94 protein-coding genes and 3 tRNA genes are annotated in these 97,143 nt (G+C 65.4%); 67 read left to right on the forward strand and 30 right to left on the reverse strand.

The annotated features are described in order from the left end of the window. Window positions 1-82 precede the first annotated feature (82 nt). The 3 genes from EG850_RS10415 to EG850_RS10425 form a co-directional block, all read right to left on the reverse strand. A complete protein-coding gene (locus EG850_RS10415) occupies window positions 83-1,225 on the reverse strand; it encodes a DNA cytosine methyltransferase (protein WP_214609551.1) in 1,143 nt (380 codons plus the stop codon). A 217-nt stretch (window positions 1,226-1,442) separates the two neighbouring features. Further along, window positions 1,443-2,780 (reverse strand): MATE family efflux transporter, encoded by a 1,338-nt coding sequence (locus EG850_RS10420; RefSeq protein ID WP_328588388.1) that lies wholly within the window; start codon window positions 2,778-2,780, stop codon window positions 1,443-1,445. Between the two features lie 74 nt (window positions 2,781-2,854). Continuing rightward, window positions 2,855-3,493: a GyrI-like domain-containing protein gene (locus EG850_RS10425; protein WP_124973222.1), complete on the reverse strand. Its 639-nt coding sequence runs from the start codon at window positions 3,491-3,493 to the stop codon at window positions 2,855-2,857. A gap of 32 nt (window positions 3,494-3,525) precedes the next feature. On the opposite strand from EG850_RS10425, the gene EG850_RS10430 reads away from it, so the two are divergent. The 8 genes from EG850_RS10430 to EG850_RS10465 all read left to right on the forward strand — a co-directional run bounded on the left by EG850_RS10430 (window position 3,526) and on the right by EG850_RS10465 (window position 13,168). Continuing rightward, window positions 3,526-5,496, forward strand: coding sequence for a M13 family metallopeptidase (locus EG850_RS10430; RefSeq protein WP_124973224.1), 1,971 nt, complete (start codon window positions 3,526-3,528; stop codon window positions 5,494-5,496). Between the two features lie 151 nt (window positions 5,497-5,647). Next, window positions 5,648-5,956, forward strand: a complete 309-nt coding sequence (locus EG850_RS10435; RefSeq protein WP_124973226.1) for a hypothetical protein — start codon at window positions 5,648-5,650, stop codon at window positions 5,954-5,956. A 30-nt stretch (window positions 5,957-5,986) separates the two neighbouring features. Beyond that, window positions 5,987-6,466: a phage holin family protein gene (locus EG850_RS10440; protein ID WP_124973227.1), complete on the forward strand. Its 480-nt coding sequence runs from the start codon at window positions 5,987-5,989 to the stop codon at window positions 6,464-6,466. Beyond that, on the forward strand, window positions 6,459-6,734 hold the full coding sequence (locus EG850_RS10445) for a DUF3618 domain-containing protein (protein ID WP_124973229.1): 276 nt from the start codon (window positions 6,459-6,461) through the stop codon (window positions 6,732-6,734). The genes EG850_RS10440 and EG850_RS10445 overlap by 8 nt, the downstream gene beginning before the upstream one ends. A gap of 44 nt (window positions 6,735-6,778) precedes the next feature. Next, a complete protein-coding gene (locus EG850_RS13300; protein WP_185715032.1) occupies window positions 6,779-7,510 on the forward strand; it encodes a hypothetical protein in 732 nt (243 codons plus the stop codon). Between the two features lie 2 nt (window positions 7,511-7,512). Beyond that, on the forward strand, window positions 7,513-8,475 hold the full coding sequence (locus EG850_RS10455; protein WP_124973231.1) for a uroporphyrinogen-III synthase: 963 nt from the start codon (window positions 7,513-7,515) through the stop codon (window positions 8,473-8,475). Further along, window positions 8,472-9,035, forward strand: coding sequence for a thioesterase family protein (locus EG850_RS10460; protein ID WP_124973233.1), 564 nt, complete (start codon window positions 8,472-8,474; stop codon window positions 9,033-9,035). Before EG850_RS10455 ends, EG850_RS10460 begins: the two co-directional genes overlap by 4 nt. 65 nt (window positions 9,036-9,100) lie before the next feature. Continuing rightward, window positions 9,101-13,168: an aldehyde dehydrogenase family protein gene (locus tag EG850_RS10465; protein ID WP_124973235.1), complete on the forward strand. Its 4,068-nt coding sequence runs from the start codon at window positions 9,101-9,103 to the stop codon at window positions 13,166-13,168. A gap of 164 nt (window positions 13,169-13,332) precedes the next feature. On the opposite strand, the gene EG850_RS10470 is transcribed toward EG850_RS10465, so the two are convergent. Together EG850_RS10470 and EG850_RS10475 are read right to left on the reverse strand one after the other, a co-directional pair. Continuing rightward, the gene (locus EG850_RS10470) at window positions 13,333-13,623 is read right to left on the reverse strand and encodes a GIY-YIG nuclease family protein (RefSeq protein WP_124973237.1); all 291 of its coding nucleotides are present in this window, start codon (window positions 13,621-13,623) and stop codon (window positions 13,333-13,335) included. A 226-nt stretch (window positions 13,624-13,849) separates the two neighbouring features. Beyond that, complete coding sequence (locus EG850_RS10475; protein WP_124973239.1) at window positions 13,850-14,632, reverse strand: aldose epimerase family protein; 783 nt, start codon at window positions 14,630-14,632, stop codon at window positions 13,850-13,852. A 128-nt stretch (window positions 14,633-14,760) separates the two neighbouring features. Between EG850_RS10475 and EG850_RS10480 the strand changes: the two genes are divergently transcribed. Genes EG850_RS10480 through EG850_RS10515 form a run of 8 tightly spaced genes read left to right on the forward strand, consistent with a single transcriptional unit; the run spans window position 14,761 to window position 24,248 of the window. Next, on the forward strand, window positions 14,761-16,131 hold the full coding sequence (locus EG850_RS10480; RefSeq protein WP_124973241.1) for an FAD-binding oxidoreductase: 1,371 nt from the start codon (window positions 14,761-14,763) through the stop codon (window positions 16,129-16,131). 26 nt (window positions 16,132-16,157) lie between these two features. After that, window positions 16,158-17,393 carry an ornithine--oxo-acid transaminase gene (gene rocD / locus EG850_RS10485; RefSeq protein ID WP_124973243.1) on the forward strand — a complete coding sequence of 412 codons (1,236 nt, stop codon included), beginning with the start codon at window positions 16,158-16,160 and terminating at the stop codon, window positions 17,391-17,393. 50 nt (window positions 17,394-17,443) lie between these two features. Beyond that, the gene (locus EG850_RS10490) at window positions 17,444-18,364 is read left to right on the forward strand and encodes an ABC transporter ATP-binding protein (protein WP_185715033.1); all 921 of its coding nucleotides are present in this window, start codon (window positions 17,444-17,446) and stop codon (window positions 18,362-18,364) included. Next, window positions 18,364-19,992, forward strand: coding sequence for a hypothetical protein (locus tag EG850_RS10495; RefSeq protein ID WP_124973245.1), 1,629 nt, complete (start codon window positions 18,364-18,366; stop codon window positions 19,990-19,992). Before EG850_RS10490 ends, EG850_RS10495 begins: the two co-directional genes overlap by 1 nt. 35 nt (window positions 19,993-20,027) lie before the next feature. After that, complete coding sequence (locus tag EG850_RS10500) at window positions 20,028-21,605, forward strand: circularly permuted type 2 ATP-grasp protein (RefSeq protein ID WP_124973247.1); 1,578 nt, start codon at window positions 20,028-20,030, stop codon at window positions 21,603-21,605. Continuing rightward, entirely contained in the window at window positions 21,599-22,606 is a 1,008-nt protein-coding gene (locus EG850_RS10505) for an alpha-E domain-containing protein (protein WP_124973249.1), read from the forward strand. The genes EG850_RS10500 and EG850_RS10505 overlap by 7 nt, the downstream gene beginning before the upstream one ends. After that, on the forward strand, window positions 22,603-23,325 hold the full coding sequence (locus EG850_RS10510) for a transglutaminase N-terminal domain-containing protein (protein ID WP_124973251.1): 723 nt from the start codon (window positions 22,603-22,605) through the stop codon (window positions 23,323-23,325). The genes EG850_RS10505 and EG850_RS10510 overlap by 4 nt, the downstream gene beginning before the upstream one ends. After that, window positions 23,325-24,248 (forward strand): alpha/beta fold hydrolase, encoded by a 924-nt coding sequence (locus tag EG850_RS10515; RefSeq protein WP_124973253.1) that lies wholly within the window; start codon window positions 23,325-23,327, stop codon window positions 24,246-24,248. Before EG850_RS10510 ends, EG850_RS10515 begins: the two co-directional genes overlap by 1 nt. Before the next feature lie 132 nt (window positions 24,249-24,380). Here EG850_RS10515 and EG850_RS10520 read toward each other — a convergent pair whose 3' ends face one another. Both EG850_RS10520 and EG850_RS10525 read right to left on the reverse strand, forming a co-directional pair. Next, window positions 24,381-25,430, reverse strand: coding sequence for a lipoate--protein ligase family protein (locus tag EG850_RS10520; protein ID WP_124973255.1), 1,050 nt, complete (start codon window positions 25,428-25,430; stop codon window positions 24,381-24,383). Window positions 25,431-25,433: 3 nt separating this feature from the next. Beyond that, complete coding sequence (locus EG850_RS10525; RefSeq protein ID WP_185715034.1) at window positions 25,434-25,772, reverse strand: GNAT family N-acetyltransferase; 339 nt, start codon at window positions 25,770-25,772, stop codon at window positions 25,434-25,436. Between the two features lie 165 nt (window positions 25,773-25,937). On the opposite strand from EG850_RS10525, the gene EG850_RS10530 reads away from it, so the two are divergent. Beyond that, entirely contained in the window at window positions 25,938-28,067 is a 2,130-nt protein-coding gene (locus EG850_RS10530; RefSeq protein ID WP_124973259.1) for a zinc ribbon domain-containing protein, read from the forward strand. Between the two features lie 83 nt (window positions 28,068-28,150). Here EG850_RS10530 and pgm read toward each other — a convergent pair whose 3' ends face one another. After that, window positions 28,151-29,776 carry a phosphoglucomutase (alpha-D-glucose-1,6-bisphosphate-dependent) gene (gene pgm / locus EG850_RS10535; protein WP_124973261.1) on the reverse strand — a complete coding sequence of 542 codons (1,626 nt, stop codon included), beginning with the start codon at window positions 29,774-29,776 and terminating at the stop codon, window positions 28,151-28,153. A 50-nt stretch (window positions 29,777-29,826) separates the two neighbouring features. On the opposite strand from pgm, the gene pheA reads away from it, so the two are divergent. After that, window positions 29,827-30,744: a prephenate dehydratase gene (gene pheA / locus EG850_RS10540; protein ID WP_124973263.1), complete on the forward strand. Its 918-nt coding sequence runs from the start codon at window positions 29,827-29,829 to the stop codon at window positions 30,742-30,744. On the opposite strand, the gene EG850_RS10545 is transcribed toward pheA, so the two are convergent. Next, window positions 30,741-31,703: a diacylglycerol/lipid kinase family protein gene (locus EG850_RS10545; protein ID WP_124973265.1), complete on the reverse strand. Its 963-nt coding sequence runs from the start codon at window positions 31,701-31,703 to the stop codon at window positions 30,741-30,743. The two genes, pheA and EG850_RS10545, sit on opposite strands and share 4 nt — an antisense overlap. Before the next feature lie 34 nt (window positions 31,704-31,737). Here EG850_RS10545 and serS point away from each other — a divergent pair, with 34 nt between their 5' ends. From serS to EG850_RS10590, 9 genes are all read left to right on the forward strand, one after another. Beyond that, entirely contained in the window at window positions 31,738-33,003 is a 1,266-nt protein-coding gene (gene serS, locus EG850_RS10550; protein ID WP_124973267.1) for a serine--tRNA ligase, read from the forward strand. After that, window positions 33,000-33,845: an HAD family hydrolase gene (locus EG850_RS10555; RefSeq protein ID WP_124973269.1), complete on the forward strand. Its 846-nt coding sequence runs from the start codon at window positions 33,000-33,002 to the stop codon at window positions 33,843-33,845. The genes serS and EG850_RS10555 overlap by 4 nt, the downstream gene beginning before the upstream one ends. Window positions 33,846-33,936: 91 nt before the next feature. Next, window positions 33,937-34,021 (forward strand) — tRNA-Ser (locus EG850_RS10560). Between the two features lie 106 nt (window positions 34,022-34,127). After that, window positions 34,128-35,396: an LCP family protein gene (locus EG850_RS10565; RefSeq protein ID WP_124973271.1), complete on the forward strand. Its 1,269-nt coding sequence runs from the start codon at window positions 34,128-34,130 to the stop codon at window positions 35,394-35,396. 34 nt (window positions 35,397-35,430) lie between these two features. Next, a tRNA-Ser gene (locus EG850_RS10570) sits at window positions 35,431-35,519 on the forward strand. A 220-nt stretch (window positions 35,520-35,739) separates the two neighbouring features. Beyond that, window positions 35,740-35,949, forward strand: coding sequence for a heavy-metal-associated domain-containing protein (locus EG850_RS10575; protein ID WP_124973272.1), 210 nt, complete (start codon window positions 35,740-35,742; stop codon window positions 35,947-35,949). After that, window positions 35,949-38,240, forward strand: coding sequence for a heavy metal translocating P-type ATPase (locus EG850_RS10580; protein WP_124973274.1), 2,292 nt, complete (start codon window positions 35,949-35,951; stop codon window positions 38,238-38,240). The genes EG850_RS10575 and EG850_RS10580 overlap by 1 nt, the downstream gene beginning before the upstream one ends. A 5-nt stretch (window positions 38,241-38,245) precedes the next feature. Next, the gene (locus EG850_RS10585) at window positions 38,246-38,566 is read left to right on the forward strand and encodes a metal-sensitive transcriptional regulator (protein ID WP_124973276.1); all 321 of its coding nucleotides are present in this window, start codon (window positions 38,246-38,248) and stop codon (window positions 38,564-38,566) included. Beyond that, window positions 38,566-39,507 (forward strand): cation diffusion facilitator family transporter, encoded by a 942-nt coding sequence (locus EG850_RS10590; protein ID WP_124973278.1) that lies wholly within the window; start codon window positions 38,566-38,568, stop codon window positions 39,505-39,507. The genes EG850_RS10585 and EG850_RS10590 overlap by 1 nt, the downstream gene beginning before the upstream one ends. Here EG850_RS10590 and EG850_RS10595 read toward each other — a convergent pair. Continuing rightward, window positions 39,504-40,787, reverse strand: coding sequence for an MFS transporter (locus EG850_RS10595; protein WP_235829296.1), 1,284 nt, complete (start codon window positions 40,785-40,787; stop codon window positions 39,504-39,506). The two genes, EG850_RS10590 and EG850_RS10595, sit on opposite strands and share 4 nt — an antisense overlap. An 81-nt stretch (window positions 40,788-40,868) precedes the next feature. On the opposite strand from EG850_RS10595, the gene EG850_RS10600 reads away from it, so the two are divergent. The 4 genes from EG850_RS10600 to EG850_RS10615 all read left to right on the forward strand — a co-directional run bounded on the left by EG850_RS10600 (window position 40,869) and on the right by EG850_RS10615 (window position 44,434). Next, window positions 40,869-40,941, forward strand: a tRNA-Arg gene (locus tag EG850_RS10600). A 241-nt stretch (window positions 40,942-41,182) separates the two neighbouring features. Beyond that, window positions 41,183-41,785 carry a hypothetical protein gene (locus EG850_RS10605; protein ID WP_124973280.1) on the forward strand — a complete coding sequence of 201 codons (603 nt, stop codon included), beginning with the start codon at window positions 41,183-41,185 and terminating at the stop codon, window positions 41,783-41,785. Between the two features lie 135 nt (window positions 41,786-41,920). Beyond that, window positions 41,921-42,979 (forward strand): glutathione S-transferase family protein, encoded by a 1,059-nt coding sequence (locus EG850_RS10610; RefSeq protein ID WP_124973282.1) that lies wholly within the window; start codon window positions 41,921-41,923, stop codon window positions 42,977-42,979. A 153-nt stretch (window positions 42,980-43,132) separates the two neighbouring features. Continuing rightward, entirely contained in the window at window positions 43,133-44,434 is a 1,302-nt protein-coding gene (locus tag EG850_RS10615; RefSeq protein WP_124973284.1) for an MFS transporter, read from the forward strand. 167 nt (window positions 44,435-44,601) lie between these two features. Here the strand turns inward: EG850_RS10615 and EG850_RS10620 are convergent, their stop codons facing one another. The 5 genes from EG850_RS10620 to upp all read right to left on the reverse strand — a co-directional run bounded on the left by EG850_RS10620 (window position 44,602) and on the right by upp (window position 47,888). Next, complete coding sequence (locus EG850_RS10620) at window positions 44,602-45,300, reverse strand: SDR family oxidoreductase (RefSeq protein ID WP_124973286.1); 699 nt, start codon at window positions 45,298-45,300, stop codon at window positions 44,602-44,604. Continuing rightward, entirely contained in the window at window positions 45,297-45,599 is a 303-nt protein-coding gene (locus tag EG850_RS10625; RefSeq protein WP_185715035.1) for an ArsR/SmtB family transcription factor, read from the reverse strand. Before EG850_RS10625 ends, EG850_RS10620 begins: the two co-directional genes overlap by 4 nt. After that, window positions 45,596-45,994: a MarR family winged helix-turn-helix transcriptional regulator gene (locus EG850_RS10630; protein ID WP_235829297.1), complete on the reverse strand. Its 399-nt coding sequence runs from the start codon at window positions 45,992-45,994 to the stop codon at window positions 45,596-45,598. Before EG850_RS10630 ends, EG850_RS10625 begins: the two co-directional genes overlap by 4 nt. A 130-nt stretch (window positions 45,995-46,124) precedes the next feature. After that, window positions 46,125-46,856: a winged helix-turn-helix domain-containing protein gene (locus EG850_RS10635; protein ID WP_124973292.1), complete on the reverse strand. Its 732-nt coding sequence runs from the start codon at window positions 46,854-46,856 to the stop codon at window positions 46,125-46,127. A gap of 396 nt (window positions 46,857-47,252) precedes the next feature. Continuing rightward, window positions 47,253-47,888 carry a uracil phosphoribosyltransferase gene (gene upp / locus EG850_RS10640; RefSeq protein ID WP_124973294.1) on the reverse strand — a complete coding sequence of 212 codons (636 nt, stop codon included), beginning with the start codon at window positions 47,886-47,888 and terminating at the stop codon, window positions 47,253-47,255. A gap of 61 nt (window positions 47,889-47,949) precedes the next feature. Here upp and EG850_RS10645 point away from each other — a divergent pair, with 61 nt between their 5' ends. Next, complete coding sequence (locus tag EG850_RS10645) at window positions 47,950-48,405, forward strand: nucleoside deaminase (protein WP_214609552.1); 456 nt, start codon at window positions 47,950-47,952, stop codon at window positions 48,403-48,405. A gap of 104 nt (window positions 48,406-48,509) precedes the next feature. Here EG850_RS10645 and EG850_RS10650 read toward each other — a convergent pair whose 3' ends face one another. Then, window positions 48,510-48,809, reverse strand: a complete 300-nt coding sequence (locus EG850_RS10650; RefSeq protein WP_124973296.1) for a hypothetical protein — start codon at window positions 48,807-48,809, stop codon at window positions 48,510-48,512. 77 nt (window positions 48,810-48,886) lie between these two features. On the opposite strand from EG850_RS10650, the gene proC reads away from it, so the two are divergent. The 6 genes from proC to mtnN are packed head-to-tail and all read left to right on the forward strand — an operon-like array spanning window position 48,887 to window position 55,038. Beyond that, window positions 48,887-49,741, forward strand: coding sequence for a pyrroline-5-carboxylate reductase (gene proC / locus EG850_RS10655; protein WP_328588389.1), 855 nt, complete (start codon window positions 48,887-48,889; stop codon window positions 49,739-49,741). Between the two features lie 16 nt (window positions 49,742-49,757). Continuing rightward, on the forward strand, window positions 49,758-51,224 hold the full coding sequence (locus tag EG850_RS10660) for a J domain-containing protein (RefSeq protein WP_124973298.1): 1,467 nt from the start codon (window positions 49,758-49,760) through the stop codon (window positions 51,222-51,224). 47 nt (window positions 51,225-51,271) lie between these two features. Beyond that, on the forward strand, window positions 51,272-52,549 hold the full coding sequence (locus EG850_RS10665; protein ID WP_124973299.1) for a hypothetical protein: 1,278 nt from the start codon (window positions 51,272-51,274) through the stop codon (window positions 52,547-52,549). Between the two features lie 54 nt (window positions 52,550-52,603). Further along, on the forward strand, window positions 52,604-53,887 hold the full coding sequence (locus EG850_RS10670) for a hypothetical protein (protein ID WP_124973301.1): 1,284 nt from the start codon (window positions 52,604-52,606) through the stop codon (window positions 53,885-53,887). A 16-nt stretch (window positions 53,888-53,903) separates the two neighbouring features. Next, window positions 53,904-54,365, forward strand: a complete 462-nt coding sequence (locus EG850_RS10675) for an S-ribosylhomocysteine lyase (protein ID WP_124973303.1) — start codon at window positions 53,904-53,906, stop codon at window positions 54,363-54,365. Further along, window positions 54,355-55,038, forward strand: coding sequence for a 5'-methylthioadenosine/S-adenosylhomocysteine nucleosidase (gene mtnN, locus EG850_RS10680; protein WP_124973305.1), 684 nt, complete (start codon window positions 54,355-54,357; stop codon window positions 55,036-55,038). The genes EG850_RS10675 and mtnN overlap by 11 nt, the downstream gene beginning before the upstream one ends. Here the strand turns inward: mtnN and EG850_RS10685 are convergent. Together EG850_RS10685 and EG850_RS10690 are read right to left on the reverse strand one after the other, a co-directional pair. Continuing rightward, the gene (locus EG850_RS10685; RefSeq protein WP_124973307.1) at window positions 55,035-55,703 is read right to left on the reverse strand and encodes a potassium channel family protein; all 669 of its coding nucleotides are present in this window, start codon (window positions 55,701-55,703) and stop codon (window positions 55,035-55,037) included. The two genes, mtnN and EG850_RS10685, sit on opposite strands and share 4 nt — an antisense overlap. Beyond that, window positions 55,696-57,102: a TrkH family potassium uptake protein gene (locus tag EG850_RS10690; protein WP_185715036.1), complete on the reverse strand. Its 1,407-nt coding sequence runs from the start codon at window positions 57,100-57,102 to the stop codon at window positions 55,696-55,698. Before EG850_RS10690 ends, EG850_RS10685 begins: the two co-directional genes overlap by 8 nt. A 158-nt stretch (window positions 57,103-57,260) precedes the next feature. Here EG850_RS10690 and EG850_RS10695 point away from each other — a divergent pair, with 158 nt between their 5' ends. From EG850_RS10695 to EG850_RS10745, 11 genes are all read left to right on the forward strand, one after another. Next, complete coding sequence (locus EG850_RS10695; RefSeq protein WP_124973309.1) at window positions 57,261-57,461, forward strand: helix-turn-helix domain-containing protein; 201 nt, start codon at window positions 57,261-57,263, stop codon at window positions 57,459-57,461. A 44-nt stretch (window positions 57,462-57,505) separates the two neighbouring features. Next, window positions 57,506-57,604, forward strand: a complete 99-nt coding sequence (locus tag EG850_RS10700) for a 30S ribosomal protein bS22 (RefSeq protein WP_005504750.1) — start codon at window positions 57,506-57,508, stop codon at window positions 57,602-57,604. A gap of 161 nt (window positions 57,605-57,765) precedes the next feature. After that, complete coding sequence (gene nhaA / locus EG850_RS10705) at window positions 57,766-59,010, forward strand: Na+/H+ antiporter NhaA (protein WP_124973311.1); 1,245 nt, start codon at window positions 57,766-57,768, stop codon at window positions 59,008-59,010. Then, the gene (locus EG850_RS10710) at window positions 59,007-59,237 is read left to right on the forward strand and encodes a glutaredoxin family protein (RefSeq protein ID WP_124973313.1); all 231 of its coding nucleotides are present in this window, start codon (window positions 59,007-59,009) and stop codon (window positions 59,235-59,237) included. The genes nhaA and EG850_RS10710 overlap by 4 nt, the downstream gene beginning before the upstream one ends. Then, window positions 59,234-60,106, forward strand: a complete 873-nt coding sequence (locus tag EG850_RS10715) for a DMT family transporter (RefSeq protein WP_124973315.1) — start codon at window positions 59,234-59,236, stop codon at window positions 60,104-60,106. Before EG850_RS10710 ends, EG850_RS10715 begins: the two co-directional genes overlap by 4 nt. Window positions 60,107-60,117: 11 nt before the next feature. Then, window positions 60,118-60,582 carry an Lrp/AsnC family transcriptional regulator gene (locus tag EG850_RS10720; protein ID WP_185715037.1) on the forward strand — a complete coding sequence of 155 codons (465 nt, stop codon included), beginning with the start codon at window positions 60,118-60,120 and terminating at the stop codon, window positions 60,580-60,582. A 632-nt stretch (window positions 60,583-61,214) separates the two neighbouring features. Beyond that, window positions 61,215-61,652, forward strand: coding sequence for an endonuclease domain-containing protein (locus tag EG850_RS13305; protein ID WP_235829303.1), 438 nt, complete (start codon window positions 61,215-61,217; stop codon window positions 61,650-61,652). 215 nt (window positions 61,653-61,867) lie between these two features. After that, the gene (gene pdhA, locus EG850_RS10730) at window positions 61,868-63,049 is read left to right on the forward strand and encodes a pyruvate dehydrogenase (acetyl-transferring) E1 component subunit alpha (RefSeq protein WP_235829298.1); all 1,182 of its coding nucleotides are present in this window, start codon (window positions 61,868-61,870) and stop codon (window positions 63,047-63,049) included. Next, on the forward strand, window positions 63,046-64,071 hold the full coding sequence (locus EG850_RS10735) for an alpha-ketoacid dehydrogenase subunit beta (protein WP_124973320.1): 1,026 nt from the start codon (window positions 63,046-63,048) through the stop codon (window positions 64,069-64,071). Before pdhA ends, EG850_RS10735 begins: the two co-directional genes overlap by 4 nt. Beyond that, window positions 64,071-65,543: a dihydrolipoamide acetyltransferase family protein gene (locus EG850_RS10740; RefSeq protein WP_124973322.1), complete on the forward strand. Its 1,473-nt coding sequence runs from the start codon at window positions 64,071-64,073 to the stop codon at window positions 65,541-65,543. The genes EG850_RS10735 and EG850_RS10740 overlap by 1 nt, the downstream gene beginning before the upstream one ends. A gap of 98 nt (window positions 65,544-65,641) precedes the next feature. Beyond that, entirely contained in the window at window positions 65,642-67,177 is a 1,536-nt protein-coding gene (locus EG850_RS10745) for an MDR family MFS transporter (protein ID WP_235829299.1), read from the forward strand. Here EG850_RS10745 and EG850_RS10750 read toward each other — a convergent pair. The 3 genes from EG850_RS10750 to aspS form a co-directional block, all read right to left on the reverse strand. Continuing rightward, window positions 67,174-67,908: a DUF1345 domain-containing protein gene (locus EG850_RS10750; protein WP_124973324.1), complete on the reverse strand. Its 735-nt coding sequence runs from the start codon at window positions 67,906-67,908 to the stop codon at window positions 67,174-67,176. The two genes, EG850_RS10745 and EG850_RS10750, sit on opposite strands and share 4 nt — an antisense overlap. Window positions 67,909-67,917: 9 nt before the next feature. After that, window positions 67,918-68,340, reverse strand: coding sequence for a hypothetical protein (locus EG850_RS10755; RefSeq protein WP_124973326.1), 423 nt, complete (start codon window positions 68,338-68,340; stop codon window positions 67,918-67,920). A 148-nt stretch (window positions 68,341-68,488) separates the two neighbouring features. Then, the gene (gene aspS, locus EG850_RS10760) at window positions 68,489-69,796 is read right to left on the reverse strand and encodes an aspartate--tRNA(Asn) ligase (protein WP_124973328.1); all 1,308 of its coding nucleotides are present in this window, start codon (window positions 69,794-69,796) and stop codon (window positions 68,489-68,491) included. Between the two features lie 38 nt (window positions 69,797-69,834). Between aspS and EG850_RS10765 the strand changes: the two genes are divergently transcribed. Genes EG850_RS10765 through ccsB form a run of 5 tightly spaced genes read left to right on the forward strand, consistent with a single transcriptional unit; the run spans window position 69,835 to window position 74,612 of the window. After that, window positions 69,835-70,488 carry a histidine phosphatase family protein gene (locus EG850_RS10765; RefSeq protein WP_124973330.1) on the forward strand — a complete coding sequence of 218 codons (654 nt, stop codon included), beginning with the start codon at window positions 69,835-69,837 and terminating at the stop codon, window positions 70,486-70,488. Then, window positions 70,485-71,084 carry a TlpA family protein disulfide reductase gene (locus EG850_RS10770; RefSeq protein ID WP_124973332.1) on the forward strand — a complete coding sequence of 200 codons (600 nt, stop codon included), beginning with the start codon at window positions 70,485-70,487 and terminating at the stop codon, window positions 71,082-71,084. The genes EG850_RS10765 and EG850_RS10770 overlap by 4 nt, the downstream gene beginning before the upstream one ends. Further along, the gene (locus tag EG850_RS10775; RefSeq protein WP_124973334.1) at window positions 71,085-71,885 is read left to right on the forward strand and encodes a cytochrome c biogenesis CcdA family protein; all 801 of its coding nucleotides are present in this window, start codon (window positions 71,085-71,087) and stop codon (window positions 71,883-71,885) included. Continuing rightward, on the forward strand, window positions 71,869-73,542 hold the full coding sequence (gene resB / locus EG850_RS10780; protein ID WP_124973336.1) for a cytochrome c biogenesis protein ResB: 1,674 nt from the start codon (window positions 71,869-71,871) through the stop codon (window positions 73,540-73,542). Before EG850_RS10775 ends, resB begins: the two co-directional genes overlap by 17 nt. Beyond that, window positions 73,539-74,612: a c-type cytochrome biogenesis protein CcsB gene (gene ccsB, locus EG850_RS10785; protein WP_235829300.1), complete on the forward strand. Its 1,074-nt coding sequence runs from the start codon at window positions 73,539-73,541 to the stop codon at window positions 74,610-74,612. Before resB ends, ccsB begins: the two co-directional genes overlap by 4 nt. Here the strand turns inward: ccsB and EG850_RS10790 are convergent. After that, a complete protein-coding gene (locus tag EG850_RS10790) occupies window positions 74,597-75,601 on the reverse strand; it encodes an o-succinylbenzoate synthase (RefSeq protein ID WP_407920591.1) in 1,005 nt (334 codons plus the stop codon). The genes ccsB and EG850_RS10790 overlap by 16 nt on opposite strands. 67 nt (window positions 75,602-75,668) lie before the next feature. Here EG850_RS10790 and EG850_RS10795 point away from each other — a divergent pair, with 67 nt between their 5' ends. The 4 genes from EG850_RS10795 (at window position 75,669) to EG850_RS10810 (ending at window position 79,436) form a co-directional block, all read left to right on the forward strand. Then, window positions 75,669-76,094 (forward strand): hypothetical protein, encoded by a 426-nt coding sequence (locus tag EG850_RS10795; protein ID WP_124973338.1) that lies wholly within the window; start codon window positions 75,669-75,671, stop codon window positions 76,092-76,094. Window positions 76,095-76,140: 46 nt separating this feature from the next. Beyond that, complete coding sequence (locus EG850_RS10800; RefSeq protein ID WP_124973340.1) at window positions 76,141-77,049, forward strand: 1,4-dihydroxy-2-naphthoyl-CoA synthase; 909 nt, start codon at window positions 76,141-76,143, stop codon at window positions 77,047-77,049. A 1-nt stretch (window position 77,050) separates the two neighbouring features. Next, window positions 77,051-78,217 carry an AMP-binding protein gene (locus EG850_RS10805; protein ID WP_235829301.1) on the forward strand — a complete coding sequence of 389 codons (1,167 nt, stop codon included), beginning with the start codon at window positions 77,051-77,053 and terminating at the stop codon, window positions 78,215-78,217. A 241-nt stretch (window positions 78,218-78,458) separates the two neighbouring features. Then, window positions 78,459-79,436 carry a 1,4-dihydroxy-2-naphthoate polyprenyltransferase gene (locus tag EG850_RS10810; RefSeq protein WP_124973344.1) on the forward strand — a complete coding sequence of 326 codons (978 nt, stop codon included), beginning with the start codon at window positions 78,459-78,461 and terminating at the stop codon, window positions 79,434-79,436. A 129-nt stretch (window positions 79,437-79,565) separates the two neighbouring features. Here the strand turns inward: EG850_RS10810 and EG850_RS10815 are convergent, their stop codons facing one another. Then, a complete protein-coding gene (locus tag EG850_RS10815; RefSeq protein WP_124973346.1) occupies window positions 79,566-79,883 on the reverse strand; it encodes a DUF4229 domain-containing protein in 318 nt (105 codons plus the stop codon). Window positions 79,884-79,950: 67 nt separating this feature from the next. Between EG850_RS10815 and EG850_RS10820 the strand changes: the two genes are divergently transcribed. From EG850_RS10820 to EG850_RS10830, 3 genes are read left to right on the forward strand one after another with little or no spacing between them, the layout of a single operon-like run. Further along, on the forward strand, window positions 79,951-80,415 hold the full coding sequence (locus EG850_RS10820) for a PLDc N-terminal domain-containing protein (RefSeq protein WP_124973348.1): 465 nt from the start codon (window positions 79,951-79,953) through the stop codon (window positions 80,413-80,415). Window positions 80,416-80,471: 56 nt separating this feature from the next. Next, complete coding sequence (locus EG850_RS13580) at window positions 80,472-82,484, forward strand: thiamine pyrophosphate-binding protein (RefSeq protein WP_235829304.1); 2,013 nt, start codon at window positions 80,472-80,474, stop codon at window positions 82,482-82,484. A gap of 15 nt (window positions 82,485-82,499) precedes the next feature. Continuing rightward, window positions 82,500-83,402: a polyphosphate kinase 2 family protein gene (locus EG850_RS10830; RefSeq protein WP_124973350.1), complete on the forward strand. Its 903-nt coding sequence runs from the start codon at window positions 82,500-82,502 to the stop codon at window positions 83,400-83,402. 146 nt (window positions 83,403-83,548) lie between these two features. Here the strand turns inward: EG850_RS10830 and EG850_RS10835 are convergent, their stop codons facing one another. Continuing rightward, window positions 83,549-84,820, reverse strand: coding sequence for an isochorismate synthase (locus EG850_RS10835; protein WP_124973352.1), 1,272 nt, complete (start codon window positions 84,818-84,820; stop codon window positions 83,549-83,551). Window positions 84,821-84,861: 41 nt separating this feature from the next. On the opposite strand from EG850_RS10835, the gene EG850_RS10840 reads away from it, so the two are divergent. From EG850_RS10840 to EG850_RS10850, 3 genes are all read left to right on the forward strand, one after another. After that, window positions 84,862-85,569: a class I SAM-dependent methyltransferase gene (locus EG850_RS10840; RefSeq protein ID WP_124973354.1), complete on the forward strand. Its 708-nt coding sequence runs from the start codon at window positions 84,862-84,864 to the stop codon at window positions 85,567-85,569. 34 nt (window positions 85,570-85,603) lie between these two features. Beyond that, entirely contained in the window at window positions 85,604-86,725 is a 1,122-nt protein-coding gene (locus EG850_RS10845) for a polyprenyl synthetase family protein (protein ID WP_124973356.1), read from the forward strand. Between the two features lie 75 nt (window positions 86,726-86,800). Then, window positions 86,801-88,162, forward strand: a complete 1,362-nt coding sequence (locus tag EG850_RS10850) for an FAD-dependent oxidoreductase (RefSeq protein ID WP_124973358.1) — start codon at window positions 86,801-86,803, stop codon at window positions 88,160-88,162. Window positions 88,163-88,262: 100 nt separating this feature from the next. Here EG850_RS10850 and EG850_RS10855 read toward each other — a convergent pair whose 3' ends face one another. Then, window positions 88,263-89,756 (reverse strand): phospholipase D-like domain-containing protein, encoded by a 1,494-nt coding sequence (locus EG850_RS10855; RefSeq protein ID WP_124973360.1) that lies wholly within the window; start codon window positions 89,754-89,756, stop codon window positions 88,263-88,265. 24 nt (window positions 89,757-89,780) lie between these two features. Next, window positions 89,781-90,269: a YajQ family cyclic di-GMP-binding protein gene (locus EG850_RS10860; RefSeq protein WP_124973362.1), complete on the reverse strand. Its 489-nt coding sequence runs from the start codon at window positions 90,267-90,269 to the stop codon at window positions 89,781-89,783. Window positions 90,270-90,305: 36 nt separating this feature from the next. On the opposite strand from EG850_RS10860, the gene zupT reads away from it, so the two are divergent. Then, a complete protein-coding gene (gene zupT, locus EG850_RS10865) occupies window positions 90,306-91,094 on the forward strand; it encodes a zinc transporter ZupT (protein ID WP_124973364.1) in 789 nt (262 codons plus the stop codon). Here zupT and EG850_RS10870 read toward each other — a convergent pair. Next, entirely contained in the window at window positions 91,063-92,379 is a 1,317-nt protein-coding gene (locus tag EG850_RS10870) for a DUF418 domain-containing protein (RefSeq protein ID WP_124973366.1), read from the reverse strand. The two genes, zupT and EG850_RS10870, sit on opposite strands and share 32 nt — an antisense overlap. A 222-nt stretch (window positions 92,380-92,601) precedes the next feature. On the opposite strand from EG850_RS10870, the gene EG850_RS13790 reads away from it, so the two are divergent. After that, entirely contained in the window at window positions 92,602-92,970 is a 369-nt protein-coding gene (locus EG850_RS13790; RefSeq protein WP_456237276.1) for an IS1/IS1595 family N-terminal zinc-binding domain-containing protein, read from the forward strand. 80 nt (window positions 92,971-93,050) lie between these two features. On the opposite strand, the gene EG850_RS10875 is transcribed toward EG850_RS13790, so the two are convergent. Beyond that, window positions 93,051-94,265 carry an RNA polymerase sigma factor gene (locus EG850_RS10875; RefSeq protein WP_124973368.1) on the reverse strand — a complete coding sequence of 405 codons (1,215 nt, stop codon included), beginning with the start codon at window positions 94,263-94,265 and terminating at the stop codon, window positions 93,051-93,053. A gap of 230 nt (window positions 94,266-94,495) precedes the next feature. Between EG850_RS10875 and EG850_RS10880 the strand changes: the two genes are divergently transcribed. After that, window positions 94,496-94,909 (forward strand): YciI family protein, encoded by a 414-nt coding sequence (locus tag EG850_RS10880; protein WP_214609553.1) that lies wholly within the window; start codon window positions 94,496-94,498, stop codon window positions 94,907-94,909. A 76-nt stretch (window positions 94,910-94,985) separates the two neighbouring features. Here EG850_RS10880 and istB read toward each other — a convergent pair whose 3' ends face one another. Both istB and istA read right to left on the reverse strand, forming a co-directional pair. Further along, complete coding sequence (gene istB / locus EG850_RS10885) at window positions 94,986-95,780, reverse strand: IS21-like element helper ATPase IstB (RefSeq protein ID WP_124973370.1); 795 nt, start codon at window positions 95,778-95,780, stop codon at window positions 94,986-94,988. After that, window positions 95,777-97,036, reverse strand: a complete 1,260-nt coding sequence (gene istA / locus EG850_RS10890; RefSeq protein ID WP_124973372.1) for an IS21 family transposase — start codon at window positions 97,034-97,036, stop codon at window positions 95,777-95,779. The genes istB and istA overlap by 4 nt, the downstream gene beginning before the upstream one ends. Window positions 97,037-97,143 lie beyond the last annotated feature (107 nt).

Here is a 97,143-nt window from a genome sequence, read left to right on the forward strand (position 1 = left end):
CCCGCGGACCCCAGCTACACCCTCAACTGCGAAGAGCCCCATAAGACGTGGCTCGGGAGCCGTTCGTCTTTCCTCCTACGATTCAATAGTCAAACAATGTTTGAGAGTGAACGTGGCGATTCGCAGTGACTGGGCTCGCAATATTCGCGCCCTCGAGAGCGGGATATTCGACGCCAGAAAATGACTTCAGAATTGCCTCGAACACTCGCGCAGCGCCTTCCGGAGGAACCGCCATACCTATTTGTCGACGGACGCTCTCCTTGGTGCCACAGAAAACGTGGTTATCTGGGAAAGTCTGGAGGCGTGCTCGCTCACGGTTTGTCAGGGCTCGGGGCTCATCCCAGTGGTACATGTGTGTGCCTCCGCCGCCGGAGCCAGTGACGGTGTATGCCGGGCGATTCGGATTGAGCCTCTTGTAGATGTTGCTCAAAGTTGCGCCCTTGACCCGCAAGAGTAGGCCCGCCGATTCGAGGGCGGCCTCGCCGACACGTGCTTGCATCTGGAAGACATTCTCCCCGGGATTCGTGAGGTCGAGTCGATCCCGGACGACGGCAGATACTCGCGTGTGTTCGTTGTTCTTAACGCCGATCGGCATCGGCTTCATAAGCGCATCGCTGGCCGTCACATAGTTTTCTTTCGAATGCGTCGGAGCCGGTACACGAAACTGAACATCCAAGTCGGCCCGGATTCCAACAACAATGACGCGGTGACGGGCTTGAGGGAGACCATACTCCTCGAAGCGGTACAGGTGCGGAGTGACGACGTAGCCGGCTCCGGCCATCTCGCGAAGGATCTGCTCAAACTCCGCGGAATGAGTCGACGTGCGAATCCCGCTCACGTTCTCGGCAAGGAACCATTTCGGCTGACGCATGCGCAACATCTCAACGCCATACGCATAGAGGGGTCCGAACTCGCCGCTAAACCCTTTTTGCTCACCAACGGCGGAAAAATCGTTACAGGGGAATCCAAACGTGAGCGCGTCGAACGCTGGCGGCTTGTTCAAGTCGAACTCGCGTACGTCCTCAAGATAGATGTTGTTCGGGTCGACATTGGGGAAGTTTTTGCGATAGGTGGCGCAAGAGTCCGCGTGATAGTCGGTTGCCCAAGTGTGTTCGATCTTGGCGTCGATCCCGTCGATCGCGAGCGTGCGGTTCGCGATTCTTGCCCCTTGTCCCAGTCCGCCTGGGCCGCAAAAGAGTTCACCGAGCTTGAATTCGTGCAACACGAAGTCTCCTTCCAGGCCAGGAACTGGCCCATAACGCAGCTTAGCTGCTCCCACGCACGGCACTCGAAGTGAGTATGTCGTGAGCCTCCGACATCGCCAACTAACGCAACCCAGAGCCAAGGTCTTCCCTTGCTCTCCATGAACCTCACTCTAGGAAGGTTGGCTATCTGGCGCAGCTTGCAGCACCGGGTCGAGAGAAATCATCACGCGTCGGGGACTATTTCACTCCCGTGACTAACCAACGATCAGTGAGCGCGCGGAACACGAGCGTCGCCCCGCGCACGGTCATGAAGCCGCCACCGAACGCGATCCACAACCAAATGAGCGCTGTGGCGCCGGTCGGTGCGGCCGAAATGAGGAGCCACACGAAGATGCCAAACGCCACCATCGGCACGATGCCCGCCCAGGCGAGATAGCGCACATCCCCGGCACCAATGAGCACGCCGTCGAGCACGAACACGATGCCACAAAGGGGCAGGAACACCGACATGGTCCAGATCGCGGCGGGGAGTACCGCGAGTACCGACGGCTCGCTCACGAAAATCGGGCCGACGACCGGTGCGAGTAGCGACATGAGCGCGCCAAGCACCACCCCGACCCCAGCGCCCCACCAGCAGAGCGTGAACGTGAGCCGCTTCACCTCGCGCGCCTGGCCCGCGCCGAGATCGTGCCCGACCATGGCCTGCGCGGCGATCGCGAGCGCATCCAGGGCAAAGGCGAGCAGGTTGTAGATCGTGTAGGTGATTTGGAAGGCCGCCAGCTCAGTTACGCCGAGTGCCGAGGCTGACCACACGAGCATGAGCAACGAAATGCGCAGGGTGACCGTGCGCAGCATCATCAACGCGGATGCGGTGAGCATCGACCTCGGGTCGCCAATGCCGGGTGCGAGGCTGACGCCGTGGGCGGTCGCTGCGCGCATCGTGATGACGACATAGGCGACCGCCATGAGCGTTTCGGTGACAGCGGTGCCGAGGGCAGAGCCGGCGATGCCGAGCCCAGCCGGATAGATGAACACGTAGTTGAGTCCGGCATTGACGACCGCGCCGATCACCGCGATGACGAGCGGGGTCTTTGTGTCTTGGAGTCCGCGCAGGAGCCCGGTCGCGGCGATGACGATGAGCATCCCGGGGAGGCCCCACATCGAGACGGTGAGATAGCTCAGCGCCGCCTGCGCGACACCGGGGTCGCTCGTGAAAGCGGCGATTGTGGGGTAGGCGAGTGCGAGCCCGCCGAGGAGGAGCACCACCCCGATGCCGAGCCCGAGCCACATCCCGTCGATGCCCGCCCGCACCGCGCCCGGTTTGTCGCCGGCACCGAGCCTGCGCGCGACCATCGGGGTCGTCGTGTAGGCGAGGAAGACCATGAGCCCGACGACGGTGGTGATGATCGTTGAGCCGATTGACATGCCTGCGAGCACCGTCTCGCCGAGGTGGCCGACCATGGCCGTGTCGGTGAGCACGAATAGCGGCTGGGCAATGAGCGCGCCAAGCGCCGGTACCGCGAGCGCGAGGATGCGCCGGGCCATGGAGCCGGTCGGCGGGGCAGGGGTCGTCACCCGTCCATCATCCCAGCGGCGGCGCGCCGCAAGTGTCATCAGCAGGGCCGCATCCTGATGACATCTAGGGACGGCTAGGTACCGACCTTGGCCACCGGCTGCCGCAGAATGGTCCGCAACTTCTCAGGCGCCACCCGCCGAGCATCACTCAGATAGATCTCATGATGCTTGCCCACCGGACGCAGCCCGGCCGCAGGCATGATCTCGTCATGCATCCGCGCGAGCACCGGCCCTTCCTCGTCGTATGGGCCCACGTGCAGCGTCTGCAGACACCTGCCCTCAGCCAACGCCAACAACCGCACCAACGCCAACGCTGCCCCGCCGCCCGACTTCGCCCGCACGGCCGCGATCGCAGCATCGACGTCAGCCGCCCCGAGCCACTCCGGCACATAGAGCAACACCGTCCAACTCCAGGCCGACTTATCCCGCGCGCTCGTGAACGCCGCGTATTCATCAGCCCACCACAGCGCCTCAAGCGGCGGCACCACATAGTCGCGCCCGAGTTCCCGCTTGCTCCAGAACTTCAGCGCATAGGCCACCGGATACACCGCCTCGAGCGCCTCGCGGTACGCCTGCGCCCTATTCGGGTCTCCGACCCCATCCACGGCAAGATACTGCGCAGCAGGCAGCACCAGATCATCAATGCGACCCCGCCGCGCCGAATACCCCGGCAGCACCCGCTTGAAGTCGACTTTCGCGGCACCCTCGCTCATGCACTCATCTTCGCCTGACTACGCTGGGCGCCATGACTGCCAATGACGCAACGCTCGCGAGCGGCATCGACCGCGACCTCATCGACGACGCCATCCGTCCGCAGGACGACCTCTTCCGCCACGTCAACGGGCGCTGGCGCGCTGAGGTTGAGATTCCCGCCGACAAGAGTTCGTACGGCTCGTTCCACGTGCTCGCCGATGAAGCCGAGTTGGCCGTGCGCGCGATTCTCGAAGAGAACACGGATGCGCCCGAGGGCACGCCCCTGCGCAAGGCCGCCGATGCCTTCGCCGCGTTCATGGACGAAGACCGCCTCAATGCCCTCGGTGTGAACCCGATCACCCCCGACATCATGCAGGCGCTTGTGGTCTCGTCGATTGACGAGTTCCTGTGGCTCCTCGGTCGCCAGGAGCACCAGGGCGTCGGCGGCTTCTTCGGCATGTACGTCATTGGCGACGCCGGCAACCCCGACACGAACGCGATCTACTTCGAGCAGTCGGGCCTCGGCCTCCCCGACGAGTCGTACTACCGCGAAGAGCAGTACGCACCGATTCGCGAGGCCTACCAGGCCCACATTGCTCGGATGCTCGAACTCGCCGAGGTGCCGAGCCCGGCCGAGCGTGCGGCGCGCATCCTCGAGCTTGAGACCGCCATCGCCTCGCACCACTGGGATAACGTGCGCACGCGCGAGGCCGACCTCACCTACAACCCAACCACACTCGAAGAGTTCCTCGCCCGCTTCGAGGGGCTCGACATGCCCGGCTGGTTGCAGGAGTTGCAGGCGCCGGCGGGCACCTTCGATCGGCTCATCCTCAACGAGCCGAGCTTCGCCGATGGCCTCGCGACGCTGCTCGTTGAAGAGCGCCTCGATCAGTGGCGCGATTGGCTGATCTGGCGCATCGTGTCGAGCTATGCGGCGGTGCTCACGCCCGAAATCTCGAAGGCGAACTTTGATTTCTACGGCACGACGCTCACGGGGGCGCCCGAGCAGCGCGCCCGCTGGAAGCGTGGTGTCGGTCACGCTGAATCGGTGCTTGGCGAGGCGATTGGTGAGGCGTATGTGGCCCGCCACTTCCAGCCGAGCGCCAAGGCGAAGATGGATGAACTCGTTGACGACCTCTTGGCCGCCTACCGCGATTCGATCAACGAACTCGAGTGGATGACCGATGCCACTCGCGCCAAGGCACTCGAGAAGCTCGGCAAGTTCACGCCGAAGATCGGCTACCCGCCGAAGTGGAAGGACTACTCCGCCCTCACCATGCTGCCGAACGACCTGGTCGGCAATGTGCGTCGCTCGGCGGTGTTCGAAGCGGCGCGCGAGTTCGCGAAGGTGGGCCAGCCGGTCGACCGCGAACTCTGGCTGATGACGCCGCAGACGGTGAATGCGTACTACCTGCCGCACCAGAACGAGATCGTTTTCCCGGCGGCGATTCTGCAGTTCCCCTTCTTCGTTGAAGATCGGGATGCGGCGGCGAACTACGGTGCGATCGGCGCCGTCATTGGCCACGAGATCGGCCACGGTTTCGACGATCAGGGTTCGAAGTACGACGGTGACGGCCGCCTCGAAGACTGGTGGACCGACGCCGACCGCGAGGCGTTCGAACAGCACACCGCCTCGCTCATCGACCAGTACAACGAGCTTTCGCCAGAGTTCACCGATGGCGCCAAGGTCAATGGTGAACTTACGATCGGCGAGAACATCGGCGACTTGGGCGGGCTCGGCATTGCTTGGAAGGCCTATCAGCGTCACCTCGGTGGCGCCGAAGCCCCGGTCATTGACGGGATGAGTGGAGCCGAGCGCTTCTTCCTTTCGTGGGCGCAGGCTTGGCGCGAGATTCGTCGCCCCGAGATGCTCAAGATGCTGCTCGCGGTCGACCCGCACTCGCCCGCCGAATTCCGCTGCAACCAGATTGTTCGCAACCTCGAGCCGTTCTACGAGGCGTTCGGAGTCACCGAGTCAGATGACCTGTGGCTCGCGCCGAATGAGCGCGTCGAGATCTGGTAGCTGCAACGCATCCGATTCTCGGTGCATCCATTCACTGAATCGTGACCAGGCGAGCGATAGCCTGGATAGGTTCGACTGCCCTCACCATCGAGGGCGCACTCAGTGCCACGACTGCGAATAGGTGCGATTTGCGCCTCGAAAGGAACGACTCATGAAGTTCACGACGAAGCTCTCGCTGGTTGCCGGCTTGGCTGCCGGTTACGTGCTTGGCGCCCGCGCAGGCCGCAAGCGTTACGAACAGATTGCCGCTGGCGCTCAGAAGCTGTGGCAGTCGAAGCCGGTGCAGAAGCAGGCCGAGAAGGTCATGGGTCTGGTTGACCAGTACGTGCCGCAGGCCGTCGAGGGCGGATTCTCGCTGCTCGGCAAGGGCGCCTCGGCCCTCACGAAGGTCGCCACCAAGTCGCGCCAGCGTCAGAGTGCCGCGCCGGCGCCGACGGGTTCCGCTGACAACCCCGCGTAACGAACCTCCGCGTCAAGAAAGGACACTCGCATGAGTGACTACGATCGCTCACCCGACGAGCCCAAGCGCGGCCCGTTCCCGAACGCTGAAGAGCCGGTGCGGCTCGGACGCTTCAACCCAAAGTCGCGGCAATCGGTGGGCACGCTTGCCGGCCGGTTGCCCCGTCTCGCCGCCGATCTCGCCAAGGATGAGATCGAGCACGCGAAAATTGAGCTCAAAGAAAAGGCAGTCAAGGGTGGCACCGCGGCGGGCCTGTTTGGCATCGTCGCCTTCTTTGCCCTGACCCTCTGGGCCGTGCTCATTACGGCTGCCATCCTCGGGCTCAACACGGTGTTCGCCCCGTGGCTCTCGGCGCTGATCGTTGCCGGGGCGCTGTTCATCATCATGCTCATCGCGGCGGTTGTTGCGATTGCGCTCTTGAAGAAGATGAACGGAGTCATGCCCTCTGAGAGCATGGCTTCCCTCAAGCAGGATCTCAACGCAGTGAAGGGACTTGGCAAGTATGAGTAACGACGCATCCACCACGCCCCGCGGTGCCGCGCAGCTGCGCCGCGACATTAGCTCGACCCGCCGCGAACTCGCGGAGACGCTCGATGCGCTCGAGTACAAGCTCGACGTGCCCGCGCGCGCGAGCGAGTGGATCGACGACCGCGTCGACCAGGTCAAGCGTGCCTGGGACGAAAACCCGGGACTCGTCATCGGCATTGCTGCCGGTGCCGCGACGATCGTGATCGGCGTGATCGCCGGCGCCTTCACCCTGCCGCGTCGCGGCCGCTAGACCGCATCCCACCCACGCACGTCACGAGAAGCAAGCGAGCGCAGATGACCACCGAATTTGACACCGAAGCCGCACCGGTACCGACCTACGGACTCATCCTTGAGTTCGCCGAGACCGAGCTTGTTGAGACGAAGGCGCGCGCCGATGAGGCCGTGCGCACGGTCGAACAGCTCGAAAGCGTGATTGAAAGCCTGCGTGCCGAGGGCGTCGAAGTGCGTGGGTTCTACGACCTCACGGGCTTCGGCGATTTCGGCACGGTGCTCGTCTGGTTGCGCGCCACAAGCGTCGACGACCTGCAGTGGGCACAGCGCCAGCTGCAGCGCACGCAATTGCTCGGCGACACGGTGCTCGCCCGCAGTCGCGTCGTGGCCGAACTCACCGAACTCGACGAGATTCCGGGTTCGTGGATCAATGTCGTCGACGCGGTTGAAGCACTTGACGACGACTTCGAGGTCTACGGCGTTGACGGCGACGAACTCGACGACGACGCGCTGCACGAACTTGAAGCCGAGCAACTCGACGAGCTCGAGGAACTCGAAGAAACAGATGACGACGAGGACTACTCCGCCGAGCCCGGCAGTGCGATGCTCTCACTGCATGCGAGCATCGGCATTGGCGACCTGCGCTACGTCGTCATCGCCGAAGCCGAAGCTCCGATCGGTTTTGTCGGCGAGCTTGGCCTGCCCTTCGGTGATGACCTTGCGCTCGATGCACTCGAGGGTGGCATCGTTGGCCGTCACATCACCTCGGCTGAACTTTTTGAGGTGCTTCGCTGACGATGACCTTCGTCTCCAGCCCGCCGCCCGAGTTCGAGGCTGTTCCATCACCCACCCAGCCACTGCGTGGGCTCAAGGTGCTCGTCCCGCGGGGCGGCACATTTGGGATGAACGTGGCTGATGCGGTGCGGGCCCGCGGGGCTTTCCCGATCACCGCGCCGCTGATTAACTTTGCGAGCCCATCACCACTCGATGCCCCGAAGCTCAGCGCCGCGATCGCGCGGCTTGAGAGCGGCGCCTACCAATGGGTCGCGGTGACGAGCCAGACCGCAGTCGACGTCATGCACTCGATGCAGGTGACGGTGCCCGATGGCACGCTCATCGCTGCCGCCGGTGAAACCACGGCGCAGGCGCTCATGACGGCTGGCTACCGGGTCGACTTCGTGCCGACCCACGACAACTCGGCGAAGGGCTTGCTTGTCGAGTGGCCCGAGGCGAAGCGCCGAGCGCCGAAAATCTCGGTGCTCTGGTTGCACTCGGAACATTCGATGCCGGTACTCGCGCGCGGCCTTGCCCGACGCGGCCACGCGGTCGACTCGGTCATCGCCTATCGCAGCCTCGGTGTGCCAGCCGCAGAGTCGATCCAGTACGACATTCGCAATTCCCGCATCCGCGCCGTGCTTGTGACGAGCGGCTCGGTTGCCGAACAGCTCGTGAAACAGTTCGAGCACATCCCCGACGACATCATGCTCGGTGCCATCGGCCCGCGCACCGCAAAGGATGCCCGGGCACTCGGCCTGCGCATCGATGTGGTCGCCCGACAGCGGTCGGTTGCCTCGCTTCTAGACGGTCTAGAATGGCTGGTGGCGGGTGAACCAATGCCCGAAACCGCAGCGATTGATCTGCCGACGCTCATTGCGATGCAGACCATCGCAGCTGTTCGCGATGAAGACGTTCCGGCCGCCGATGAGCCGCGACGTACTAGCGGCGCCATCCCGCTGCCCGATTCGGAGTCAACTCAGTGAAGTACTACCTGCGCATGCTGCTCGTGTGGTGGCGTGCCCGTCGCGCACCGGCGCGCGAAATGAAGGACATCGGCCGAATCCCGTTCCGTGTCGGCATTCGCGATATCGATGTTCTCGGCCACATGAATAACGGCACCTTCCTCACGGTGCAAGATCTCGGTCGTCTTGACTGGATGCTGCGCACCCGCACGCTGCGTGCGTTTCAGTCGCGCGGTTGGAACGCTGTGGTCGCGCGACAGACGATCGCCTACCGCCGCTCGCTCGATTTCGGGGTTGACTACATCCTCGAAACCCGCTTTCTCGGCGTGGATGAGCGCAACTTCTACATGGAGCACCGCTTCGTCAGCGGCGGACAGCTCTGCGCCCAAGCATTCGTGGTCGGCCGCTTCATCAGCAAGAACGGTGTTGTGCCGATGGCTGAGATGTACGCGGCGATCCCAGAACTCGCGGAATTCCACGACCTCGTGCCGGCCTGGGTGCTCGACTGGGGCGAAGCGGCAAGGCTTCCCTCGGCCGGGAGCGATGTGCCGAGCGTGTGGAGTAACGAACCGCGCGCCTAGCTCGGTCACCTGCGCCGGGGGTGTCGCACACGGCCAACACGGCCTGCGTTACTAGGCTCGCAAGTATGCAGAGCCCGCCCTCACCGGCTGGGTCGAATCGCGATGCGAATCGACCTGACCCGGAACGTCGTGACGGTTCGGCACTCAGGGATGAGCGTGCCGATCTGGTCCGCGGTGTGCTTGCGCGCCGCATCCCCGCTACTGAGGGACCGGTGGCGCCGGATCCAGAGCCGCCAGCCGAGGCCGAGCCACCAGCCGAGTCGCCAGCCGAGTCGCCAGCCGAGTCAGCGCCGCTGAACGCGGAACCGCTCGCCCCGCAGGCGGAAGTCACCGTCGCCGAGGCGCTTCCGCATGCGCTCACTGAACTGCAAGCCTGGGCGCAGGTGCGCCTTGCTCGCGCCACCGAACTTGCCCACGCCCAGGAGGTCGAGCAGCGCGCCAGTCGCCGTGATCGACTCGACCCGGCCGATGACCTCACCCGCGCCCTGCGGGATGAAGACGGCCCCGACTTCCTGCGCCGCTTCGTTGACGGCGTGATCCGCCCCGAAGATCTGCTCGCCTCCGGCTTCGGCATGAGCGATCTCGCCGACCAGGTGCCGCAGGGACTCACGGCCCGCACCCGCCGCACCCTCCGCCTCGGCGCCTTTGCGGGCCCCGGTGCCCCCTTCATCGCCGTGCCGATGCTACGGCGGGTGGCGTCGTCGCTCTTCGCGGGCGAACTCACCAGTCGCAGCGAACTCAGCGCGGCACTCGGCCGGGCCGATGATCGCGGCGCGACCACCCGCATCCGGCCCCTCAGTGAGCCGCTCCTCGGCAACCGCGGCACCTCGGCGCAACTTGACCGCATCCTCGACCTCATCGCTAACCCCGCCGTCGCCGAAATTGAACTCACCCTCGCCGACCTCGACCGGCTCGGCAACGACTGGGATTTCGAGGGCACCGCCGATCGCGCGGCTGGCCGACTCGCGGGCATGCTGCTCGAGGCGACGCACACAACCGAACCGACGTTTGTGCAATTGCGGGCGACGAGTTCGCGCGATCTCGAACTTGCCATTGAAACGTTCATGCGTGCGCTCGACGCCGAGGGCCTCGAGCGCACCGTGGCCGGCATTGCCATTCCCGCTGACCTGCCCGAATCGGTGACGCTGCTGCGTCGTCTCGCGGGCTGGGCGCACCTGCGCCGGGAAGACGGCGGCGCCGCGATTCGGGTGGCGATTGTGCGGCTTGCCGACCACGCCCCCGAACTCGCCGATGCGAAGTTGCGCGGACTCGAACCCGGTTGTTACGTCAACCCCGCCGATGTCGATGCGAACGCCGTGCGGCTCATTGATGCCGTACTCGCGACCGAACATCGCGGCACGCTCGAACTCGAGGTCGAGTCGATGATGCCGATGGATGCGGCACTCGCGGTGCACCTCGCGGGCCTGCGCGGAGCGTTCGCACCGGTTTCGGTGGTCGTACACGATGGCGACGGCAGCGAACTCCCCGAGCGACTCGCGGCCCTCGGTGCGGTGGTGCGGATGCGCATCCCGCTGCTGTCATCGGCCGGTCTGCGCTCGGCCGTTGGTTACCTTCAGGAGCGCATCGGCTCGGCTCTGCAATCGATGCGGGTCGATGACGTGCCGGCGGCCGGGGCCGCATCGCTTGCCGAGCGGCGCCTGAGCGTGGCTGTCGAGCGGGCGAGCGAACTGCCCGTTGGACCGGCCCGCGTACAGCACCGCGTGAACCCCGAGGATGCACCGGGCGTGACCGCCTCCATTCCCTACGAGCTCTTCCCCGCCGGGCTCTTCGAAGATGAACCCGAGGCACCGCGCCGAGACTGGAGTGAGTCGTTCATCGCCGCCGCGCCGATCACGGTGCTCGAAGACGCTGACGAAGCCACGACCATCCTGGGTCGCAAGCGCGTCGACGGCTCGATTGAGCTTGCTCCGGCACCAAGCGCCGCCGAAGTCGCGAGTGATGCCGAGCCGGGGGATGAGGTTGCCGTTGCGCCCGGTGCGACCGACGCCCGCAACCTCACCGAAATCGTGCTCGGGTTGCGGCAGGGCCGGCGCCTACGCAATACCTTCCGCAATGATCCCGTGTCAGACCCGACGCAGCGGTCGGTACGCGAGTGGGCTGACCGCATCCGCCGTCGCGCCGTGCACTCCGAGCTCGGGGTCGCCGAAGCGGCCTCGCACCTCGTGAGTTCGGTCGAAGAGATTCGCGACACGCTTGATCGTGCCCACGAGGCCGGGCTCGAATGGTCGAAGACGAGCGGCTGGGAACGTGCGGCGCTCCTCGAACGCCTCGCCCGAGCCGTCGAAGCGAACCGGGCCCGGCTCATCGAAGTGGCAATGAACGAGACAAGCCTCACCTTCGCCGAGGCCGATGCCGACCTCAGCCACGCCATCGACCTCGCGAACCACGATGCGCACCTCGCCCGCGAACTCGACCGGATGCAGGGCGCCCGCTTCGAGCCGGTACACCTCTCGGTCGCCGTGCCGGGCTGGATTCCGCCGGTGTCATCGACCGCCGCGACGATCTTCGCGGCGCTCGCGGCTGGAAGTGCCGTCGTGCTCAAGCCATCGCTGCGCACGCAACGCTCCGCGGCCATCCTCGCTCGCGTCTGCTGGGCCGCAGGCGTCTCGCACGAACTGCTACAAGTGGCGTCATGCGATGACCGGCTCATCACCGAAGAGCAGTTCGGGCGCGAACTCATCACCGATCACCGCGTGGAACGCGTGCTCATGCAGGGTGCCTACGAGACCGCCGCGCGCTTCCTCGAATGGCGACCCGATCTGCCGCTCATCGGCTCCTCGGGTGGCAAGTCGTCGGTGATTGTCACGCCCGCCGCCGACTACGACCTCGCCGCCCGTGAGATCGCGCGCTCGGTAGTGTCGTCATCGGGGCAACATCCCACGCGGCCTTCGGTGGCAATTCTCGTTGGCAGTGCAGCGCGTTCGCAGCGGCTCACGGCGCAACTCGTTGATGCCATCGAATCGGTGCGTATTGGCTACGCTGCCGACCCGGCCGTGGTGGTGGGGCCGCTGGTAAGCCGCGCCAATGCGAAGCAGGTCGAGGCGCTCACCGAACTCGCGACGGGGGAGCGGTGGCTGCTCGAGCCACGCTCGCTCGATGACGCCGATCGGCTCTGGACCCCGGGCATCCGCGTTGGTGTGGTGCCCGAGTCACCTTCGGCGCGCCACGATGCGCAGGTGCCGGTGCTCAACATCATGACCGCGCGCACGCTCGCCGAGGCCATCGAGATGCAGAACCGGCTCGACTACGGGCTCGCCTCGGGGCTCTTTTCGCTCGATCGCGCCGAGATCGCCGAGTGGGTGCAGGGCGTTGAGGCGGGCAACCTCTACGTGAATCGCGATCTGCTCGGTGTCGACGTGCAGCGGCATCCATCGGGCGGTTGGAAGCGATCGATGATTGGCACGAAGCTGAAGTCGGGCGGGCCGAACACGCTCATCCACCTTGGCAAGTGGCGCGCGCACACCGGCGAGCAATCGCACACGCTGCACCTGCGGGGTCTGGAAGAAGCGACCCAGCGGCTTATCGAGGCGATGCAGGCGAACCTGCCGTTTGATGACTTTGAGCGGGTGCGCCGCACGGCGCTGAGCTGCCAGATCGCCTGGAACGAAGAGTTCGGTGAGGTGGTCGATCGCGCGGCGCTCGGCTTCGAACGCAATCTCTTCCGGTACCGTCCGGCGCGCTGCTATATTCGCGCGGCGAGTGACGCGGATGCGGCCGATCTCGGTCAGGTGCTCGTCGCGGCGACGGCGGCCCGCGCGCCAATTCTCCTGTCGACGGCGGCACCGCTGCCGAGTTTGCTCGGACGCGAGTTGGCGTTGCGCGAAGCGTCAGTGACGGTCGAATCTGATGAGGCGTTCCTCGAGCGGATGCGGCTGGAGGGGCTCGCGGAGGCACCGCGGTTGCGATTGATTGGCGGCTCACGCAGCGAGGTGTGTTCGGCGTTGCGCAATGGCGTCGATATCGCGGTGTTCTCGGATGATGTGACGCTGGCCGGGCGAGTGGAGATGCTGCCGTTCCTGCGGGAGCAGGCGATCTCAATCACCGGCCACCGTTACGGCCACCTCGACGAGCGCGTCGCCGAACTCTTCCCCCACGAGCGCCTCGGCGAGTAGGCGCGCCGGTGGTCTCGATCACCTTCGCTTCGCTCCGGCACTCGACCACCCAGGAATCTTGGTTGGTCGAGTAGGAGCGGAGCGACGGATCGAGGCCGCGGCGTCCCGCCCGCGCGGCCGCCCCACCTGGTTGGTCGAGTAGCGCAGCGTATCGAGACCCCCGCCTACGCGCGTGGGCGTCGCCTCTTCCTACTCAGCGCCGGCAAATCCTCAAACCGCCCTTCAATCAACGCCTCACGCTTCGCGCGACTCCAGCCTTGCACCTGTTTCTCGAGCGCAAACGCTTCAGCGACGGTCTCGCACTCGTGATGAAAGACGAGCTCGACCGGTAGGCGACGGCGCGTGTACTCCGCGCCGAGGCCCGAGCTGTGTTGCTCGAGCCGCGCTTCGAGGTGGTTTGTGCTGCCGACGTAGTAAGAGCCGTCAGCGCATTTGAGGATGTAGATGTGTGGCATGCGGTGAGGATGCAGCTGGTGACTTGGATGCGCTGTGACTGTCCACAGGTGTCGGTGCGGGGGAGCGTCTCGATACGGCCTTCGGCCTACTCGACGAACCAAGTAGGGGAGGCGGGGCGTCTCGATACGGCCTTCGGCCTACTCGACGAACCAAGTAGGGGAGGCGGGGCGTCTCGATACGCTTCGCTACTCGACGAACCAAATAGGGCCTACTCGAGGCCCCTGCCTACGACACGACAGTCACGCGGGAGACGAGTCGGTGGGTGGCTTCGGGAGCGAGCGTGACGGCGGCGTCGCCGAGCATGGCGGCTTCGACGCAGACGAAGCCGCGCCACTCGCCCGGTCCCAGGTCGCCGGGCGCCGCATCCGGACCGCAATTCCACACGACCGCCTGCGCAGCGCCCTCGCGCTCGATGCGCAGAGTGCGCGACCAGCCAGCATCCACAATCTCAATCGGCGCATCGACCGACTCATAGATGCGGTCGACGAGCCCACCGAATTCGATCCGCGCCGCCGCCGGCGCGGGAGCCCCGGCAACCTTGTCGAAGAACGGCGCCTGCTCTAGCCCGCGCACCTCAATCGCCGTGACATCTGACACTGCAAAGTAACTATGCAGCGCAGCTTCGACGAGCGCCTCCGCATCCCCAAGATTGCGCGCCGTCAACGCCACCTCAAGCGAGGCGCCATCGCGCGCCGTCGCGAACTCGAGCTCGATTTGGGCAGCCCGCCCCGCCGCATCCGTGTCGACGACGAGCCGATGCCGAGTTTGGCCAGCCGGTGCCTCGAGCACCTGCCACACTGCAGTGCGCGCAGGCCCGTGGCTCGGAGAGCGACTGCCATCGGGTCCCGTGGCAAACCACGGCGCACAGATCGGCACGCCACCGCGCCACGCCCTCGTCGCCGACGACTCGGCGATCGAGCTCGAAAACAGCACCGGATGCGCTGCCGCAGCCGGTTGCCAAGCAGTCACGTGGGCGCCGCGGACGAGTTGCTCGATAATCTCGCTCATGCGCCGAAAGTAGCGCACCAACGCCACGAGTCATCTGCGCGGAAGTGCCGAATCGAGGTCGAGGATGCCGCTCAGCGCATCAAGCAGCCCGAATCGGCACCTCGGCGCAGACGGCTACCCTCGACCACATGATCGTCGACGTTCTTGAGCGGCTGCACGCCGAGTTGCCCGACCGCATCAATACCGATGCCGCCACCCTCGAGTCCCTGCGCACCGACCGATCCGGCGTGCGCACCGCAGCCGCGCCACTCGCGCTCATTGAGGCCGAATCCATTGAGGACGTGCAAGCGGTTTGCCGCCTCGCCACCGCCACCGGCACTCCGCTTGTGACCCGCGGCGCCGGCTCCGGCCTTGCCGGGGCCGCCTCGGCGGGCGCGGGCGAACTTGTGCTCTCGACCGAGCGGATGAACCGCATCCTCGAAATCTCGCCCGAGAACCAGTACTGCGTCGTCGAGCCGGGAATTCTCAATGGCGACCTCAATCGCGAACTCGCCACCCGCGGCCTGTGGTGGCCGCCCGACCCGGCGAGTAAAGACTTCTCAACGGTCGGCGGCAATATCGCGATGAATGCGGGCGGGCTCCTCTGCGCGAAGTATGGCGTCACGCGTGAGGCCGTACTTGCGCTCAAGGTGGTGCTCGCGAACGGCGGCCTCATCGAGGTTGGTCACCGCACTGTGAAGGGCGTTACCGGCTACGACCTCTGCGCGCTCATGATCGGCTCCGAAGGCACGCTCGGCGTCATCGTCGAAGCCACGCTGAAGCTGCGCCCGGCCGTCACCGGCGTCGTGCCCACGATCGGCGCCTACTTCGACAGCATCACCGCCGCCGCCGAAGCCTCGGCCGCCATCACCGCCGCGGGCCTGCAACCCGCGATCCAAGAGCTCCTCGACGCCAATATGCTCCGGGCCGTCACCGCCCACACCGGCGTCGATCTCGCGAGCAATGGCAACGCCTACCTCCTCGTGCAAACCGACGGGGCGGCGGCGCTTGACGAGGCCCAGCGCATCCTCGCGCTCTTCGACGAACTCGGCGCCCGCGCGACCCTCACCACCGACCCCGAAGCCGCCGCGAGCCTCGTCGATGTGCGACGCCAGGGCTTCCCCGCGCTCGAAGCTATGGGCGCCTTCCTCGTCGAAGACTGCGCCGTGCCGCGCTCGCGACTTGCCGAGATGTTCGGCCATATTGAGCGCATCGCCGCGAAGTATGACGTGTTCATTGCGTGCCCGGCGCACGCAGGTGATGGCAATCTGCATCCCACCTTTGTCTTCGACGGTTCAACTGACGAGGTGCCCGACCACGTCTGGGATGCGGCGAGTGAAATTTTCGAGACCGCGCTCGCACTCGGCGGCACGCTCTCGGGCGAACACGGGATTGGCCTGCTCAAACGACGCTGGCTCGGCGATGAACTTGGCCAGCGCCAACTTGATCTGCAGCGCGAGATCAAACGAGTGTTTGACCCGCTTGGCATTCTCAACCCCGGCAAGGTCTTTCCTGAGTAGCCGAGCCAGCCGACTAGGCTGGGCGCATGACTGAGCTCTCGCAGCGCGCTCGCGCCGAAATCGACACCGCCGCCCGCTACGGCACCTCGAACTACAACCCCATGCCGCTGGTGCTCGTGGAGGGCAAGGGTGCCTGGGTCACCGATGTTGACGGCAAGCGATACCTGGATGCGGTGTCGGCGTTCTCGGCAACGAACTTCGGTCACGCAAACGAACAGTTCATTGAGGTCGCGATCGGCCAGATGCGCAAGCTCGAACTCACCTCGCGTTCGGTGCACGCTGAGGGCTTCGGTAAGTTCGCCGAGGCGATCACGAAGCTCTCGGGTATGGATCGCGTGCTCATGATGAACACCGGCGCCGAAGCGAACGAGACCGCGATCAAGGCGGCGCGCAAGTGGGGCTACAAGGTCAAGGGCATCCCCGAGAACCAGGCCAAGATCATTGCGATGCACGGCAACTTCCACGGCCGCACGACGACGATCATGTCGTTCAGCGACGACGAGAACGCCCGCGATGGCTTCGGCCCGTTCACGCCTGGCTTCGAGCTGGTGAACTACAACGACATCGAGGCGCTCGAGGCCGCGATCGATGACAACACTGCCGCGGTCATCCTCGAACCCATTCAGGGTGAGGGTGGCGTGATCGTGCCCGACGAGGGCTATCTCAAGGCTGTGCGCGAACTCACGCGCGAGCGCAATGTGCTCATGATCTGCGATGAGGTGCAGACCGGCATGGGCCGCACCGGCACCACGTTCCGCTTCCAAGCCGAAGAGATCCTGCCCGATCTCGTCACCGTGGCAAAGTCGCTGAGCGCGGGGCTTGTGCCAGTGTCGGCGGTGCTCGGCTCGAACGAGGTTATGGCGGTGTTCACGCCCGGCACCCACGGCTCGACCTTCGGTGGCAACCCGGTGGCGGTGGCGCTGGCGACTGCGGTGTGCGAAGAGCTCGCGACCGGCAAGTGGCAGCAGCAGAACCAGGAACTCCACCCGGTGCTCTTCGATGGCCTGCGGGCGCTCGTTGGCCGCGGTCTCACCGATGTGCGTGGCGCGGGCCTCTGGGTCGGCGTCGACATTGACCCGGCGATCGGCACGGCACCGGATGTGGTCAACGACCTCATTGAGCGGGGCGTGCTCATCAAGAACACCCGTCCGCAGTCGATTCGCATCGCCCTGCCCATCATTGCGAACCGCGAAGAAATCGAGTTGCTTGTGCGCGAGATGACCGCAGTCATTGAGGCGCGCTGGGCGGCCCGCGAGCAGTAGCGAGCTGAGGCACCAGGGCGCTCCCAACCGTCCTGCCTAGACTTTGAGCCATGACGAAGGTGATCAGCGTCGATGGCCTCACCAAGAAGTTTGGCCGTGTGCTCGCCCTCGATGGCGTCGATCTCGACGTCACCCAGGGCGAAGTACACGGCTTTCTTGGGCCCAATGGTGCCGGCAAGTCGACCACCATCCGGGTGCTGCTCGGCATGTTGCGCGCCTCCTCGGGCACCGCCCAGGTCTTCGGCATGGATGCGTGGCGCGATGCCGTGAGCATCCACCGTCGCCTTGCCTATGTGCCGGGCGATGTGGCGCTCTGGCCCAATCTCACCGGTGGCGAGGCGATCGACGTGCTCACCCGCCTGCGCGGTGGCCTGGCGCCAGCCCCCGAGCGCGAACGGCTGATCGACACCTTCGGCCTCGATGTGCGCCGACGCTGTCGCACCTATTCGAAGGGCAACCGGCAAAAGGTCGCGCTCATCGCCGCTTTCGCGACGCCAGCCGAGCTCTACCTCTTCGATGAGCCAACCAGCGGCCTTGACCCGGTGATGGAAATGCTCTTCCAACAGGAGGTGCGCCGAGTCACCGAGGAAGGCGCGGCAGTGCTCCTGTCGAGCCACATCCTCAGCGAGGTCGAGCAGCTCTGCGACCGGGTCTCAATCATTCGCGCCGGCCGCATCGTCGACCGCGGCACGCTCGAGGAATTGCGCCACCTGCACCACTCCACCGTCGAATACGAGGGGGTGCCGGTGGCTGGTCTCGATGGCGCCCAGGTCGAGGGCACGCAGGTGCGCGGCACCGTCGAACCGGATGCATTGCCGGGCGTTCTTGCCAACCTCGCCTCCCAGCAGGTCACCGCGCTCACGGTAAAGCCACCGTCGCTCGAAGAACTCTTCTTGCGCCACTATGAATCGGATGCAGGCGAAGCCGCGCCGACGATGCGCCAGCGCGGCCGACACGCAAAGACCGACTGATGTCTGCCCTGAGTCAACTCATCCGGCTGCGGCTTTCGCGAGACCGCGTGAGCATGTTCGTCTGGGCAACCGTGTTCTTCATCATGTGGGGACCGATCGCCAAGGGCATCGGTGCGGCGTATGACGAGGCCGGTCTGCGCGAACTTGCGGTGCTCATCGCCGGTAACCCGGCCACCCGGTTCATGCGCGGCGCGCCCGCTGGCGGCACGCTCGAGGCGATCATGTTCGTCTCGCTCTTCGGCTATCTCGTCCTCGCGATCGGCATCATGGGTGCGCTCATTGGCTTGCGTCACTTGCGCGCCGAAGAAGAGCAGGGACGCGCCGAACTCATCATGGCTGGAGCCGTCGAACGCAAGGCCCCGCTCATGGCGACGGTCATCGTCGGCCTGCTCGAGATTGGCCTCGTCAGCATTGCGTTTGTGCTGAGCTCGACCACCGTCGCCGGATTCGACTTCGTCGGCTCCTTTGTGACCGCGTTCGCGCTCTTCGCCACCGGGGTCGCGGGTCTGTTCATTGGTCTCCTCGCGGGCCAGCTCGCCCCCAACGCTCGGGCGGCCACCTTCGGCGCCATCGGCGTCATGCTCGCGTTCTACCTCGTGCGCGGCATCGGTGAGGCGCAGGGCGAGCTCCAGGACGACCCGGCATTCGTAGAACCAGGTGCCCTCACCTGGTTCTCACCCATGGGGTGGGGTGTGCTCGCGCGGCCCTTTGCTGCAGAGCTATGGTCACCAAACCCGACTCCGCTCATGCTGTTCGTGCCGCTACTTGCCCTCCTTGCGGTCGCGGTCGAGCTGATTGAAATGAATCGTGAGCTCGGTGCATCCGTGTTTTCGAGTGGCCACGGACGTGCGACGGCAGCCGCAGGTCTCGGCGGGCCCGCGAGCCTGTCCCTACGCACGCGCACGATTACCATCATTGGCTACGCACTCGGTGGTGCCGTGCTCGGCCTTGCCGCAGGCGTGATTGCACCCATGTTCGAGAGCCTTGCCGACCAGGCGCCCGAGTTTCAGCAGGTGTGGGATCGCATTACCGGTGGTGCCGGTGCTCGGCCAGAGCTCCTCGTCGTGATCGCGATGGCCGGATTCATCGCCCTCCTGGCTGCCGCGGCAGCCGCACAGCTCACGCTGTCAACCCACGCCGATGAGCGCGACTTCGGCGAAGCGTTTGGTTCGGCGGCACTCTCGCGAACACGCTGGCTCCTTGGCAACATCGCCGTGGGCCTGTTCGCCGGGATGCTCGTGCTTGCGGTCTTCTACCTCGTCACCTGTACTGCGCTCGCGATTCAGGACGTCGACGCCTGGGCGGATGCCGCACGCATCACGTTCGCGTATGCGCCGGTGGTGGCGTTCTTCGCGGCGCTCGCGGCGTTCCTCATCGCGTTCGTGCCGCGACTGAGCGGCTTCATCTGGCTCTTGCTCTTTGGTTCGCTCATCTTTGGTGAGTTCGCACCGATGTTTGCACCGGATGCGGAAGGGCTCGAGAAACTCTCGCCGTTCGCTTGGATCGGCAACCCGATGCTCCCCGAATTCGACCCGTCGGTGATGCTCTGGTTTGGACTAATTTCACTCGGAATCTGCATCCTGGCGCTCATTGGCTGGCGTCGCCGTGATTTGCAACCGCAACACTGAATTCGACACAGCTTCTACGCACTACTGTGGACGCCATGGGAGACCTGTTCAATGGGTATGGGGCCGCGAGGGCGCGGCTCGATGCGGCGGCGTTCAACCCGCCCTACGACGAAATGTTTGAGCCCTGCGATGAGCTGCGTTCGCGCGCTCCCTACCGAGATCTCCATGCGGTGCTCGCCGATATGACTCGAGAGCAGATTCAGCACCGCTCAGAACAGCTCGCTGAGTCGTATCTCGCGCAGGGCGTCACCTTCGACTTCGCTGGCGAAGAGCGTGCCTTCCCGCTCGATGTGGTGCCGCGCGTCATCGATGACGCCGAGTGGACGAACATCGAGGCCGGTGTGAAGCAGCGCGTGCGCGTGCTCGAAGCCTTCCTTGCCGATGTTTACGGCCCGCAGCGCGCAATCGCCGACGGCCTCATCCCAGCGCGCCTCATCGCCACCTCGGCGCACTTCCATCGCGTCGCCAAGGGCGTCCAGCCGCCGAACGGGGTGCGCATCCAGGTCGCCGGTGTCGACCTCATCCGCGATGAGCACGGCGATATGCGCGTGCTCGAAGACAATGTGCGCATCCCCTCGGGGGTGAGCTACGTCATCTCGAACCGGCGCGCAATGGCGCAGACGCTCCCCGAACTTTTCTCGCGCATCCGCGTGAAGCCGGTCGGCGACTACCCCTATCGCTTGCTCGCCGCGCTGCGCGCCGCGGCACCCGAAGGCGTCGACGAGCCGAATGTCGTCGTGCTCACTCCCGGCGTCTACAACTCGGCCTACTTTGAACACACGTTGCTTGCGCGCCTCATGGGCGTCGAACTCGTTGAATCGAATGACCTCTACGTGCAGGGCGGCCGCGTCTTCATGCGCACCACCGCCGGACGCGAGCGGGTCGACGTCATCTACCGTCGCGTTGATGACGACTTCCTCGACCCGATGCACTTCCGCCCCGATTCGCTCCTCGGTTGCCCGGGCATCATGGCCGCCGCGAAGCTCGGCAATGTCACCCTCGCGAACGCCGTGGGTAATGGTGTCGCCGACGACAAGCTCGTCTACACCTACGTACCGGCGCTCACCCGCTACTACCTCGGCGAAGACCCGATCATTCCGAATGTCGACACTTGGCGCTTGGAAGAACCCGAGGCACTCGAAGAGGTGCTCGATCGCCTGGATGAACTCGTCGTCAAGCCCGTAGATGGCTCGGGTGGCAAGGACATCCTCATCGGCCCCGCCGCCGAGCGCGAAGAAATCGACCAGATGCGCGAGCGCCTGCTCGCCGACCCGCGCGGTTGGATTGCCCAGCCGGTGCAGCAGCTCTCGACCATTCCCACTCACGTCGACGATGGCATGCGCCCGCGCCACACCGACCTGCGCCCCTTCGCGGTCAATGACGGCAATGACGTGTGGGTGCTGCCGGGTGGTCTCACCCGTGTGGCGCTCCCCGAAGGCAAGCTCGTGGTGAACTCCTCGCAGGGCGGCGGCTCGAAGGATACCTGGGTCATCACCCGTGAGCCCGTCATCGAAGCCGATGCGCCGCAGGGCGTCGAAGAACTCATCGACAATCAGACCGATCGTGCCGATCTGGTCGAGGCCGACGAAGACCAGGGGGATGAGTCATGCTGAGCCGCATCGCCGAGTCACTGTTCTGGATCGGCCGCTATGTCGAGCGCGCCGATATGACCGCGCGCATCCTCGATGTGCACCTGCAACTGCTGCTCGAAGACCCCTGGGTCGATGAATCGACCGCCTGCCGCTCACTCCTCAGCGTCATGGGCGCCGCTGATGTGCAGCCCGACCGGCCGATTACCCGCGCCGATGTGCTTCGCTACATGACCGTTGACCGCACGCAGCCCGGTTCCATCGCCTTCTCGGTCAACGCGGCCCGTGAGAACGCCCGTCGTGCCCGCGAGATCGTCTCGAGCGAGCTCTGGGAATGCATGAACGCGACCTACACGCGCATGCCGTTCTCGGTGCGCCAGGAGCGCGCGCACGAACTGTTTGCCTGGGTGCGCGAGCGCTCGGCACTCGCCGGTGGCATCGTCGACTCGGTGCTCGCTCGCGATGAGGCCTACAGTTTCTTCCTCCTCGGCCGGATGCTCGAGCGTGCGGATATGACGGCGCGCCTGCTCGCCACCCGCGACCTCACGGATGCGGCTGGCGCATCGTGGACGACCATCCTGCGTTCCTGCGGTGCCTACGAGGCGTACCTCCGCGCCTATCACGGCATGCCCTCGGCGACGAACTCAGCCGAGTTCTTGCTCGTCGACCGCGAGCTACCGCGATCGATTGGTTACGCCATCGCGACGGCGATTGATTGCCTCGACGAGCTGCATCCGAGTGATGGTCGTCGCGACCGGCACTCGCCCGCCGGACGCGCCCAGCGTCGACTCGAGCTCTTGCTTGGCGAACTCGACTATCGCCCGATTCCCGACACGCTCGACAATCTCAGCGAGCACATGGAAGAAGTGCAGACGGCCATTCTGCGTGCGAGCGAAGAGATCCACACCCAGTTCTTCCCCGAATCGGGGGCGCCGGGCTGGGCGAATACGCAGCTGCAATCGCAGAGCCAGTCGCAGAGCCAGGGCCAGTCGCAGAGCAAGACGCAATCGGGAGGTGTCGCATGACCCGCATCCGTGTTCGCCACGTCGCCACCGCGCGCTACGACGGCGAAGCGACGATCGCCCACTTCGAGGCACGCATGCTGCCCACCTCGGGCCAGGGCCAATTCGTCCTGCAATCGGGAGTCGAGGTGACGCCAGCGACGAGTGTGCAGACCTACATCGACTACTGGGGTACGAAAGTCTCGGCCTTCGACCTGCACCGCAGCCACAGCGAAGTGCGTGTCGTTGCCGAATCGGTCGTCGATGTGGCGCCGCGCCAGCGCCAGGCCGGGAGCGGCCTCGACTGGGATGCGGTCACGCTTGCGATTCCGACGCGCGTGGGCCTGCTCGAACAGGTCGCGCCCTCGGCGCTCGCAGTTGCGAGCGAGGGCCTGGTGGCGGCCGGGCAGGCCGCGAAAGATCGAGGTGCATCGATTATTGAGGTGGCCGCCGAGCTTGCCGACCGCGGCGAGACGCACGCCGTGACCGGAGCCCTGCGGGCGCTTGGTGTCCCAACCCGCGTTGTGACCGGCTACAGCTACGCCGGTGACGGCGAGGATGCGGTGCCGACGAGCTGGTACGAAATTTGGGATGGCTCGTGGCGCGCGCCTGAGCACGAGCAATTGCGCGTGCGGGTGGGTCGCGGCCGGGATGCATCCGACCTTGTCTGGCTGCACGGCCTCGTCGCCGGAGTTGGTGAGATTGAGCGTCGCGACACCGTGACGCTCGTGGAGGAAAACTAATGGCGGTTGCGGATCGCTTTTACACCCCCAAGATGGACACCTCGAACGACGGCTTCGAGGTTGACTGGACCGAGCATGTGCTGCCGGTCGAGGGCATCGGGGTGCACATCTACGAGTGGCTCCCGGCGGGGCGAACGAAGCCGCACGGTCTCGTGCACATTTCGCACGGCGCCGGCGAGCATGCGCGGCGCTACCAGCACCTCGTGCACGACCTCATCGGCGCGGGCTATGCGGTGATTGCTCACGATCACCTCGGCCACGGTCGCACCGGTGTGGCCGCGTTTGGCCTCAGTGACCTCGGGCCCGGCGGCATTCCCGCGGCCCGGCGCGCGACCCGCGAGGTGATCGATTGGGGCAAGGCGCGGTATCCCGGTTTGCCGTTTATCGAAGTCGGGCACTCCTGGGGATCACTTCTCGCGCAACAGCTCTTCGCGGCTGAGCCGCTCATCTTCGATGCGGTGGTGCTTTCGGGCACCGCGCTGGCACTGCCGGGCTTTATCAACCCCGGCAACTACAACGCCGAGTGGGCTGACGACGGACACGGGATGAGCTGGCTCACGCGCGATGTCAACGAAGTGCAGAAGATGATCGATGACAAGTACGGCTTCGATATCGCGCAATCGTCAGTGTGGTCAATCTGGGGTGCACTGCAGCTGCTTTCGCTGCCGCCCCTGCCGCGTCGTGGCCGGGCCGCTCGGGTGCCGATGCTCATCTTGACCGGTGATCATGACCCACTCGGGTTCAATGGCCGCAGCCCTCGCGCGCTTGCTTGGGCGTATGAGCATGTGACGCGCCTCAAGGATGTGGGCTTCCGCCTCTACCCCGAGGCACGTCACGAGGTGTACAACGAGCTTGAGCGCGACGACACGGTGCGGGAGCTGCTCGACTGGCTCGCCTTCCGCTTCGAGTCGCCGAGCGCGTAGGTGCTGGGTCTCGATACGTCGCTTCGCTCCTACTCGACCAACCAGGTTGTTTGGTTGGTCGCTTCGCTCCTACTCGACCAACCAGTTTTTTGGTTGGTCGAGTAGCGAAGCGTATCGAGACCCCCGCGCGCCCTACGGCACCCGGTTGGTCCACTCCTCCGACGCGAACTTCGACTCGGCGAGCTCCTGCGCCCGCGCGAGTTCCGCATCCGTCAACTCGCCAACGCGGCCGCCATGCTGGCGCACAAACGAGGTCTTGAGCGCCTCGATGATCTCGGCCCGCGGCATCCCCGTCTGCGACTTCAGCGGCGATACCCGCTTCTTTGCCGAGGTCGTGCCCTTATCGCTCAGCTTCTCGCGGCCAATGCGCAGCACCTCGACCATCTTGTCGGCGTCGATGTCATACGAGAGCGTCGCGTGATGCAATACGCCACCGCCCGAGAGTCGCTTCTGCGCCGCTCCACCGATTTTGCCCTGCGGTGACGCGATGTCATTGAGCGGCTGGTACACCGCCGCGACTCCGAGGTCGTGCAGGGCATCAAGCACCCAGGCGTCGAGAAACGCGTATGACTCGGCAAAGGTCATGCCGGCCACGAGTTCGGCCGGCACATAGATCGAGTAGGTGACCACATTGCCGGCTTCCATGAACATTGCGCCGCCGCCTGAAATGCGACGAATGATCTGGATGCCGTGTCGCTGCGCCGCCGCAAAGTCGACCTCGTTGCGCACCGATTGGAACGAGCCGAGCACGACTGCCGACTCCTCCCACTCCCAAAAGCGCACCGTCGGTGCGCGGCGTCCCGCCGCGACCTCCTCGGTGAGCACCTGGTCAAGGGCCACGTGCACGCGGGCGGGTAGGGGGCCAGGATGCACGACCTCCCAGTCGTACTCGCGCCACGACCGCGCGCCGGTTACGGCCCGGCGCACCACGATGCCAACCGCCTCGGGCGTGATGCCAAAGAGCACCGCATCCTCGGGAAGTGCCGCAGTCACCGCCGCGGCAAGTTCGTCGCCGGTGGCGGTCACGGGCTGCCCTTCGAGGGCCGAGTTCATGAGGTCAAGCACCTCGTCGGGCTCGAGAAAGAAGTCGCCGGCGAGGCGCACCGAGTGCATCCGGCCGTCGACCTCGTCGAGATCGACGGTGACGAGCTTGCCGCCGGGAACCTTGTATTCGCCGTGCATCGCCTAGCGGGCCAGCGTTTCGGCGAATTCGGGGTGCCGCTGCAGCCACAACTGCACATAGGAGCAGGTGGCGGTGATCGGCTTGTCACTCGAGTCGCGCAGATCAGTGAGCGCGAACTCAACGAGGCGGCCAGCGAGGCCCTGACCCTGATGCGCATCGTCAACGACAGTGTGCGTCACGTTGATTTGATCGGCCTCGTCAAGGAATGAAACGAGACCAGCCACATTGTCGCCGTGGTGGGCGAGATAGCGGTCGGCGCTCGCATCCTTGGAAAAGCTGTACTGCTTTGCCTCGGATGCGGGTTGCGAGGGAGTGCTGGGGTTGGAGGCAGTGTCGCTCATGTGGTTATTGTCGGCGGTCTGCCTGAGCGTCACCAGCGCACCGCGATGCGGCATTCCTGCCGCAGGGCCGCATTGTTGAGCCGTTTGCATTGATTGGCCGGGTACATTTACCGGAAAGCATTGTGGCTTGAGGGGGTATTTCCTCGGGCCGGGGCGGAGAAAACGATGACTAAGTGTCCGGTGTGCGGCGCAACTGTTGGCGAGGGCGAGCGGTTCTGTCGCGAATGCGGTACTCGACTACTCGAAGGTGGTCCGGCAGCTGCCAGTGCGGGTGCCGATGATCGTCATGCCGTAATGCACCGTCCCGGTGGCGGCAATCCCGACCCGTTTGCTGTTGGTGGTAGCGATGATGCCGCTGCCGACGACGATTTCTTCTCGCAGTTCACGCCCAAGGCGGCGATTCCCGAGGATGCGCCGCTGCCGTCGCGGCGTTCGCGTCGCCGCTTTAACCCGCGCATCAACGACACCGGCGAGGTGCCGGCGTCGCTACCGCCGACGCCGCCCGCACCGCATCCACAAGCGTTCCAGCCTCCCGCGCAGCAGTCGTTCCAGTCGCCCGTCGAGTCGCCAGTCGAGGCGCCGACGCAGTCGAGTGGGTTCGAGGATGCGGATGTGCCGCCGACGGCCGCAATGTCGGCTGAGGAGATAGCCGAGGCGACGCGGTCGTCAGCGCCGCAGCAACCGCCGGCCGGAATGCCGCCGTTGCCGCTGCCGGTGCCGCCGGTCGCGCCTCCTGCGCCTGCCGCTTCGCCGGCATTCTCGGCGCAAGCTGAGGAACCAGCCGCGCCCGAGACCGATGGCGTGAGCATGCCCGGGTGGTTCACCGACCTCGTCGATGACGGACCAGTGAGCGAACCGATCGAGATTGTGGAGCCGACCGCCGAGGAGCCCGCCCCGCAGCCGCCGCAGTTCCAGCAGCCGCAGTTCCAAGAGCCGGAGTTCGAAGCACCTGCCGCGCCTGCGCAGCCGCCGGCTCCCGCCGCATCCGGTGCCGACAGCGGTGACTCGGCAACGTTCACGCAGCTCATCCGCGGCCTCGCTGACGACCCAGCCGACCGGCCGATCGAATCGCCGGCCTTTGACCAGACCGGTCTTGTGCCGTTGCCTTCGGCGCAGCAGCCCCCGGCGGCGCCCGCACAGCAGGCACCGCTCCCGCCAGCCCAGCAGGCCGACACAAGCGCCGAAATCGAGGCGGCGCGCGCCCGCGCCGCCGCGTTCTGGGGCACCGCGCCTGCGGCGCAGGCGGCTCACGAGGCTGAGGCCGCTGAGGCAGCGGAGGCACAGCAGCCTGAGTTCCAGCGTCCGGCCGAGCCTGAGCCCGCACGCGAGCCCGACCTCGAGCCGGTCTCGTTCAACGAATCCGAGCGCGAAGAGCCAGCGGTTGACACTGTGCAATCGACGCTCGCCGGTTGGTTCGGTGACGATGCCGATCCCGACACCGCGCCCGCGCAACGGGTGCGTCCGGCGGCCGCCCAGCCGCCGCAACCGTCGCAGCAAGAACTGCCGCCGCTACCGACACCGGCAGCATTTGCGCAATCGAACCAGCCCGCAGCATCCGCCCCATCGGGCCGTGCACCCTTTGCCGCGCCCGCCACAGGTGCCGGTGGCGGCGCTGGCGCGCCGACCCCGCCCGTCCGCGGCGGCGGAAGCGGTGGTCGTGGCGGTGATGACGGCGATAGCGTCAAGCAGCGTCGTCGCGGGGTGACCACCATCCTCGTGGCTGCCGCGGCGGCAGTGCTCCTCATCGGTGGCACCTTCGGCGCGATCGCGCTCTTCGGCGGCGGTGGCAACAATGACGAGCCGGCCGCCGATGGCACGACGGCTGCGGCCGAGTCGCCAAGCGAGGGTACCGAAGGCGGAGAGGGTGGCACGACCGAAGGTCCGGCAACCCAGGAGCCCGATCCGACTCCCACTCCGGAGCCGTTCGAGCCGGTCACCTTCCAGAGCCAGTCGGGCAATATTCGTTGCCAGATCACGAGCGAAGACGGTGCCGTTTGCCAGATTCTTGAGCGCAACTTCACCACCCCGGATGCGGCCTGCTCGGGCGCGATTGTCGGCGTGAACAACGAGGGCATTACCTGGCCCTGCGTTGGCGGCACACTCGGTACCGGCGCCGTGCTCGAATACGACGTGCCGGTGTCGGCCGGTGAGTACACCTGCAGCATCAGCTATGCGACGGGTGTCACCTGCCAGAACGGCAAGGGTGACAGCTTCTCGATGGAGTTTGACCTCGGCATCAGCACCGAGGGTGCGACCGCCGCCAACCCGCAGATCGATGTGACGCCGGTCGGGTAGCGGGCGCTTCGAGCGTCTCAATGCCTGAAGCAGTGCGGGCCCCAGCAGATTCTGCTGGGGCCCGCACTGCTTGCCTGCCGGGCCTATTCGGCGAGCGCAGCATCAACGATGGCTTTCGCCTCAGCCTGCACTTCGCGCAGGTGTTCCGGCCCGCGGAACGATTCGGCGTAGATCTTGTAGACGTCTTCGGTGCCAGAGGGCCGCGCCGCGAACCAGGCGTTCTCGGTCTCGACCTTGACGCCACCGATAGCTGCGCCATTGCCCGGGGCTTCCGACAGCTTCGCGGTGATCGGCTCGCCGGCAAGTTCCGTTGCGGCAATCGAGTCGCCCGAGAGCTTCTTGAGTACGGCCTTCTGCGCGGGCGTGGCAGCTGCATCCACTCGCTCGTAAGCGGGGGCACCGAACTGTTCGGTGAGCTCCTCATAGCGCTTCGACGGCGACTTGCCCGTCACGGCAATGATCTCGGCCGCAAGCAGGGCAAGCAGAATGCCGTCCTTATCGGTCGTCCAGGTCGTGCCGTCGAACTTGAGGAAGGAGGCGCCAGCCGACTCCTCACCACCGAAGAGGATCGAGCCGTCGGTGAGACCCGGCACAAACCACTTGAAGCCCACGGGCACCTCGACGAGCTTGCGATCAAGCGCGGCGACGACGCGGTCGATCATCGAGCTCGACACGAGCGTCTTGCCGATGCCCGCCTCCTTCGACCACTGCGGGCGGTGCGCCGCGAGGTAGTCGATCGCAACGGCGAGGTAGTGGTTCGGGTTCATCAGCCCCGCGGTCGGGGTGACGATGCCGTGCCGGTCGGCGTCGGCGTCGTTGCCGGTGAGCACGTCGTAGTCGTCCTTGTGCGCGAGCACCGAGGCCATCGCCGAGGGGGAGGAGGGGTCCATGCGCACCTTGCCGTCCCAGTCGAGCGTCATGAACGGCCAGCGCGGGTCAACGACCGGATTCACCACGGTGAGATCGATGCCGTAGGTGTCGGCAATGAGCTGCCAGTACTCGACACTCGAGCCACCGAGCGGATCGGCGCCCATGCGTACGCCGGCGCGCTGAATTGCCTCGAAGTCGATGATCTCGGCAAGGTCGCGCACGTAGTTCTCGCGGAAGTCGTAGCGGCCGATGCGGTCGCCGGGTGACTCCCGCTTGACGCCCTCGAGCCCCGCGGCAATGAGGTCATTCGCGCGCTGCTCGACCCACGAAGTGGCATCGGTATCGGCGGGACCACCGTGCGGCGGGTTGTACTTGAAGCCACCGTCCTGCGGCGGGTTGTGGCTCGGGGTGATGATGATGCCATCGGCCTGATCTGTGGTTGCCGGGTCAGCGTTGTACGCCACGATGGCGCGCGAGAGCGCCGGCGTCGGCACCCACGAGTCACGCGAGTCGGCGAGCACGGTAACGCCATTCGCCGCGAGCACCTCGAGCGCCGTACGCTCGGCGGGCTCTGAAAGTGCGTGGGTATCGCGACCGATGAAGAGTGGACCGGTAATGCCCTGATCGGCGCGGTACTCGCAGATCGCCTGCGTCACCGCGAGGATGTGCGTCTCGTTAAACGAGGTCTTCAGGCTCGAGCCGCGGTGGCCCGAGGTGCCGAACGCCACGCGCTGGGTGGGTTCGTCAACATTCGGAACGTCTCGGTAGTACGCCGCGATCAGCTCGTCGACGTCGATGAGGTCTTCGGGAAGGGCAACAGTGCCAGCTCGCTCGTGCATGCCCTCATCCTGGCACTCATGCATGAACGTCAGCCGCCTAAGCTGGCACCATGCAGACGATCTCGTTTCTCGGTCCGGCCGGTACGTTCACGGAAGCGGCGCTGAAGCTCGCTCCCGAAGCGATCGGCAAGACCTGGAAGCCCGTCGGCAATGTGCTCGACGCCCTCATGGACGTGCAGACCGGCAGCTCCTATGCCGCGATGATCGCGGTTGAAAACTCCATCGAAGGCGGGGTCACCGCATCCCAGGACGCACTCGCCACGATGCCGGGACTGCGCATCATCGGCGAATACGTCGTGCCCATTCGCTTCTCGCTCGCGGTCAAACCAGGCACCGAGCTCGCCGATGTGCACACGCTCGCGGCGCATCCGGTTGCCTACGGCCAGTGTCGTCGCTGGTTGCAGCGCATGCTGCCGAACCACGCGCATTTGCCCGCCTCCTCGAATGTCGCAAGCGCCCAGTTGCTCTTTGACGAGCCGTCGCTCGCGGATGCGGCCATCACGCCGGTGACGATCCGCGAGCAGGTGCCGGTCGAGGTGCTCTTTGAGGACATTCAAGACAACCCCACCGCGCGCACGCGATTCGCGCTCGTCACCACCCGCACCGATCTGCCGCCACGCACCGGCCGCGATAAGACGACGCTCATCGTGGAGCTGCCCGAAGAGCGCCCGGGCGGGCTCATGGCCATGCTCGAACAATTCGCGACCCGCGGCATCAACCTCTCGATGATTACCTCGCGGCCGATCCCCGAGCATCCCGGTCGCTACCGCTTCGTCATGGACATCGACGGGCACCTGCACGATGCGCGCGTTGCCGATGCGGTGCTGGGCCTGCGCAGGTACAGCCCCGATGTCACGTTCCTCGGCTCATACCCGCGCGCGATTGCCTCGCCCGTTGACGTCGATCGCGCGTACTCCGACGAGATCTACGCCGAAGCGCAGCACTGGTTCGACCAGCTCGAACGTTAGCGCGGCACCCGCACCGTCACCGCGCCCGCGTGCACGGTGATGTGCGCCGCGATGATCTCGCCTACCGCATCGCCATCGACCTCGAACGGCTCGGGGTGCGAATCAATGCGCAACACCACATCGGTACTGCGCAGATAGTTGAGTGCACGTACGAGGCCGCGCAGGCGACTGCGGATGTGGGTGGGCGCGACTCGGGTGAGCGCGCCGGTGACGATGCCGGCGAACACTTCGAGCCAGCCGAGCGGGCCGCTCGGACGCAGCACCAGGGTGTCAAGGATGCCGTCGTCGATCTCGGCGTCGGGGAGCAGGCGCATCCCGCCCTGGAGCATGCCGCAATTACCGACCATGAAGCCGGCCGCGCGCACGCCGTAGGTGCGCCCGCCATCGACACGAAAGCGGGCACGGAAGGTGGGGCCACCCGCGAGCGCCCGGAACATGCCGCCCAAGTAGGCGGGCCAGCCGATGCGGGCTTTGAGCTTGTCGTCAGTGTGCTCGATCATGCCGGCGTCAACGCCGACCCCGGCGAGCACCGCAAAGGGGAAGCGTTCTTTTGTGCCATCGGGACCTTCGACGACCGCTCGGCCGAGGTCGACGCGACGGTCCTTGCCAGCAAAGGCGATGTGGAGGCGTTCGGTGAGCGAGAGCGTCGGATCAATGCCGAGGTTGCGGGCGAGGAGGTTGCCGGTGCCCGCCGGCACGATGCCGAGCGGTACCTCCTTGCCGTGGAGTTCGCCGGCCACCAGGCGCACGGTGCCGTCGCCACCGGCGGCGACCACGAGATCAACGTCGGATGCGAGCGCCTCGCGCGCCCGCACATCCGCGTCTTCGTCGACGGTGGTTTCGAGCAGGAGTGATGGTTCCCAGCCGAGGTCTTGTTCGACGGTGCGCAGGGCAGCGCGCAAGATGGGCACATCGACCTTGACCGGATTGGCAATCACCGCGGCGCGGGGAGCGTTCATGTGGCCAGCCTAGGCGGCTACTACGATGGCGGCTGTGATCGACGTTCAGCTTCTCCGTGACCAACCCGACCTCGTGCGCCGTTCCCAGGATGCTCGCGGCAACGACCCAGCGACTGTCGACGTCGCGATCGAGGCCGATTTGCGGCGTCGCGAGGCGATTCGCGAGTTCGAGACGCTGCGCGCCGAACAGAATGCGCGCTCGAAGGCGATTGGCAAGGCCTCGAAGGAAGAGCGCCCGGCACTCCTCGCTGAGGTGCAGGGCCTGGCTGACCAGGTGAAGGTCGCGCAGGCTGCAGCGAACGAAGCCGAAGCCGCATTCGATGCAGCGGCCATGCGCATCGAGAACCTCGTCGTCGAGGGCGTACCCGCCGGCGGCGAAGAGAACTTCACCGTGATCAAGACGGTGGGGGAGCGCCCGGCGTTCGACTTCGCACCCCGAGACCACCTCGAGATCGGTGAGCTGCTTGGGGCCATCGATATGGCTCGCGGCGCCAAGGTGTCGGGTGCTCGCTTCGACTTCTTGCGCGGCGTTGGTGCGCGACTCGAGCTCGCGGTCATGCAGCTTGGCCTGCAGAAGGCGCTCGACAACGGATTCATCATGCTCACCCCGCCCACCCTCGTGAAGCCCGAGATCATGCGCGGCACCGGCTTCCTTGGCGAGCATGCCGACGAGGTATACCTGCTCGAGAAGCAAGACCTGTACCTCACCGGCACCTCAGAGGTTGCGCTCGCGGGCTACCACTCCGACGAGATCATCGATGTCGCCGAGCCCATGCGCTACGTCGGCTGGTCGACTTGCTACCGCTCGGAGGCGGGCTCGGCGGGCAAGGACACCCGCGGCATCATCCGCGTGCACCAGTTCAACAAGGTCGAGATGTTCGTCTACATCGACCCGAAGGATGCTGAGGCTGAGCACGAGCGTCTGCTCGGTTGGCAGGAAGAGATGATGCAGGCCCTCGGCCTGCACTATCGCGTTATCGATACGGCCGCGGGCGATCTCGGTTCATCGGCTGCTCGCAAGTACGACGTCGAAGCGTGGGTTCCCACCCAGGATGCGTTCCGCGAGCTCACCTCAACGTCGAATTGCACGACCTATCAGGCCCGGCGCCTCAACATTCGCGCTCGCGGCGAAGACGGCCGCACCGCGCCGGTGGCCACTCTCAATGGCACCATCGCGACGACGCGCTGGCTCGTGGCCATTCTCGAGACCCACCAGCAGGCCGACGGCTCCGTCGTCGTGCCCGAGGCACTTCGCCCTTACCTTGGCGGCCTAGCAGTATTGGAGCCTGTGCAGTCATGACCGACAACCGGATGCTCATCGCCCTCGATATTGACGGCACCATCCTCGACTCCAACGGTGACATCCCTGACCTCACGGTGCGGCAGATCGAACGACTGCAGCGAGCGGGTCACGAGGTCATGCTCGCGACTGGGCGCAGTGCATCCGACACCCTGCCGATTCGCGAGCGACTCGGCATCGAGCCCCGCTTTATTGTCTCGGCGAACGGCGCAATGACGCTCGAACGCGATGGTTCGGCGAAAGACGGCTACACGCCGCTGTGGGTCGAGACCTTCAACCCGACCGAGACGCTACTGCGACTCAAGGGAGCGCTTGAGGGCGCACGGTATGCGGTTGAGAGCCCCGAGGGCGTGTTCCGCTACTCGGGCCGCTTTCCCGACGGCACGTTTGAAGCGCAGGGCGTCGAGGTCGAGTTCGAAGAACTGCTCCACGAAGAGGTGACTCGTCTCGTGGTGGTCGCCCCTGATCAGACGCTGGAAGACTTCATGGCGCGCGTTGAGGGCTCTGGCCTGCACTCGGTGAGCTACTCGGTGGGTTGGACCTCGTGGCTCGACATTGCGCCCGATGGCGTGAACAAGGGCACAGCGCTTGAGCGCGTGCGCCAAGAACTCGACATTGCGCCGGAGCGCGTTGTTGTGGCTGGCGATGGCCGCAATGACATCGAGATGCTCGAGTGGGCGAAGGCCGGTGGCGGCCGCGCTGTGTCAATGGGCAACGCGCCGCAAGAGGTCATCGACGCTGGCAACGAGCTCGCGCTCGATTTCTTCCACGACGGGCTCGGGAAGGCTCTCGCCACAATCCCAGGTGGAACGCCGAAGATTGGTCCTCACTCCGATCACTAGTGTTGCGCCACGTCATCTCGTACGTTGATTCGCTCGACGTCGAGTACGATGGTGCGAACCGGTCGAGTCGTTATCGAATCGTTGCCGGACTGGAGGGCTGTCCGAGCGGCCGATGGAGCTGGTCTTGAAAACCAGTGGGCAGCAATGTCCCGTGGGTTCGAATCCCACGCCCTCCGCTGAACCACACTGCTGTCCACTTACCCGTTTGGGGCCGATTTGACCACACAGCCACATCAGAACCTTCGCCCGCGGGGTCGTCGCGCTGCGGGTCGGGTCGGAACAGTGGCGCGCCACGGTCGACTTAAGAAGACCACCGGTGCTGGGTCGGTCGCGAAGGGCATCGCCTTCGTGCTCGGCGTCATGATGGCGTCGATGACGATCTTCGGCGGCATCGTGTGGTGGAACCTGCAATCGGGTGTCGAAACCTTCGACCTCGCCGAGAACTCGCCAAAGCCGGAAGGCGGCGATCAGGGGCCCGCGGCATTTGTTGGCGGTGTAAACATCCTCCTCGTCGGAAGCGATGACCGTACCGGTCAGGGTGAGGAATTCGGCGAGGGCACTGCCGAAGCCGAAGGCGTGCTGAATGACGTCAATATGCTCTTGCATCTCTCGGCCGACCACTCGCATGCGACCGTCGTGTCGATCCCGCGTGACACGCTCGTCGATACGCCCCAGTGTGTTTCTGACACCGGCGAGACGATCTACGAGCAGTACGGCGTGCCGTTCAACTCCATCCTCGGCCCCGGTGGCATGAACTGCGTCGTGGCTGCGGCTGAAGAGCTCAGCGGTCTCGATATTCAGTACGCCGCGATGGTGCAGTTCCGCGGTGTTATCGAGATGTCGAATGCCGTTGGCGGCGTCGAGGTCTGCGTTGAAGAGCCGATCGACGACCCGTACATTGGCCTCACGCTCGACCCCGGCTTCCACACCCTGCAGGGCGAGGATGCGCTGAAGTTCCTGCGCACGCGTCACGGTGTCGGTGATGGTTCTGACCTCTCGCGCATCTCAAACCAGCAGGTCTTCCTCTCGGCGCTCATGCGCACCGTGAAGAGCGGTGACACGCTCACCAACCCGACGAAGCTCTACGGTCTCGCGCGTGCGGCGACGCAGAACATGAAGCTCTCGAGCAACCTCAACAACGTCGACACGCTCGTGAGTCTCGCGATGGCGCTCGCGACGGTGCCACTCGACAAGATCGCCTTCGTGCGCCTACCGGTCGGGTACACCGACTGGGATCCGAACAAGGTGGCGCCGGTGGAGCCGGATGCGGAGCAACTCTGGGAGATGCTGCGTCAGGACAAGCAGCCGAACGTGCAGGTTGACGAATCGGTGGTCGACCCGAATGCGACGCCTGAGCCGACCGATCCGACGGGCGAAGAGGGATCTGACGGGACCGGGGATGGAACCGATGGTTCGACGGCTGAAGAGCCAACTCAGACTGACGAGTATGGCGAGCCGATGATTCCGCCGACCGAAACATCGACGCCGCAGCCCACGCTCGATGGGCAAACCGCCGACAACCAAACCTGTTCGAACGCTGCCGCATTCTGATCTGCACCCGACGGTGTGTAAGATGGCCAGGTCTGGACGCGTGCTAGAGAGGCCGAATAGGCCACCCTGCTAAGGTGGAGCCCCTCGTTAGGGGGGCCGTGGGTTCGAATCCCACCGCGTCCGCTCTGATTTGTAGGACCGCCTGTAGTCTCGATACGCGCTGCGCGCTACTCGACCAACCAGGTTGTTGTGGTTGATCCAGCGGTGCCCTGAGGCTCTCGAAGGGTAGGCCGTAGGCCGTATCGAGATCCTCGCGCCACGCATCTGGAATACCCCACGGGGGTACTGCGTTTTCGTCGATAGGAGTACCCTGTAGGGGTATACCTGAGCGAAAGGAAACCCGATGACGCAGCACAACTACCAGGTGACCGGCATGACCTGCGGCCACTGCGAACTCTCGGTCCGCGAAGAGGTCAGCGAGATCCCCGGCATCCAAGACCTCCAGGTCAGCCACGAAACCGGCAAGCTCATCGTCACCGCCAACGGCACCATCGACGATGCCCAGGTGCTTGCCGCCGTTGAAGAGGCTGGCTACCAGGCGGTGCGTGTCTAATGTCCACCGCCTCGCATCCCGCGCTTGACGGCAATGCCATCGATGTCGAACTCGCCATCGGCGGTATGACCTGTGCCTCCTGCGCGAACCGCATCGAACGCAAGCTGAACAAGCTCGACGGAGTCGAGGCCAGCGTGAACTACGCCACCGAAAAGGCGAAGGTCACCGTCCCCGCGGGCTACGACCCGGCGCTCCTCGTCGCCGAGGTCGAAAAGACCGGCTACACGGCCGAACTGCCGAAGCCGAAGCGCACCGACGCCCCCGCATCCGCTGAAGACGAACCCGTGGATGCAGAACTCACGGCCCTGCGCCAGCGGCTCATCATCTCGACGATCCTCACCATCCCGGTGATTGCCATGGCGATGATTCCGCCACTGCAATTCACCTATTGGCAGTGGGCCTCACTCACGCTCGCTGCCCCCGTCATCGTCTGGGGCGCGTGGCCATTCCACAAGGCTGCCTGGACCAATCTGCGACACGGAGCGGCCACGATGGACACGCTCATTTCTATGGGCACCCTGGCGGCATTCCTCTGGTCGCTTTACGCACTCTTCCTCGGCACGGCCGGCGAACCCGGCATGATGCACCACTTCGAGTTCAACATCGCACCCTCTGACGGCGCCGCGAATATCTACCTCGAGGTGGGTGCGGGCGTGACCATGTTCATCCTGCTCGGCCGCTATTTCGAGAAGCGCTCAAAGCGGCAGGCCGGTGCCGCCCTGCGCGCCCTCATGGAACTTGGGGCAAAACACGTCTCGGTATTCCGCGATGGCGTTGAGGTGAAGATTCCGACCGACGAGCTTCAGGTCGGCGACGAGTTCATCGTGCGCCCCGGCGAGAAAATCGCCACCGATGGCATCGTGACTTCGGGCACTTCGGCCGTCGATGCCTCCATGCTCACCGGCGAATCGATGCCGGTCGAAGTTGGCGTGGGCGACCCGGTCACCGGCGCCACCGTGAACTCGGGCGGGCGCCTCGTCGTGCGCGCGACGCGCGTCGGGGCCGATACGCAACTCGCGCAGATGGCGAAGCTCGTCGAGGATGCGCAAACCGGCAAGGCCGAAGTGCAGCGCCTCGCTGACCGCATCTCGGGGGTCTTCGTGCCGATCGTGATCGTGATCGCGATCGTTACGCTCGCGGCCTGGCTCATCGCCGGCTTCCCGGCGGCAGCCGCCTTCACCGCTGCGGTCGCCGTGCTTGTCATTGCCTGTCCCTGTGCCCTCGGCCTTGCCACGCCGACGGCGCTCCTCGTTGGCACCGGTCGTGGCGCGCAGCTCGGCATCCTCATCAAGGGTCCGGAAGTGCTCGAATCGACTCGTAAGGTCGACACCGTTGTGCTCGACAAGACCGGCACGGTCACGAGCGGCAAGATGAGCCTGGTTGACGTCGTCACCGCATCCGGTACCGATCGCGAGGAGGTCCTGCGCCTTGCCGGTGCGCTCGAAGATGCCTCGGAGCATCCCATTGCCCAGGCGATCGCAAAGGGTGCGCGTGCCGAAATCGGCAAGCTGCCCGCCGTCGATAACTTCGCGAACATCGAAGGCAAGGGCGTGCAGGGCGTTGTCGACGGTCACAGCATCGTTGTTGGCCGCGAGACGCTCCTTGCCGATTGGTCGTTGCGGCTCGCACCCGAACTCGCGGCCGCGAAGCAGGACGCGGAAAACCAGGGCAAGACCGTCGTCGCCGTTGGCTGGGACGGCCAGGCGCGCGGCATCCTCGTCATCGCCGACACCGTCAAAGACTCGAGCGCCGAAGCGATCGCGGGGCTACGGAGGCTCGGTCTCACGCCCATCCTCCTCACCGGCGACAACGAGGCGGTCGCCCGCCAGATCGCTGCCGAGGTAGGCATCGACGAGGTCATCGCCAAGGTGCTACCGCAAGACAAAGTCGATGTCGTGAAGCGCCTGCAGGATGCTGGCCGCGTCGTCGCGATGGTCGGTGACGGCATCAACGACGCCCCGGCGCTCGCACAGGCCGATCTCGGGCTCGCCATGGGCACCGGCACCGACGTCGCCATCGAGGCCGCCGATATCACACTCGTGCGGGGCGACCTCCGCGCCGCCGTCGACGCCATTCGCCTCTCACGCAAGACCCTGTCGACGATCAAGTCGAACCTCTTTTGGGCATTCGCCTACAACGTCGCGGCCATCCCCGTCGCGGCGCTCGGCATGCTCAACCCAATGGTTGCCGGCGCGGCCATGGCGGTTTCCAGCGTCTTTGTCGTCGGCAATAGCCTGCGGCTACGCGCGTTCTCGAGCGAGGCTGGCCAAACTGCATCCCGAAGGAAGTGACTGCAATGACTGAAGCCACTAAACCCACCGAGCACCGCGAACACCACCACGGCTACATCAGTGACAAAGAGCGCTATCTCAGCCGGATGAAGCGCATTGAGGGTCAGGCCCGCGGCATCGCGAAGATGATCGATGAGGAGAAGTACTGCATCGACATCCTCACCCAGGTGTCGGCGCTCACCCGCGCGCTCCAGGGCGTCGCGACGGGGCTCCTCGATGATCACCTCAAGCACTGCGTGCTGGATGCGGCGAAGCTCGGTGACGACGCGGCCCTCGAGAAGATTCAGGAAGCGACCGACGCGATTACGCGCCTGGTCCGTTCGTAATGGGCGCCGGGCACGACCACAGCCACGGGATGCAGGAGTCCGGGCAGCCGGGTGACTTCCGCAAGCGGCTGTGGCTCGCGTTTTCGATCACCGCGCTCGTCGTCGTCGCGCAGGCCGTCGGCGCGATCCTCACCGGCAGCCTTGCCCTCGCGACCGATACCGCGCACGCGATTGCCGATGCATCCGGGTTGCTCGTTGCGCTCATCGCCGCGACGCTCATGCTCAAGCCGCCGAACCCGCGGCGCACCTGGGGCTTTCGACGCATCGAGGTGATCGCTGCGCTCGGGCAATCGGTGCTCCTACTCGTCGTCGGCACCTATGCTGCGATTGAGGGCATTCGGCGTCTGTTTGAGCCGCCCGAAGTGCCGGCGATGGAACTCCTCATCTTCGGCATCTTCGGCCTCGTCGCGAACGTGATAGCCATCAGCATCCTCGCCTCGAGCCGCACCGCCAACTTCAATATGCGCGCGGCTTTTCTCGAAGTGCTGAACGACGCTCTCGGCTCGGTCGGCGTCATCATCGCGGCGATTGTCATGGCGACGACCGGCTTCATGCAGGCTGACGCGATCGCGGGCCTCCTCATCGCGGCGCTCATCGTGCCGCGCGCGTTCCTATTGCTTCGCGAAACGATGAGCGTGCTCATGGAGTTCACGCCGAAGGGGCTCGATCTCGATGAGGTGCGTGCCCACATCCTCGCGCTCGACCACGTCCGTGATGTGCACGATCTGCACGCTTCAACGGTGGCGACGGGCTTGCCGACCATCACCGCGCACGTCGTCGTCGACGATCGCTGCTTCACGACCGGCCACGCGGCTGAAACGCTCCTGAAGATTCGCGAATGTGTCGCTGAGCACTTTGCAGTGTCCATCCATCACTCGACGTTTCAAATCGAAACCGAAGAGATTGCGCGCCACGAACCCGAGGGCGCAAAGCACGACTAATTTGCCATACGGCCAAACGGCTTCGGGTCGGGCTTGTGCTTCTGCGGCAAGACAATGAGCGCCACGAGCGAGGCGATGATCACGACGCTCGCAACCATGGCAATGAGGCCGTTCCAGCCGAGCGATTGGAAGAAGAACCCGCCGACAAAGCCGAGGATGCTCGAGCCGATGTAGTAGGCGAGGTTGTAGATGGCGGTCGATTGCGAACGACCGAAGCGAGGATGCGCGCCCGCCCAGCCGGAGGCCGTCGAGTGGGAGCCGAAGAAGGCACCCGTGAAGATGATGAGTCCGAGCACCACCGCCCAGAGGGTCGGGATGAGCATGATCGCGAGGCCCACGAGCGAGATCGCATCGCAGATGAGCATGACGACCTTGCGGCCGTATTTGCCGGCGATGCGACCGGCGATGGGGGAGGAGACGGTGCCCGCGAGGTAGGCGAGGAAGACGAACGACGACACCCACACCGGCAGCAGCAGTGGCTCGTCGGTGAGGTGATAGCCGAGGTAGTTGTAGAGCGCGACGAATCCGCCCATGAGGAGGAACGGCTGCAGATAGAGCACGAGGAGCACCGGGTCGCGCATGTGTCTCGCGCTATTCGATGCCGTTTCTCGAATGGCGTCGCCGATGGTGCCGCCGAGGGCACCGGCCGGGATGAACCCCTGCGGTTTCGGGGCGAGCACCATGAACAGGGATGCGGTGAGGATCGACATGCCGGCGATGGCGATGAACCCGGTTTGCCAGGAGCCGGTGAATTCGCCCACCGGGCCGCTAATGAGGCGGCCCGAGAGACCGCCGACGGTGTTACCGGCGATGAAGGTGCCAACTGCGGCAGCCGCATCCAGCTTGTGAATCTCTTCGTTGATGTAGGCCATCGCGACCGCGGGTACGCCGCCGAGCGCGAGGCCCTCGGCGAATCGGGCGGCGAGGGCGAGCTCGAAGGTCGGCATGAGTGTGACGACGATGCCGAGGATGGTTGCGGCGATCACCGCGATTGAAATGGTGCGCTTGCGACCAATGCGGTCGGCGACGAGTGACCAGGGGATAGTGGCAATGGCGAGACCGAAGGTGCCCATCGAGACCATGAGCGACGATTCGGCGGTGGTGACCTGGAAGTAGTCGGCAATCTGCGGGAGCACGGCCTGAGGCGCGTAGAGCTGCGCGAAGGCCGAGATACCGGCGAGCAACATCGCGAGTTGCACGCGGGCATAACCACCGGTGCCACGGCGGTGGCCAATCCAGGTGGTGCCGGTGTCAGAGAAGCCGGGGTCGCGGACGCTCACCCCACCACCGTACTCCGGAAGCGAGTTTGCCTTTGACGCGAAGGTGGTGCTAGTCTTGCTCAGTCGTCGTCAAGGCGGCACGCGCCCGTAGCTCAATGGATAGAGCATCTGACTACGGATCAGAAGGTTAGGGGTTCGAGTCCCTTCGGGCGCGCGGTGCTTCGGCACAATGATCTGTGTGGAGACAGAAGAAGAGGGCCTGCGAAAGCAGGCCATCTTCGTTTTCTGCGGCGGGGGCAGTGCGGAGCTGCTTGCGGCGGCCCTTGACGGATGCGCGAACACTGTTCACAATGGTCGTGAAGTAGTGAACACTGCTCACCAACGTCGGATTCGACAGGAGCACCATGTGCCCATGGGGTGTCCATACCGCCACAGTTACTGAGTCTTCTCGAACCGTGCCTGCTCGGATTGCGCTCGCTCTCGCCGGGCTCGGCTTCGCCGCGTTTCCACTGCTGCGGCCGTGGGGAGATGACTCTGCGGATTTGCTCGAGGTGGCCGCGGCCTTCGCTGATCCGCGCTGGGTGATCGCGCACACGCTGTCGATGCTTGCGTTCATTGCGCTCGCCTTGGGCCTGCGTGCGGCTCAGCGCACTCGACTGGAACTTGGCGCCTGGCTCGGTGCCGCGCTGGTCTTGCCGTTCTACGGCGCCGAGGCGTTCGGGCTGCACGCGATCGGAAACGCCGTCGTCGCATCCGGCGATGTTCATCGGCTTGCCGAGGCTGAGGCGATTCGCGCCGATCCGATTGCGCTCGCCGGCTTCGCCCTGGGGCTCCTGTTCATCGCCGCCGTTGGGCTGGGGTTTGTCGTTAGCGCGAAGGGTGCCGGGACGCTGTCAATGCGTATCGCGGCGACCATCGCCGGAGTTGGCCTGGTCGCCTACCTCCCGCAGTTCTTCCTGCCGGCGGCCGGTCGCATCACGCACGGTGTCGTGCTCGGCGTCGCGCTCCTCGTGTTCGCGGCTCGCGTTCGCGCATCCGAGTCACACGACAAACGCTGATACCGCGCCGCTGATGAACAAGATTGAGGCGGGCGTCGCATCCATGTCGGGACGGGCCTTGAGCTTTGCGGGCCACATCGCGTACAAGCTTCACCCCGAGGGCCATTCCCAGCCCGCGCGAGTAGCGTGCATCCCATGACTACGCATGAGACTGAGCGCCCCGAGCACGCGAAGCCCGGCACCTACTCGAGCGCGGGGCAGGAGTACTCCCGCGACACCCGCTACATCAACGACCGCATCACCAAGGATGCGCGACCCGCGGGTGAGGGCATCGAAACCTGGCCGGTTGAACCGAACCGTTACCGCCTCGTCGTCGCCCGCGCCTGCCCCTGGGCGCACCGCGCACTCATCGTGCGACGCCTGCTCGGTCTCGAAGACGTCATCTCGATGGCGATTGCCGGTCCCGTCCACGACGAGCGCTCGTGGACCTTCGACAAGTCGCCCGATGGCATCGACCCGGTGCTCGGCTATGAGCGCCTGCAGCAGGCCTACTTCGCCCGCGACCCGCAGTACCCGCGCGGCATCACGGTGCCAGCAATCGTTGATGAGCCGACGAAGTCGGTCGTCACCAACGACTTCCCGTGGATCACCCTCGACTTCTCGACCGAGTGGAAGGAGTTTCACCGCGAGGGCGCTCCCGACCTCTACCCCGAGGCGCTGCGCGAAGAAGTGGATGAGGTCATGCGCTTCATCTACACCGAGATCAACAACGGCGTCTACCGTTGCGGGTTTGCTGGCTCGCAATCGGCCTACGACGCCGCCTACGACCGCCTCTTCTCGGCACTCGACAAGATCTCGGAACGGCTCGAGACCCGCCGCTACCTCATGGGCGACCACATCACTGAGGCGGATGTGCGCCTGTTCACCACGCTCGTGCGCTTCGATGCCGTTTACCACGGCCACTTCAAGTGCAATCGCCAGAAGCTCAGCGAGATGCCCGTGCTCTGGGCCTACGCGCGCGACCTCTTCCAGACCCCAGGCTTCGGCGACACCACCGACTTCGTCGACATCAAGCGCCACTACTACGAGGTGCACCGCGACCTGAACCCGCTCGGCATCGTGCCGCTCGGCCCCGAGCTCGACAATTGGCTCACCGAGCACGGCCGCGAAGCGCTCGGTGGCTCACCGTTCGGCGAGGGCACCCCTCCCGGTGAGGTGCGCGACCCGATGGAAGAGGGGCACGGCATCCTGTAGGCGTGTCGGGCGCCAGCGCGCTTCGAGAACCTCAGCGAACGGCCGGGGCGGAACCTCAGCGAACGATCCTCCCTGGATCTTCGTTACCCACCCGACCTAGGCTCGAAGGTGCGCGGGCAAGAGCGCCCGCGCACCGCGCATGAGGGGGTTCCGATGTCCGCTCCACAGGCCCAGACCACTGATGCTGGTCGCATTCCTGGTCCGCATCTGCGAGTTGCCATCGGCGCCGGGCTCACCGCCATCGCGCTCTCGATCACCATCACCGCACTGAGCTTCTTCACGAACGCGGTGCTTGCCGAGCATCCCGATTGGGCAATCTCGACGTTCACGCTCTACTACACGATCTACGGCCTCGCCTCGGCGTTCGCGATGCCCGTCGCCGCGCAATTGCTGCCGAAGCTCGGCTCGCGCAAGCTCCTCATGCTCGGCGGCACCATCGCCGCCATCGGGCTCTTCCTCTTCAGCCTCGCCACCGCGCTCTGGATTTTCTACGGTGCCGCCCTCATCGTCGGCATCGGCGTGGGCCTCTCGGTGCAATACGTGCCGATCGTGCTCGTCAACCGCTGGTTTGTGGCGCGACGGGCGCTCATCCTCGGCCTCGTGCTCGCTGGCACCGGCGTTGGCGGCGCGGCGTTCTCGAGCATCCTGCCGGGGCTCATCGCCTCGACGAGCTGGCAGCTCGGCATGGTCGTCGTCGCGATCGCGATGTTCGTCTTCAGCGTCGGGCCGGCCATCCTGCTCATTCGCAATGTGCCCGAGGATGTCGGCGAGCGTGCCTATGGTGCCGGCGAGCGACCGACCGATCCCAAGGAATCGCTCGCGGCTGAGCGCATCCCGGGGCTTACCCGCGCCGAGGCAATGAAGACGCCGTGGCTCTACATCCTGTTCGGCTCGGTGCTTCTCATGGGCATTGTGCACTCGATGAACCAACACCTGGTCAATTACCTCAAGTTGCAACCCTGGGGCATCAATGTGCCGGATGCGAGCATCTCGCTCATCCTCACCGTCACGACCCTTTCGCTTGTGCTCTACAAGCCCGCGCTCGGTTGGCTCATTGACCGCATCGGTATCGAACGCGCACTCGTCATCACGCTGAGTCTGGCGGCGATTGTCGTGTTCATTTCGGCGTACATGACGCTCCTGTGGGCATACATCGCCTGCATGCTCGTCATCGCGATCGGCTTCGCGAACGGCACGGTCACCCCGCCGCTCGTTGCCGCGCACGCCTTCGGGCAGCGCGACTTCCCGGCGATCTGGGGCGTGCTCGGCTCGGCCTATCCGATCGGCACCGCGGTCGGCGCGCCGCTGTGGGGCCTCGTGCGCGATGCCACCGGCTCTTATGGCTGGGGGTTCGTGTCGGTGCCGATCATCTCCGCGATCTTCATCATCGGGATGGTCGTGGTGATGCGCCGGGGTCGCAAGCTTTGGAGCAGCGAAGGCCTTGCGACACATTAGCCGCGTGCCAAGTGGAACCGCGGGCGTGCCAAGTGGAACCGGATTCGTCCCAAGCGGAGCCACATGCCTATGCACGCCACGAAAAATGGCTGGTCAGCGCTTTGCGCGTGGCGACGCAGCATCAGGATGCGATCCACTCGTCACAGTGCAGGTTCCAATTGGCACACCTACCGTAGCTGCCAGCCGCGCGGACGCACGGCGAGATCGGTGATCTGCACCTCGACCGGCGCATCCACCACGTAGCGCACGGCGGTAGCAATCGACTCGGGTCGGATGTAATCCTCGGGGGAGTAGGTGCCGCCAAGGCCCTCCTGCAACTCCACCTGCATCGGCGTCGCCACCTGGCCAGGGAGCACCGTCGCCACCCGCACACCATCGCCCTCAACTTCGAGGCGCAGCGTGTCGGCCAAACCCTTTAGCGCATGCTTCGAGGCGACATAGGCACCCATGGCGCGTGCCGGGCGAATTGAGACGCCCGAGCCGATGAACACCACCGTGCCATGCGCCTCGCGCAACTTCGGCATCGCGAGCGTGGTGAGCAACGCCGGTGCAATCACGTTCGTCGCGAGCTGCCGCTGCCACTCCGCAGCGGTGGTCGCATCGAGCAACCATGGCGTGCCGACCGCAGCCGAGTGCACGATCACATCGAGGCGTGGCAAGTCGGCAACGAGCGCGAACACGGCACCACCGGGCTCGAACACTGCAGCATCCTGCAGATCGGCCGAGAGCGTGCGCCACGCATCCAGTTCGGCGAGTCGCCCAGCATCGCGGCCAAGCGCCACGATCTCGTGCGTAGCTCGCAACTCCTCGACGAGTGCGCGACCGATGCCGCTGCTCGCCCCGGTGATCAACGCGACCGGCTTCATGAGCGTGCGCCTTCCTCGTTCGCAGCCTCAGCATCCGGCGAAATCATCGCGGCCAACTCCCGCAACCGTGCGGGTTCGGCGCAATAGTGACTCCAGGTGCCCGAGCGCTCGCTCGAGACGAACCCGGCATCGAGCAGCACCTTCACGTGATGCGACACCGTCGACTGCGCCAAACCGAGCTGATCGACGAGCGACGACACCGTTGCCGGCTCCCGACACAGGTCGAGGATGCGCAGGCGCGTCGGATCAGCAAGCACCCGAAACTCGTACGCGAGCGTATTCGGCTCGGCGCCGTTCACGCGAGCGGTTCCCGCACGCCGCCGCAATCGTCGCCGCGCAGTCGATTGCAAAGATCGGTGAGCGTTGCGAGCTCTTCTTTCGAGAGCACGCTGCCAACGCGAGATTGGATGCTGCGCGTCTGCACGCGACCCGCCGAACGGAACGCTGCCTGGCCCTCTTCGGTAAGCTCAACGATCGTGCCGCGCGCGTCGAACTCATCCTCGGACTTCGCGATGAAACCGCGCGCCACCAGGCGATCGACCAATCGCGACACCGACGACTGGGTGATGAGCACCGAGGCGTTGAGGTCGCGCAAGCGCACCCGGTGACCCGGTTCGCGGTGAATATTGAAGAGCACGTCGTACTCATTCATCGACATGCCGACGTCCACGAACTCACGTCGGAGGTCGCGCATGATGGACACCTGGGCGCGAAAGAGCGCCTCCCAGGCGTCTGTTGGATGAATCGACGAGCTAGCCATTTACCTTGATGATACCGATAAGTCACTTACGTTCAGGTGATACCACCGGGGTATTTTTCTTGAATTAGACGCGGTCAGGCGACGGAGCCGGTGCGTGCACGATGCGCACATCGGCGTGGCGGTCGAAACGGTAGCCGCCGCCGCGCACGGTGCGCACGACATCGGCGTACTCGCCGAGCTTCTTGCGCAGGCGGCGCACGTGCACGTCAATAGTGCGTTCGTGCGGGCGCTCTTCGGTCGAATCGGACCAAAGCACATCGATGATTTCGTCACGGGTGACGGTGCGGCCTTCACGAAGTACGAGCGATTGGAGCAGCTCGAACTCCTTGTAGGTGAGTTCAGCGTTGTCGCCGTGCACCGATACGCGCTTACGCGAGGTGTCGATGATCACCTTGGCGGCGGTGCGGCGCACCTCTTCTTCGCGCTCGGCGAGCTGACGCGCGGCGCGCGATTCGGCGACGGCGCGCGGCTCCTGCAGAGCAAGGCGCACGAGGTCGATGGCGCGGCCGGGTGCACCCTCGGGGGCGAAGGCGACGGATGCGTAGCTACCGGCGGTCGGGGCGCGCTCGGCGAGCACTTCGCGCAGAGCGGTGACGAGCTCGGTGAGCGTGTCGTTATCGGCGTGGTCGAGGCCCACATAGAGCGCGAAGCCACGGGCTTCGGGGGCTGCGGTCACGGGCGCGGCGGTGCGCTCGGATGCGGCGTAGGCGGCGGGTGCTTCAGGAACGGCGGCGAGGTGCGGGCGAGCGGGTGCAGGTTGGTGCTGACGGATCGGGGTGACGTTGGCGATGGCCATGATGTGGTCCTTTACTGATGATGTCGCCGGCGCTGCGTTGGGCGCGCTTCGGCGGAAGTCGGGCGGACGTGCCCGTGACGGCGTCGTGGTGATGACGCGGGAAGCTCAGTGGTCGAGATGCGAGCCTCGGTGCTCGAGATGTGAGCGGAGTGAGCTGCTTCAGGGAAGCGGAGATACTGCGGTTCGGAGCGTCGTTAGCGACACATTCGACAACGCACAACCGCGCCGGCCATCATCATGCCAGCGCGTCCTGCCACCTCGAGGGCGGTCACAGGGCGTGCAGTCGTTGCAGTCATGTTCGACAAATTAGCCCGTCGGCTCGTTCGATGTCAAGACTTCGTGCTTCGAGTGCCTCAGCACGCAGTCGTGCACTGAGGCGCTCGAAGTGCTGTGACGTTAGACCGCGACGCCGTAGAGGCGGTCGCCCGCATCCCCGAGGCCCGGCACGATATAGCCGTCGTCGTTCAAACGCTCATCAAGTGCGGCCACGAGCACGTGCACATCGTCTTCGGGGAACTCGCGCTGCATGAGCTCAACACCCTCCGGCGCGGCAACCAGGCAAATTGCCGTGATCTCGCTCGCACCCGCATCCTTCAAAAACTGCACGGTCGCCGCGAGCGAACCACCGGTGGCGAGCATTGGGTCAAGCACAAAGCACTGCCGGTGCGCGAGGTTGTCAGGCAGACGCTTCGCGTAGGTCTCTGGCTGCAGGGTCTCTTCATTGCGACGGATGCCGACGAAGCCCACCTCGCAATTCGGCATGAGCTTCAAGAAGCCATCGAGCATCCCGAGCCCCGCGCGAATAATCGGAACGGCGAGCGGCAGCGGCTCCCGTACCCGGGTGCCGGTCATCTCGCTCACGGGAGTGCGTAGCTGCACGTCTTCGACGTGGAGGCCGCGCGTCGCCTCGTAGGTGAGGAGGTTGACGAGTTCGGCGACGAGCTCGCGGAACACCGGTGATGGCGTGCGCTCATCACGAAGCAGGGTCATCTTGTGGTCGATGAGGGGGTGATTCGCGACGTGCAGCTGCATGATCGATAGCGTAGCGAGCGAAGCTGTATCTCGCGGTCAAGCATCAACCAGAGGAGCGTCTATGCGACCAAGCGACGAGCACCTCGCGCTCATGCGCGCGGCCCTGCACGAAGCGCTCCAGGCCCCGGCCACCGGAGATATTCCGATCGGCGCGGTGGTGACCGATGCATCCGGTGAGATTGTTGGCCGCGGCCGAAACGAGCGCGAGGCGACCGGTGACCCGACCGCGCACGCAGAAATTGTTGCGCTGCGGCAAGCAGCGCAGGTGCTCGGCACCTCGCGACTCGATGGATGCACGCTCGTCACCACGCTCGAACCCTGCGTCATGTGCGCGGGAGCGGCGCTCACGTCGCGCGTCGCGCGGGTGGTCTTTGGTGCCTGGGATGAGAAGGCGGGCGCGGCCGGATCGCAGTATGACCTCATCCGTGATCGACGGGTGCCCCTGCAGGCCGAAGTCGTCGCCGGTGTACTCGCTGAAGAGTGCGCGGCGCCCCTGCGTGAGTTCTTTCGCGACTAACGACGCCGCAAGTGGCCCTCTCGTGGACAAGTACCCCACGCATGGGTGGGGTAGTTCTTCACGAGAGGGGTACTTCGAGAACCAGCTAGTCCCAGCTGGGCCAGTTAGTCCCAGCTGGGGAAGACGATGGCCTCGGTGGTCACCGTCTCGCGCTGCGGCGCGGTCACATCGGGCTCAATGAACACGGCCTCAACGCCACCCGCGGCCTCGCGCACGAGCTGACGCAGTTCGGCAATCACCGGCGGCAGCGAGTAGAGGTCGTCAACGTTAGTGAGGGCGACTCGCACGCCCACCACATCGGGTGCACCCTCAGCCGGAGTAGTGCGAACCTGCACGACCTCGTCGACGAACATGCTCGTGAGCAGGGCTTCGCGAATCTCGGCGGTGAGGGTGGGGTTCGACACGATCGTCTCCTCGGCGGTGGGGATTGGATGAGTCCAGCATACGACGATGAACCCGCACGCACCCTAGACTCGAGCGCGTGACGCAGATCGACAAGCCCGCGCTCCCGCGGATCGCCATGCTCGGCACCGGCAATATGAACGGTGCCATTCTCGCCGGACTCACCCGTCCAGGCTCTGCGCTGGCCGACCCGGTGCGCGTGACGACGCGCTCACAATCAAGCGCGGATGCGCTCTCGCAGCGCCCCGGCGTCACGGCCGCAGCCCTCGAATCAAACCCCGACGCCAACCGAGAAGCCGTGCGCGGCGCGGGCCTGGTCATCGTCGGCGTGAAGCCAGCCATGGTGCCCGATCTCCTCGACGACATCGCGGCCGATCTCGAACCCGGCGCGCTCGTCATTTCGATCGCTGCGGGGCTCGAGACCAAGACCATCGCGGCGCATCTGCCCGCGGGCATCCGGGTCGTGCGTGCCATGCCGAACACGCCCGCGACCCTCGGACTCGGGGTGACGGCTATCTGCGCTGGCCCCGGCGCCGACGCCGAGGCCATGGCGCTTGCGCACGAAGTGTTTGCGTCGGTCGGCCAGGTGGTGGAGCTCCCCGAAGCCGATATTCCGACGATGGGTGCGCTTACCGGCTCCGGTCCCGCGCACGTGTACCTCCTCATTGAGCGGATGATCGAGGCGGGTCAGGCGCTCGGCCTCGACGCTGAGACCGCCACTGAGTCGGTTGTGCAGACCTTCCGCGGTGCGGTCGAGATGGTCGTTGCCGACCCGGATGCGGGTCCCGCCGAATTGCGTCGCCGCGTCACGAGCCCGAACGGTACGACCGAGCGGTCGATTGCCGTGCTCGAGGATGCCCAGCTCGCCGACCTCTTTACCCGTTCGTTGCGCGCGAATGTGCGTCGCAGCGAAGAACTCGCCGCTGGCGCCTAAGGAGTAATTGCAACCAATGGCGCGGCACATCGACTTTCCCGAGAACCTCTATGAGGTGCTCGGTCTCGACCCCTCGGCGAGCGACGAAGAGGTTCGCCGCGCCGGGCGACGCCGACAGCGCGAGACCCACCCTGACCTCGGCGGCAATGCCGAAGAGTTCACCCGAGTGCGGCTCGCCGTCGAGGTGCTCTCGCACCCGCGACACCGCGCCGAGCACGACGCCTGGCTTGCCACCACCCGCGGCCTGCCGACGCCCGCGCGCACCGGTGTGCGCCTGCGCCAACAGCAACGCGCCCCGCGCACGGCGCAACCGCCGCGTTCACCGGCGCAACCCGCTGCCCGGCACGCGGCCGCTGGCAGTGAGGCACCCGCGTTTGACCGCATCCCGAAACCGAGCGTCGATGTGCGCCGCCTCGGGTGGTACCGCCGCGCCTGGCACCGACCCGCCGAAGTGTGGCCGGGTACGGCGCCTGTCGCCCCGCCGCCGAGCCCGCGCGAACTTGCCACGGTGCTGCCGTTCCTGCTCGTGAGCCTCGCGGTGGTGGTGCTCCTCTCCCTACCCATGTCGCCGCTCGCCACCCCGTGGTGGCCAGTTGCGGCAGTGATTTTCGTGGGCGGGCTCGTCTGGCTTGTGCTGCGCTCGCGCGGCTCGAATCCGGCGCTCGCGAACGCCATCTACTGGCTCGTCATTGCCGGATCGGCCCTCTCGGGGGCGCTCTCGTTCGTCGACGGCATGGCTGGCATCATCTCAGGCGGGCACGATCCGCTCTCAGCCCACGTGCTGCGCGGAGTCGCCGCGCTCGTCGTGGTCGCCCTCGCCATGCTTGCCTGGTGGGGCCTCAAACCCCGCGCGCGCAAGATGTCGCTCGAGCGCCTGCTCATGCGCCTCGCCGATGAGTCAGCCCCGGCGGCCGACAGTGAGCAGCAGGTTTACGGCACCCCGGGCGCGACCGCCATGACGCACTCGGCCCCGGGCGTGCATCCGGTTCGTCGCCAATATGCCGAGCAGATCGTTGGCGAGCGCATCGCGGCCCTTGCCCGCATCCCCGGCGTGCGCATCGTGCACGGACTGCGCCTGCCCGGCGGCGATCCTGAAATCGCGACGATCTCGACGGCCATTCTCGCCGGTCGCCGCCTCGCCCTCATCGACGATGAACTGCGCGCGACCGGTGACTACGCCGTCGATGCCCGCGGCGCGCTCACCCGCGACGGCTCACCGGTGAATGGCACGATCGATTTTCCGCACCGCGTCGAGCGGTTGCACGAGTACTTTGGCGATGTCGCCGAGGTGCGCGGCTGGCTCACGATCGTGCCGGATGCACCGGGCGAATTTGCCGTTGACAACGCTCGTACCTGGGCGCGCGTGCGCCTGGCGTCGGTCGAGTCGATGTTGCGCGAGGCGGGCGATTGGCTTGCCGAAGATGGAAATCGCGTCGATCGATTGCTGTTGCGCGATCTGCTTGAACTGCAGGTAACGCCGTAGCGCCAAGCTGTGATCGGTAGTCTCCCTCGCCTTGATAGCTTCCGAGCATGGCCTCAACGACTAACGTGACTCGGCTGAAGCACGGCGAGGCGCAGAACGTGCTGCGACTGACCGAAGTTGATGAAGCCCCGCATCGGTTGCCGACGGCTCAAGAGCTAGGCATGAGCGCCACAGCATTCGGCGCGCCGAAGTGGGCGTGGTCGCTCATCCTTGTCGCCGCGTTCACTGCGGGCATCCCGGTGCTCATTGGTTTCCTCTGGCGAACTGATGATCCAACGAGCCTCTTCTGGAACAGCTGGTTTGTTGTCGCCGACACGCTGATCCTCGTCATCGCGCTCTTGGCCCTGGCTGGCAGCGTCATGAGATATCGAGAGTCCCAGGCGTTGCGCGCTGGCCTCGCGCAGCCCGGCCAGGCCCGCCACGAGGTCGGCGAAGTGGTCGAGTCACGAGTCAACCCCAGCATGCGACATCTCTTCGACGGACGCTTCCTGCTCACAGTGCGCATCGCCGGGCATGACTACCGCATCGCCCGCATTTCCCACCCCGGCCACTTCACTGCCTCAGCCATCCCCGAAGTTGGCGACCGCGTGGATGCGTGGGTGCTGTCGAACGGTCCGGTCATCGTGCAAGCACCGAAGGGAGTGCCTCGCCAGCCTCTGGGGCGGCCGGTCGTCGGCATGCCCGCGGTCGAGGTGCAGCGGGCTGCCGCTCAGGTGACGAGCCCGGTGCGGGCATGCAAGCTTGACCGCATCCGTGTCGTTGCCCCGCCCGAATCTGCCGACCGACTCGCGCGCACGCCGGCCGAATGGGGCGAGACGAAGGTCACACGCTCTGACTGGCTCTTCGTGCTCGTCGGGCTCATCCTCGTGGGCGTCCCGCTTGCGATCGGGGTTCCGCTCGAAGCGTGGCGAGGACCTGACCCGAGTCTTGATGAAAGCTGGTCGGACGTGTGGGGCATGAATTTGCTCTGGCTCGGGTTTCCCTGGTTCTTCATCGGCCCGGCGCTGGTGCTCTTTGCCTACTACGTGGTGCGCTCGGCGGGGCACTCGGCACTTCACCGTGTCTATCCGGCCGACCCGATGCCGGTGCCGAACATCACCGGCTGGATCGTGCGTCTCAACTCGAATATCGATAGCGACGACGGCAAGACCATGGTCACTGGGATGCGGGTGCTCACCGAAGGCGGCCAGCTCGTCGACTTCGCGAAGGTGCACGGCGCAACGTCGCTGTCACAACTGGCGGTGCCGGTCATCGGCGGCGGCGTGCGTATTTGGCAGCTCAGCGACGGACGGATGCTCGCCCAGACCGCCCTGCGCGCCGCGTGAGTTCAACACTGAACTTGTGATCGGTAGGTTGCTTCAGCTTGTTACGTTGCGGCCATGACCACAACGATCACGCAGGTGCGGCTGAAGCAGGGCGAGCAGCACAACCTGCTCCGACTCACCGAAGTTGACGAGGCACCACACCGGCGGCCGAGCTTTCAAGAACTCAAGCTCAGCGGCTCCGCCTTCAACCCGACGAAGTGGGTGTGGTGGATCCTCCTCACGCTGCTGTTCACCCTCGGCATCCCGATGCTCGTTGGCATGCTGTGGCAAACCGAAGGTCGGATGCGCCTGTTCTGGAACACCTGGTTCGTCGTGGCGGGCACGCTCATCGTCACGATCGCGCTCATCCTCATCTTCGGCAGTATTCGGCAGGCCCAGCAGACTGGCGCCCTGCGCAGGAGCCTGACCCAGCTTGACCAGGCACGCCACGAGATCGGCGAGGTGATCGAGTCTCGAATCAACCCCGGGATGCGGCACCTCCACACCGGTCGCTTCCTGCTCACCGTGCGCATCGGCGGCTACGAGCACCGAATCGCCCAACTCGCCGGCAGGGGCCATTTCACCACCGATGCACTCCCCGAAGTGGGCGACCTCGTCGACGCGTGGGTGCTCCCGAACGGCCCGGTCATCGTGCAGGCGCAACGGGCAGTGCTGCGGAAGCCCTGGGGCCGACCGGTGGTCGATATGCCGGCCCGCGATGTGCAGCAGGCCGCGGCGCGCGTGACGAGCCCGGTGCGCGAACATCCGCTTGACCGCATCCGCCTCGTGGCCCCGCCCGAATCTGCCGACCGCCTCGCGCGCACCTGGGCGGCGTGGAATCATGCACGGGCGAATCCGCGCGACTGGTGGTTCGCGCTCATCGCCTTCGTGCTCGTCGCGCTGCCCGCGGTGGTTGGTATTCCGGCCGGCGCCTGGCAGGAGCCGCGGCGCGAATGGGATCAGACGATCGCCGATGTCTGGCTCTGGAATACACTTTGGGTTGCCTTCCCCTGGTTTTTTGTGATGCCACTGCTCATCCTGTTTGTGAAGTCCCAACTCGATGGAGCGAGCCGGACCGCGCTCCACCGCGTGTACCCCACCGAACCCGCAACCGTGCCGAATACCACCGGCTGGATCGTGCGACTGAACTCGAACATTGACACCGAAGACAGCGTTGCCTCGATTCGGCGGATGCGCGTGCTCTCCGAAGACGGGCAGCTCATCGAGTTCACCAAGGTGAACGGCCAGCCATCGGTCGCGATTGCCGCGCTGCCGGTCATTGGCGGCGGCGTGCGCATCTGGCAGCTGCGCGATGGGCGCCTGCTTGCCCAAACCGCCCTGCGTGGCACGGGAGCCTAGGCTTAGACCCATGCGGATGAACGTGGAATCTTTCAACCTGGACCACCGCGCGGTTGCGGCGCCCTATGTGCGCATTGCCGATCGCAAGCAATTGCCGGGCGGTGACGAACTCGTGAAGTACGACGTGCGCTTCACCCAGCCGAACACCGAGCACCTCGATACCGAGGCGATCCATTCAATCGAGCACCTCGTTGCCGAACTCATGCGCAACCACACCGACAAGCTCATCGACTTCTCGCCAATGGGCTGCCGCACCGGGTTCTACGCGATCACCCTCGGGGTCGAACCCGACGAGTTCCTGCCGCTCCTCGAGCGCACGCTCACCGACCTCCTCGACGCGGATGCGGTGCCCGCGGCCAACGAAGAACAGTGCGGCTGGGGTGCGCACCACACTCTGCAGGGCGCCAAGGATGCCGTCGCGGCCTTCTTGCTGCGCCGCGACGACTGGGAACAGGTATTCAAGACCGATGCTGCATAACGTCGCCATTCTCTGCGCCATGCCGGAAGAGGCCGCGCCCTTCCTCGCAGCAGCAACCGAGCGCGAGGAGTATCCGACGCCGTTTGCCAATGTCGAGGCCGAAGTCGTCATCCTCGACGACCGCGAGGTCACCATCGTCACCACCGGCATTGGCCTCGTGGCGGCGGCCACCGCAGCGACCTGGGTGATCGGCGCTCGCGGCGTCGAAGGCATCATCTCGGCTGGCACCTGCGGAGGCCTCAGCCGCGAGAGCCGCGTCGGTGACGTCGCGATCTCGACCGACTGCACCTACGGCACCGCGGATGCAACCGAGTTCGGCTACGAGCGTGGCCAGGTGCCGCGCCAGCCCGTGCGCTTCCCCGCATCCCCGCGCCTGGTCGAAGCCGCGCGGCCGAAGGCGCAACTTGTTGGCCGCATCCTCTCGGGCGATACCTTCGTCACCGCGCGCAATGTCGCCGATATGCGCGAGGCGTTCCCCGACGCTGTTGCCACCGATATGGAATCGTGCGCGATCGCCCAGGTGTGCCATGCGACGGGCGTCGAGTTCATTTCAATTCGCGGCGTGAGCGACCTGTGTGGGCCGGAAGCCGGCGTCGACTTTCACATTGGCGTTGACGAGGCGGCCGCAGTGAGCGCCGCCGCCGTGCGCGCGCTCCTGGCGGCGCTCGGCTAGCGCAGCGCCGAGAACTTCTCGACCTCGTCGGTCGTGCCGGCGACGATGATGAGGTCGTGGTTTGAGATGACGGTGTCGGGCGTCGCATAGGTGAACTCCGACCCCGGCGCTTTCACGCCGACGATGGTGATCTTGTACTTCGTGCGAATGCCCGAGTCGCGCAGTGAGAGCCCGCGAATCGGCTTCGGCGGGTACATCTTCGCCATCACGAACTCATCGTCGAAAGAGATGAAGTCGAGCATCCGGCCATTGAGCAGGTGCGCGGTGCGCTCACCAGCCTCAGCCTCGGGATAAATCACGTGGTGTGCGCCGATGCGCTTGAGGATGCGGCCATGCGTCGCCGACATCGCCTTCGCCCAGATCTGCGGAATCTTGAGGTCGACGAGGTTCGCTGTGACGAGCACGCTCGCCTCGATCGAGGTGCCGACCGCGACCACGGCGACGGCAAACTCCTGCGCACCGATCTGCCGCAGCGCATCAATATTTCGGGCGTCGAGCTGCACCGCGTGGGTGACACGCTCGGCCCACTTCTGCACGAGTTGCGGATCGGTGTCGACGGCGAGCACTTCGCGGTCTTGCCGCTGCAGCTGGCCAGCGGTCGCGGCACCGAAGCGGCCGAGGCCGATCACGAGCACGGGGGCATTTGACGGGATGGGGTCAGCCAACGATGATCCTTTCCTCGGGCAGACGGTAGAGCTGGCGGCGCTCAGATGAGGCGAGCGCCGCGGCAAAGGTGACGGTGCCGACGCGGCCGAGCCACATCGTGACGGCGAGCACCATGGTGGCGGCCGGTGGCGCCTCGGCCGTGAGTCCCGTCGTGAGTCCCACGGTGGCGAACGCACTGATGGTGTCAAACACCGCCTCGCGTAAGCCGGCGCCGCTGAGTTGCATCACGAGAATCGACGACACCGCGACAATGGTCACGGCCCAGAGCGTGATCGCGACGGCAAGGCGCAAGACATCGACCGGGATGCGGCGGCGGAACACCTGCAAATCTTCCACACCGCGCGCCTCGGCAACTGCGGCCAAGAAAAGAATCGCGAGCGTCGTCACCTTGATACCGCCCGCGGTCGAGGCCGAGCCGCCACCGACAAACATGAGGAGGTCCATCACCACGATCGTTTGATCGTTGAGCGCATTGATATCGACGTTCGCGAAGCCGCCCGAGCGGGTCATCACCGAGAGGAAACCGCCGGTGAAAATACCGAACGCGGCATCGTGGCCACCGATGGTCTTCGGGTTACTCACCTCGAGCAGCCAAATGACTAGCCAACCGAGCAAGAACAGGATGGTCGTGGTCACGATCGTGAGCTTCACGTGCACGCCGAGGTGCTGGCGCGTACGCACCCAGCGGGCGAGCGAGAAGATAACCGGGAAGCCGAGCGAGCCGAGGAAGACGGCGAGCCCCAAGCATCCGAGGAAATAGGCGTTACCCGCGAAGATCTCGACGCCGCCCGGATTCGGGGCGAAACCGGTGTTCGTGAAGGCGCTCGCAGCGTAGTAGAACGAGTGGGCTACTGCATCCCACCAGTGTTGGTAGTCATCTGAGGCGATGAACACCGGCAGAATGAGCAGCGCAATCACCGTCTCAATGACGATGAGTGAGAGGGCGACGGTGACGAGCACGCCACCGACCTCGCCGAGTCGCACCGCCTGCGATTCCGAGACGGCGCCGCGGTGCAAGCGCAGGGCATTGCCATCGGATGCGGCAATGAGGCGCTGCTTCAGACCGAGTTTGCGGGTGACGACCGTGCCGAGAATCGAGGCGAGGGTGAGCACGCCCACGGCGCCCACCTCAATGCCGAGGAAGATGACCACATTGCCGAAGGTCGACCAGTGCGTGCCCATGTCGACAACCGATAGCCCGGTGACGCAGATGGTCGAAACCGCCGTGAACAGCGCCTCGTGGTAGGCCGTTGCCTGGCCATCGGCCGCCGAAATGGGCAACCAGAGCAATAGCGACCAGAAGAAAATGATCGCAGTGAACACGAGCACGGCGAAGCGGCTCGGGGACTGCATGCTCACGCCCGCGATGACGTCACGGACTCGCTTGAGCAGGGACATGCCTCGATGCTAGTCCTCACCTGAGGGGTGCGATGCACCCGATGCGCGCAAATTGATGAGTGGGCAGTGTACGCCTTCACTTGGAGAAATCGACGCGACACCCTACGCTGAGAGCAACTCCCGTTCACATTCGTCACAGGTGGAAGGATCCCGAGAGTATGGCGGCAGACCTGTCAGACATCCGTTTCCTCACGGTGGCCGAAGTGGCTGAGCTCATGCGCGTGTCGAAAATGACCGTGTACCGAATGATCCACGCGGGTGAGTTGCCTGCTGTGAAGTTCGGTCGCTCATTCCGGGTGCCTGAGTCTTCTGTACAGGATGCAATCTCCGGCACGGGGCGCAGCGAGCGAACGGCGTAGTAAGCTCGTCCGAGCGCAATTTCCAAACGACCTGAGGAGAGCCCATGGGTTCCGTCATCAAGAAGCGTCGCAAGCGCATGTCGAAGAAGAAGCACCGCAAGCTGCTTCGCAAGACTCGCCACCAGCGTCGCAACAAGAAGTAACACCGAGGTTCGCCCCGACATTCTGTCGGGGCGTTGCTCGTTTCCGGGGCGAGGCGGTGGTCTCGATTCGTCGCTTCGCTCCTACTCGACCAGCCACTGTCTGGTTGGTCGAGTAGCGAAGCGTATCGAGACCCCACCGTCGGCGGCCCTAAGCTAAGCAAATGGTCCACGTGCAACCGGGTCGGCCCGACGATACGTTCTCGCTCAAAGAGCGGCTCAACTCCCGCAAGGTTGGCGGCACGCTCCTGCTCGTCGCCGCACTCATCGCGATGATCCTCGCGAACACCCCGCTCGCGCCGTTCTATGAGGGCGTCAAGAACTTCGACCTGCCGATCCCTTTCCTCGGCATCGACCACATGTCGGTCGGCCACTGGGCGAGCGACGGCATCCTCGCCATCTTCTTCTTCGTCGTCGGCATCGAGCTCAAGCGCGAATTCGTCACCGGCCAACTGCGCGACCCTCGCAAGGCCGCCCTCCCCATCGCCGCAGCCGTCGGCGGTATGGCCGTGCCTTCGCTCGTCTACGTCGCCGTGGTCGCGAGTTCTGGCGTCGACGCACTGCACGGCTGGGCCGTGCCCGTCGCCACCGACATCGCCTTCGCGCTCGGCCTCCTCGCCGTGTTCGGCAAGGGCCTGCCCTCGGGCTTCCGCGTGTTCCTCCTCACCCTCGCGGTGATGGATGACCTCCTCGGTATTGTCGTCATCGCCATCTTCTACACCTCGGCGTTGCAGCTCTGGTGGCTCGTTGCATCCCTTGCGGTTATTGCCCTCTACGCGTTCTGCCTCAAGCGCGGCTGGAACCAGATCTGGCTGCTCGTGCCACTCGGCATCCTCGCCTGGTACCTCATGCTGCGCTCGGGTGTGCACGCGACCATCGCCGGCGTCTTGCTCGGTCTCGTCGTTCCCGCGCTCCCGCATCGCGGCCAAGACATCTCGCTCGCCGAAGACCTCGAGCACGACTGGAACGCCATCTCGCAGGGCCTCGCGCTGCCCGTTTTCGCGTTCTTTGCCGCCGGCGTTCCGTTCGCGGCCGGTGATGGCTCATTCCTGGATGCGCTTGCCAACCCGATCTTCCTCGGCGTGTTCCTGGGTCTATTCGTCGGCAAGCCCATTGGCATCTTCCTGACGGTGGTGCTTCTGCGAAAGCTGCCGATGTTCGAACTCGACGACAACCTCGACCTCAAGGACGTCGCCGCGCTCGGTGGCCTCGCCGGCATCGGCTTCACGGTGTCGCTGCTCATCGGTGAACTCGCCTTCCGTGGCCAAGGCATCGATATCGAGTTCGCGCATCTCGGCGTCATTCTTGGCTCGCTGGCCGCCGCCTTCGTCGCGATCTTCACCCTGCGCTGGCGCGGCCGGGCTGTGCGTACGGTGCCGCTCAGCGATGACGAAATGCTGCTGCCGTGATCGTCGACTTCTACGAGCGCCCCGGCTGCCACCTTTGCGAGGATGCGCTCGCGATCGTCGATGAAGAGACCGCTCGCGCCGGTGCCGAGTTGCGCCGACACAATATTGACGAGGATGCACGCCAGCAGGCCGCGTACGGCGAACTCATCCCGGTGGTCGTCATCGACGGCGAGCCGCACGCGCAGTGGTTCGTTGAGCGCGAGCGGCTCCGCGCTGCGCTCGCATGAAACTGGCAATCGCCGCACTCGTTGCCGCCAACCTCTTTTGGGCCGGAAACTTCGTGTTCTCGCCCGCCGCCGTCGCGGAGGTCTCGGCCTTCGGGCTGAGCTTTTGGCGCTGGCTGTTCGGGCTGCCGCTCATCTTTGCACTTGCGTGGTTCATTGATCGCCCGCGCTGGGGTGAGGTGTTGCGCCGCTGGCCAACGCACCTCGGGCAGGCGTTCACCGGCCTCGTCGGCTTCTCGGTGTTCACTTACCTCGCGGTGGAGCAGATTTCACCGGTGAACGCCTCGCTCGTGCAGGCGATCAACCCGGCGATGATTCTCTTGCTTTCGTCGTGGATGCTGCGCTCGCGACCGTTGCGCCAAGAACTTATCGGCATGGCAATTTCGACCGTTGGTGTCGTGATCGTCTTGCTCGGGCCCGGCGACATTGTCGTCAACCCCGGATCGCTCGGGCTCGGGGTGCTCTACATGGTGCTCGCCGTGATCTGCTGGTCGATCTATACCGTGCGGGGCCGCGCGGTTGTCGATCCGCCGCTCACGAGTTCCACCATGCAGGTCGCGTTCGCGACACTCATCACCCTGCCGCTCGCCGCAATCTCGGGTGGGCTGAGTCTCGACATCTCGCCGACGGCGCTTGCGAGCATCCTCTACATTGCGATCTTTGCGTCGGTGGGCGCGCTCGTGGCCTGGAATTTCGGCGTCGCGCGAGTCGGACCGAACGCTGCCGGCGTCTACCTCAACCTCCTTCCGGTGTTCACCGCACTCCTCGCGGTGCTCTTCGGTGCCCCGCTCACGCTCGCGCAGATCTTCGGCGGCCTCCTCGTGCTCGGCGGCATGGTGCTGGTCACCCGCGCCTCGCGCGAACGCATGTGAGGATGGACGGTATGCAAGGGCGCACACTCGACGACATTGACCTCGCGCTATTGCGAGCGCTGCGGCAGGATGCTCGCCGCTCGATTCGGCAGCTCGCCGAAGAAGTGCATATTTCGCGGTCGAGCGCCCACACGCGGGTGCGGGCGCTCATGGATGCGGGGGTCATCACCGGCTTTTCGACTGACGTCGATCTCGGCAAGGCAGGTTTGCCAGTGCACGCGGTGCTTGCGATTGATACCGGAGCGACGCCTGCTGGGAGCGAGCTCGCGACCGAGCTTGCGAGCATCCCATTTGTGTCGAAAGTGCTCACGATCGCTGGCGACGTCGACTACATCGTCGAAATTTCGGCGCCGAGCCACGAGGTGCTCAGTGAAATTGTGCTGCGCGGCGTACTCAAACTGCCGGGCGTCACCTCGGTGCGCACGCACCTCGTGATTGCCGAGCGGGCTCGCGATCCCCTGGGGGCGGTGGACTGAGCTGGCGCAGGCGCAGGGTGATCCGCGTGGGGGCCGTTGCGCGATCTGCACTTTTGGGTTCATTGATGCGCTGTGGAGGGTCAAAGACCCCAAAAGTGCAGATTCCGTAACCGCGACCGCCACGGCTGTGGAAACTGATCCATCCACAGACCCAGACCTGGACGGACCAATTGGCCAACTTATGGGCCAATCCTGGCGCCGTGAACTTGGCACAACGCTTCACCGCGCATGGCGGCACGATGACAACTCGGATGCTTCGGGAAGTTGGATACTCGACACGGCAATTGCAGAGCCTGGTCGCGTCGAAACAGCTACTGCGAGTACGGCCAGGGCTGTACTCGCATCCGCAAATTCAGTGGTCCTCGGTTGGCCGAGCACGTGCATTGGGTGGCGCCGTGAGCTGTGTCAGCCGACTGAAGGAACTTGGCGTCTGGACGCCGCAAACGAGTCAACTTCACTTGCGCGTGCCAAGGCACACGAGAGAAGGATGGTCCCGGGACCCGCGAGTGCAACGATGCGCCAAGGGTGCACATCTCCACACGCATGCCGATGCCATCACCAGTCCCATTGATGACCTCGCCACTTCCTTGCATGTTGCGTCGAAGTGCGTTGACCGGATTGAACTCGTGGCGATGCTCGACTCCATGCTGCGATCGGGCATGGCTTCGCGCTACGCGCTCGAGACGCACGCGGATGCGGGAAATGCGGCGATGCGTTGGGCTGTAGCGGAACTTGATTCGCGTTCCGGGTCAGGAGTCGAGTCGATCGTTCGCACTCACCTGAAGCGCATGAGACTCCGCTTCGACATTCAGGTGCGGATCGGAGTCTGGCCGGTGGACGTGCTCATCGGTAACTGGTTGGTCATCGAGATCGATGGGTTCGAGTACCACTCAGGTGAATCCGACTTCGGTCGGGACCGCCGCAAGGACCGCGAGTTGCATGGCATGGGGTACACGGTCCTGCGCTTTACCTACTGGGATGTGGTGTTGCGGTGGGAGGAGTGCGAACGGCAGATTCTGGAATTTGTTCGGGCGGGGCGGCACTTGAGGGGGTCCAAAGCGGTTGGTTAGGGAGGGCCTTGTTGCGCGATCTGCACTTTTCGCGTCGATGTGGTCTCTGGTGGGGTCATCGGGGCGCAAAACGCAGATCGCGCGACATTGGCCAACTGGCTCGAGGGGAAGCCTTCCGCCGGACAACTGGCCGCTCCAGCCGGACAATTGGACCACTCGCCCCTAAGTGCCGAACGCCGCTGGAGAACACAGCCAGAAGGCTCCAATCTCTTCACATGCACGACAACGACGTCTCTGTGGTCGACCGACGCGGGCCGGCCATCCCCGAAGCCCAAGCGATCGCCGCCCACGAGGCGATGCTCGCGCAACTTCCCGGCGCCCAGCCCATCCGGCTCATCGACGAACTTGGCGCGGTCGACGAAAGTGACCTGTCCGTCGGCTACCAACTGCCCGACGATGACACCCTGCTCGACGCGTACCGTCGCATGGTCATTGCCCGCCGCTGGGACACCCAGGTCACCGCCCTCACCCGTCAGGGCCGCCTCGCGACCTATCCCTCGGCCCTTGGTCAAGAGGCCGGCGAGATCGGCTCGGTCATGGGCGTCGAAGACCAAGACTGGCTCTTCCCGACCTACCGCGACACGATTGCGCTCCTCACCCGCGGCATGCAGCCGAGCGAGATTCTGCCGTTCTTCCGCGGCGAGTGGCATGTGAGCTACGACCCGCACGCGCACCGCATCTCGAACCAGACGACGCCGCTCGCGACCCAGGCGCTGCACGCCGTCGGCTTCGCGCACGCTGAGCGCCTGCAGGGCCGCGACACTGTCGCGCTCACCTACCTCGGCGATGGCTCCACGAGCGAGGGCGACGCCCACGAAGCGATGAACTTCGCCGCCACCTGGAACGCGCCCACCGTGTTCTTCGTGCAAAACAACCAGTACGCGATCTCAGTGCCGATCGACCACCAGACCAAGTCGCGCTCCATCGCCGACCGCGCCGCCGGCCTCGGCATGCGCGGCGTCTGGGTCGATGGCAACGACGTCGCCGCGGTCATCGCGGTCGTGCGCGATGCGGTTGCCCGGGCGCGTCGCGGCGAGGGGCCGACGCTCATCGAAGCGCGCACCTACCGCCTCGAAGCGCACACGAACTCGGATGACCCCACCCGCTACCGCGAAAAGCTCGAGCAAGAGCGCTGGGGCTTTGCCGACCCGATTTCGCGGCTCGCTGCCTACCTGCGCGCAAAGGATCTCCTCACCGACGCCGTCGAAGAAGAAATCACCGCCGCCGCGGAAGAACTCGCCGCCGCCACCCGCGATGCCATGAACGCCACCCCAAACCTCGACCCGCTCGAGATGTTTGACCACGTCTATGCGACGCCGCGCGCATCCCTGCTTGAACAGCGCGCCGCGCTCGAAGCCGAAATTGCCCAGCACGAAACCGAGGAGCTTGCGTCATGACCGCCACCCTGAGCCCCAGTGCGGCAAACGAGACCGCGACGCCCGCGACTGAAAAGCTCACCATGGCCGGTGCCTTGGGTGCCGCCCTGCGTGACGCCCTCACCGATGACCCGAGCGTCGTGATTTACGGCGAAGATGTCGGCCCCCTCGGTGGCGTCTTCCGCGTCACCGATGGTCTCGCGGCTGACTTTGGTCCCGAGCGGGTGTGGGATTCCCCGCTCGCCGAGTCGGGCATCGTCGGCACCGCGATCGGCATGGCGATGGCCGGGATGCGTCCGGTCGTCGAGATGCAGTTCGACGCGTTCTCGTACCCCGCCTTCGAGCAGGTGGTCTCGCACGTCGCGAAGATGCGTAACCGCACCCGCGGCGCGGTGGAATTGCCGATGGTGATCCGCATCCCCACCGCCGGTGCGATCGGTGGCGTCGAGCACCACAGCGACTCCTCCGAGGCCTACTGGGCGTCGACCCCGGGCCTCACGGTGGTCATGCCGTCGAACCCGGCTGATGCCTACTCGATGCTTCGCCAGGCGATTGATTCGCAGGATCCGGTCGTGTTCATGGAGCCGAAGAGCCGCTATTGGATGCGCGGGGAAGTTACCCGCGGCGCCGACGCCGAACTGCCGCTCTCGAGCGCCCGCGTCGTGCGCGAGGGCACCGATGTGACGCTCATTGCCTATGGCGCCTCGGTGCGCACGGCGATGGATGCGGCCACCCGCGGTGCCGAAGAGGGCCTGTCGGTCGAGGTGGTCGATCTGCGATCGCTCTCGCCCTTCGATGACGAGACCGTGTCGGCCTCGGTGCGTAAGACTTCGCGCGCCGCGGTCATCCACGAAGCCGCGCAATTCGGCGGATATGGCGCCGAAGTTGCGGCGCGCGTGACCGAGCGCAATTTTCACTGGCTGGATGCGCCGATCCTGCGAATCGCTGGGTTCGACACGCCCTATCCCTCGCCGAAGCTCGAGGAGTTCTATCTGCCGACCGCTGAGCGTGTGCTCGCGGCTCTTGACACCTGGGAGTGGTGATGACGACGTCAACTGCGCAGCTGCGCGAATTTAAGCTGCCCGACCTCGGTGAGGGACTCACCGAGGCGACCATTGTGAACTGGCATGTGGCGGTGGGCGACACCGTGTCGATCGACCAGATCATTGTTGAGGTCGAGTCGGCGAAGGCGGTTGTTGAGTTGCCGGTGCCGTTTGCGGGCACGGTTGCTGAGCTGTGCGGCGGTGTCGGAGATGTGATTGAGCTCGGCGATGTGCTCATTCGCGTTGCCGAGGAGGGTTCGCGTGCTGAGGCTCCCGAGCGTGCTGAGGCTCTCGAGCGTGCTGAGGCTCTCGAAGCACCGCGCGAAGAGGATGCGGTTTCGTCTGAGTACTCGGGTGCCGTCCTCACCGGCTACGGACTCAAGGAGTCGACGGTGCGCTTGGCGCGACCGGAAGGCGGGCGCTTCAAGAAGCGGTCGAAGTGTGATGTGGGTGGTGGTGCGGGTGGTCTCGATACGCGCTCCGCGCTACTCGACCAGCCAATCGGCGATGAAAACCTGGGTGGTCGAGTAGGCCGCAGGCCGGATCGAGACCACGACGCCAACCTCATCGACGAGTCGCGCAACTCGCCCGTGATGTCGCCACTCGTGCGCCGCGAGGCAAAGCAGGCCGGCTTTGACGCACGTCACCTGGCCGGGAGCGGCCGCAACGGGCTCGTGGTGCGAGCTGATGTTGAGGCTGCCGTGGCGGTGCTCGGTGGCGCTTCGAGTGCCTCAGCGCACGAGGCGAGTGCCGCAGCTTACGAGTCAGCGCACGCCGTCGGCGAAGACACTCGCATCCCGGTCACTGGGATGCGCGCACTGGTCGCCGAGCACATGGCCGAATCCCACGCCTCGGTACCCAAGGCGACGATCTGGCTCGACGTCGACGCGACGCCGCTGCTCGATCTGCGCGCCCAACTCCAGCAGGCCACCGGCGAGAAGTTCAGCCTCACCACGCTCATCGCGCGCATCGTCGTGGCCGGACTCGCGCAGCATCCGCGCCTCAATGCATCCTTCGATGCCAAGGCCAACGAGATCGTCGAGCACGCCGCCATCAACCTCGGCGTCGCCGCGCAGACTCCGCGTGGCCTCACCGTGCCGGTCGTGCACGGTGTTGAGCAGATGAACCTGCGCGAATTGCGCGAGAGGATCGGCGAGATCGTCGAAGAGTCGAAGCGTGGGAACTTCCCGCCCGCAAAGCTTGCCGGTGGCACCTTCACGCTCAACAACTATGGCGGCTTCGGTGTCGATGGCGCCTCGCCGATTATCAACCTGCCGCAGGCGGCGATGCTCGGCATCGGGCGACTCAAGGAGCGTCCATGGGTCGTTGATGGCGAACTTGCGGTGCGCAAGGTGATGACGGTGAGCTTCGTGTTCGATCACCGCGTGTGTGACGGGGATGCGGCGAGCGCCTTCCTCACGTTCGTCACCGATCGCATCGAGCGCCCGGCGTTGCTGTTCGCCGACCTGTAGGAGGGGTGACCACCCCGCCATAGTATTCGTTTGCATACTCGCGTAAGGTAGCTCGGTTACGTCCGACCGTGTCGGGCGACAAATCGAAAGAGTATGTGATGACGAACCAGCGCGACCACGACGACACGTCAACGGGAGCCGTTCAAGTACCCGGGCCCATCACCGGCCCAATCAACACGATGCCAACCGCCGAAGAGCAAGAAAAGCTCACTGGCCGCGTCGTCCCGGTCATGACGGTGCTCGTCGTGACCGCGTTCATGATGATCCTCAATGAGACGACGCTTGGCATTGCCATCCCGCATCTCATGGCCGACTTTGAAGTCACCCAGACGACCGCCCAGTGGCTGTCGACCGGCTTCATGCTCACGATGGCGATCGTGATTCCGGCGACCGGATTCATCATTCAGCGCTACACCACCCGCGCGATCTTCATGTTCGCGGTGGGATCGTTCATCCTCGGCACCCTACTCGCGGCGCTCGCCCCGACCTTCGCGGTCATCGTCGTTGCCCGGGTGCTCCAGGCCATCGGCACGGCGATCATCATGCCGCTGCTCATGACGACGATGCTCACCTCGGTGCCCGTGCAACACCGCGGCACCGTGATGGGTTTCATTTCGGTGGTCATCTCGGTCGCCCCGGCAATCGGCCCGAGCGTCTCGGGCCTCATCATTCAAGCGCTTGACTGGCGCTGGATCTTCTTCATCATGCTGCCGCTCGCGGTGATCGCGCTCGTGCTCGGTCTCATCCTCATCCGCACCGACGAAGACATCATCGGCGCGCGCATCAGCATCCCGTCGCTACTCATCTCAGCCGTTGCCTTCGGCGGCATCGTCTACGGTCTCTCGACCATCTCTGAGGTGTTCGCGGGCAACTGGTTGCCGGTCGTCGTGCTCGCCGCGGGCGCCATCGCGCTCGTGATCTTCGTGATCTACCAGAACCGACTCACCCGCACCGGCACGCCGCTCCTCGATTTCCGGCCGTTCCGCTCGCGCAACTACACCGTCGCCGTGATCGTCGTGATGATTGCGATGGCCTCAATCTTCGGCACCATCATCGTCATGCCGCTCTACCTGCAGCTTGGTCGCGGTCTCTCGGTGCTGGATGCGGGGCTGCTCTTGTTGCCCGGCGGTCTCGTCATGGGCCTGGCAGCGCCGTTCATCGGTCGCATCTACGACAAGGTCGGGCCGCGCCCGCTCGTGATCCCCGGCACCGTCGTCGTCTCAGCAGGCATCTTCCTCATTTCGATGCTCGGGGACAACACTCCGCTGTGGGAACTCACCGCATTCCACGTGCTCATGAGTGTCGGCATGTCGATGCTCATGACCCCGCTCATGACCGCCTCGCTCGGCTCGCTGCCGCGCCCGCTCTACTCGCACGGTTCGGCGATTATGAACACGCTGCAGCAGCTCGCGGGCGCCGCGGGCACTGCCGTGTTTATCGCGGTGCTCGCGATCGGCGCTGGTGCTGCCGAAGCTCGGGGGCTGGATGCGGCAGCCGCGCAAGTCGAGGGCGCACAGCACGCTTTCCTCGTGGGTGGCTTTGTGAGTCTCGTGGCCGTGGCGCTCTCACCGCTCGTCAAAAAGCCGGTTGACGACCCGGATGCGCAGTTCGCGCTCGAAGCGGCGGCACGCTAGACCACAGCCGGCAAGGCGACGGTCACGAGCAGTGCGATGATCACGCTGTTGAAGATGAACGCGAGCACATTGTGAAAGGTGGCCGTGCGCCTTGCCGCTGAGGTGCGGAAATGGCCAAGTCCGGCCGCGTAGCCGGTCGACATTTGCACCGCGAGAAAGACGAAGTCGCTGAACTGCGGCGGCTCGCTATCGGCCTCTAAGGTAATGGCGGATGCAACAGCCCACTCGCGGAGGTACTTCACCGCGAAGCTCGTGACGATGAGCGCCCATGAGCTGAGCACCGAGGCGAGTACTGCCGGAACTGCCCATTCCACCTCGCGCACCTCGGGGTCGAGCAGAAGCATGGCGACGAAGATGAGCGAGACGATGGCGACCGTCACCGCGAGCGAGCCCTCGTTCGTGCCGAAGAACTGCATCCTTCGCCGTTCGAGTAGTGTGCGCGGCGACGAGTGCCGTGCGAGGCTTGCGAGGGCGTCACCGGTGCGATCACGAAACGCGATAAAGGTGAGCAGGGCGTAGCTCAGCGCGAGCACCACCATGGCGATGCCGTACGGCACGAGCAAGATACCGAATACCGCGAATCGGCTGGTCCAGATGGTGTCGAACGACCACGGCATGAATATGAGGATGACGGCTCCGCTCAGCGCACTTGCGATCGTTTGCCGCGGAGACTCGCGCGCGAGCCACGCGCGGAATCCGGCGGCATCAGGTCGACGGGAGCGAATAGCCATGCGACGAGACTAGTCAGTGCGCTTTCGCCGCGCGTTGCGTCGAACCTCTTGGCGTCGACGGCGGTAGTCGCGATCCCAAGTGTCATAGTCGGGGTACTTCCGCCGAAACGCCTTCTTGCTGCGGAGCATGAGCATCAGGTTGAGCAAAAAGACTGTCGGAAACACCAGCGCGCCCACCCAGGTCCAGAACGACATGGGTTCTCCGGGACCGAGGCTGTCCTGCAAGCCGAAGAGAAAATACGGCACCATGAATAGGCAGAAGCCGAAGAGAACGACCGTAGTCCAGGGTCCGGGTGGCACATCATCCGGGTCGATGCGCGAGTAGGCGGCGTCGAGATGCGACCAGGGGCTTGGCGGTAGCTGCGGGTCGGTGGGCCAGTTACTCACCGGCACAAATCCGGGCTCGCTGCCCCCGACTCCGTTCTTCGCCATGGCCTCTACTTTGCCGAAGCGTGCAGCCCGAGTACATCCGCCCGCAGGCGCATCTGGTGATGCACTGCAAGGGTGGGCGAGATGGCTAAGTACCCCACCCATGGGTGGGGTACTTGACCACGAGGCCCACCCTTGCGGGCCGCACGCCCTACGGCTGCAGGCGGTTCGGGCCGCGGAAGAGGTAGGTCACTTCGCGCAGGTTCGGCTGGTGCAACATGAGCATGAGCACACGCGACAGGCCCATGCCGAAGCCACCGTGCGGGGGAGCGCCGTAGCGGAAGAAGTCGAGGTAGAAGCTGAGTTCAGCCGCATCCATGCCCTTGTCGGCAACCTGGCGCTCGAGCACGTCGAGACGGTGCTCGCGCTGTGCGCCGGTGGCGATCTCCACGCCGTTCCAGATGAGGTCGTACGAGCGCGTGAGCGACGCATCCTCGGTGGAACGCATGTGGTAGAACGGGCGAATCGACGCCGGGTAGTCGGTGAGGAACACAAACTCCGAACCGTGCTCTTCGAGTGCCCAGCGGCCAATCTCGCGCTCGCCCTCAGGATCCATATCGAGGTCGTTGCGCTCAAACTTGTGGCCGCGCGACTCGACGATCTCACGCGCCTCAAGCAGCGGGATGCGGGGGATGGGGCCGGGGATCTTGACCTCAACGTCGAACAGGCGCTCGATGTCATCGCCATGCTTTTCCTTCACCGCGGTCAGCGCGGTGCGCATGAGTTCCTCGTGCATGTTCATGACGTCTTCGTGCGAGTCAATCCACGAGATCTCGGCGTCGACGCCGGTGAACTCGGTCGCGTGGCGCGAGGTGAATGACGGGTCGGCGCGGAAAACCGGACCAACTTCAAACACCTTGCCGAAGCCTGCCGACTGCGCCATCTGCTTAAAGAACTGCGGCGACTGGGCGAGGTAGGCCTTGCCCTCGAAGTAGCCGACCTCGAAGAGCTCAGCCCGCGACTCCGACGCCGAGGCCATGAGCTTCGGGGTGAAAATCTCGATGTAGTCGCGCTCGACCCAGTACTGACGCATCGCGTTCACGAGCGTCGTCTGGGCGCGGAACATCACGTTGTTGCGCTCGGTGCGCAAGTCGAGGAAGCGCCAGTCGAGGCGCTTGTCGATCGAGGTGTCGTCGGCGATCGGCGTCTCAGGGTCGGCTTCCGACTCGACCTTGATCGACGAAATCTTCACCTCAAGGCCGCCGAGCTTCACGCGCTCATCAGCCTTGAGGTCACCCTCGATCGTGAGCATGGTGCCCTGCGCGAGGTTCGAAATGGTGTCGCTGATCTCTTCGCGACCCTCGCTGCGAGGATTGACGAGCTGGCAGGCGCCGGTCTCATCGCGGAGCACGACGAACTGCACCTTCTTCTGGTCACGGACGGTGTCAACCCATCCCTGCACCTTGACGGGGCCATCTTCGAGGGCGGCAAGCGCCGAAATTACGGTACGTTCAGTCACCCGACCAGCCTACCGGGCGGCTACGTAGACTCGGAGCCATGCAGACGCAGCGCATCCATCTTGTTCGTCACGGCGAAGTGCACAACCCCGACGGCGTGCTCTATGGCCGGCTCCCGAACTACGGACTGAGCGAGCGCGGCCACCGCATGGCGACGCTCGCGGCAGCAGATCTCGCTGGGCTTGCGAACAACCGGGATGCGCTCGCGAACGCGCGCCTGGTGGTCTCGCCCCTGCAGCGCACGCAGGAATCGGCCGCACCCATTGCCGCGGCGCTCGAACTTGAGCCGATCATTGACGAGCGCATCATCGAACCCTGGAATGACTTCGAGGGCACGGTGCTCAAGCGGGCCGTGCGCGACCCACGCAACTGGGCGAAGCTCATCCGCCCCCTGCAACCGAGCTGGGGCGAGCCCTACCTCGAAATCGTGGCCCGTATGCGTGCTGCCATGCTCGAGCATGCCGAGGCCGCAAATGGCGCAGATGTTATCGTGGTGTCTCATCAGCTGCCGATCTGGATGGTGCATCGGGCGGCCACAAATCAGCCGCTTCCGCACATTCCTTCGCAACGACGCTGTGCGCTCTCGAGCATCACAGTCATCGAAACTCACCCGGCGACCGACCTCACCGAGGTCGACTATCGCGAACCGGCGGCCAGTGAACTCGCCGCCGCCATTGACCAGGGAGCTGTGTGACCCGCGCAACCCGCCGCATCCGCCTCGCCTTCGCGACCGCCGCTGTCGCCGCACTCGCCCTCACCGGCTGCGCGAACGACTCCTTTGCCCAGCAGTACGCCGCGAACGCCGACCAGGGCTACGTCGCCGGTGACGGCTCGTGGCAGATCTTCCCCGCCGGTGAACGTGCCGAGCCGGTTGCCTATGAGGGCGTGGATGAATACGGCTCGACGATCTCGAGCGCGAATGTCGACGGCGTGGTCGTGATGAACTTTTGGTACGCCGCCTGCCCGCCCTGCCGTCTGGAGGCGCGCGATCTCGAAGCCGTGCACCAGAAGTATCAGGATGACGGCGTCTCGTTTGTCGGCGTCAATGTGTACGACCAGGCGCCGACGATCGAATCGTTCAACGAAGAGTTTGGCGTCACCTACCCGTCGATTCTCGATGTCTCGACCGCCTCGGTGCGCCTCGCCTTCGCCGACAACGTGCCGCCGCAGGCCATCCCTTCGACGCTCGTCATCGACGCCGAGGGCCGGGTTGCCGCGGTGATTCGCGGTATTGCCGACCCCTCGGTGCTGTCGACGATGATCGACGACGTGCTCGCCGAAACCGCGTAAATGCTGGCCTTGGCCGCCTCGCCGGGCGAGATCATCATGAGCGGGCAACTGCTCGTGGCGTTGCCGTTGGCGCTGCTGGCTGGCCTCGTCTCGTTCGCCTCGCCCTGCGTGCTGCCGGTGGTGCCCGCCTACCTCGGGCTCATTGGCGCGACTTCTGATGAACGTGGCAGCAAGGATGCAGCGGGGCGCAAGGATGCGGGCACCGTCACGAAGGTGCGTCGCGATGGCACCCGCGTGGTCATCGGCGCGACGCTCTTCGTTCTCGGCTTCTCGGTGATCTATGTGCTCTCGGGCGCGCTCTTCGGTCAGCTCGGTGCGTGGTTCCTGCGCTACCAAGACCCGGTGACGCGCGTGCTTGGCATCGTCGTCATCCTCATGGGCCTCGTGTTCATTGGCATGGTGCGTGGGCCGCTCGCGCGCACCCGACAACTCGGCGCGAAGCCGCTGGGCTTGGTCGGCGCGCCGCTTCTCGGCCTCGTGTTTGGCCTCGGCTGGGCGCCCTGCCTTGGGCCGACGCTCATTGCGATTCAAACGCTCTCGTTCGATGCGGCCTCGGCCGGTCGCGGGGCGCTCCTCGCCTTCATCTACTGCCTCGGCCTCGGACTGCCGTTCATCATTGCCGCCCTCGGCTGGAATGCGGCGACCCGCTGGCTCGGCTGGCTGAAGCGCCACATCCGCACGATCAACCTGATCGGCGGCGGCATCCTCGTCCTCATTGGTCTGCTCATGGTGCTTGGCATCTGGCAGCAATTCGTCTCGTATATCGGAGCTCTGCTACCCGGCTATGTCGCGCCCATCTGATCACATTGATGCCGGTCGCGACGGCTTCGAATCGCGCGACGCCCCGCGCCCCGCGGCGGCCAATCCCCTCATCCGTGCCTGGCGCGGGCTCTGGGCCTGGCTCACGAGCATGCGCACGGCGATCCTGCTGCTGCTCCTTCTCGCGGTGGCGGCGATTCCCGGTTCGCTCGTGCCGCAGCGCAGCTCCGACCCGAACGGGGTCACGCAGCACTTCACCGACAACCCCGATACGGCGCCCTTCCTCGATAGCCTCGGCATGTACGACGTCTACACCTCGTGGTGGTTCTCGGCGATCTACATCCTGCTGTTTGTCTCGCTCGTCGGCTGCATCATTCCGCGCGTCAGCCACCACCTCAAGGCCCTCAAGGCGAAGCCGCCGCGCACCCCGGCGCGTCTCTCGCGGCTCGATGCCTACGCAACCGTGCGTCTCGACGAGCGCTGGGCTGGGCGCGAGGGCGAAGTCATTGACGCGGCCCGCAGCATCCTGCGCGAACGCAAGTACCGAGGCGAGCTCTACACGGGCCGCCGGGGCGAGCTCTCGGTCTCGGCCGAACGCGGCTATCTGCGCGAAACCGGCAACCTCATCTTCCACATCGCGATGCTTGGTCTGATCATCTCGGTCGGCGTGCTCTCGGGCTTCAATTGGCACGGCCAGCGCGTGCTCGTCGAGGGGCAGACCTTCGTCAATGGGCTCGTGAGCTACTCGTCGTTCTCACCCTCGCGATTCTTCAACCCGAACCAGCTGCCGCCCTATTCACTCACCCTCGACCGCCTCGATGTCACCTACGAGACCGAGAACCCGAACGCCATCGGCACTCCGCTCGACTACACCGCCAACGTCACAGTGCAGCAGCCCGGCCAGCCCGTGCACGGTGACACCGTACGGGTGAACTCGCCGCTTCGTGTCGAGGGCACCGACGTGTACCTGCTCGCAAACGGCTACGCGCCGACCATCGTTGTGCGCGACCCCGAGGGCCGCGAGGTCTTCCGCGACTCGGTGCCGTTCATCCCGCAAGACAGCTTCCTCACCTCGACCGGTGTGGTGAAGGTGCCGGATGGGCTCGCGGAACAGGTCGGGTTCGTTGGCTTCTTCTATCCCACTGCCGCGCAACTCGAATCGGGTGCGCTCACCTCGGCGCACCAAGACCTGCAGAACCCGCTGCTCACGCTCAACGTCTACACCGGCAACCTTGGCCTCGACACCGGCCTACCGGTGTCGGTGTACCGCCTCGACACCACCCACCTCACGCCGATCGCCTCGCGCGAGCTCGACGTGAAGCCGTTGCAGCTCGGACCCGGCGACACGGTCGAGCTCCCGAACGGACTCGGCTCGATCACCCTCGAGGCCGAGATTCACCGCTACGCCTCGTTCGATGTGCACCGCGACTACACCCGCGCCCCGGTGGCGGTGTTCACGGTGCTGCTCATTGCCGGGCTCATCGTGGCGCTGCTCGTACCGCGCCGCCGCGTGTGGGTGAAGGCCGCGCCCGATGGCGACGGTGTGCTTGTCGAATTCGCTGGCCTCGCGCGCGGCGAAGACCCGCAGCTTGCGGGAGCAGTGAACGAGCTAGTCGACACGCTCACGGCAAAACTCGTATCCTGGCAGACAGACTCTGCGGCTGAAGCAAGCGCGCCGCATCGAAGGGACACCCCGTGACTGACCCCGTTTCGCTGACCCAGACCCTGTCTGATTGGTCAAACCTCGTGCTCTACATCGCCATCGCGATCTACGCCGCGGCGTTCTTGCTCTTCACCCTCGACCTCGCCGGTCGCGGTTCGAAAGAAGCGAAGCAGGCCTCGGCACAGGGCAACTCAGCACTCGGCGCCACCGCGCGTGTGCGCGAGCGCGAACTCGTCGGCGCGGGCGTCACAACCGGTGCGGGCGTACAGGTCGGGGATGCGGGCATCACCACTTCGCGCGTCGGCGGCGGCGATGGCGTGACAGCCTCGACCCGCTGGCGTGACCGCTCGACCACGAAGTCCCTGCCGGTTGCGATGGTGCTCACGGCAGTGGCCTGGCTCTTCCACCTCGCGGCGACGGTGCTGCGCGGCGTTGCCGCCGAGCGCGTGCCGTGGTCGAACATGTTCGAGTTCTGGCTCACGGCGACCCTGCTCATTGTGTTCGTATTCCTTGCCATTCAGCTCTGGCAAGACCTGCGCTTCCTCGGCGCCTTCGTGACCGGCTTCGCCACGCTCTCGCTCGGCATCGCCACCATTGGGTTCTACGTCGGTGTCGCCCCGCTGCAGCCGGCGCTGCAATCGGTGTGGCTCGTCATCCACGTGTTCGTGGCATCGGTGTCGACGGGCTTCCTCACGCTCGGCGCGGGGCTGTCGATTCTGCAGCTATTGCAGCAGCGCCGCGAGGCAGCGGTGCGCGCGGGCACGACGACGCGTGGCCCGCTCACGGCGCTCCCCCCTGCGGAGCGTCTCGAAGACCTCGCGTTCCGCATCAACATCATCGGGTTCATCCTGTGGACCTTCACCCTTGTCGCCGGTGCCGTCTGGGCCGAGCGCGCCTGGGGCCGCTACTGGGGTTGGGACACCAAGGAGGTGTGGACGTTCATCATCTGGGTCGTCTACGCCGGTTATCTGCACGCCCGCGGCACCCGCGGCTGGCGCGGCTCGCCCTCGGCCTGGCTCTCGATCGTGGGCTTCGCGACGGTGCTGTTCAACTTCGGCATCGTGAACGTGTTCTTCAAGGGGCTGCACGCCTACTCGGGGCTGTAGGCCGCGCCCAGAGTGCTGAGGTGCTCGAAGCACGCCCGGATGCGCTCGAACCACCAGTTCTGGCACGCATCGGATGCAGCAAACTCACGCAAGAGCGCCGCATCCGGCACCGCAGGGGCGAGCGAAACTTGACCCTGCACCGCGACCCGCGGTTCCCGCACCACATCGGCGGCGAACAGCGACACGGTCGCGAGCCCCGCGGCATAGCGCGGCTGCGGTAGGCGCGCGGCAAGCTGTGCGCCCATGACAATGCCGACCGAGGTGTCGAGCGCGCTTGAGACGGTAGCGCTGAGCCCGGATGCGGCGACCACCTCGGCCGCGCGCCGCACGCCCCCGAGTGGTTGCGCTTTGACGATGACGTGATCGGCAGCCCCCGCCCGCGCGACCGCGAGCGGATCGGCGGCCTTTCGCACCGACTCATCAGCGGCAATCCGCACGCCCGGCACCGCGCGACGCACTTCGGCGAGCTCGGTCACCGACGCGACCGGCTGCTCGACGTACTCAAACTCGAACCCCGCAGCGGTCATCGCGCGCAGCGCCGTGACTGCTTCGGGCACGGACCAGCCCGCATTCGCATCGATGCGCAGGCGAGCGGTCGGCAGCGCATCCCGCACTGCCTCGAGCCGAGCGAGATCATCAGCCAGCATCTGTCCGCGCTCGGCAACCTTGACCTTCGCCACCCGGCACCCGTCGTAACGAGCGAGCACCTGCGGCACCGCATCCGCCGTCACCGCGGGCACCGTCGCGTTGACCTCGACCGTGCCGGAATCGAGCCGCTCAAGCGAGGCGTCGAAGCCGTACTCGATCGCGGCGGCAAGCCACGCCGACGCTTCGGCCGGCGCGTATTCCAGGAACGGCGAAAACTCACTCCACGCTTCCGTGCCCGCAAACAGCACCGCTTCGCGCTCGGTCACGCCGCGAAAACGTGTGTTCAGCGGCAGCGCCACGACATGCGCGCGCTCGAGCAGATCAGCGAGTGAAGGATGCACGCGCTCCATTGTCGTCTTCCGTGTCGAATTCAAGGTCAGAACGCTCGCGAGTGCTTAGAATCATGCGATGACCACACTGCAACGACCCGAGCGAACGGTGCGTCCGGCGTACCGTCACGCCGAAGAGGTGCCCGCACCCTGGGTCGAGCAGATGCTCAATCCGCTCGGCTGGAAGGTCGGCCACTGGGCCATGTTCGTCGCCTGGGTCACCCTCGCCGCTGACATCATCGCTGGCCTGTACCTCTTCAACTTCTTCGGGCTCGGCCGGCAATTCGAGCTGCAAATGTGGTTGCTCATTGCGGGCATCCTCGGGTTTATCGCGATCACCATGTCGCTCTACGCCATCGTCTTCCGTTCGGGGCGCGGGGCAGGCGTCATTGCGCTGCTCTTCTCGCTCGCCGTGGGCGCGGCACCCGCGTGGCTCGTGGGCAATACGATCTTGCAGCTCATCATCAATGGCGGCCAACTGCCGTCGGCACCGATCGACTGGTAGCACTGCTGCGCACGTGGTCGTGCCGCCATCGCAGTACGGTGGAGGCATGACGCAACAGGTCTCAGACACGTTCGATCCCGAGCGCTGGGTGCCGGTGCCCGGCTTCGGCTTCACCGACATCACCTATCACCTCGACACCTCCGGTCGCATCGCTCGCATCGCCTTTGATCGCCCCGAGGTGCGCAACGCCTTCCGGCCGCAGACGGTGGATGAGCTCTACCGCGCCCTCGATGATGCGCGCTGCAATCCGCGCGTCGGCGTCGTGCTCCTCACGGGTAACGGTCCGAGCCCGAAGGACGGCGGCTACGCCTTCTGCTCGGGCGGTGACCAGCGCATCCGTGGTCGCGATGGCTACCGCTACGCCGAGGGCGAGACGGCCGACACGATCGATGCCGCGCGCTCGGGCCGACTGCACATTCTCGAAGTGCAGCGCCTCATCCGCATGATGCCGAAGGTCGTCATCTCGGTCGTCAACGGCTGGGCGGCAGGCGGCGGACACTCGCTCTATGTCGTCACCGACCTCACGATTGCCTCGCGCGAGCACGCTCGCTTTAAGCAGACCGATGCCGATGTCGGGTCGTTCGACGCCGGCTACGGCTCAGCCTATTTCGCGAAGCAGGTCGGCCAGAAGTTCGCCCGCGAGGCGTTCTTCCTCGCCGAAACCTACGATGCCCAGCGCGGTTACGAGATGGGCGCGGTGAACCGCGTAGTTCCGCACGCTGAACTCGAAATCGAGGCGGTGCAGATGGCCGAGACGATTCTCACAAAGTCGCCCACGGCTATCCGCATGCTTAAGTTCGCGATGAATCTCACCGACGATGGCCTCGTCGGCCAGCAGGTGTTCGCGGGCGCGGCCACGCGCCTCGCTTATGGCACCGACGAAGCCGTCGAGGGCCGCGACGCGTTCTTGCAAAAGCGCGACCCCGATTGGGGTCCCTACCCCTGGCACTTCTAGCGTGGGCGCGCGCGAGATCGCCGTCGTCGCGGCAAGCGATGCCGGGGCGGTACAACGCGCGCTCGCTGAGGCGTTTGCGGGCGGGCCGATCGTGTTGCCGCGGCCGGAACCGGGTGAGCAGGTGGATGCCGCTGGGCTTCCCGAAGACGCCTGTCTGATCATCGAAACAAGCGGCTCAACCGGCGTGCCGAAGCGCGTCGTGCTCACGGCCCACGCCCTGCACGCGAGTGCGACGGCGACCTACGAGCGGCTCGATGCGCTCGCGGGCCGGGTCGGTGACTTCCCGTCGCGGCAGTGGCTGCTTTGCCTGCCCGCGCACTACATCGCCGGGGTACAGGTGCTCGTGCGGTCGTTGCTCGCGGGCACGAAGCCGGTCGAGCTGGTGGGGCACTTTGACGCGGATGCGTTTGTGGCGGCCGCCGCACAACTCACCGCTGAGCGTCGCTACGTCTCGCTCGTGCCGGTGCAGCTGCAGCGGCTCGTGGCGGCTGAGGCCGCGGCCGTGGACCCGGTCATGCGCTCGTTCGACGGCATTCTCGTGGGTGGACAGTCGACACCGCGGCCGGTGCTCGCGGCGGCGCGGGCTCGCGGCTGGCGCGTCGTGACCACCTATGGCTCGTCAGAAACCGCCGGCGGCTGCGTCTACAACGGTGAGCCGCTGCGCGGGGTTCGCGTGCGCATCGTCGATGGCGAAATTTGGCTCGGCGGGCCGATGCTCGCGAGCGGCTACCTCGACGACGAGGTGCGGGATGCCGCGACCTTCGTTGCGCGTGACGGCGAGCGTTGGTACCGCTCCGCCGACGCTGGTGAGCTGGAGGCGGGGCCGCCCCAGCGCATCCGAGTGACCGGCCGACTTGACCACGTGATCATCTCGGGCGGCGAGAAGGTCAACCTCGATGTGGTCGAACGCTTGGCGCAGCAGGTGCCCGGATGCGCGGAGGCCGTCGCCGTGGGCGCGCCGAGCGAGGAGTGGGGCGAAGTCGTCGTGCTCGTGGTGCCGGGAGCGCACGAGGTATCGCTGGATGCGGTGCGCGAGGCCTGCGCGGTGGCGGGCCGGGCAGCGCGACCGACGCGAGTTGTACGCATCCCGGTGGTGCCGCGGCTCGCGGGCGGCAAACCCGACCGCCGTGCGCTTGCGGCGCTCGTGCGGCACCCGCTCGAGAACTGAGGCTGTCGAAGTGCGGCGTGTGCCAAGTGGAACTTCTCGCGTCCCAATTGGAACTCAGATTGTGCCCAGCGGAACTCGCAGTGTGGCGCACAGAGTAGAAACCCCTGGTCAACCTTGAGCCTCATCCAGGCGGTCGCGGGCCACAGGTTCCATTTGGAACGGACCTGGTTCCACTTGGCACGCGCACGCGCACCAAGATGGGCGAAGTGCGGCGCATCCACGGGTGGGCGATAATGCTTCGGTGGCAAAGCAGAAGCAGCAGAACCTAAACAACCCCACCCAGCGCAAGCGCCAGGCCGTCGCGAAGGCGGCTCCGGCCACGTTCGGCGACTGGATCGAGGGTGCGCGCCTGCGCACGCTGCCGCTCGCCATCGTCCCGGTCGTGCTCGGCACCGCCGCGGCCATTGCCGCAGCCCCCGGCGAATACCACTGGGTGCGCGCGCTCGCGGCGCTCGCGGTGGCGCTGCTACTGCAGATCGGCGTGAACTTCGCGAACGACTACTCCGATGGTGTGCGCGGCACCGACGACTACCGGGTCGGCCCGCCGCGACTTACCGGCGCCGGCAAGGTCGAGCCGAAGGTCGTGCGCAATGTCGCCTTCGTCTGCTTCGGACTCGCCGCGCTCGTGGGCCTGTGGCTCTGCTTCACCACCGGCCAGTGGTGGCTCGCCGCCGTCGGCGCCGTCGCCATCATCGCCGCCTGGTTCTACACCGGCGGCAAGCGCCCTTACGGGTACGCGGGCCTCGGCGAGCTGTTCGTCTTCATCTTCTTTGGCCTCGTCGCAACGCTCGGCACGGTCTACGTGCAGGTGCTGCACATTCCCTCGGATGCGTGGATCTTCGCGATTGCCTCGGGCCTGTTCTCGTGCGCGGTGCTCATGGTGAACAACATCCGCGATATTGCCCAGGACCGACTCGCCGGCAAGCGCACGCTCGCGGTGCTCGTGGGGGAGCGGGCGGCCAAGGTGCTCTTCGCGATCATGGCGCTACTGCCATTTGTCGCGACGTTTATGGCTGGGCTCATTTACCCGCGGGCGCTGTTCTCGCTGTTCGCACTCATGCTCATCGTGCCGGCGGTGATCATCACGCTCACGGCGAAGACGCCGAAGGAACTCATCCTCGCGCTCAAGCTCACTTCGCTGGGTGCGCTCGCGTGGGCGCTGCTCATGGCGGCGGGCGTGGTGCTGCCGATCATCACCGCGCCGGTGCTGCCGTACTAGGTGGGGCGGGTGCGGGAGGGTCTCGATACGCTTCGCTACTCGACCAGCCAGGGGTGCTTCGCTACTCGATCAGCCAGACTTTTTGGTTGATCGAGTAGGCCGAAGGCCGTATCGAGGTCGCGCTGGCCGTTAGCGCTCGGTGGAGTTGGCGTCGCTTTCGGCCGAGAGGTCCGCATCCAGGTCGGCGTCTTCTTCGATGTCGACGGCGGGACGCCGATCGCGGTCGGCGCGACCCGCGCGACGCTGCTCAATCGCTTCGCCAATCGCGATCTTCTGCTTCCGCAAGAATATCTCCGACACCGCAAGACTGATCACCGTGCCCGCAATGAGGCCGGTGAGCCAGTTCCACTGCCAAGCGGGCAACACGAGCATGATCACGATGAACGGAATCGCAAACGCGAGCAGGCGGACGACCGTATAGGTGATCCAGGCAGAGGAGGTGCGCATCCCCTCATTCTACGAGCCCGAAGCACCCGCGACCCGGCCCCCAGGTGCACTCGCCTAAACTTGTCGCATGTCTCGTGCCCTCATCGTCGCCGTCGTGGTGGTCGTCGTGCTCACGGTCTTCGCGACCGTCGACTGCGCGATGTCCGATGCGAAGCGCGCCCGGGTGCTGCAGAAGCCGGTTTGGCTCGTCGTGATCCTGCTGCTCCCCGTCGTTGGACCACTGTTGTGGATGTTCTTCGGCAAGGTGCCGCGGTCGAAGATGAACGCAGCTCCGGCGCTGCCCGATGACGACCCGGCCCTGCACGAACGCATGCGTGCCGACCGCGAGCACGATGCCCGCATCCGCGAACTCGAAGAAGAGATGCGCAAGCTCGACGAAGAGATCGAAGAGGCACGCCAGAACACGATGCGCAACCACCCTTCGAATCACACCGGGGCGCAGCCGGTGATCGATCCCGACGACGAGTCGACCCCCGAGCCGAACGGTGCTGAGACCGACGGCGTCGACGACGGCGAAGCGCGCGGCAAGTGACCTCGCCAGCACTCGCGGCGTCAGTTGAACTCCTCGTCGCGGCCGTCAACGCCGGGATGCGCGACCTCGTCGTCTGCCCGGGCTCGCGTTCGCAATCACTCGCGCTCGTTGCCGCTGAGCTAGAACGCGCGGGGGCGGTGCGGTTACACGTGCGCGTGGATGAACGTTCCGCTGCATTCTTTGCGCTCGGTCTCGCTCGTGAGTCGGGCCGTCCGGTCGCCGTGGTGACGACTTCAGGCACGGCGGTGGCGAACCTGCATCCGGCGCTCCTCGAGGCGCACCACGCCGGGGTGCCGCTCATTGCGCTCACCGCCGATCGGCCGGATGAACTGCAAGACACCGGTGCGAACCAGACGACTCGGCAGAGTGACATTTTTGGCTCGCTCATCCCAACCCGCACGCTCGAGGCGCCCGACGGCGAAACCGACCTCGCGCCCTGGCGTGAAATTGGCACCCGCATCGCGGAGTCGGCCGGGCCCTTCCATCTCAACTTGCGCTTCCGCGAGCCGCTCTCGGGCGAGGTGCCCGACCTTTCGGCGCGGGTACCGCATCCCTTTGGCGAGACCGGCGCTGGCAACGTCAGCGACTCGGATGTGACAGGTGATGAGGCGCATTGGCCAGGCGATTCGGGTGATCGCAAGATGCCGCTCAAGCGCCCCCAGGGGTTGCCTGCGGATCTGGCCGCTGCGATCGAAGCCGATCTCGCCGCCCACGCGAAACCGAAGGCGGCGACCGACGCGACCGCACCGGGCGAACCCGAGATCAACCTCTCGTTCGGCAAGCGCCTGAGCGAAAACGGCATCTTCCGCTCGAGGATGCCGCTGGAGCTTGATCCGGCCGACGAACAGCGCACCGTGGTCATCGCCGGAGACGGAGCAGGACCGATCGCTGAGCGAATTGCCCGACAGGGCGGCTGGCCGCTGTTCGCCGAGGTGTCGAGCGGCTCGCGCTTCGGCCGCAACCTCGTGGTCGCTTATCGTGAGCTCCTCGGCGACGACAGCCCTATTCCTGGCCTGCGCGATTCGATTGAACTCGCGATCGTCGTCGGCCACCCGACGCTGAGCCGCGAGATTCCCGCCCTCCTGCGCCGTGAGGGCCTGCGCGTCATCGTTGTCGATGACCCGGTCGCGCCCGTCTACAAGCCGCGGCCGCAGCAGTTCGTGCCGATCAACCCGTTCGCACCGCCCATGGGAAACGATCCCGCGCGCGCCAAAGACTGGCAACCGGGTCCCAATGACACGGTGCTCATGCGGGCCATCGATGGTGAAAAGCATGTAAACGAACTGCGGCTCACTGCGTTTGGTGCCACCCAGCTCATGCCGCGCGTCGAGGCGACGATCCTGCGCGAAGAAGCCGATGAATGGTTGCAGGGCTGGCTCGCTGCCTCCCGCGAAATTGAGTTCGCGGGGGCCTCCGATCCAGCGGCCCCCGATGTCGCCGCCTCCCGCAGCGCCGATCTTCGCGAGCGCGCCCGCTTCGGCCGCGAAGAACTCGCGATCTCGCGCGAGCAGGTGACCCGCAGCATCCTGGTCGATGCCGTGTGGCGCGCGACTTGGCCGCACGACCGACTCGTCGTCGCCGCATCCCGGCTCATTCGCGATCTCGATCGACGGGCGGGCGGCAAGCGCATCACTGTGCACGCAAATCGCGGACTCGCGGGTATCGATGGCACCATTGCCACCGCTCTTGGCATCGCGACTGCGAGCCAATTCGGTGAGGATGCGAAGGCAGCCACGGGCACGACGCGTCTGCTCATCGGCGACCTCGCGTTCGTGCACGATGCCTCGTCGCTCCTTGTGGGGCAGGGCGGCGAGCGGGCGCCAAGGATGCAGATCATCATCGGCAACGACGGCGGCGGCACAATCTTTGACGCGCTCGAGGTGGCAGGTACCGCCGCGCCCGAAGCGTTTGATCGGGTGCAATACACGCCCGTGCAGGCTGATTTTGAGGCGATCGCGCGCGCCTATGGCTGGGAGTATCGCCTCGCGAACACGCGAGCTTCGCTCGAGGCGGCGCTCACCGATGGGGCCGCGGCTCGGGTAATTATCGAGGTTCAGCTGGAGCGCTAGGACTACGCTCTGGTCATGGCGAAGAACGGCAAGTCTGGTAAATCCAGCAAGAAGGGCAAGAAGGCGCAGCCGAACCCGGTTGATCTCGCTGAGGCGCGTCGCCTCGAAGTCACCGCGGGGTTCAAGCTCGCCGAAGTCGATCCCGATTCGACTCCGGGGCTCAGCGACCGCTCGGTTGGTGAAGAGCTTTTCGTGGCTCGCGATGCCGAACTCGCGGAGTTGCAGGAGCGGATGTACGCGCAGGCGCGTGCTGATGTGCCGAATGCCCCGAGTGTGCTGGTGATCTTGCAGGGCATGGATGCCTCTGGCAAGGGCGGCATCGTGCGTCACGTCTTCGGGTCGGTCGATCCGCAGGGTCTGCAGATTGCCTCGTTCAAGCGGCCGACCGAGGAGGAACTCGCGCACGACTTCCTTTGGCGCATCCGCAAGCAGGTGCCGAAGCCCGGTTTCATCGGTATTTTTGACCGCTCGCACTACGAGGATGTGCTCGTGCAGCGCGTGCGCGGTATGGCACCGCCCGAGGAGATTGAGCGCCGCTACGACGCGATCATCGACTTCGAGCGGGAACTGGTGGAGTCGGGCACGCGCGTGGTGAAGATCATGCTGCACGTGGGCCGCGATGAGCAGGCGAAGCGGCTGCTTGAGCGCATTGATCGGCCCGATAAGCACTGGAAGTACAACGAGGGCGATATCGACGAGCGCGAGCTCTGGGACGAGTACGCCGAGGCGTACCAAATCGCGCTCGAGCGCACCTCGACGCCCGAGGCGCCGTGGTGGTGCATCCCCGCGAACAAGAAGTGGTACGCGAGGCTCATCGTCAAGGCAATCTTGCTCGAGACCTTGCGCGGCATGGACCTGGAGTGGCCCGAAGCGTCGTTCGACCCCGAGGTCGAGCGCGCCCGGCTCGCGGCAAGCTAGGCGCGGCGCGGCGCCGGCCTGGCCGCGCTAATCCGCGCGCTCCCGACGCATCCATTTCGCTAGTACGCGCGCTCCCGACTAATACGCCCGCTACAGCGCGCGTATTAGCCGGGAGCGCGCGTATTAGGAGTGGAGCGAGACCGCTACTACCCGCGCAGGGCGTCGGCGATGGGGGCGAGCTTCGGGCCGGTCTCGGCCCACTCGTCGTCCGCATCCGAGGATGCGACGATGCCGCCACCGGCAAACGCCGTGACCGCACCATCGGCGTCGATCTCGGCACCGCGCAGCGCGATGACCCACTCGCCATCGCCCGCCGACGACACCCAGCCCGCGGGTCCGGCATAGCGGCGCCGATCAAACGGCTCAAGCTCGTCAATCGCCGCGATCGCGATACCGCGCGGGGTGCCGCCGACGGCCGCGGTCGGGTGTAGTGCCTCGACAAGATCAAGGATGCTCGCCCCACTCGGCAGCGTGCCGCGAATATCCGAGGCGAGATGCCACACATTCGGAAGCGCGAGCAAGAACGGCTCGGGGGATGCAGTGAGTCCCGATTGCAGATCATCGTGCGAGTCGAGCGCGCCGAGCGAGCGCAGGGCCGACTCCACCGCATAGCGGTGCTCGACCTGGTTCTTTGGCGACGCAGCGAGTGCCGCGCGCGCGGCCGCATCAGCCGCATCCGTCGCACCACGCGGCAGCGTGCCGGCGAGCACGCGCGCGGCCACCTCGCGACCGAGCACGCGCACGAGCATCTCGGGACTCGCGCCGACAAGACCGTCGACGGCGTACGTCCAAGTTTCGGGATAGATCGCAGCGAGACGGCGCACGAGGTGGCGGCGGTCGGTGCGGGCAGGTAGCTGACCTACCGCATCCCGGGCAATGACCACCTTCTCGAACTCGCCGGCGGCAATGCGCGCCAACGACTCGTCCACGGCCGTGCGGTGGCGCTCGCGGGTCATCACGCCTTCACCAAGCTCAATGGATGCATCGGCACCGACCGCAGCAACCTCGGGCAGGTGCACATCAAGATCGGCGCGACCCACCTCATCCAGCAGGCAAATCTGCGTCACAAACGCCACGCCGCCGCGGCGGCCGACCACAAACTCCGGCACCGAGAGCACACTCGCGGCACCAGACGCCGCAGAAAAGGTGAACGCACCAAAGGCGACCAGCCCCGAGCCCGGCACCTGCGCATCATCGGTAATCTCGGCAGCTGCAACGAGTTCGCGCCACACCGCCCGAGCATCCGCAATGCGTGAGGGCCCCGAGAACGACGCACGCCACACGCATCCGCGCCCCACGACCCCGTCGCCGCGACGCAGCATGACCGTCGGCGAAAGCGGGTCGGTGAAGCGCAGAAGTTCGCCCGGATCGTCGATTCGACGCGTGCGAACGCGCAGGTGGGGAAGCTTGGCAGTCATCCTCGCCAGCGTAGTCCCGCTGGCCACGTAGGATGATGCGGATGAGTAAAGCCGATCTCGACAAGCGCCCCGCCGACGTCTCGGCGATGTTCGACCGCGTCTCCCGCCAGTACGACATCACCAACGACGTGCTTTCGATGGGCGTCGCGCCCTATTGGCGCACGCGCACGCGCCGCGCGATTGACCCGAAGCCCACCGAGCGCATCCTCGACGTTGCCGCTGGCACCGGCACGGTTTCGCGCATCCTCGCCGATGAGGGCGCCGTGGTTACCGCGCTCGACTTCTCGGCCGGCATGATCGCTGAGGGGATTCGCTGCCACGGCGACCACCCGCGCATCGAGTTCGTGCAGGGCGACGCGACCGACCTGCCCTTCGACGACAACACCTTCGACGCGACGACCGTGAGCTTTGGCCTGCGCAATGTGCAGGAGCCGCGCAAGGCGCTCGCTGAGATGTTCCGCGTTACCCGCCCTGGCGGCCGCATCGTCATTTGCGAGTTCTCGACGCCGCCGAACGCCGTGATGAACGCGGGCTACAACGCGTACATGTCGACCGCCATGCCGGCGATTGTGAAGCTCGTGTCGAGCGACCCCGAGGCGTACGACTACCTCTTCGACTCGATCAAGGCGTGGCCGGACCAGCGCACGCTCGCCGGTTGGCTGCGCGACGCCGGCTACACCGACGTCGCCTATCGCAATCTCACCTACGGCATCTCGGCGCTGCACCGCGGCACGAAGCCGCTCGCCTAACCAACACTCCCGACCGCAACAAGGAGCCCGCACCTTGACCGCCCAGCCCACCGCCGCCCGCCGTCCCTCCCACGGCATCGTTGGCGCCGGATTCGCGAAGCAGCTCTTCGGTAAGCCCCCAGAGCGGCGACTCAAGGCCGAGCTTGATGCCGGTCTCGAGCGGGTCGAGCAGGTGCTGCGCGACGAAGTGCGCTACGCCGACGAGGTCGCCCAGGTCACCACGACTTACCTGCTTGACGCTGGCGGCAAGCGCTTGCGCCCCATGCTCGTGCTCCTCACCGCGCAGCTCGGTGACACCACTTCATCGACGCAGCTCGATCGAGCGGCCGCCGCGGTCGAAATCACGCACCTCGCCTCGCTCTATCACGACGACGTCATGGATGAGGCAACGCTGCGTCGGGGCGTCACCGCCGCGCACCTGCGCTGGTCGAACTCGACGGCGATTTTGGCGGGCGACCTGCTCTTTGCCCGCGCCTCGCAGATTTTCTCGGCGCTCGGCCCGCGTGCGATTCACCTGCAGGCCGAGGTGTTTGAGCGCCTCGTGCTCGGCCAGATGCACGAGACCATCGGCCCCGCCGGCGGTGAGAACCGCCTCGACCACTACCTGCAGGTGCTCGCCGATAAGACCGGATCGCTCATCAGCGCCGCCGCCATCTACGGCGTCATGCTCTCGGGCGCGCCGAGCGAGTATGAGGATGCGATGCGCGAGTTCGGTGAGGGCGTCGGCGTTGCCTTCCAGATCGTCGACGATGTCATCGACCTCTCAGTGCAGTCGGAGAAGACCGGCAAGCTCCCCGGCACTGATCTGCGCGCCGGTGTCGAGACCATGCCGGTGCTGCTGCTCGAACAGCGCGCCGAGGCCGGGGATACGGCGGCTGCCGACCTGCTCGAACGCATCCGCACGCGCGTGGCCGGGACGACACCCGGGAGCGCTGATCAGTCACTCGCGCGCCCGGATGCCGTGGGTTCAACTGACGAGGCCGAGATCGCTGGCATTGTGGCCGAGTTGCGTGAGCACGAGGTCACCCGCGAAACCATTGCTGCCGCCCAGGCCCAGGTGCGCCGCGCCACCGACGCGCTCGAGGTGCTCCCGGCTGGGGTGGTGCGCGAGGCGCTGCGCGAATTCGCTGAGCGCCTCGTCGACCGTGATTTTTAGCGCTGGGCGCTGCGCCCACGCATCCTGATTTCTCGCGGCGGGGAACCGCCGCCCGACCCCGCACGGAGGAAACCCATGACGAAGCTTCGAGTCGCCGTAGTCGGCGCCGGACCCGCAGGTATTTACGCATCCGACATTCTGTTGAACGCGACCGAGGGCACCCACGATGTGTCGATCGATCTCTTCGACCGCCTGCCCGCGCCCTACGGCCTCGTGCGCTACGGCGTCGCGCCCGACCACCCGCGCATCAAGGGCGTCGTGAACGCACTGCGCGATGTGCTCGACACCGGCCGCATCCGCGTGTTCGGCAATGTGAACTTCGGCACCGACATCACGCTCGACGACCTCAAGGCCCGCTACCACGCGGTGATCTTCTCGACCGGTGCCTTCTACGATGCGCCGCTGCGCATCCCCGGTATCGACGCCGAGGGCTCGTACGGTGCGGCCGATTTCGTGAACTGGTACGACGGCCACCCGGATGTGCCGCGCACCTGGCCGCTCGATGCTTCGTCGGTTGCGGTGATCGGCAACGGTAACGTCGCGCTCGATGTGGCGCGGATGCTCGCAAAGCACACTGATGACCTCATGCCGACTGAGATTCCGGCGAACGTTGAGGCGGGGCTGCGCGACTCGGCCGTGACTGATGTGCACGTGTTTGGCCGCCGCGGACCCCTGCAAGTGAAGTTCACGCCGCTCGAACTGCGCGAACTCGGCGAGGTGCCCGATGTTGACGTGGTGGTCGCGGAAGAAGACTTCGATCGCGACCCCGAGGCTGACGCCGAGGCGATGAAGAACAAGCAGATCCTCGTGATCAACCGCATCTTCGGTAAGTGGCGCGGCGAGCAGGAGGAACAGACGGCCTCGCGTCGCCTGCACTTGCACTTCTGGGCGCGACCGGTTGAGGTGCTCACCGGCGACGACGGCCGCGTTGCGGCGCTGCGCATCGAGCGCACGCAGCCCGATGGTTCGGGTGGCGTGACCGGCACGGGCGAGTTCCGCGACATTGAGGTCGGCCAGGTGTACCGCGCGGTGGGCTACTTCGGTTCGCCCCTCGATGAGGTGCCGTTCGACGCGGATCGCGGCGTGATTCCGAACGATGGCGGTGCGGTGGTGGATGCTGATGGCAACCACGTGCCGGGCCTGTTTGCGACCGGCTGGATCAAGCGCGGGCCGATTGGTCTCATTGGTCACACGAAGTCGGATGCGAAAGAGACGATCGAGCACCTGCTTGCTGAGCAGGAGAACTGGTGGACGCCGGAGATCGACGACCACGACTCGGTGGTGGCGCTGTTGCGTGAGCGCGGCGTGCGGTTCACCGACCTCGAGGGATGGCGTCGGCTCGACGCGCACGAGCGTGCGCTTGGCGAGGCTGTGGGGCGCGAGCGCATCAAGGTCGTCGACCGCGACGAGATGCTGCGGGTGTCGCTCGGGGAGTAGCGCGCTGTCGAGGTGGTCTCGATTCGTCGCTGCGCTCCTACTCGACCAGCCAAACTCCCTGGTTGGTCGAGTAGCGAAGCGTATCGAGACCCCGCAACACCTACTGCACGACGCTCGTGAGCCGACAGAAGCTATCGATCGCGACCTTCCACCACGGTCGCGCAAGCCACTCATCAAGCGTGAGCTCCCGCGACTTTGACCGGTAGCGGCGCTCGACCACGTTCATCCGCTCGGCAAACTCGGGCCCATACACGATGAGCATGGTCTCGGCATTGAGCGTGAACGAGCGCATATCCATATTGCTCGAGCCGACAAGCGTCACCTCGTTGTCGACGGTGATGTGCTTCGCGTGCAGGATGTACGGCCGCTGGTAGAGCCAGATGCGCACGCCCGCGCGCAACAACACCTCGTAGTACGACTGCTGGGCGCGCTGGGTGAAGAATTGATCGCCGAGCTCGGACACGTGCAGGTCGATCTTCACACCGCGCTGGGCGGCGGTGGTCATTGCATAGAGCATTGAGTCGTCGGGGGCGAAGTAGGGCGAGGCGATCACGACGCGCTCGCTCGCCTCGTAGAGCAACTGCACAAAGAGCCGCAGATTGTTTTCGTGCTCGTAGCCGGGGCCAGACGGCACGAGTTGGCAGTCGAAGCTACGGTCGTGGGCGGCGGCTTCCTCGAGCGCGAGTGCAAACTCGGTGCTCGTCGGATCCACCCCGTCCTCGACGATTTCGCCGGTCTCGACGTACCAATCTGACCGGAACACCGCATCCATGCCGATTGCCATCGGCCCCTCAAGGCGCACCATGAGGTCTTTCCAGAGCAGTCGCTCGCCGTCACGATTGGGCATGCGGTGATAGCCACGCTCGATGAGGTTCTGTGACCCCATCCAGCCGACCTTGCCGTCAACGACGAGCAGCTTGCGATGATTGCGCAGGTCGACCCGCTGCCAGCCGCCGTGCCACGGCACGATTGAGTAGAGCGAGTGCCACTCGCAGCCGCTGGCGACCAGGCGCCGCTTCATCTTGTTGTAGCCGCGGTAGCGAATCGAGCCGACCTGGTCGAAGAGCACCCGCACCGTCACTCCGCGTGCCACCGCACGGTCGATCGCGTCGAAGACAGGGGTGGTGACCTCATCCTCGGCAAAGGCGTAGAAGAGCAGGTGCGCGTAGTGCTCGGCGCGATCGATCTCATCGGCCATTGCGAGCACGATGCTGTTGTAGTTCGTACGAATGCGGATGCGGTTGCCCGGCAGCGGCGGAATGGCCGTGAGTGCGCGGGCTAGCCGCGAGACCGGGGCGAATCGCTCGGGGATCGGCGAGAGGCCCGACTCATTCTCGAACTCTTCGGTGGTGCGGGCGAGGATCGCATCGAATTGCGCCTGCTTGCGGCGGCGTCGCCGGGGGAGCCGGTTCGAACCGAACAGGAAGAACAGCCCGAGTCCGATATACGGCAGCGTGCCGATGGCAAGCAACCATGCGACGGCCGTGGTCGGCCGCCGATTGTGGCCGATGGCGAACGCCGTGATCACCACGATGATGCCGTGCACGATGCCGGCACCGGTCAACCACCAGGCGGCGTCAGGAATCAGCAGCATCGCGCGATGCGATCGTTGCCGCAGCTAGCGGAAGTTGACGAACTGCAGGTCGAGATCGATATCAGCGCCGCGAAGCAGCTGCATCGTCGCCTGCAGGTCATCGCGACTCTTCGACGTGACTCGCAGTTCGTCGCCCTGAATCTGCGACTTCACCGACTTCGGACCCTCATCGCGGATGAGCTTCGAGAGCTTCTTTGCGTTCGCCTGGTCGATGCCCTCCTTGAGTGAGGCCTCGAGGCGCACCTCCTTGCCCGATTGGTAGGGCTCGCCGGTGTCGAGCGACTTGAGCGAGATGCCGCGCTTGATGAGCTTCGACTGCACGACATCGAGGACTGCAAGCACGCGGTCTTCGCTCGCTGCCTTCATCATCAGCTTCTCGCCACTGAGATCAACGGATGCACCAGCATCCTTGAAGTCGTAGCGCTGCGAAATTTCTTTGGTCGCCTGGTTGATCGCGTTCGCGACCTCCATGTGATCGACCTTGCTTACGACATCAAACGAGGAATCAGCCATGGGGGTATCGTACGGGAGACGGCATGAGGGGAATTGATGGACAACTTTTGGTTCGCTCTGCTGCTCACACTCGGGGCCGGGCTTTCGACGCTCGTTGGTGGGTTGATTGGCGTTCTTGGGAGCCATCGCTCGACGAAGCTCATGTCGATCGGCCTCGGTTTTTCGGCCGGCGTGATGATCTACGTCTCGCTCTTCGAGATTCTGCCGAAGGGGCGCGATTCGCTCGTCGACGAGTTCGGCGAGGTGCCGGGCAATTGGTGGATGCTGCTCGCATTCTTCGGCGGTGTCGGTGCGATCGCGCTGATCGACTGGATTGTGCCGTCGGCGGTGAACCCGCACGAGCCGGGCACCGTCGATGATTCATCGCGGCGCCACGCGCTCATGCGCACCGGCATGATGACGGCGCTTGCCCTCGGGATCCACAACTTCCCCGAGGGCTTCGCGACGTTCATTGCGGCGCTACAAGAACCACAGGTGGCCGTTGCGGTCGCGGTGGCGATCGCGATTCACAATGTGCCCGAGGGGCTGGCCGTCGCGGTACCGATTTACCACGCGACCGGCTCCCGTCGCCGCGGCTTCTGGTGGGCGGCAGTGTCGGGGCTTGCGGAGCCGGCCGGGGCACTCATCGGCTTCTTGCTTTTGCAGCCGTTCCTTTCTGAGGGGCTGTTTGGTTTCGTGTTTGCCGCGATCGCTGGCGTGATGGTCTTCATCTCGCTGGATGAATTGCTGCCGACCGCGCGCGAGTACGGCGAGCACCATCTCGCGATCTACGGCGTCGTGGCGGGCATGGCCGTTATGGCTGTGTCGCTGGTGTTGTTTTTGTAGCGCCCCACGAGGGAGTGAGTTTCATCGCGCCGCGGTACGAGACGCCCCAGAGCCACTCGAGCGGACCCTGGCGGAAGTATCGCCGCCAGACGGTTGCGAAGACGATGATGATAAGCGCGACGGTGAGGTAGCAGAGCACGATCGCCGCGAAGCCGAGTTCTGCGGGGAGCTTGGCGTCGAGGTTGAGTGCCCAGTCGCTGAACAGGAACATCGATACGACGTTCTGGCCGACATAGGTGCTGAGCGCGAGCCGACCCACATCCTCGAGACGACGGCCCACCCAACCAACTTCGCGGGCGAGGTAGAACTCGGCGACCACCGCGGCAATCGCGGGTGCGACGAGCACGGGCACGACGTAGCGGCCATACATGCCGGGCGGGGTGAGCTCGGGGATGGCGGAACCGAGCATGTCGTAGACGAATGCGACGGCGCCGATGGCCATGAGCACGATCCGCAGGCGACGACCGTGACGCTCGAACAAGCCCGCGCGGAAGAGGAAGCTCCCGAGGAGGAAGAGTGCGATCGACATTGGCAGGATGAAGATGGCCTCTTCGCGTCCGCTCATGAAGCTCGTGACGCGGTGGACGACTTCTTCCCACCAGGTGGGGCCGCTGGCAAACTGCTCTGCCGTGCGGCCGCCGAATTCGGCGAGGCTGCCAGTGTCGGGTAGGCGAGTGGCATCGCCACGGCTACCGATGTCGGCCGTGCCGTAGCTGCCGAGGAAGGGGATCGAGACGCCGAAGAGCGGCAAGGTGACCAGGGCAAGGTGCACGGCGGTGGCGGCGGCGAAGATCCACCGTTGCACGGACTTCGTCGCGAGCAGGATGTACGCGACGATAATGCCGGTGACGGCGTAAGCCATGAGCACGTCAAACATGAAGACGAGCACGTAGTGGAGAAGGCCATCGAGGAAGAGCAGCACTCCGCGCCAGAGGTAGACGGCGGGCCAGCGCTGATTGCGGCGCTCGGCGGCATCGAACTGAATCGTCAGGCCGATGCCAAACATGATGGTGAGCAGCGACAGGAATTTGCCGTTCGTGAGCTGCGAGAGCATCGCCTCGATGGGGTTCTCGCCCGAACCCATTGTGAGGGTGCTCTGTTCGACGGCGGTCATCGCGCCGGTCTGCGCCCACACGAAAATATTGGTGCCGAGCGTGCCGAGGATTGCGATGCCGCGCAATACGTCGAGTGATCGGATGCGGCGACTGGCGTCGACGGATGCTACGGGTGGCGTGGCAATTGCGGGCGCGCCCTCGGTGGGGAGTGGAGTTCTCGTCTCGGTCATCGGAATCCTTGTCAGGTGCGCGAGCTTGGTCCCACGAGGAAAGCGGGGAGCGCGCACGTTATTGAACAAGCTTCTCGGTAGGCAGGCGGTGGCTGAATGGGGACAGCGTCAAGCCGTATTCGGGAAAACCGGGTTATAGGCCAAAAAGAGTGGATGACACCCCCGTTCTCCCGCACCAGCAAGCCATAAAACAGGGATCGTCTTACCCCGGCACCCTTAACTGTGCCGAACCCGTCCAACACGACCCGTTGTCTGCTATGCGATACCCGCCTCGTCAAAAACGGGAAACACCCCTCCGGCACCCAACGCTGGCGCTGCCCCACCTGCGGCACCTCAACCGTGCGCAAACGAGCCGACCTCACCCACCAACACCAACTCGACCAATTCCTTACCTGGCTCCTCGGCAAAGCCACACAACCCGAGATCACTCACACCTACACCGGCCGCACCTTCCGACGACACACCGAATGGTGCTGGCAGATCTCTCCCTCCCTGCCCCGCGTCACCACCCCTGCCCGCCATGTCCTCATCGACGGCACCTGGTGTCAACGCCGCCTGAACTTTCACCCTGTTTTGCCGTTTGAAACTTGACCCCTGTGGTGGGTGTCGTGGGCACCGCGGAGCGTAGGTTGTACGGTCGGTGGGGCGTGAGTCAGGTGGTTATCGGCTGCTTAGGTTGTGCTCCATGCTGCGCGTCGCGTCTCGAGGTGTGTGCGTTCTGCATCATTGCGGCAGAGCGCGATTGCGGCGTCGATGGCGTGGATTGCCTTGGTGGTCTGGCCTGAGCGTGCGAGGAATTCTGCGCGAGTTGCGGGTAGCCGGTGTCCGGAGAGAGATACGCCCTCCAATTCTTCCAGCCCTTTCGTGGGTCCATCTGCTTCCGCGACGGCGACGGCCCGGTTGAGTCGGATGACGGGTGAGTCAGTCAGGGTAAGAAGTTCGTTGTAGTGGCGGACTATTCTGGGCCAGTTCGTGGCGTCGCTGACGGGGGCAATCGCGTGTTCCGCGGCGATCAGCGCTTGCAGTAGGAACGGTGAAGGGGGTGTGTCTCGGAGCCCGTCGAGAATGGCTAGACCTTCGGTGATCTCATCGTGTCGCCACTGTGAGCGGTTTTGCTCGGGAAGGAGCACGAGTGCGCCATCGCGCACGCGCGCGTCCCTGCGGGAGTGTTGAAGCAGCATCAGCGCGAGGAGTGCGTCGAGGTCTGCGCTGGCGGCGGGCAAGAGTGAGCGGATGACCTGGGCGAGTCGGATGGCCTCGCCAGAGATCCGGACTCGCAGGACAGCGTCTCCGGAGGCAGGCGCGTAGCCCGACGTGAATGCGAGGTAGACGATGTCTGTAATGGTGTCAACTTTTGCCGGGAGTTCGGTTGGGGATGGCATGTCGAAGTGCGCGCCGGCCAGTTTGCGGCGGGCGCGGGTCAGGCGTGCAGCCATCGTCGGTACGGGGACAAGGAACAAGCTCGCGAGATCCTGCGTCGATACGCCGAGGACCAGCCGCAACGTTAAGGCTGCTGCGGCTTCGCGAGACAACTGGGGGTGCATGCACAGCATGATCAGTCGAAGACTCTCATCTCGGAGATCATCGCTGGGATGCTCGAGTGCCTGTTGAGATGCTTCCGCGATCTCGGCGTCAACGATCAACAGAGGCATGCGACGAGTGAGGACGTTTTCGGAGCGTAACTGGTCCAGAATCTTCCGCTTGGCGGTTGTGAGCAACCATGCCGCGGGAGACAAGGGCACTCCCTGTTCGGGCCAGGTTCGGACTGCTGCTTCGAACGCTTCTGCGAGACCGTCTTCTGCGAGATCAACCCGACGGAAGCGCGCCACGAGTAGCGCGAGGAGCCGAGCCCACTCGTCGCGAAGCAATTGTTCAATGGCTGTCATATGGGTTCACTTCCTCTCGCTGCGGCCTCGAAGCAGCCAAGGTTGACTCGCTCAGTTCGGGCGATCGTGCGCGCGGTTGGTCGATCGCTTCAGGAACACGTTAGTTGACCCGTGCGCAGCGAACTACCCGAGCGGGACGCGATCGTGGGCGACGAAATCGATCTAAAGATTCGTATCTGGGTGTGTCGATCTGACGGTCTGTCGCGCGTCATCATGGTGACGGGCGACAGATGCGCTCGTTCACCATCACAACGCGAAGGAAGCGACGGATCATGACGACATACATTGTTCTGCTCACCGGGAACGAGTCCGCATGGGCAGAAATGTCCGAACACCAGCAGGCTGAGGTCTTCGAGCGGCATGAGAAGTTCGCCGCTCTCTTGGAGGCGCGCGGGCACCAGATCACCGGCGGTCAGGAACTGACACCATCCGCCGAGACGAAGACCCTGACCAAGTCTGACGATGGCAAGTTCTCGATCACTGACGGCCCGTATGCCGAAAGCGTCGAGCAGCTCGGTGCCTTCTACACCGTAGAAAGTGACGACATCGATGACTTGCTGGAGATCTGCCAGGTGTTGGCGGAACCGGACGGCGCTATCGAAGTACGAGCGGCCGTTGACCACGGCGAAGAGGCAGCAGGCTAGCCCCGTCCGCTGGGTGGCTCCGCGAATCGCACGCTTCGGAGCCACCCAGGCTCAGGTCTTGCTGCCAACGAGGCTTTCAGCTTTTGTCGGCGCGGTCTTTGGCGATGAGGTCTCGTCGGCCATGGGTGCGGTAGGAGTCTCCGGAGAGGGTGAGGACTTCGGAGTGGTGGACGAGGCGGTCGATCATCGCTGCCGCGACGACATCATCACCGAATGTCTCGCCCCAGCGACCGAAGGGCAGGTTGCTGGTGACCATGATCGAGCCTTGCTCGTAACGACTGGCGACGAGTTGGAAGAACAGGTTCGCGGCGTCTTGGTCGAAGGGGATGTAGCCGATCTCGTCGATGATGATGAGTTTGTAGCGGCGGATCTTCTTCAGCTCCGCCTCGAGCTGCCCCTGGTGGTGGGCGGCCGCGAGGCGGGCGATCCAGTTGTTCGCGGTGTCGAAGAGCACGGAGTAGCCGGCTTGGGTGGCTTTGACGCCGAGACCGATCGCGAGGTGGGTCTTCCCGATTCCGGGCGGGCCCAGCAGGATCACGTTCTCCGCTTTCGCGACGAACGTGCTCGTCGCGAGATGCGCGAGGAGGTCCTTGCGCAGCGAGGGCAGGTGGTCGAGGTTGAAGTCCTCCAGGGTCTTGATCGCCGGGAAGTGCGCTGTCCGGATCCGCATCGTCGTGCCGGCGGATTCGCGGTCGGCGAGCTGGCGCTCCAGGACCGCGGCGAGGTATTCCTCGTGGGACCAGTTCTCCTCGCGGGCCATGCCGCCGAGGTCTTCCCAGACCCTCCCGATCGTGGGGGTCTTCAGCGCCCGGGTCAGATAGGCGATCTTGGAAGAGATCTGTTCGGTCGTCTTCGTCGCGGTGGGGGTCATCGTGCTTCTTCCGTTGTGGTGAGGGTGGACGTGGGATCAAAATCGACGCCGAACAGGGCGTCGTAGTCCGAGAGCGCGCGGATCGCGACCGGGTGACCATCCGGATGCCGACGCGTGGATGCGGGCCGGTGGGAGTAGTAGGCGGTGCGTAGCTTCGACGCCGTGGCCTTGTGCTCCGGATCGGTGAACACCTGGTGGTGACCCCAGGAGCGCTCGTGCCGGCCGATCACCGCCCCGCCGCTGGTGATCGTGACCATGGTTCCCGTCGCGACCGCGTCGATGTTCCGGCCGATATGGCGAGGATCAGCGGAGTAATCGTTCCCATCGACGCGGATGTGATAATCCCGGGCAAGACGGACCCGGAACCGCAGCCCGGTCTGCGGAGCCAGCCTCGGCAACGCGAGCATGCCCTGCCGATCCCGGTCGACGAGCTCGACCGGGCGCGCGCCGATCGACCGAACCCGCCGCGTGTTCGCCCGCTCCAGCCAACCGGTCAGCTGCGCATTGAAGTCCGCCGGCGACGCGAACTCCCGGCCGGGCAGAAACGACGTCTCCAGATAGCCGTTCGCGCGTTCGACCATGCCCTTGAACTCCGGATCCCTCGCCGGGGCAAGCTGAATCCGAGTGGCTAGAGTGCCAGCGAACGCGGCCGCCGGAGTGGTCAGCTTCCCCGTCCCGCCGATCGCGGCCTCCCGATCCCAGACCAGTGTCTTCGGGACCCGCCCAATCTGCTCGATCAGCAACCACATCCCCTCGAGGATGTCTCCCGCCTGCCGGGACGGGATCATCGTCGCGAGGATCGTCCTGGAGAACCCGAGCGTCATCACGAGCACCGGCAGGATCCGCTCCTGGCCCGGCGCGACGAACACCCGAGTCTCGGGGAACCAGAGATCACACTGCGCGATCTCGCCCGGCTGATACGAGGTCTTCTGCACCGGGTCGACGCCCTGATACTCCGGCCGCAGCGCCGATACCCGTGCGCGGAAAATCGACGCGGAATGCTGCCAGCCCACCCGCTCCGCGATCACCGTCGCCGGCATCCGCGGGAACTCCGCCAGCAACACCCGAATCCGCGGCTCGAACGCATCCACCAGCGACCCCGCAGGCGGCCGCTGATACTCCGGCGGCCGATCCGACCGCAACGCCGCGCGAACAGTGTTCCGCGAGATCCCGAGCCGCCGAACGATCTCCTTGATCGGCAAACCCTCGCCCGAATACAACCGGCGGATCTCCGCCCAATCTTCCACAACGATCACCCTCCCAAGAGTGCCGAAGGGGTCAAGATTCAGACGGCACCAAAGGGTGATTATTCACTCAGCAGCGACACCTGGATCGGCTCCTGGTGCCTGCTCATCGCCACCGA

The organism is Gulosibacter macacae, assembly GCF_003865375.1.
In the GTDB taxonomy this organism is placed as follows: Bacteria; Actinomycetota; Actinomycetes; order Actinomycetales; family Microbacteriaceae; genus Gulosibacter; species Gulosibacter macacae.

Coding starts and splice junctions, on each gene's coding strand:
- EG850_RS10510 (WP_124973251.1), top strand. CDS start 22,603: ATGACCCGCATCCGTGTTCGCCACGTCGCCACCGCGCGCTACGACGGC.
- EG850_RS10765 (WP_124973330.1), top strand. CDS start 69,835: ATGCAGACGCAGCGCATCCATCTTGTTCGTCACGGCGAAGTGCACAAC.
- EG850_RS10470 (WP_124973237.1), bottom strand. CDS start 13,623: ATGCCACACATCTACATCCTCAAATGCGCTGACGGCTCTTACTACGTC.
- EG850_RS10555 (WP_124973269.1), top strand. CDS start 33,000: ATGACCGACAACCGGATGCTCATCGCCCTCGATATTGACGGCACCATC.
- EG850_RS10690 (WP_185715036.1), bottom strand. CDS start 57,102: ATGTCCCTGCTCAAGCGAGTCCGTGACGTCATCGCGGGCGTGAGCATG.
- EG850_RS10880 (WP_214609553.1), top strand. CDS start 94,496: ATGCGCTCGTTCACCATCACAACGCGAAGGAAGCGACGGATCATGACG.
- upp (WP_124973294.1), bottom strand. CDS start 47,888: ATGCAGCTGCACGTCGCGAATCACCCCCTCATCGACCACAAGATGACC.
- EG850_RS10840 (WP_124973354.1), top strand. CDS start 84,862: ATGAGTAAAGCCGATCTCGACAAGCGCCCCGCCGACGTCTCGGCGATG.
- EG850_RS10630 (WP_235829297.1), bottom strand. CDS start 45,994: ATGCGCGACCTCCGACGTGAGTTCGTGGACGTCGGCATGTCGATGAAT.
- EG850_RS10575 (WP_124973272.1), top strand. CDS start 35,740: ATGACGCAGCACAACTACCAGGTGACCGGCATGACCTGCGGCCACTGC.
- EG850_RS10775 (WP_124973334.1), top strand. CDS start 71,085: ATGCTGGCCTTGGCCGCCTCGCCGGGCGAGATCATCATGAGCGGGCAA.
- EG850_RS10455 (WP_124973231.1), top strand. CDS start 7,513: ATGACCTTCGTCTCCAGCCCGCCGCCCGAGTTCGAGGCTGTTCCATCA.
- EG850_RS10475 (WP_124973239.1), bottom strand. CDS start 14,632: ATGAGCGAGATTATCGAGCAACTCGTCCGCGGCGCCCACGTGACTGCT.
- EG850_RS10445 (WP_124973229.1), top strand. CDS start 6,459: ATGAGTAACGACGCATCCACCACGCCCCGCGGTGCCGCGCAGCTGCGC.
- EG850_RS10440 (WP_124973227.1), top strand. CDS start 5,987: ATGAGTGACTACGATCGCTCACCCGACGAGCCCAAGCGCGGCCCGTTC.
- EG850_RS10520 (WP_124973255.1), bottom strand. CDS start 25,430: ATGCACGGCGAATACAAGGTTCCCGGCGGCAAGCTCGTCACCGTCGAT.
- resB (WP_124973336.1), top strand. CDS start 71,869: ATGTCGCGCCCATCTGATCACATTGATGCCGGTCGCGACGGCTTCGAA.
- EG850_RS10850 (WP_124973358.1), top strand. CDS start 86,801: ATGACGAAGCTTCGAGTCGCCGTAGTCGGCGCCGGACCCGCAGGTATT.
- EG850_RS10480 (WP_124973241.1), top strand. CDS start 14,761: ATGATCGTCGACGTTCTTGAGCGGCTGCACGCCGAGTTGCCCGACCGC.
- EG850_RS10585 (WP_124973276.1), top strand. CDS start 38,246: ATGACTGAAGCCACTAAACCCACCGAGCACCGCGAACACCACCACGGC.
- EG850_RS10740 (WP_124973322.1), top strand. CDS start 64,071: ATGACGACGTCAACTGCGCAGCTGCGCGAATTTAAGCTGCCCGACCTC.
- EG850_RS10635 (WP_124973292.1), bottom strand. CDS start 46,856: ATGGCCATCGCCAACGTCACCCCGATCCGTCAGCACCAACCTGCACCC.
- EG850_RS10755 (WP_124973326.1), bottom strand. CDS start 68,340: ATGGCGAAGAACGGAGTCGGGGGCAGCGAGCCCGGATTTGTGCCGGTG.
- EG850_RS10515 (WP_124973253.1), top strand. CDS start 23,325: ATGGCGGTTGCGGATCGCTTTTACACCCCCAAGATGGACACCTCGAAC.
- EG850_RS10505 (WP_124973249.1), top strand. CDS start 21,599: ATGCTGAGCCGCATCGCCGAGTCACTGTTCTGGATCGGCCGCTATGTC.
- EG850_RS10615 (WP_124973284.1), top strand. CDS start 43,133: ATGTCCGCTCCACAGGCCCAGACCACTGATGCTGGTCGCATTCCTGGT.
- EG850_RS10530 (WP_124973259.1), top strand. CDS start 25,938: ATGACTAAGTGTCCGGTGTGCGGCGCAACTGTTGGCGAGGGCGAGCGG.
- EG850_RS10735 (WP_124973320.1), top strand. CDS start 63,046: ATGACCGCCACCCTGAGCCCCAGTGCGGCAAACGAGACCGCGACGCCC.
- EG850_RS10750 (WP_124973324.1), bottom strand. CDS start 67,908: ATGGCTATTCGCTCCCGTCGACCTGATGCCGCCGGATTCCGCGCGTGG.
- EG850_RS13580 (WP_235829304.1), top strand. CDS start 80,472: ATGCGCGACCTCGTCGTCTGCCCGGGCTCGCGTTCGCAATCACTCGCG.
- EG850_RS10645 (WP_214609552.1), top strand. CDS start 47,950: ATGCGACCAAGCGACGAGCACCTCGCGCTCATGCGCGCGGCCCTGCAC.
- EG850_RS10465 (WP_124973235.1), top strand. CDS start 9,101: ATGCAGAGCCCGCCCTCACCGGCTGGGTCGAATCGCGATGCGAATCGA.
- EG850_RS10590 (WP_124973278.1), top strand. CDS start 38,566: ATGGGCGCCGGGCACGACCACAGCCACGGGATGCAGGAGTCCGGGCAG.
- EG850_RS10430 (WP_124973224.1), top strand. CDS start 3,526: ATGACTGCCAATGACGCAACGCTCGCGAGCGGCATCGACCGCGACCTC.
- istB (WP_124973370.1), bottom strand. CDS start 95,780: ATGACCCCCACCGCGACGAAGACGACCGAACAGATCTCTTCCAAGATC.
- EG850_RS10525 (WP_185715034.1), bottom strand. CDS start 25,772: ATGAGCGACACTGCCTCCAACCCCAGCACTCCCTCGCAACCCGCATCC.
- pdhA (WP_235829298.1), top strand. CDS start 61,868: ATGCACGACAACGACGTCTCTGTGGTCGACCGACGCGGGCCGGCCATC.
- EG850_RS10720 (WP_185715037.1), top strand. CDS start 60,118: ATGCAAGGGCGCACACTCGACGACATTGACCTCGCGCTATTGCGAGCG.
- EG850_RS10745 (WP_235829299.1), top strand. CDS start 65,642: ATGACGAACCAGCGCGACCACGACGACACGTCAACGGGAGCCGTTCAA.
- mtnN (WP_124973305.1), top strand. CDS start 54,355: ATGCTGCATAACGTCGCCATTCTCTGCGCCATGCCGGAAGAGGCCGCG.
- EG850_RS10495 (WP_124973245.1), top strand. CDS start 18,364: ATGTCTGCCCTGAGTCAACTCATCCGGCTGCGGCTTTCGCGAGACCGC.
- EG850_RS10830 (WP_124973350.1), top strand. CDS start 82,500: ATGGCGAAGAACGGCAAGTCTGGTAAATCCAGCAAGAAGGGCAAGAAG.
- EG850_RS10675 (WP_124973303.1), top strand. CDS start 53,904: ATGAACGTGGAATCTTTCAACCTGGACCACCGCGCGGTTGCGGCGCCC.
- EG850_RS10815 (WP_124973346.1), bottom strand. CDS start 79,883: ATGCGCACCTCCTCTGCCTGGATCACCTATACGGTCGTCCGCCTGCTC.
- EG850_RS10435 (WP_124973226.1), top strand. CDS start 5,648: ATGAAGTTCACGACGAAGCTCTCGCTGGTTGCCGGCTTGGCTGCCGGT.
- EG850_RS10620 (WP_124973286.1), bottom strand. CDS start 45,300: ATGAAGCCGGTCGCGTTGATCACCGGGGCGAGCAGCGGCATCGGTCGC.
- EG850_RS10610 (WP_124973282.1), top strand. CDS start 41,921: ATGACTACGCATGAGACTGAGCGCCCCGAGCACGCGAAGCCCGGCACC.
- zupT (WP_124973364.1), top strand. CDS start 90,306: ATGGACAACTTTTGGTTCGCTCTGCTGCTCACACTCGGGGCCGGGCTT.
- EG850_RS10490 (WP_185715033.1), top strand. CDS start 17,444: ATGACGAAGGTGATCAGCGTCGATGGCCTCACCAAGAAGTTTGGCCGT.
- EG850_RS13300 (WP_185715032.1), top strand. CDS start 6,779: ATGACCACCGAATTTGACACCGAAGCCGCACCGGTACCGACCTACGGA.
- pgm (WP_124973261.1), bottom strand. CDS start 29,776: ATGCACGAGCGAGCTGGCACTGTTGCCCTTCCCGAAGACCTCATCGAC.
- EG850_RS10695 (WP_124973309.1), top strand. CDS start 57,261: ATGGCGGCAGACCTGTCAGACATCCGTTTCCTCACGGTGGCCGAAGTG.
- pheA (WP_124973263.1), top strand. CDS start 29,827: ATGCAGACGATCTCGTTTCTCGGTCCGGCCGGTACGTTCACGGAAGCG.
- rocD (WP_124973243.1), top strand. CDS start 16,158: ATGACTGAGCTCTCGCAGCGCGCTCGCGCCGAAATCGACACCGCCGCC.
- nhaA (WP_124973311.1), top strand. CDS start 57,766: ATGGTCCACGTGCAACCGGGTCGGCCCGACGATACGTTCTCGCTCAAA.
- EG850_RS10580 (WP_124973274.1), top strand. CDS start 35,949: ATGTCCACCGCCTCGCATCCCGCGCTTGACGGCAATGCCATCGATGTC.
- EG850_RS10425 (WP_124973222.1), bottom strand. CDS start 3,493: ATGAGCGAGGGTGCCGCGAAAGTCGACTTCAAGCGGGTGCTGCCGGGG.
- EG850_RS10875 (WP_124973368.1), bottom strand. CDS start 94,265: ATGACAGCCATTGAACAATTGCTTCGCGACGAGTGGGCTCGGCTCCTC.
- EG850_RS10835 (WP_124973352.1), bottom strand. CDS start 84,820: ATGACTGCCAAGCTTCCCCACCTGCGCGTTCGCACGCGTCGAATCGAC.
- EG850_RS10545 (WP_124973265.1), bottom strand. CDS start 31,703: ATGAACGCTCCCCGCGCCGCGGTGATTGCCAATCCGGTCAAGGTCGAT.
- EG850_RS10500 (WP_124973247.1), top strand. CDS start 20,028: ATGGGAGACCTGTTCAATGGGTATGGGGCCGCGAGGGCGCGGCTCGAT.
- EG850_RS10670 (WP_124973301.1), top strand. CDS start 52,604: ATGACCACAACGATCACGCAGGTGCGGCTGAAGCAGGGCGAGCAGCAC.
- EG850_RS10665 (WP_124973299.1), top strand. CDS start 51,272: ATGGCCTCAACGACTAACGTGACTCGGCTGAAGCACGGCGAGGCGCAG.
- EG850_RS10820 (WP_124973348.1), top strand. CDS start 79,951: ATGTCTCGTGCCCTCATCGTCGCCGTCGTGGTGGTCGTCGTGCTCACG.
- EG850_RS10800 (WP_124973340.1), top strand. CDS start 76,141: ATGACGCAACAGGTCTCAGACACGTTCGATCCCGAGCGCTGGGTGCCG.
- EG850_RS10715 (WP_124973315.1), top strand. CDS start 59,234: ATGAAACTGGCAATCGCCGCACTCGTTGCCGCCAACCTCTTTTGGGCC.
- EG850_RS10700 (WP_005504750.1), top strand. CDS start 57,506: ATGGGTTCCGTCATCAAGAAGCGTCGCAAGCGCATGTCGAAGAAGAAG.
- EG850_RS10795 (WP_124973338.1), top strand. CDS start 75,669: ATGACCACACTGCAACGACCCGAGCGAACGGTGCGTCCGGCGTACCGT.
- EG850_RS10870 (WP_124973366.1), bottom strand. CDS start 92,379: ATGACCGAGACGAGAACTCCACTCCCCACCGAGGGCGCGCCCGCAATT.
- EG850_RS13305 (WP_235829303.1), top strand. CDS start 61,215: ATGCTCGACTCCATGCTGCGATCGGGCATGGCTTCGCGCTACGCGCTC.
- EG850_RS10660 (WP_124973298.1), top strand. CDS start 49,758: ATGGCGCGGCACATCGACTTTCCCGAGAACCTCTATGAGGTGCTCGGT.
- EG850_RS10860 (WP_124973362.1), bottom strand. CDS start 90,269: ATGGCTGATTCCTCGTTTGATGTCGTAAGCAAGGTCGATCACATGGAG.
- EG850_RS10855 (WP_124973360.1), bottom strand. CDS start 89,756: ATGCTGCTGATTCCTGACGCCGCCTGGTGGTTGACCGGTGCCGGCATC.